Below are 113262 nucleotides of genomic sequence, written 5' to 3'. Positions count from 1 at the left end.
TGCTGTCGGAAACGGATCCGGCCGCGGTGGCGCTCGGCTACAAGGCCGATGCCACGAAGGTCGACAAGGCGAAGTATCCGAAATACGCGGCGGGCCAGGATTGCGCGGCCTGCATGCTGTACCAGGGCAAGAAGGGTTCGGCTTCGGGCCCGTGCGGCGCCTTCCCCGGCAAGCAGGTGTCGGCGAAGGGCTGGTGCAGCGCATTCACGAAGATGGGTTGATGCCCGTGCGGCATCGTGCGATGCCGCAATGTGGCGAAAACCGCAAAACGCCCGCCGTCGAAAGATGGCGGGCGTTTTTATTGCTTGAAAACGGTTCCGTCGCTTTCTACACTCGCTGCAAACCAGCGCGCCGCGGCAGACTGCTCCGCGTCGCCCGACACGGCGAATTCACGAGGATGAGGCACGCATGGCGACGATTGCGAATTCAACGAAAACGATCCGGCCCGAGCGTGCGCTGAACCGGCGCGCGGTCGTGGCGGCCGTGATCGGCAACGCGCTCGAGTGGTACGACTTCACGGTGTTCGGCTTCATGACGGTCGTGATCGCCGAGCTGTTCTTCCCGACGACCAGCGAATACTCGTCGCTGCTGCTGACCACCGCGACGTTCGGCGTGGCGTTCTTCATGCGCCCGATCGGCGGCATCGTGTTCGGCCTTTACGCCGACCGCGCGGGCCGCAAGGCCGCGCTGTCGCTCGTGATCCTGCTGATGACGGCCGGCATCTTCCTGCTCGCGATCGCACCGCCCTATGCGGCGATCGGCATCGGCGGCCCGCTCCTGATCGTGCTTGGCCGCCTGCTGCAGGGTTTCTCGGCGGGCGGCGAATTCGGCAGCGCGACCGCGCTCTTGATCGAAGCCGCGCCGTTCTCCAAGCGCGGTTTCTACGGCAGCTGGCAGATGGCGAGCCAGGCGGCCGCGCTGCTGATCGGCGCGCTCGTCGGCGCGGCCGTCACGCGCGGGCTGTCGCCCGATGCGCTGCGCAGCTGGGGCTGGCGCGTGCCGTTCATCCTCGGGCTCGTGATCGGCCCGATCGGCTTCTACATCCGCCGCCATCTCGCGGATTCCGAAGCGTTCCTGCATGCGCAGCAAAGCGCACGCCGCGCGACGCTCGGCGAAGTGTTCACGCGCCACCCGCGCGAGGTGCTGTGCGGGCTCGGCTCGGTGATCGCGCTGACGGTGACGATCTACGTGCTGATCAGCTATCTGCCGACCTTCGCGGTGAAGCAGCTGAAGCTGCCGTACGCGGAATCGTTCTATGCGGTGATCGTCGGCAACCTGCTGTTGATGGTGCTGTCGCCGGTCGCGGGCGCGTGGTCGGACCGCATCGGCCGCAAGGGGCTGTCGCTGTGGTCGCTCGTGCTGACGCTCGCGCTGATGTATCCGTTGTTCGCGTGGCTCGACGCGGCGCCGAGCATCGGGCGGCTGATCGCGGTGCAGGCCGTGCTGTCGGTGACGCTCGCCGGCTACTACGGGCCGTTCGGCGCGATGATCGCCGAGCTGTTCCCGGCCAACGTGCGCTCGACGGGGCTGTCGATCGCGTACAACGTCGCGGTGATGCTGTTCGGCGGTTTCGGGCAGTTCATCGTCACGTGGCTGATCAAGGCGACGGGTTCGCCGCTGGCGCCGACCTACTATGTGATGGCCGGGCTCGCGCTGTCGATCGTCGCGGTCGCGTTCGTGCCCGCGCGCAGCGCGGATCTCGACGCGCCGGCCTGACGGCTGCACTGCAGCGCGATCATCGTTTCGAAATCCGCAACGATGCGGACCTCGGCCCCGAAATCGGTGCAACGATCGTTCGCGTCCGCGAACGAATTGTTTAGTTGTCGAAGGAAACACGCGCGGGATGAACGAATTCGTCGCCCGTGCACGCGGACGCACTTTTCGCGTGCGCGAGACATCCGCAAAAACCCGCGTGAATGCGTCTAGAAGAGTTTTTTCTCCAGCTTGTTGCAAAATCGCTAGCTCAAGTAATATCCGCGTACCCGGCCCCTGGGGGGACCGGTTCCGATCTGGAGACCTGGAGGAAACATGGAATACAACCGTCTGTTGCACACCCTGCGTGTTACCGCCATTGCAGGCGTGGCAGCGGCATCGCTCGGCGTCGCGGGTTCTGCATTCGCACAGATCCCGAACAAAACGCTCGTCTACTGCTCAGAAGGCAGCCCGGCGGGTTTCGATTCCGCGCAATTCACGACCGGCGTCGATTTCACCGCCGCCACATTCACCGTCTACAACCGCCTCGTCGAATTCGAGCGCGGCGGCACCAAGGTCGAGCCGGGCCTCGCCGAGAAGTGGGACGTATCGTCCGACGGCAAGGTGTATACCTTCCACCTGCGCCATGGCGTGAAGTTCCACACGACCGACTTCTTCAAGCCGACGCGTGAATTCAACGCGGACGACGTCGTGTTCACGTTCGAGCGCATGCTCGATCCGAACCAGGCGTTCCGCAAGGCCTACCCGGTGTCGTTCCCGTACTTCACCGACATGGGCCTCGACAAGCTGATCACGAAGGTCGAGAAGGTCGATCCGTACACCGTAAAGTTCACGCTGGCCGAGCCGAACGCGCCGTTCATCCAGAACATGGCGATGGAATTCGCGTCGATCCTGTCGGCCGAATACGGCGATCAGCTGATGAAGGCAGGCAAGGCCGCCGACATCAACCAGAAGCCGGTCGGCACGGGCCCGTTCATCTTCCGCAGCTACACGAAGGACGCGACGATCCGTTTCGACGGCAATCCTGATTACTGGAAGAAGGGCGCGGTGAAGATCTCGAAGCTGATCTTCTCGATCACGCCCGACCCGGGCGTGCGCGTGCAGAAGATCAAGCGCAACGAATGCCAGGTGATGAGCTATCCGCGTCCGGCCGACATCGCGACGCTGAAGGCCGACTCGGGCATCGACATGCCGTCGCAGCCGGGCTTCAACCTCGGCTACCTGGCGTACAACGTCGAGCACAAGCCGGTCGACAAGCTCGAAGTGCGTCAGGCACTCGACATGGCGATCAACAAGAAGGCGATCCTCGAGTCCGTGTACCAGGGCGCTGGCCAGGCCGCGACCGCACCGATGCCGCCGACCCAATGGTCGTACGACAAGAACCTGAAGATGGCGCCGAACGACACCGCGAAGGCGAAGGCGCTGCTCGCGAAGGCAGGCTATCCGAACGGTTTCGAGATCACGCTGTGGGCGATGCCGGTGCAGCGCGCGTACAACCCGAATGCCCGCCTGATGGCCGAGATGATCCAGGCCGACTGGGCAAAGATCGGCGTGAAGGCGAAGATCGTCACGTACGAGTGGGGCGAGTACATCAAGCGCGCACACACGGGCGAGCAGGACACGATGCTGATCGGCTGGACGGGCGACAACGGCGACCCCGACAACTGGCTCGGCACGCTGCTCGGCTGCGAGGCGATCAAGGGCAACAACTTCTCCCACTGGTGCTACAAGCCGTTCGACGAGTTGGTCCAGAAGGGCCGCACGACGACGGGCCAGGACGCGCGCACGAAGATCTACACGCAGGCCCAGCAGATCTTCGCGCAGCAGCTGCCGTTCTCGCCGATCGCGAACTCGACGGTCTACCAGCCGGTACGCAAGAACGTGGTCGACATGCGCATCGAGCCGCTCGGCTATGCACGCTTCGACGGTGTCGGCGTGAAGTAATACGACCGGCGTAAGCTGTCCCCGAAGACCGAGACCGGTAATTCATCCGGCGGCGGGAGGCCAAAAGCTTCCCGTCGCCGGTCGCACATTTCCCACAAGAAAATACGAGACGCATCATGTTCACATTCGTGTTGCGCCGCGTGGGGATGGTGATCCCGACCTTCATCGGCATCACCATCCTGGCGTTTGCGCTGATTCACCTGATACCGGGCGACCCCATCGAAGTGATGATGGGCGAGCGCGGCGTCGATCCCGCGATGCATGCGGAGGCGATGAAACGCCTCGGGCTCGACCAGCCGTTGCCCATGCAGTACCTCCACTACATCGGCCGGGCGCTGCATGGCGATCTCGGCACGTCGATCATCACCAACACGAGCGTCGCGGGCGAATTCTTCGCACGCTTCCCGGCGACCGTCGAGCTGTCGCTGTGCGCACTCGTGTTCGCGCTCGCGGTCGGGCTGCCGGCCGGCGTGATCGCCGCGCTGCGACGCGGCTCCGTCATCGACCACGGCGTGATGGGCACCGCGCTCACCGGCTACTCGATGCCGATCTTCTGGTGGGGGCTGATCCTCATCATGGTGTTTTCGTCGTATCTCGGCTGGACGCCCGTGTCGGGGCGCATCGCCGTCGAATACGACTTCCCGCACCCGACGGGCTTCATGCTGATCGATGCGCTGCTCGCGCCGGACGAAGGCTCGTTCAGGTCGGCGGTCAGCCACCTGATCCTGCCCGCGATCGTGCTCGGCACGATCCCGCTTGCGGTGATCGCGCGGATGACGCGCTCGTCGATGCTCGAAGTGCTGCGCGAGGACTACATCCGCACCGCACGCGCGAAGGGGCTGTCGCCCGCGCGCGTGGTCGTCGTGCATGCGCTGCGCAATGCGCTGATCCCGGTCGTCACCGTGATCGGCCTGCAGATCGGCACGCTGCTCGCGGGCGCCGTGCTGACCGAGACGCTCTTCTCGTGGCCCGGTGTCGGCAAGTGGCTGATCGATGCGATCGGCCGTCGCGACTATCCGGTCGTCCAGGGCGGCATCCTGCTGATCGCGACGCTCGTGATCGTCGTGAACCTGGTCGTCGACCTGCTGTACGGCGTGCTGAATCCGCGCATCCGCCACACGAGGTAATTCCATGAGCAATCTGCAAAACACCCTGCCGAGCGAATCCGCGCCGGCCGGCGGCCGTGCGCTCGCGCTGCGCGAGTTCTGGGCCAACTTCTCGCGCAACCGCGGCGCCGTCGGCGCCGGCATCGTCGTGCTCGTGCTGATCCTGGTCGCGCTCCTTGCGCCGCTGATCGCCCCGCACAGCCCGGTCGAGCAATACCGCGACTACGTGAAGATCCCGCCCGCATGGCTCGCGGGCGGCAACTGGCAGTTCATCCTCGGCACCGACGAAGCGGGCCGCGACATTCTTTCGCGCCTGATGTTCGGCGCGCGGATGTCGTTCTGGATCGGCTTCGTGTCGGTCGTGCTCGCGCTGATCCCCGGCATCGTGCTCGGGCTGGTCGCCGCGTTCTTCCAGAAGTGGGCCGACACGCCCGTGATGCGCATCATGGACGTGCTGCTCGCGCTGCCGTCCCTGCTGCTCGCGGTCGCGGTCGTCGCGATCATCGGCCCGGGCCTCACCAACACGATGTTCGCGATCGCGATCGTCGCGCTGCCGGCCTATGTGCGCCTCACGCGCGCGTCGGCGCTCGGCGAACTGCAGAAGGAGTACGTGACGGCGTCGCGCGTGGCCGGTGCCGGCACGCTGCGCCTGATGTTCTCGCAGGTGCTGCCGAACTGCACGGCGCCGCTGATCGTGCAGGCGACGCTCGGCTTTTCGTCGGCCATTCTCGACGCGGCCGCGCTCGGCTTCCTCGGCCTCGGCGTGCAACCGCCGACCGCCGAGTGGGGCGCGATGCTGGCCTCTGCGCGCGACTACATCGACAACGCATGGTGGATCGTGACGATGCCGGGCCTGTCGATCCTGATTTCGGTGCTCGCGATCAACCTGCTCGGCGACGGGCTGCGCGACGCGCTCGATCCCAAACTGAAACGGATGGCGTGAACATGAGCCAAGATCTTCTGACCATCCGCAATCTCGCGGTGAACTTCAACGGCCTGCCCGCCGTCGACCGGATCAACCTGTCGATCGCGCCGGGCGAGGTGGTGGGCGTCGTCGGCGAATCGGGCTCGGGCAAGAGCGTGACGATGATGGCGCTGATGGGCCTGATCGACGCGCCGGGCAAGGTGACGGCGGATGAAGTCACGTTCAACGGCGTGGACCTGCTGAAGGCGTCGCCGAAGGCGCGCCGCAAGATCGTCGGCAAGGACATCGCGATGGTGTTCCAGGACGCGCTGTCGAGCCTGAATCCGAGCTACACGGTCGGCTACCAGATCAAGGAAGTGCTGAAGCTGCACGAAGGCCTGCGCGGCGACGCGCTGCATCGGCGCGCGCTCGAACTGCTCGACCAGGTCGGCATTCCCGATGCGAAGAACCGCATCACGGCGTTCCCGCACCAGATGTCGGGCGGGATGAACCAGCGTGTGATGATCGCGATGGCGGTGGCGTGCAACCCGAAGCTGCTGATCGCCGACGAGCCGACCACCGCGCTCGACGTGACGATCCAGGCGCAGATCATGGACCTGCTCGTGAAGCTGCAGAAGGAGCGCGGGATGGCGCTCGTGCTGATCTCGCACGATCTGGCCGTGGTGTCGGAGGTCGCGCAGCGCGTCGCGGTGATGTATGCGGGCGAGGTCATCGAGACCAACCGCGTGCCGGACATCTTCCGTGCGCCGCATCATCCGTACACCGAAGCGCTGCTCGCGGCGATTCCCGAGCACAATCAGGGGGCGCGTCGCCTTGCCGCATTGCCGGGCATGGTGCCGGGCCGCGATGATCGCCCGTCCGGGTGCCTGTTCGCGCCGCGCTGCAAATACGTCGTCGACGACTGCCGCAAGGCGCGGCCGGCGCTCGACACATTGGTGCCGGCCAACGACGCGATGCGTGCGCGCTGCATCAAGCCACTTAATGTTTCCAACCTCGACCTGACGGGAGGCGCACGATGAATGCAGTCCACGAAACGCGTGCGCCGCACGATGACGACGTCGTGCTGGTCGCCGACCAGCTCGCGAAACACTACACGGTGAAGCGCGGCATGTTCGGCCAGGGCACGGTGAAGGCGCTGAGCGGCGTGTCGTTTTCGCTCAAGCGCGGCAAGACGCTCGCCGTCGTCGGCGAATCCGGTTGCGGGAAGTCGACGCTCGCGCGGCAGCTGACAATGATCGAGACGCCGACGTCCGGCCATCTGTCGATCGACGGCAAGGACGTCGCGGGCGCCGACCGCCACCGGGTCGCCGAGCTGCGCCGCCGCGTGCAGATGGTGTTCCAGAACCCGTTCGCGTCGCTGAACCCGCGCAAGACGGTCGAGCAGACGCTCTCCGAGCCGCTCGAGATCAACGCGAACCTGACGGCCGCCGAACGCGCGTCGCGCATCGCGCAGATCATGCGCACGGTCGGCCTGCGGCCCGAGCACGCGAAGCGCTATCCGCACATGTTCTCGGGCGGCCAGCGCCAGCGGGTCGCGATCGCGCGCGCGATGATCCTCGATCCGCGGATCGTCGTCGCCGACGAGCCGGTGTCCGCGCTCGACGTGTCGATCCAGGCGCAGATCCTGAACCTGTTCATGGATCTGCAGGAGCAGTTCAAGACGAGCTACGTGTTCATCTCGCACAACCTGTCGGTGGTCGAGCACGTCGCCGACGACGTGATGGTGATGTACTTCGGCAGCGTCGCCGAGCTCGGCGACAAGGCGACGATCTACGCGCGGCCGCGCCATCCGTACACGCGCGCGCTGATGTCGGCGACGCCGGCGATCTTCGAGGAAGACCGCCGCGTGCAGATCAAGCTGCAGGGCGAGCTGCCGTCGCCGCTCAATCCGCCGTCGGGCTGCGCGTTCCACCAGCGCTGCCCGTACGCGGTCGAGCGCTGCCGAGTCGAGGAGCCGCAACTGCGCGAAGTGGACGGCCGGCGTGTAGCCTGCCATCGGGCCGAGGAGGTAGGGGAGGCGAATGCCTGAAGCGTTGGCGGCGCGCGCGTCCGGCGTGCGCCGTGCGGGGGCAAGCAGCGCGCGCGTGATGCGCGCGTACCGCTACGCGCGGCGCTGGAGCGTGCGTACCGTTACGGGCGCGGCGCTGGCCGGCGCGTGCGTGGCGGCCAGCGTTGCTGTTCCCGTCGAATCCGCGCGCGCCGAAGGGCGCGCGCCGGCCACTTCACCGATCCATCCGTCGCAAGTCCCGCCGCCCGGCATGAGCCTGCCGGGCTTCCACGCGCCCGCCGTGTCGGACGGCACGGTGTCGCGCGGCACCGTGCGCGTGCAGCCCGCGCGCATGCCGTTCTACGTTGCGACCAAGGGCAGGGTCACGCTGTACGTGCTCGGCACGCTGCATACGGGCGACCCGTCCGACTATCCGCCCGCGCAGCCGTTCCGGCCGCGCATCCTCGGGGCGCTCGCGGCGTCGCCGACGCTCGCGCTCGAACTGTCGCCGGACGATCTGCTCGAATCGCAGGACGACGTGTCGAAGTACGGCGTGTGCCGCTACCCGTGCCTGCAGCGCCTGTTGCCCGATCCGCTGTGGCAGCGCCTCGCGGGGCGCCTGCGCGGCAATCCGGCGGCGCTTGCCGAGATTCGCAAGATGCGACCGTGGCTCGCGGCGCTGGTCGTCGAAACCTACGACTCGCTGTCGGCCGGCCTGCAGACCGAGTACGGCACCGAGGCGCAACTGCAGAACGTGTTCCTGAAGAAGAAGGGCGGCCGCGTGATCGGGCTCGAGACGCTCGCCGAGCAGATGCGTGCGTTCACCGGGCTGACGCTCGCCGAGCAGCGCGAGATGCTCGCGCAGGACATGGTGCAGACGCCGGCGCAGAACGCCGACGACATCAAGGCACTGCACCGGCTGTGGCAAATTGGCGACGCCGATGCGATCTCGGCGTGGGCGGTCGCGAAGAGCGAGCGGCTGGCGCGTTCGAAGGCGCTGTCGGCGTCGATCGACAACAAGATCCTGTACGAGCGCAACCGGCGCTTCGTTGCACGGATGACGGCAATCGCCGCGCCGAACCGGCCGGTATTCGTCGCCATCGGCGCGCTGCATCTGGGCGGCCGGCGCGGGGTGCTCGAATTGTTGCGCCAGCAAGGGTATCAGGTCGACGCGAACTGATCGCGCCGGGCGCAGTGCACCGATCCTCCCCTGTTTGATCGACGACACGCACGCGCTGCGAGGTGCCTGCGGGTGCCCGTGCCGCCGCTCGATTCGATAAGGAAAACCCTTGAATCCTCAGAAAATAGCGTTTAAAACGATTGACATCCGGTTCTGCCGATCTCTATTCTTCATCCCACAAGTTGAAAAAATGAAAAGAATAGAAAAAGTTCTACGGGGTAGCAGAAAACAATGCGCGGGGTTAGCGTAGCCGGCACGTGATGTCGTGCCGGCCGCGTAGTGTCTGCATGCACGGCGGGGCCAAACATCGTCGGTACAACAAATGCATGCGACAGACTTGCGGATAAGCGACGTTCCGTCGTCCGACCGGGGGAAGCAGCAATCGGGTGGCGGCGGACGTTTTTTTATTCCGGAGCATTTTTCCGGTCACCGTCGAAGGACGGTTTCGGGGGGCGAATCGACAGACGGCGAAGTCCGCGGCGATTGCGCCAACAGAAAAGCGCCACGAGGGCGCTTTTTTCTTTGGTGCGGCGGTTTTTCATCTGGCGGCAGCGCGGCTTGCGCGCCGGTCAGGCGCCTTCGTCGGCCTCCAGCGCGCCCGGGGCGACGACATCGATACCGGCCGCTTCGAGCGCCGCGCGGATCCGCTTCGCGAACGCGAGCGCATGCGGGCCGTCGCCGTGCAGGCAGACGGTCTGCGCATTGAGCGGCACCCACTCGCCGCTCACCGACTGCACCTGCCGATCGCGCACCATGTCGAGCGTGCGCGCGAGCACCGCTTTCTCGTCATCGATCAGCGCGCCGGGCTGGCTGCGCGGCACGAGCGAGCCGTCCGCGCGGTAGCCGCGATCGGCGAACACTTCCTCCACCGCGGCGAGCCCCGCATGCCGCGCGGCTGCGACGAACACGCTGTTGGCCAGCCCGAACACGGCAAGCGACGGATCGAAGTCGTGGATCGCGGAGACCACCGCGTCGGCGATCATCGGGTCGCGCGCGGCCTGGTTGTACAGCGCGCCGTGCGGCTTCACGTGCGCGATGCGGCCGCCCTCGGCCTGTGCGATCGCCGACAGCGCGCCGAGCTGGTACAGCACGCCGGCATAGATGTCGCCGGCCGGCAGTTGCATCTCCTTGCGGCCGAAATTCTCCGGGTCGTGAAAGCTCGGGTGCGCGCCGATCGACACGCCTTTCTGCACGGCCCAGCGCACGCAGTCGCGCATCGCATTGGCGCCGCCTGCATGCCAGCCGCACGCGATGTTCGCCGACGTGACGAGGTCGAGCAGCGCCTCGTCCGATCCGCATCCTTCGCCGAGATCGGCATTCAGATCGATTTCCATGATGTTCCTCGTCCACTGATGGCGTGGCGCGTCCTTCGTCCTGCTTCCGTCATTGTCACGCCGCGCGCGATTGAACGCGGCGGCGGGTTTCCTCGCGCATCTCGATCGCGACGTCGATCTGCCGGAGATAGGCGCGTTCCGCGGTCAGGGCGGCGCGCGCGGCATCGGGTGTCGTGCGCACGAAGCGGATCGGCAGGTTGAGCCGCGCCTGCGCGAGTTTCCAGAGATCCGCGCGGATCACCGTGCCGATCTTCGGATAGCCGCCGGTGGTCTGCGCGTCGTGCATCAGCACGATCGGCTGGCCGTTCGGCGGCACCTGGATCGTGCCGGGCAGCACCGCATGCGACAGCAGCTCGACCGGCCGCTCGCGCACCAGCTCGGCGCCGGCGAGGCGATAGCCCATCCGGTTGCTGTTCGCGGTGACGAGCCATTCCTCGTCCCAGAACGCCTGCTGCGAATCGGCCGCGAACGACGCGTAGTCGGGGCCCGGCAGCACGCGCACGGGCATCGCCCACGGCGCATGCGCGGGCCGGTGGCGGCGCGGCGGTTCGTCGACGCGCACGAACGCGCACCACGCAGGCGCCTTCACGCCGAATTCGGGCGCATCGGCTGCGAGGCAGCCGGCGCCGGCCGGCGGCACACCGACCGGAAGCCGATCGCCATCGCGCAGCGCGCGGCCGCCGAGGCCGCCGAAGCGCGATGCGAGATCGGTGCTGCGCGAGCCGAGCATCGGCAGCACGTCGATGCCGCCCGCGATGCACAGGTAGCCGCGCATACCGCGTTTCGCGGCCGGCAGCACGAGCGTCTGCCCGGCGTCGACCGGCAGGCTCCACCACGAATACACGGGCTTGCCGTCGAGCGTCGCGCCGAATTCGGTGCCGGTGATCGCGATGCGCGTCGCGCGCGTGAAGCGGAACGCGGCCGGGCCGATCGTGATTTCGACGGCCGCCGCGTCGGGGCGATTGCCGACCAGCCGGTTGCCGACTTCGAGCGCGAGGCCGTCGAGCGCGCCGCCCTGCGCAACGCCGAGATGGCGCATGCCGCGGCGGCCGAGATCCTGCACGGTCGACAGCGGGCCGGCGCGGACCACCTCGATCGTGCCCGGTGCGGTGTTCTGGCTCATGTCGGGTCGACTCCGGCAATGGTGAAGCGCACGCGGTCGCCGGGCAGCAGCAGCGTCGGCTGCGGCCGCACCGGGTCGAACAGCACGTGCGACGTGCGGCCGATCAGCTGCCAGCCGCCGGGCGACGTGGCCGGGTAGATGCCCGTCTGCGCACCGCCGATGCCGACCGAGCCGGCCGGCACTTCCAGGCGCGGCGCCGCGCGGCGCGGCGTGTGCAGCGACGCATCGAGGCCGCCGAGATAGGCGAAGCCCGGCTGGAAGCCGACGAAGAACACGACGTATTCGCCGGCTGCGTGTCGCGCGACGACTTCGTCGGCCGGCAGCCCGGTATGCGCGGCGACGGCCGCCAGGTCGGGGCCGGCCGCACCGCCGTATTCGACCGGGATCTCGATCTCGCGGCCGTCCGCATGCTCGACGTCGGCGGTTTCCCATGCGTCGCGCAGCGCGGGCGTGAGCGACTCGGCCGTCGCGGCGAGCGCGTCGAACACGATCGTCAGGTTGTTCATGCCCGGCACGACGTCGATCACGTCGGGCCATGCGCGCGCGATCTCGGCGACGGCCCAGACGCGGCGCTGGCAATCGAGCGTGGCGGGCGGCGGCACCTCGCAGACGAGGGCGGCATCGCCGAGCGGATAAATGCGGGGTTGCGTCATCGGACTGGCACGGTTCGGACGGCAATGTTAGCGCACATTGTCAATAACATATCGATAACTTACCAATAAGCGTTTTCGCCTAGCCCGTATACCCGGGCTTCTGACGTACACTCGGCACACCCTGACATCCTGCTTGCGCCGCCTTTCCATGAAGCGTCCCCCGACCAAGATCGTGTCATCCGAACACCTCGTTTCCGATTCGAGCGCGGAGCTGTCGGAACTCGAATACGGGCTCATCATGGCCGGCAATGCCTTCAACCGCTGGATGGTGCGCTGCATGTCGGCCGCGGGTGCGAAGGACATGACGGCGGTCGAGGTGTCGCTGCTGCATCACGTCAGCCATCGCGAACGCAAGAAGAAGCTCGCCGACATCTGCTTCGTGCTCAATATCGAGGATACGCACGTCGCGACCTATGCGCTGAAAAAACTGATCGCGCGCGGCTATGTGAAAAGCGAGAAGAGCGGCAAGGAAGTGTTCTTCTTCGCGACCGACGCGGGCCGCGAGCTGTGCATGAAGTATCGGGAGGTGCGCGAGCATTGCCTGATCGAGACGCTGAAGGACAGCGGCCTCACCAACGAGCAGATCGGCGACGCGGCGCAGCTGTTGCGCCACGCATCGGGCCTCTACGACACCGCCGCGCGCGCGGCGGCGTCGCTGTAAACGATTGCGGACAGGACGGTCGACGCGGTGACGCGCGGCATGCCGCAGACGCCGCGTCGCGCGCCCCGTCATCCGGCGGCCGGGTAAAGCGCGCCGTCGGTCACGATCCAGCGCATCGCGAGATCGTGCGCTTCGGCCGGCAGCGCATCCACGCGGCACGCTTCATACGCAATGCCGACCGTCACCGGCAGCGTCTCGCCCGGCCACACCGCGAGCGTGCGGTCGTAATAGCCGCCGCCATAGCCGAGCCGGTAGCGCTGCAGATCGAATCCCACACACGGAATCAGCAACAGATCGGGCACGACGACGACCCCGGACGCCGGCTCCGGAATCCGGTGATGCCCTTCGCGCATCGGCGTGTGCGCATCCCACGCATGGAACGCGAGCGGCGTGTGCTTCTCGCCGATCACCGGCAGCGCGGCGCGGCGACCTGAGCCTGCCGCGGACCACGCGAGCACCGCGTCGCGTGCGTCGAATTCGCCCGGCAGCGGCCAGTAGAAGCCGACCGTGCGCGGTGCGAGCCGTTCGAGCAACAGGCGCAGCCGCGCGTCGAGCGCGGCATTCGCGGCGGGCTGCGACGCGGCGTCGCGACGCGCGCCGGACAGCGCTTTGCGCAGTGCAACCTTCGGGTTCGGCACAGGGTTGCATGCTATGCTTTCGCTCACTTCGTGCTCCATTCAAAACGATGTCGAACAGCCTTTTCCGAGTATATCGCGCGGTCGCGTTCGCGCTTTCGGCCGCCGCGCTCGTCGCGGGCACGGCCGCGTGCGCCGCACCGAACGACGACACGCTCGCCGGGGACGACCAGATCTTCGTGCAGCTGCGCGAAGCCGCGCGCCGCAACGACGCCGCGAAGGCCGCGCAGCTCGCGGCGATGATTCCGAACTATCCGGTCCCGTCCTACGTCGAGTATTTCCAGATCAAGCCGCAACTGTTCGATTCGACGGGCCGCGCACGTGTCGACGCCCCCGACGCCCCCGTGCAGTCGTTCCTGCAGCGCTACGACGGCCAGGCAATCGCCGACCGCCTGCGCAACGACTACCTGCTCGTGCTCGGCGCGCGCCACGACTGGCGCAGCTTCGACGACCAGTACAAGCGCTTCGTGCTCGACGACGACACGCAGGTCAAGTGCTACGCGCTCGAATCGCGCGCGGCGCGCGGCGAGAACGTCGCCGAGGCGGCACGCGCGCTGCTCGTCGAGCCGAAATACTACGGCGACGCCTGTGTCGACCTGATTACGGCGCTCACCGTCAACCAGCAGTTCACGAGCGACGACGTGTGGCTGCAGGCACGCCTCGCGTACGAGCAGAACTACACGACACTCGGCGGGAAGATCGTCGACGCGCTCGGCCCGCGGCCGGTCGGCTTCGACCAGGCAACCAGCGCGCCGCCGCTGTACCTCGCGCGCGGCGTCGGCCCCGACGCGGCATCGCACCAGCTCGCGCTGATCGCGCTCGGCCGCATGGCGCGCAACGATCCGGACGCCGCGGCGGGAATGCTGACGTCGATCGCCGGCTCGCTGACGAAGCAGGAGCAGGCGATCGCATGGGGTGCGATCGGCTACCAGGGGGCGATCAAGCGCTCGGCGCTCGCATCGGTCTGGTATGCGAAATCCGCGAACGCGCCGCTGTCGAACCCGGGTTACGAATGGCGCACGCGCGCCGCGTTGCTCGTCGGCAACTGGCCGATGGTGCGCTGGTCGATCGAACAGATGCCGCCGTCGCTGCGCAGCGATCCGGCCTGGATCTACTGGCATGCACGCGCGCTCAAGCAGAGCGGCGACACGCTGCAGGCGAACCAGGAATTCGAGCAGGTCGCGGGCCAGTTCAACTTCTACGGACAGCTCGCCGGCGAGGAGCTCGGCCAGCGCACGTCGATCCCGCCGCGCACGAAGGTGAGCGACGCCGACGTCGACGCGATGAGCAAGATCCCGGGCTTCGCGCTCGCGCAACGCTTCTATGGGCTGAACCTGCGCCTCGAAGGCAACCGCGAATGGAACTGGCCGCTGCGCGGAATGACCGATCGCCAGCTGCTCGCGGCCGCCGAATACGGCAAGCGCATCGGCCTGCTCGACCGCACGGTCAACACGGCCGACCGCACGAAGGCCGAGCACGATTTCACGCTGCGCTACCCGTCGCCGTACCGCGACATCGTCGAGCGCTACGCGCAGTCGACCGGCCTCGACGTCGAATGGGCGTACGGGCTGATCCGCCAGGAATCGCGCTTCATCACGAACGCGCGTTCGTCGGTCGGCGCGGGCGGGCTGATGCAGCTGATGCCGGCCACCGCGCAGATCGTCGCGAAGAAGCTCGGGATGGGCACGATCACGCGTGCGCAGATGCATGACATCGATACGAACATCCAGCTCGGCACCTGGTACCTGTCGGACATCTACAACAACTTCGACAGCTCGCCGGTGCTGGCGACGGCCGGCTACAACGCGGGCCCGGGCCGGCCGCGCCAGTGGCGCCAGGTGTTGACGCAGCCGGTCGAAGGCGCGATCTTCGCGGAGACGATTCCATTCAACGAGACGCGCGACTACGTGAAGAACGTGCTGTCGAATACCGTCTACTACGCGGCGCTCTTCGAGGGCAAACCGCAGTCGTTGAAGAAGCGCCTAGGCATGATCTCGCCCTGATCCGCCATCTTCACACTGCCGCGCGAGACGCGGCAGTGTGCTTTTGAGGTCACCATCATGGATCGTCAGACCGTCGCGCTGTTGGGTGGCACCGGCTTCATCGGCAGCCGGCTCGTCAATGCGCTGATCGACGCCGGCAAGCAGGTGCGGATCGGCACGCGGCGGCGCGAGCATGCACGCCACCTGCAGATGCTGCCGGTCGAGATCGTCGGGCTCGACGATCTCGATACGCGCACGCTGGCGCGGTTCGTTGCCGGCGCGCATGCGGCCGTCAACCTCGTCGGCGTGCTGCACGGCGGCCGCGGCACGCCGTACGGGCCCGGGTTCGAGCGCGCGCACGTCGCGCTGCCGGCCGCGCTGGCCGCCGCGTGCGTCGAAGTCGGCGTGCGGCGCGTGCTGCACATGAGCGCGCTCGGCGCCGATTCGCACGGCCCGAGCATGTACCAGCGCTCGAAGGGCGACGGCGAGGCCGCGCTGCATGCGGTCGCGGCGACCGATTCGCTCGCGCTGACGATCTTCCGCCCGTCGGTCGTGTTCGGCCCCGGCGACGCGTTCCTGAACACGTTCGCGAACCTGCAGCGCACGCTGCCGGTGCTGCCGCTCGCGATGCCCGACGCGCGCTTCCAGCCGGTGTTCGTCGGCGATGTCGTGCGCGCGTTCGTCAACACGCTCGATCTCGCGGCCGCGCACGGCAAGACCTACGAACTCGGCGGCCCCACCGTCTACACGCTCGAGCAACTGGTGCGCTATTGCGGCACGCTGGTCGGCCGTCAGGCACGCATCGTGCGCCTGCCCGACGCGCTCGCGCGGCTGCAGGCGTGCGTGTTCGAATGCCTGCCCGGTGAGCCGGTGATCACGCGCGACAATCTCGCGTCGATGTCGGTGCCGAACGTGCTGTCCGGGCCGCTCGCGCCCGAACTCGGGATCGCGCCCGCGAGTCTCGAGAGCATCGCGCCCGCGTATCTCGGCCATGCCGCGCGGCGCTCCCGCTTCGACTGGTTCCGCTCGCGCCGCTAGGCGTCGCGGGCCGTCGCTTCCGTCATTCACTTTCGCGCTTTTCGGAACCTCGCCATGAAACTCATCATTGGAGACAAGAATTACTCGTCGTGGTCGATGCGGCCGTGGCTGCTGCTCGCGCATTTCGGCATCCCGTTCGACGAGATCGCCATCGAGCTGCGCCGCGACGACACGGCCGCGCGCATCCGCGAGTATTCGCCGACCGGCAAGGTGCCGTGCCTGATCGACGACCACGGCGTCGCGATCTGGGATTCGCTCGCGATCGCCGAGACGCTCGCCGAGCGCTATCCGCAGTTCCCGATGTGGCCGGCCGATCCGCTCGATCGCGTACATGCGCGCTGCATCTCGGCCGAGATGCACTCGGGCTTCGCCGCGCTGCGCACGCAGATGGGGATGAACGTGCGCGCGTCGATGCCGGGGCGCGGCGCGACGCCCGATGCGCTTGCCGACGTCGCGCGCATCGACGCGCTGTGGGGCGCGTGCATCGAGGCATCGGGCGGACCGTTCCTGTTCGGTGAATTCGGGATTGCCGATGCGATGTATGCGCCCGTCGTGATGCGTTTCAACACGTATGCGCCGGAGTTGTCGCCGGAGGCGGCCGGGTATGCCGCGCGCGTGACGGCGCTGCCGGCGGTGCAGCGCTGGATCGATGCCGCGCGCCGCGAAACCCACGTGATCGCCGAATACGAACCGACGCCATGAACATCTACGCAGTAGGCGGAGCGATCCGCGACGAATTGCTCGGCGTGCCGGTGCAGGACCGCGACTACGTGGTGGTGGGCGCGACGCCCGAGCAGATGGCCGCGCAGGGCTTCCGGCCGGTCGGCAAGGATTTCCCCGTGTTCCTGCATCCGGATACGCAGGAGGAATACGCGCTCGCGCGCACCGAACGCAAGACGGCGGCCGGCTATCACGGCTTCCAGTTCTACTACGCGCCGGACGTGACGCTCGACGAGGACCTCGCGCGGCGCGACCTGACGATCAACGCGATGGCGCGTGAAGTGAGCCCGGAGGGCGCGCTGGTCGGCCCGGTGATCGATCCGTTCGACGGACAGGCCGACCTGCGTGCACGTGTGTTCCGACACGTCGGCGACGCGTTCGTCGAGGATCCGGTGCGGATCCTGCGGATCGCGCGCTTTGCCGCGCGCTTCGCGGATTTCACGGTTGCGGACGATACGCTCGCGCTGATGCGGCGGATGGTCGACGCGGGCGAAGCGGACGCGCTGGTGCCCGAGCGCGTGTGGCAGGAGATCGCGCGCGGGCTGATGGAGGCGAAGCCGTCGCGGATGTTCGCGGTGCTGCGCGAGTGCGGCGCGCTCGCGCGCATCCTGCCCGAGGTCGACGCGCTGTGGGGCGTGCCGCAGCGCGCCGACTACCACCCGGAAGTCGACACGGGCGTGCACGTGATGATGGTCGTCGACTACGCAGCGAAGCAGGGCTACTCGCTGCCGGTGCGCTTCGCGGCGCTCACGCATGACCTCGGCAAGGCGACGACGCCCGCCGACGTGCTGCCGCGCCATGTCGGCCACGAAGGCCGCAGCGTCGATCTCATCAAGCCGTTGTGCGAGCGGCTGCGCGTGCCGAACGAGTGCCGCGATCTCGCGCTGGTGGTCGCGCGCGAGCACGGCAACCTGCATCGCGTGATGGAAATGGGCGCAGCCGCGCTGGTGCGGCTCTTCGAGCGCAGCGATGCGCTGCGCAAGCCCGCGCGCTTCGCCGAGATGCTGCAGGCGTGCGAATCGGATGCACGCGGCCGGCTCGGGCTCGACACGCAGCCGTATCCGCAGGCCGAGCGGCTGCGCGTGGCGCTGGTGGCGGCGCGCAGCGTCGACGCGGGTGCGATCGCGCGCGGCTTCGCCAACGATGCGATGCAGATCAAGGACGCCGTGCATCGCGCGCGCATCGAGGCCGTCAAGCAGGCACTGGCGATCGCGGAATAGTGCGCAAGCGCCGGGTGGCGTGGCGCGCCGCCCGGCCGCTTGCCGTCATTGCTTCGTGCGGGCGGTGGCGCGGCGGGCCGGGGTGGCGGCGGCCGGACGTTTGCCGGCGGCCGCGCGCGGCTTCCCGGCCGCTGGCTTGGCCGCCGCGCGGGCCGGCGTGTCGACGGGCGCGGCCGCGATCGAATCCGCGTCGCGCTCGCGCTTCGGTGCGGGTTTGCGGCGGCTCACGCGCGGTTCGCCCGGCGCCGCGCCGGCATCGCGGGCGAGCAGTCTGATCTTCATCGCCTCGGATCCCAGCTCGGCGCCGTTGTCGTCGAAGAGCGGCAGCGTGCCGACCGCGATCATTTCGGCGGCCCCGTCGCCAACGTTCGCGACGCGGTGGCGCTTCCTCGCGTCGAAGTGCAGCGAGTCGCCGGCAGACAGCGGGTAATCCTTCTTGCCGATCGTGTAGCAAAGCCGGCCGGTCAGCACGTACACGAATTCGTCGCCGCCATGCGCGACCCATTCCGAACGGTAGCCCTCCATCATCCGGACCTTGAGCGCGTTGATCTGACTGCCGTCGAAGGTGGTGGACAGCCGCTCGTACCACTGCGACGCGGCATCGACCGCGTACGGTTCGCGGCGTCCCGCGTGCGAGTCGGGCTGCGCCTGGCGCGGCTGGTCGATCAGCGTGCCGAGCGGCACGTTCAGCGCCTTCGCGACGTTGACGAGCGACGACAGCGAGATGCCGGTGAGGTGGCGCTCGACCTGCGACAGGAACCCGACCGACAGGTTCGCTTCGGTCGCGACTTCCAGCAGCGTCTTCTTCGCTTCCCGGCGCAGGCGGCGAATGCGCTGGCCGATACGCATGATGTCTGAATCCATGAATCTCTTTCGTGGCAACGAGTCGCAAGGCGAGCGGAGGGGCGGTGCCGTCGCCGGGATGCGGCTTTCCGCGAATCGCACGAAGCACGGCCGTCGGGACGACGATGCCGGCGCATTGTACCGCGCACGCCGGCGCCCGGACGCCAGGACGCCAGGCGCCCCGCGTCATGCAGGGCCGCGCGGGGCCGCGCCGCCGTCGCGCGCGGTGCCGGCAATTTTAGCCCTACGAAAATTTTGGCTTGACCTCGATTTCAGCGTGCTCTAGATTCTGTCGCTCGCATCAAACAAAGTTAAGTGAGACAAAAATTTCCCCGAAAATCCGTCGACGGAACGACACCGCGGCACGGCTGCCCGCCGGGCCGCGCTTCGTCCCCGCACGGGCGGCGTGCCGCGCCAGGCATGCGCCGGCGCGTGACGCCGCCGGCCGCCGACAACAATCAATAACGGGTATCCGATGATCGATCGACTGAAATACAGCTTCTCCGGCCTTCCCTCGTACGACGCGTCCGTCGCCGACACGCAGGCCGGCCTGTCGCGACTGCTCGACGCCGCCCGGCTCGACGCGGTCGTGGTCACGTCGCAGGACGAGTACATCACCGAATACCTGCCGCGCCGCAACAACCCGCGCTACGCGCTGTCGGGCTTCGACGGCTCGGCCGGCTGCGGGATTTTCCTGAGCGCGGCGACCGCGCAGGCGCTCGGCGTGCCGCCGTTCGTGCTGTTCGTCGACGGCCGCTATCACCTGCAGGCCGAACAGCAGTGCGACCCGGCGCGCGTGCGCATCGAAAAGCTCGGGATGAACGTGACGATCTGGCAGGCGCTGGCCGACTGGCTGCTCGCGCACGCGAGCCGGCTCGCGCGGGTCGGCTACGACGCACTGCGGATCAGCGTCGCGCAGCGCGACCGGCTGGTCGAGCGCACGCAGGCGGCGTCGCTCGACTGGACGAGCCTCGTCGAGCGCGAAATCGACCGCGCGATCGGGCTGCCGGGCTGGGTGGTCGAGCGGCCGATCTTCGAACTGCCGGACGCGATGACCGGCGCGAGCGTCGCGGACAACCTCGACGCGCTGAACCGGCGGCTCGCCGCGCACACCGGCGCGGCGCCCGGCAAGACCGCGTTCTTCACATGCGCGTCCGACGATCTCGCTTACCTGCTGAACAGCCGCGGCTATCACATCCCGAATGCATCGTCGCACCTGGGCTTCCTGTTCGCGGTCGGCGAGCAGGTCGCGCTGTTCCTGCCGGAAGGCTGCGACCGATGTCCGGTCGAACTGGCGTCGTATCCGGCGCTGCACGTGATCCGGCGCGACCTCGCCGAACTCGAGCGCTTCCTCGCGCAATTCGCGGTCGACCACGTGTGCTACGGGTTCGAATCGGTCAACTGGGCGCTCGTCGAGTCGGTGCGCCGCGTGTGGCCGCATGCGCGCCACGCCGATTTCAACCCGGTGGAGGCGCTGCGGGCCGGCAAGACGCCGGCGGTGCTCGACCGGTTCCGCGACGCGTTCGCGCGCAGCTCGGCGGCGATCGCCGAAACGATGCGCTGGGCGAAGGCCGGCGAGCCGGGGCAGCGCCATACCGAGTACGATCTGGCCCGCACGATCAACGACGCGTACGGCGCCCGCTCGGCGGTCGCGCTGACGTTCCCGTCGATCGCGGCGAACGGCGCGAACAGCGCATTCGCGCACTACACGGCGGCGAGCGCCGACGTCGAGCTGACGGAAGGCGAGCTCGTGCTGCTCGACAGCGGCGCTTACTACGACGCCGGTTTCGCGACGGACTGCACGCGCGTCGTGCTGCGTCGCACGCAGCCGGAGACGGTCGCGCAGCCGTGGCAGCGCGAGATCTACACGGTCGCGCTGAAGGCGTGCATCAAGGGGCTCGTCACGCGCTTCCCGAAGACGGCGACGGGTGGCGACGTCGATGCGACGGTGCGCCAGGTGTGCCGCGACCACGGCTACGATTTCGGCCACGGCACCGGGCACGGCGTCGGGATCCACGTGCACGAGGGCGGTGTGCGGTTCGCGCCGGGCGCGCAGTACGGGCTGGTGCCGAACGCGGTGATTTCGGTCGAACCGGGCATCTACCTGCCGGGCAAGGGCGGCGTGCGGATCGAGAACATCGTGATCGTGCGCGCGGACGACGAAGCATCGGACACCGTGGCGTTCGAGAACATCGTCACGGTCGGCTACGACTGGGACCTGATCGACGTCGAGCTGCTGAACGACGACGAGCGCGCGTACCTGCGCGACTACGAACGGCTTTGCGTGGAACGCGGCACGCAGGTCACCGCGTGTCCGCTGCTTTAAGACGGGGGAAGTGCGCGCGGCCGCGGCAGGGTCGCGCGATGCGCAGCCGGCGCGTCGGTGCGCCGGCGTGATCGGTACGTCAGTGGAATCGGGGCAATCGGTGAAGTCGGTGCAGTCGGGGCATCAACGCATCAGCGCCGACACACGCCCGTCCGGGCCATAGACCCCGGCCGGCGCGGGCGCCGAGCGCAGCACCGCGAGCGCGCGCTCGTTGTAGTCCATCCGGATCCGGATCAGCATCCCGTTGGTCGCATTGGCCTGGCGCGCGCGTTCGGCGGCCTGCAGCAGCAACTGCCAGCGGCCGGCGAGGCGGGCATCGCGCTCGGCGGCCTGGTCCATCCCTTTCTTGCCGGCCGGAAAGCCGAGCGCGGACAACTGCGTGTCGCGCGTGCGCTCGAGCTGCGCGAGCCGGTCGATCAGCGCGCTTTTCTTCTCGACGATGCCGGGCAGCATTTCAAGCGGCTCCGGCGTCGTCAGTGCCTTTTCCTCGTAGGCGAGCAGGGACGCGAACGCTTCGACCGTCGCGTGTTCGTCGTTGACCGTGGCCAGCAGCTCTTCTCTCATCGCGTCATGCTCGTCGCGCCGGCACGCGTGTCCGCATGCCGGCAAACCAGGGGACCGGTCAGGGCGTGACGGGCCCCGGGCCGGCTCAGTTGCCCTGCGGGCGCTGCTTTTGCAGCAGGTCGCGGGCGGTATTCAGTACGCCGTCGGCGATCTTGTTCACGTCGATCGTCAACGTGCCGTTGTTCAGCGCGTCCTTGATCGACTGGACGAGGGCCGTGTCGATGTCGGCGCTGCCGGAGGCCGACAGCGAACGCAGCTGGCCGGACAGACCCGACAGGTTCACGGTCGTGTCGCCGCCGGTCGATCCTGCGTCGGCCACCTGCGCGGACGACGACGATGCCGCGCCGGATTGCGCGCGGGTCGCGCCGTTGCCGGTCGACGCGAGTGGGCTCGGGTTCGGAGTGGAATCGATCTTCACGATGGGTTTCCTGTACGGTATGACCCAGATAACGGCCGGGTCGGCCCGAACTTTAGCATCGTGAGCCCGAAATCCTCCGAATAAACAATTCTTTACAATCTTGCGGCGCGATCCATCCCTATAGCGGAATTTCCACGGTCCCGGCGTCCTTGACGATCGCCGTGACGATCTGGCCCGCCGCCATCCTGACCCGCACCGACTGGCCCGGCGCCGCATTCGCGAGCGCGCTGCCCTCGGCCGAGATCGTGAAGCCGGGTCCGGCCGCGACGACCCGCACCGTCTGGCCGGCCGACACCGACGCGGCACTCTTCAGCATGTCCTGGCGCAACGGCAGCCCGGCCGAGATCCGGGCCAGCGCGATCGCGCCGACCGCCTGCGCGGGATCGGTGATCACCGCCAGCGGCAGCACCGTCAGGTCGCCGTCGCGCGCGACGAGGTCGGCCGCGGTGAGCGGCTCGCCGGGCGCGATCTGCCGAGCGGCGACGTAATAGGTGGCCTGCACGGCGACCTTCGCCTGCAGATAGACGGTCCACGGCCGCTCGCCGGCGCAGCGCACGCCGACCGTCGTGCGGCCCCACAGGCGCGCACCGGTCGGCAGGAACGGCTCGAGTGTCGTGCACGCGGCGAGCCCGCGCGGAAACGCGGCCGCGACGGTCGCGGTGGTCTTGCCTGGCAGGCCCGCGACCTGCTGCTGCAGGAATGCGAGGGCCGTGCGCCGGATCGTGTCGGGGTCCTGGTGGCCGGGCAGCGTGGCCGGCTGGGACGCGGTGGTGGCCTGGGCCGGGTTCACGGCAGCGCCTGGCGCGCGCGGGGCCGGCGCGGCTGAAGCGGCCCGGGCCGCCGCCATGCGCGCGGCGATGGCCGCTCGCGCGGGATTCGATGCGGGTTCGGCCGTGCCGGCGACGACGGTCGCGACGGCACCCGGATCGGCGGCGCGCCGCGCATCATCGCCGGCGTTCGTGCGCGCGGCGGCGTAGGCGGGGCGCGGCGCGCGCGCCGGCACGGCGGCCGGCGGCGGGACGCTCGTCACGACCATCGCGCCGGCCGGCTGCGCCGCATAGCCGGCCGAGGCCGCGCCGGTCACGCCGGCGCCACCGCCCGCGCCACCTGCACCGCCGGCCATCGCCATGCCCGTACCCGACGCCGTGCCCGCATTCCCGCCGAACGGCCCGCCGCTCGCCGCGTTCGCATGCGCGAGCGCGGTCTCGGCCGTCTCGCCGCGTCCGGGAATCACGATCATCCCGTCGTCCGCGTGCGCGAGCGGCACTGCGAGCCACAGCGCCGCGCCGAGCGCGAACGCACGCGCCATGCACGTGCCGCGTCCGTCGTTTCCGCGAAGTGCGCCTGTCATCGCCGTGTCCTCGAAGCCGTTGATCCGATTCGCATTCTAGGGAGCCGGGCCGTCGCGCAAACGATGAATAGAGGGGGCCTTTGCCGCGTTATTCGTCCGATTGCCGGTTGCGCCCGACGCCTACCATCGCTGTCATGGAAAAAAGCCCCTTGTGTCGCCATCCGGCGCAAGGGGGCGTGCAGCGCTTCATACGGAGAGACGCACACATGCTGGACAAACTCGATGCCGAATTCGCGTTCGGCCGACAGGCGCTCGACGTGCGCGCCTATCGGCAGGAACTGCTGTCGTCGAACATCGCGAACGCCGACACGCCCGGCTACCAGGCCCGCGACGTCGATTTCGCGTCGACCCTCGCGCGCTCGCTGAAGCAGACCGGCGGCGGTCTCGCGCCGAGCAACGCCGCGCAGTTGCCGATGGCGCAGCCGGCCGGCGTGACGAGCGGGATGACGATGGTGTCGACGGCGCCGGGCCACATGGCCGGCACCGCGAAGCTGATTCCGACGGGCGGCCCGGCCGACGACTACGGTCGCGCGCAGTACCGGATGCCGCTGCAGCCGTCGCTCGACGGCAACACGGTCGATCTCGACGTCGAGCGCGTGCAGTTCGCGAACAACGCGCTGCACTACGAAACCGGGATGACCGTGATGACCCAGCAGATCAAGGCGATGATCGCCGCGATCTCGACGAACTCGTAAGCGCGCGCCGCTTCCGTATCCGAGCACAAGGAGCCCTCATGCCCTCGTTGATGAACATCTTCGGCGTCGCCGGTTCGGCGCTGTCCGCGCAATCGCAGCGCCTGAACGTCACTGCGTCGAACCTCGCGAACGCCGACAGCGCGACCGGCCCCGACGGCAAGCCGTACAAGGCGAAGCAGGTCGTGTTCGCGACCGACCCGATCGGCGGCGCGCGCACCGCGTCCGGCCAGGGCGTCGGCGGCGTGCGCGTGACGAAGGTGGTCGATGATCCGTCGCCGATGAAGTCGACCTACGACCCGGCGAACCCGGCCGCCGACGCGAACGGCTACGTGCAGATGCCGAACGTCGATCCGGTGCAGGAGATGGTGAACATGATCTCGGCGTCGCGCTCGTACCAGGCCAACGTCGAGACGCTGAACACCGCGAAGACGCTGATGCTCAAGACGCTGACGATCGGCACGTAAGCCGCGCGCAGCGCGTGCTTCCCCATCGAGACCCAGACCCGACAGTTCCGAAACAAGGCCACCCAGGATGACTTCCTCCAGCACGACGATCGGCGGCAGCGGCACCAACGTGTCGACCCTGCCGACCGACACGATGAACACCAACAACGTGTCGACGAACGGCACGTCGGCGAGCGACCTGCAGGCGACGTTCCTGAAGCTGCTCGTCACGCAGCTGCAGAACCAGGATCCGACGAGCCCGGTCGACAGCTCGCAGATGACGTCGCAGCTCGCGCAGATCAACACGGTGAGCGGCATCGCGCAGCTGAACACGTCGCTCACGTCGTTGTCGACGCAGCTCGCGGCCGGGCAGCAGACGCAGGCCGCGCTGCTGATCGGCACGAACGTGCTCGCGCCGGGCAACAGCGTCGCGGTGAAGAGCGGCGCGGCGTCGCCGTTCGGCGTGTCGCTCACGAGCGACGTGTCGAACCTGACGATCACCGTGAAGAACAGCTCGGGCGTCGTCGTCAACACGATCGACGCGGGCAAGCAGTCGGCCGGCACGGTGCCGTTCAACTGGACGCCGACGGATGCGGCCGGCAACGCGCTGCCGGACGGCAGCTACACCGTGAGCGCGCAGTACACGGGCTCGGACGGCAAGACGTATGCGCCGACCGTGCTCGCGGCCGCGCAGGTGCAGAGCGTGATCAAGCAGGCCGACGGCACGGCGGGGCTCGTGCTGTCGAACGGCACGACGGTGGGCTTGACCCAGGTCGCGTCGATCTTCCCGAACACCGCGTCGTCGTCGTCCGGCGGCACGACCACCACCAACTGATCCAGCTTTCTCGAAAACGGAGACCGAAATGGGTTATCAACAGGGTCTGAGCGGCCTCGCCGGCGCATCGAACGCGCTCGACGTGATCGGCAACAACATCGCGAACGCGAACACGGTCGGCTTCAAGTCGAGCACCGCGCAGTTCTCCGACATGTACGCGAACTCGGTCGCGACGTCGGTCAACACGCAGATCGGGATCGGTACGACGCTCGCATCGGTGCAGCAGCAATTCGGCCAAGGCACGATCAACACGACGAATTCGTCGCTCGACGTCGCGATCAACGGCAACGGCTTCTTCCAGATGTCGAACAACGGCGTGACGACGTACTCGCGCGACGGCACGTTCCAGCGCGACAAGAACGGCTTCATCGTCGATTCGCAAGGCCGCAACCTGATGGGTTACGCGGCCAACACGGGCGGCGTGATCAACACCGCGCAGACCGTGCCGCTGCAGGCGCCGACCACCAACATCGCGCCGACCGCGACGACCAAGATCTCCGCCCAGTTCAACCTGAACTCGCAGGACACGGTGCCGGCCAAGACGCCGTTCAGCGCGACCGACACCACGACGTACAACTACTCGACGTCAATCCAGGTGTACGACTCGCTCGGTGGCTCGCAGGCGGTCAACATGTACTTCGTGAAATCGGCGGCCGGCACGTGGGAAGCCTACGCAGGCACGCAGGGCGGCGCCACGACGGATCTCGGCACGGTGACGTTCAACTCGTCGGGCGCGATCCAGAGCACGACGACGGGCACGCCGGCCACCCCGACCGCATCGCTCGGCCAGTTCCAGTTCACCGTCCCGAACACCGACGGCTCGGCGACGCCGCAGCAGCTCACGCTCGACCTGACCGGCACCACGCAATACGGCGGCAAGGACGGTGTGAACAATCTCGCGCAGGATGGCTATGCGAGCGGCACGCTGACGACCTTCTCGATCGGCGCCGACGGCAAGCTGACCGGCAACTACTCGAACGGCCAGACGGCGGTGCTCGGCCAGATCGTGCTCGCGAACTTCAACAACCCGAACGGGCTCGTCAACCTCGGCGGCAACCAGTACGCCGAATCGTCCGCGTCGGGCGTGCCGCAGATTTCGTCGCCGGGCAGCACGAACCACGGTGCGCTGCAGGGCAGTGCGCTCGAGAACTCGAACGTCGACCTGACGTCGCAGCTCGTCAACCTGATCACAGCGCAGCGCAACTACCAGGCGAACGCGCAGACGATCAAGACGCAGCAGACCGTCGACCAGACGCTCATCAACCTGTAATGCGCGGATAACCGGCAGCCATGGACCGACTGATCTACACGGCGATGACGGGCGCGTCGCAGTCGCTCGACCAGCAGGCGATCGTCGCGAACAACCTCGCGAACGCGTCGACGACGGGCTTTCGCGCGCAGCTCGCGACCTATCGCGCGGTGCCGATGAATTTCGGCGACGGCAGCAACATCGACCCGACGACGACGCGCACCTACGTGCTCGCGTCGACGCCCGGCGCGGATTACGCACCGGGCCCGATCACGCGCACCGGCAACCCGCTCGACGTCGCGGTGCAGGGCGCCGGCTGGCTGTCGGTGCAGACCGCCGACGGCAGCGAGGCGTACACGCGTGCGGGCAACCTGCACGTCGACGAAAACGGCCAGCTCGTCAACGCGAGCAACCTGCCGGTGATCGGCAACGGCGGCCCGATCTCGGTGCCGCCGAACGCGGAAGTGACGATCGGCAAGGACGGCACGGTGTCCGCGCTGATGCCGGGCGACCCGCCGACGGCGGTCGCGATCGTCGACCAGATGAAGCTCGTGAACCCCGACCCTGCCACGCTCACGCGCGGCAACGACGGGCTGTTCCGCACCGCCGACGGCAATCCGGCCGACGCCGACCCGGGCGTGGTCGTCACGCCGAATTCGCTCGAAGGCAGCAACGTGAACCCGGTGACCGCGATGGTCGCGATGATCGACAACGCACGGGCGTTCCAGCTGCAGTCGAAGCTGATCCAGACGGCCGACCAGAACGAGCAGTCGGCGAACCAGCTGCTCAACTTCAGCTGAGCGGCACGGCCCTCGCTACCAGGAGAAGATTCAACATGAACCGATCGCTCTACATCGCCGCCACCGGCATGAATGCGCAGCAGGCGCAGATGGACGTGATCTCGAACAACCTCGCGAACACCAGCACGAACGGCTTCAAGGCGTCGCGCGCGGTGTTCGAGGATCTGCTGTACCAGACCATCCGCCAGCCGGGCGCGAACTCGACGCAGCAAACCGAACTGCCGTCGGGCCTGCAGCTCGGCACCGGCGTGCAGCAGGTCGCGACCGAGCGCCTGTACACGCAGGGCGGCCTCACGCAGACCGGCAACTCGAAGGACGTCGCGATCAACGGCGCGGGCTTCTTCCAGGTGCTGATGCCGGACGGCACGAACGCGTACACGCGCGACGGCTCGTTCCAGACCAACGCGCAAGGCCAGCTCGTCACGTCGAGCGGCTACCAGATCCTGCCGGCGATCACCGTGCCGCAGAACGCGCAGTCGCTGACGATCGGCAAGGACGGCGTCGTATCGGTCACGCAGCCGGGCTCGAGCAACGCGGTGCAGATCGGCTCGCTGCAGATCGCGACCTTCATCAACCCGGCCGGCCTCGAGGCGAAGGGCGAGAACCTGTTCGCCGAGACCACGTCGTCGGGTGCGCCGAACGTGTCGCAGCCGGGCCTGAACGGCGCCGGCGTGCTCAACCAGGGCTATGTCGAGGCGTCGAACGTGAACGTCGTGCAGGAACTCGTCAACATGATTCAGACGCAGCGTGCATACGAGATCAACAGCAAGGCCGTGACGACGTCCGACCAGATGCTGCAGACCGTCACGCAGATGAAGAGCTAACCGGAAAGTCCCGTCGTCGCCATGAAGCAGGTTCGCCTCCTCCCGTCAGCCCCCGTCCGCGCCGCGTGCGCGGTCGCGGTGGCCGCGCTCGCCGGCTGCGCGCAGATTCCGCGCGACCCGATCATCCAGCAGCCGATGACGGCGCAGCCGCCGATGCCGATGGCGATGCAGGCGCCCGGCTCGATCTACAACCCGGGCTACGCGGGCCGGCCGCTGTTCGAGGATCAGCGGCCGCGCAACGTCGGCGACATCCTGACGATCGTGATCGCGGAAAACATCAACGCGACCAAGTCGTCGGGCGCGAATACCAACCGGCAAGGCAACACCGACTTCAACGTGCCGACGGCCGGCTTCCTCGGCGGGCTGTTCGCGAAGGCGAACCTCTCCGCGGCCGGCAGCAACAAGTTCGCGGCGACGGGGGGCGCCAGCGCGGCGAACACGTTCAACGGCACGATCACCGTGACCGTCACCAACGTGCTGCCGAACGGCAATCTCGTCGTGAGCGGCGAGAAGCAGATGCTGATCAACCAGGGCAACGAGTTCGTGCGCTTCTCCGGGGTCGTCAACCCGAACACGATCTCGGGCGCGAACTCGGTCTACTCGACGCAGGTGGCCGACGCGCGGATCGAATACTCGGCGAAGGGCTACATCAACGAAGCCGAGACGATGGGCTGGCTGCAGCGCTTCTTCCTCAACATCGCACCGTGGTGATGACGATGCAGCAGCCTCTTTTCCATCGCCTGTCGTCCCGTGTGTCGCGCGTGCCTGCCGTCGCGCGGCTCGCCGCCGCGTTCGTGCTGGCGGCATGCGCGCTCGGCGCGGCACCCGCGCACGCGGAGCGCCTGAAGGACCTCGCGCAGATCCAGGGCGTGCGCGACAACCCGCTGATCGGCTATGGCCTCGTCGTCGGCCTCGACGGCACGGGCGACCAGACGATGCAGACGCCGTTCACCACGCAGACGCTCGCGAACATGCTCGCGAACCTCGGCATCTCGATCAACAACGGCTCGGCGAACGGCGGCACGTCGTCGCTGAACAACATGCAGCTGAAGAACGTCGCGGCCGTGATGGTGACCGCGACACTGCCGCCGTTCGCGCGGCCGGGCGAGGCGCTCGACGTGACGGTCTCGTCGCTCGGCAACGCCAAGAGCCTGCGCGGCGGCACGCTGCTGCTCACGCCGCTGAAGGGCGCGGACGGCCAGGTGTACGCGCTCGCGCAGGGCAACATGGCGGTCGGCGGCGCCGGGGCGAGCGCGAACGGCAGCCGCGTGCAGGTGAACCAGCTCGCGGCCGGCCGGATCGTCGGCGGCGCGATCGTCGAGCGCTCGGTGCCGAACGCGATCGCGCAGATGAACGGCGTGCTGCAACTGCAACTGAACGACATGGATTACGGCACCGCGCAGCGGATCGTGTCCGCGGTCAATTCGAGCTTCGGCCCGGGCACCGCGACGGCGCTCGACGGCCGCACGATCCAGCTCGCCGCGCCGGCGGATTCCGCGCAGCAGGTCGCGTTCATGGCGCGCCTGCAGAACCTCGACGTGAGCCCGGACAAGGCCGCCGCGAAGGTGATCCTGAACGCGCGCACCGGCTCGATCGTGATGAACCAGATGGTCACGCTGCAAAGCTGCGCGGTCGCGCACGGCAACCTGTCGGTGGTCGTCAACACGCAGCCCGTGGTGTCGCAGCCGGGGCCGTTCTCGAACGGGCAGACGGTGGTCGCGCAGCAATCGCAGATCCAGCTGAAGCAGGACAACGGCGCGCTGAAGATGGTGACGGCCGGCGCGAACCTCGCCGACGTCGTGAAGGCGCTGAACACGCTCGGCGCGACGCCGGCGGACCTGATGTCGATCCTGCAGGCGATGAAGGCGGCCGGCGCGTTGCGCGCCGATCTGGAGATCATCTAAATGGCAGCGAACCTCCCGAACGCGAATGACCTGACGCAGCGCTTCGCACTCGACGTGCAGGGCTTCGACGCGCTGCGCGCGCAGGCGAAGCAGTCGCCGCAGGCCGGCGCGAAAGCGGTCGCGGGCCAGTTCGACGCGATGTTCACGCAGATGATGCTCAAGAGCATGCGCGACGCGTCGCCCGACGGCGGGCTGCTCGATTCGCACACGTCGAAGATGTACACGTCGATGCTCGACCAGCAACTCGCGCAGCAGATGTCGAAGCGCGGGATCGGCGTGGCCGACGCGCTGATGAAGCAGCTGCTGCGCAACGCGGGGCAGGGCGCGGGCGGCGACACGGCGGCCGACGCCGGCGCGGCCGGGCTCGGCGCGGTCGGCCTGGGTGCGGCCGGCTCGGGCACGTCGGGCAACGAAGGCAGCCTGGCCGCGATGAACGCGATGGCGAGGGCCTACGCGAACGCGGCGAACAACGGCGGGCTCGCCGGCGCGCGCGGCTACACGGCCGGCAGCGCGCTGACGCCGCCGCTGAAGGGCGCGAGCGGCGCGCAGGACGCCGACGCGTTCGTCGACCGGCTCGCCGGCCCGGCCCAGGCGGCGAGCGCGACCACCGGCATCCCGGCGCGCTTCATCGTCGGCCAGGCCGCGCTCGAATCGGGCTGGGGCAAGCGCGAGATCCGCGCGAGCGACGGCTCGACGAGCTACAACGTGTTCGGCATCAAGGCGAACAAGGGCTGGACGGGCCGCACGGTGTCGGCGCTGACGACCGAATACGTGAACGGCACGCCGCGCCGCGTCGTCGCGAAGTTCCGCGCGTACGATTCGTACGAGCACGCGATGACCGATTATGCCAACCTGCTGAAGAACAACCCGCGCTACGCGGGCGTGCTGAGCGCGAGCCGCAGCGTCGAGGGCTTCGCGCACGGGATGCAGAAGGCCGGCTACGCGACCGACCCGAACTACGCGAAGAAGCTGATCTCGATCATGCAGCAGATCGGCTGACGGGGCAGGGGCCGGAACGGCCCCGCCTGCCGCCCGTTTCTTGCAGTCTTACGGACCGCGTCCGGCACCCTGCCGCGCGCGGTTTCAACGTTTGCGCGAAAAAAACCGGCATTTCGATCTAAACTTTCGGTGAGCACTGCCGCTAAGTGTGTGAGACCTGCAACCGGGCCATGTTCTGGCCCGGTTTTACTGCGCACCGGTTGCCCGGGCGCCCATGAAAAGAAAACCGGCTAGCCATGAATATCGAAACGTCGACCGATCCGAGCCTGGATGCGGGCCATTCCGGGCCTGACTACGCCCGCCGCAATCCGCTGGAGATCGGCGTGCAGCTGCGCAACCTCGTGAACCGAGGCGACTTCCTGACCGTCCAGTACCCGGGCGGCCAGCTCGTCACGCGCCTGCTCGAGGTCGACGTCGGCGCGCGCACGTTCACGTTCGACTGGGGCGCGCTGTCCGAGCAGAACGCCGGCATCCTCGGCGCGTCGCATTGCACGTTCGCGGCGGCGCCCGAAGGCGTGCGCGTGGAATTCACCACGAGCACGCCGCGCGAGACGCGCTACGAGGGGCTGCCCGCGTTCGTCGCCGATTTCCCCGACGTGCTGATGTGCATCCAGCGCCGCGAGTATTTCCGTGTCGATGCGCCGATCGTCGATCCGTTCCTGTGTCGCGGCAAGCTGCCGGACGGCGAGAACTTCGTGTTCGAGGTGCATAACCTGTCGCTCGGCGGCGTCGGCCTGCGCACGGCCGACGAGCGTGTCGAGGCGCTCGAGGTCGGCACGCTGCTGCCGGACGTCGAGCTCGAGCTGACCGGCCACGGCACGCTGTCGCTCGACCTGCGGCTCGTGTCGCAGCGTTCGACCCAGATGCCGAACGGTTCGCGCCGCTTCCAGCTCGGTTTTCGCTTCATGTCGCTGCCGGGCAGCGCGGAGAACACGCTGCAGCGCCTGATCACGCAGCTCGAGATGAAGCGCCGCTCGCTCGCGCGGGCCTGACGTACTCCCGTCTCGCGGCCCCGCCCGGGGCCGCTTTCGCACCGGTGCCGGCAGCGTCCGCCGCGCCGTTCGACAGACGACGCGCACGCGCGCGTCGCATGCGCATTTTTCCCTCAATTTTTCCGATCCGCGGCCGTTATACCGGGAGTTACGCAACCCGGCGGCCGCAGCGCGGCCGGCTCATCAGGATCGCGCATGTCCAACACACTCATGAACCTCGGTGTCAGCGGCCTCAATGCCGCGCTCTGGGGCCTCACGACGACCGGTCAGAACATCAGCAACGCCGCGACGCCCGGCTATTCGGTCGAACGCCCGGTCTATGCCGAGGCGAGCGGCCAGTACACGTCGAGCGGCTACATGCCGCAGGGCGTGAACACCGTCACGGTGCAGCGGCAGTACAGCCAGTACCTGAGCGACCAGCTGAACAGCGCGCAGTCGCAGGGCGGCGCGCTGTCGACGTGGTATTCGCTCGTCGCGCAGCTGAACAACTACGTCGGCAGCCCGACGGCCGGGATCTCGACCGCGATCACGGGCTATTTCACCGGCTTGCAGAACGTGGCGAACAGCGCCGCCGATCCGTCGGTGCGGCAGACCGCGATCAGCAACGCGCAGATCCTCGCGAATCAGCTCAATGCGGCCGGCCAGCAGTACGACGCGCTGCGCCAGAGCGTGAATACGCAGCTCACCAGCACGGTGTCGCAGATCAACACGTACACCGCGCAGATCGCGAATCTGAACCAGCAAATCTCGGCGGCGAGCAGCCAGGGGCAGCCGCCGAACCAGCTGATGGACCAGCGCGACCTCGCGGTGTCGAACCTGTCGAGCCTCGCAGGCGTGCAGGTGGTGCGCAACGACAGCGGCTACAGCGTGTTCCTCGCGGGCGGCCAGCCGCTCGTTCTCGCCGACAAGAGCTATCAGCTCGCGACCGTCACGTCGCCGTCGGATCCGAGCGAGCTGACCGTCGTGTCGCAGGGGATCGCGGGCGCGAATCCGCCAGGCCCGAACCAGGCGCTGCCGGATGCGTCGCTGTCGGGCGGCACGCTCGGTGGCCTGCTCGCGTTCCGCAGCCAGACGCTCGACCCCGCGCAGGCGCAACTCGGCGCGGTCGCGGCCAGTTTCGCCGCGCAGGTCAACGGGCAGAACGCGCTCGGCATCGATCTGTCGGGTAAGCCGGGCGGCAACCTGTTCACGGTGGCGGCCCCGGACGTCTATTCGAATCAGGGCAATACCGGCAACGCGTCGCTTTCCGTCTCGTTCGCCAACGCGTCGCAGCCGACGACGAGCGACTACACGCTGTCGTACGACGGCACGAACTACACGCTGACCGACCGCGCGAGCGGCACGGTGGTCGACCAGAAGGCCGGGCCGATGCCGCTTTCGCTCGGCGGACTGAACTTCTCGTTCTCGTCCGGCGCGATGAATGCCGGCGACCAGTTCACCGTGCTTCCGACGCGCGGCGCGCTGTCGGGCTTCGGTCTCGCGACGACGAGCGGCTCGGCGATCGCGGCCGCGTCGCCGGCCATCACGTCGCCGTCGAGCACCAACATCGGCACCGCCAAGATCGCGCTGAGCGGGGTGAGCGCCGGCTACCAGGTGCCGTCGACCAAGCTGACCTACGACGCGGCGACGCAGTCGCTGTCGGGCTTCCCGGTCGGAACCACGGTGACGATCCCGGGCACGCCGCCGACTTCGGTGACGATCAACACGCCGACCGACTCCGTGCCGTACGACCCGACGACCGGTGCGGTGATGACGATGTCCGGGACGGCCGCCGGGGCGATGAACGGCGTGACCGTCACGCTGTCGGGCACGCCGTCGGACGGCGATTCGTTCACGATCGGACCGTACGCGGGCGGCACGAGCGACGGCAGCAACGCGCTCGCGCTGTCGAAGCTCGTCAACGCGAAGACGCTCGGCGGCGGCACGACGACGCTCACCGGGGCCTATGCGAACTACGTGAACAACATCGGCAACGCCGCGAGCCAGCTCAAGTCGTCGAGCACGGCACAGACGGCGCTGGTCGGCCAGATCACGTCCGCGCAGCAGTCGGTGTCGGGCGTGAACCAGAACGAGGAAGCCGCGAACCTGATGCAGTACCAGCAGCTCTACCAGGCGAACGCGAAAGTGATCCAGACGGCGTCGTCGCTGTTCCAGACCGTGCTGGGCCTGTTCAGCTGACCGGATTCGAGAGGATAGAAACGATGCGGATTTCCACGACCCAGTTCTACCAGCTGAACGTTGGCCAGATGAACGATCAGCAGGCCCAGCTCGCGCAGCTCTACCAGCAGATCTCGAGCGGCGTGAGCCTGACGACGCCGGCCGACAACCCGGTGGGCGCGGCGCAGGCGGTGCAGTTGTCGATGACGTCGGCCACGCTGTCGCAGTACGCGGCGAACCAGAACGTGGCGCTCGCGTCGCTGCAGGCCGAGGACCAGACGCTGCAGAACGTCGGCACCGTGCTCGGCAGCGTCCAGTCGGTGATCGTGCGCGCCGGCGACGGTTCGCTCGCGGACAGCGACCGCGCGGCGCTCGCGACGCAGCTCGAGGGCTATCGCGACCAGTTGTTGTCGCTCGCGAACTCGACGGACGGCGCGGGCAACTACCTGTTCGCCGGCTACAAGAATGCGGCGGCGCCGTTCACGAAGAACGCGGCCGGCGGCATCAGCTATGTCGGCGATACGGGCACGCGCACGGTACAGATCGACGATTCGCGCAGCGTGCCGCAGGGCGACTCGGGCCTCTCGGTGTTCATGTCGGTGCAGGCGCTGGGCAGCTCGCCGGTCCAGGCGGCCGGCGTGGGCAACACGGGCACGGCCACCATCGGCAACGTCACGGTGACGGACCCGTCGGCCGCGACGAACGCGCATCAGTTCACGATCACCTTCGGCGGCACGGCGGCCGCGCCGACCTACACGGTGACCGACAATACGGCGTCGCCGCCGACGACCACGCCCGCGCAGGCCTATACGTCGGGCACCGCGATCGCGCTCGGCAGCGGGATGAAGGTGGCGGTGTCGGGCACGCCGTCGGTCAACGACACCTTTTCGGTCACGCCCGCGCCGCAGGCGAGCGGGGTCGACGTGTTCTCGACGCTCGATTCGATGATCACGGCGTTGAAGACGCCCGTCACCGGCAACGCGACGGCGAGCGCCGCGCTGTCGAACACGATGGGCACGGCCGCGACGAAGATCAACAACACGATGCGCAACGTCACGACGGTGCTGGCATCGGTCGGCGGCCGCGAGCAGGAAGTCAAGGCGATGCAGGCCGTCAACCAGACCGCGGCGCTGCAGACGAGCAGCAACCTGTCGGACCTGACCAGCACCAACATGGTGACGACGATCAGCCAGTACCTGCAGGTGCAGAACGCGCTGAGCGGCGCGCAGAAGGCGTACGCGCAGCTGCAGAACATGTCGCTGTTCCAGTACATCAATCCGTGATCCCCGTGGCGCCCGCCGCGATGTGAGCGCACGCTTGCATCGCGGCGAGCGCCGGCAGGCCTCCGTCGGCCTTCATCTGGCTTCATCTGCGCGATCGTGCCGTCCGGCACTCCGCCCGACGGCACGACCGCTGCACCGGCGGTTCGCGCTTGCCAGCCCCATTTCCGCTCCGTAAACTCGCGCCAGATTCCAGACCGGCGCACCGTCCGCAGCCGGCGTTCGACAGGAGCCCTTTTCCCCATGTCCGATTCCTACTTCCCGCGCTGGCGGGTGCAACCGACCGGCGCCGCCTCGCGCGTGGTCGGCCCCGACGAACGCCTCGCGTGGCCGCAGATGGTCGCGATGGGCGTGCAGCACGTCGTCGCGATGTTCGGCTCGACCGTGCTCGCGCCGCTGCTGATGGGCTTCGACCCGAACCTGAGCATCTTCATGTCGGGCATCGGCACGCTGCTGTTCTTCGTGCTGGTCGGCGGTCGCGTGCCGAGCTACCTCGGTTCGAGCTTCGCGTTCATCGGCCTCGTGATTGCAGTGACGGGCTACGGCGGCAGCGGGCCGAACCCGAACATCCCCGTCGCGCTCGGCGGGATCATCGCGTGCGGCGTCGTGTACGTCGCGCTCGGCGCGCTGGTGCAGGCGATCGGCACGCGCTGGATCGAGACGCTGATGCCGCCCGTCGTCACCGGCGCGGTGGTCGCGGTGATCGGGCTGAACCTGGCGCCGATCGCGGTCAAGGGCGTGTCGGCGTCGACCTTCGACTCGGTGATGGCGCTCGTCACGGTGCTGTGCGTCGGCGGCGTCGCGGTGTTCGCGCGCGGGATGATGCAGCGCCTGCTGATCCTCGTCGGACTGGTGATCGCCTACGTGATCTATGCGATCGCCACCAACGGGATGGGCCTCGGCAAGCCGGTCGATTTCTCGATCGTCGCGCATGCCGCGTGGTTCGGCGTGCCGAGCTTCCGTGCGCCGGTCTTCGATCCGCACGCGATGCTGATGCTCGCGCCGATCGCGGTGATCCTGGTCGCGGAGAACCTCGGCCACATCAAGGCGGTGAGCGCGATGACGGGCACCAATCTCGACCGCTACGTCGGTCGCGCGTTCATCGGCGACGGGCTCGCGACGATCGTGTCGGGCAGCGTCGGCGGCACGGGCGTGACCACCTACGCGGAGAACATCGGCGTGATGGCCGTCACGCGGATCTATTCGACGCTGGTGTTCGCGGTCGCCGCGCTGATCGCGATCGGGCTGGGCTTCTCGCCGAAGTTCGGCGCGGTGATCCAGACGATTCCGGGCCCGGTGCTCGGCGGCGTGTCGATCGTCGTGTTCGGGCTGATCGCGGTGACGGGCGCGCGGATCTGGGTCGTCAACAAGGTCGACTTCTCCGACAACCGCAACCTGATCGTCGCGGCCGTCACGCTGGTGCTCGGCGCCGGCGACTTCTCGCTGAAGTTCGGCGGCTTCGGGCTCGGCGGGATCGGCACGGCGACGTTCGGCGCAATCATCCTGTACGCGATCCTGCGCAAGGAAAAGGAACCGGGCCCGGTGGTCTGACCCGGCAGCGGGCGGTGCAATGCCGCCCGCCGGCACGTATTTACGGGCCGATATTCGACTGCGCCTGCAGCCACGCGCAGAACTGCGCGACGAGCGTATCGCCGGCCGGCGCGCCCGGCGCGATCCACCAGTAGCTGCGCGTCGCGATGCGCGGCCCGGGCAGCGGCATCACGAGGCGGCCGCTCGCGAGCTCGTCGTCGATCAGCGGCAGCGGGCCGAGCGCGACGCCCAGCCCGTCGACGGCTGCCTGGAGCGCCAGGTAGAAGTGATCGAACGACTGCCGCTTGCGCCCCTTCATCGTCACGCCGGCCGCCGCGAACCAGTCGCGCCAGCCTTCCGGCCGCGTATCCGAATGCAGCAGCACGTGCCGCGCGAGGTCGTCCGCGCGCGCGATCGGCGCGCGCTTGAGCAGCGCCGGGCTGCAGACCGGAATCACGCTTTCGTCGAGGAAGTGGCCGCTCGTGCAGTTCGGCCAGTGGCCGGGGCCGCGGCGGATCGCGACGTCGAAACCGTCGAGCGTGTCGAGCGGCGCGTTCGACGTGGACAGTTTCAGCTCGACGTTCGGCACGTCGCGCTGGAACCGCGACAGGCGCGGCAGCAGCCATTTCATCGCGAAGGTCGGCAGCGCGTTGATGCGCAGCACGCGTGCCGCACCGGTGTTGCGCAGCTGCTCGGTGGCGAGCGCGATGCTGTCGAACGCGGCACGGACGGTATCCAGATAGCGGCGGCCTTCGTCGGTGAGCTTCACGCGCTTGCCGTAGCGGTGGAACACCGGCTTGCCGAGCCACGCCTCGAACCCGGCGATTTGCCGACTGATGGCACCGTGAGTCACATGCAGCTCGTCGCCGGCGGCGCTGAAGCTTTCGTGTCGTGCCGCTGCTTCAAAGGCCCGAAGCGCGGAAAAGGAAGGGAGATCGCGTGCCATGCTTGTGATTCTAGGTCACAAAGGCGCGCCGATAAAATCGTTTTGCCGGGGTGCGGAACGGCGGTAACCTCGAGGCACCGTTTGATGAGGACCCCAATGCAATCCGTTTCTCCGCCGCCCGTCGCGTCCCCGCGCCGGATCCGCCTCGCCGAGCTGTTCACCGGTTTCCTGTCGCTCGGCCTGATGTCGTTCGGCGGCGCGCTGCCGTTCGCACGGCGTACGATCGTCGACGAGCGCAAATGGCTCACCGCCGACGAATTCACCGATCTGCTCGGGCTGTGCCAGTTCCTGCCGGGCGGCAACGTGATCAACCTGTCGGTCGCCGTCGGCATGCGCTTTCGCGGCGTCGCGGGCGCGTTCGCCGGCATTCTCGGGTTGATCGCGGGCCCGACGCTCGTGGTCGTCGCGCTCGGCGTGCTGTATGCGAAGACGCAGGGCGATCCGCACGTGCAGCACCTGTTCGGCGGGCTCGCTGCCGCGGCCGCGGGCCTGCTCGTCGCGATGGCCGTGAAGGTCGCGAAACAGCTGCGGCACGCGCCGCGCACCGCGGCCGGCATCGCGGCGCTCGCGTTCGTCGCGATCGCGGTGCTGCGCATGCCGCTCCTGACCACGATGCTGGTGCTGACGCCCGCGAGCATCTGGCTCGCGTCGCGCCGCCGCGATACGCCGGCACCGCAGCATGCCGCCGCGCGCGACGGAGGCCAGTCATGAACGACACGCTGGTCGCGATCGCGACGATCTTCAGCCAGCTTTCGCTGCTCGCATTTGGCGGCGGCAACACGATCCTGCCGGAGATGCAGCGGCAGGTCGTCGACGTGCACCACTGGATGAGCGCGCACGAGTTCACCGCGCTGTTCGCGCTCGCGCAGGCCGCGCCGGGGCCGAACATGATGATCGTGTCGCTGGTCGGCTGGCATGTGGCCGGCTGGGCCGGGCTGCTGGTCGCGTCGATCGCGAAGTTCGGGCCGTCGTCGCTCGTCACGGTGCTGGCGCTGCACGCGTGGGAGCGCTTTCGCGACCGGCCGTGGCGCCGCTACGTGCAGCAGGGGCTGATGCCGGTCACGGTCGGGCTCGTCGCGGCCAGCGCGGTGCTGATCTCGGAAGCATCGAACCGCACCGCGATCCAGTGGGGCATCTCCGCCGCATGCGCGGTGCTCGCGTGGCGCACGCGCCTCCATCCGCTATGGCTGCTCGCGGCCGGCGCGCTGATCGGGCTCACCGGCATTGGGCAGTGAGCGGCGGCCGGCCCGGGCCGGCCGCGGTCGGGTGATAGCGAACGCCACGGAGACGCCGGCCGGTCGCGATTCACGAGGCCGAGGCGCCACCCGCGCTCGCGGCCGCCGTCCGGCACGTTTGTTTCGCCTCCACGCACCGCGCCACGGGCGGCATCGCCCGCATCCCCGGCCGATCCTTACAGCACCCGCCCTCGTTTCGCCATCGCCGCACTTCGCATCCGTCACGCGCGAGGCAAGCCCGGTACGGGAAACGTTGTTCCCGGGCGACAGTCGCGCGATTACCGCGCGTTTCAATTTCTTTCAGAGATTGCAGTCGTCATATGATTCAGCCCATATCGCGCGCGCCATGAACGTGCGCGATCGCCACCCGGCTGCGCACGCGGCCGGCAATGAACGGAGACACCTACAAATAGGAAAGCTCATGAAGCAGACCACCCGACTCGCAGTCATCGCAGGGGGCGCCGCGCTCGCATTCGCCAGCCAGTACGCGGCCGCACAAAGCTCGGTCACGCTCTGGGGCGTCGCCGACGTCAGCGTCCGCTACCTGACCAACGCAAACGCCAATAACGACGGCCTGCTGTCGATGACCAACGGCGCGATCACCAACAGCCGCTTCGGCATCTACGGCACGGAAGACCTCGGCAGCGGCCTGAAGGCCGTGTTCAAGCTCGAAAGCGGCGTGAACCTGCAGAACGGCGCATTCTCCGACAGCGGCCGCCTGTTCAACCGTGCGGCATACGTCGGCCTGGATAGCCCGTACGGCACGGTGACGCTCGGCCGCCAGAAGACGCCGCTCTTCGACCTGCTGTCGGACACCTACGATCCGCTGACGGTCGGCAACTACTTCGAAAATGCCTGGCTGCCGGTCGCACTCGGCGGCGGCCTGTATGCGGACAACCAGATCAAGTACTCGGGCACTTTCGCGGGCCTGACCGCGAAGGCGATGTATTCGACGGGCACGAACTACGAATCGACCGGCGCGGGCGGCTTCTCGGGCCAGATCCCGGGCTCGCTCGGCAAGGGCAATGCGTGGGGCGTCTCGCTGTCGTACGTGATGGGCCCGCTCAGCATCGCGGCCGGCGCGCAGCAGAACAGCGACAACTCCGCACGCAAGCAGACGATCTACCACGCGAACGTCGTGTACGCGTTCAGCAAGGCGAAGGTCTATGCCGGCTACCTGCGCTCGAAGGACGACACCGGTTTCGTCGACAGCCTGCTCGCGCAGCAGTCGATTCCGGTCGCGAAGGGCACGGGCCGGATCGACGACGGTCCGTTCGCGGGCGTGAGCTGGCAGGTCAGCACGCCGCTGACGCTGACGGGCGCGTTCTACTACGACCACATGCGCAACGCGATGACCGCGAACGGCACGCTCGCGAGCGGCAACCGCTACGCGATCGTCGGCATCGCCGAATACGCGCTCAGCAAGCGTACGGAAGTCTACGGCACCGTCGACTTCAACAAGACGAACGGCGCGGCGAACGTCGAACTGCCGGGTCGCAGCAACCAGACCGGCATCGCGATCGGCCTGCGCAATATCTTCTGACGAAAGTCGGCGTGCATGCGCCGGCCCAGGCCCGGCGCGTATCGAAGAGGCTCCCGCGGGAGCCTCTTTTTTTTCGTCACGCGACCTTCATGCGCGTGGCCGACCATTCAGCGACCGCTCCATCGGGAACGACCATCCCGTAAGGATTCCGTCGGCATTCCAGAACATACTTTGACAGTGCGAACGAAGCGATTCCGCTACGCTGCGTGCAGGGTCCGCCGCGTGCCGCAACGCACGCGCGGGCGTCGTTCCGGCGTGCGTTTCGCGTGCGGCCGGCCTCGTGCGTAACTTGTGTATCCGGTGATGACAAACACGGTCTGCCGGTTTTTTTCGTGGGACGATGCGCTCACGATTTTCTTGAAAGGGGATGACGATGGGTATCCTGAACACCGTGGGTGAAATCGCTGGCGCAGTGGCAGCCGTCGAGGCGGCCGAGAAGGTCGATCCGGATGCGGGTTTGCTGACCAAGGCGGCGGCAGCTGTTGCCGGCTTCAAGGGCGCCGAGGCGATCGAAGGCATGCTCGAGAAGAAGGAAGAGCAGCCCCAGCAGGCAGACGATACGCAGGCGACCGACGGCAGCGACACGTCGCAGGCCTGAGCATGGCGGCCGGTCCCGCCGCGGGTGCGCCCCTCGCGCGCCCGGACGGACCGGTGCCGCGCGGCCGGCAGGCCGGGCATGTGGTCGATCGGTGACGCATGGCACACCCGGCAGCTGGTTTGACCGGCGAGAGGCAACGTCTCTCGCCGTTTTTTATGGCGCGCGCGTCCTGCGGCGCCACGCTCCACACGAATTCCCGATTCTTGTTATCGTGCCGTCATCCGAATCGAGATGAGGGCTTGCGATGGATTTCGACTACGACCTGTTCGTCATCGGGGCCGGCTCCGGCGGCGTGAGGCTCGCCCGGATGTCGGCGTCATACGGCGCGCGCGTCGGCATAGCGGAAGAAGAGCAGATCGGCGGGACCTGCGTGCTGCGCGGCTGCATTCCGAAGAAGCTGCTCGTCTACGCATCGCACTATCCGCACGAGCTCGAGGACGCGAAGGGCTTCGGCTGGACCTTCGGCGCCGGCACGCTCGACTGGCCCGCGCTGATCGCCGCGAAGGATCGCGAGATCAACCGGCTCAGCGACATCTACATCAACCTGCTGCGGCAATCCGGCGTCGCGATGCACGCGGGGCGCGCGACGCTCGTCGATGCGCATACCGTCGCCATCGGCGAACGCACGATCCGTGCGCGCCACATCGCGATCGCGACCGGTTCGCGCCCGTCGCTGCCGTCGCGGCCCGGCATCGAGCATGCGATCACGTCGCGCGAGGCGCTGTCGCTCGCGACGCTGCCCGCACGTATCGCGGTGGTCGGCGGCGGCTATATCGCGGTCGAGTTCGCGGGCATCTTCAACGGCGTCGGTAGCCATGTCGATCTCTTCTATCGCGGCGAGAAGATCCTGCGCGGCTTCGACGACGACGTGCGTCAATTCCTGACCGACGAGATGACCAGGCAGGGCGTCGCGATCCATGCGCGCGCGGTGGTCGAATCGATCGCGCGCGCGGACGACGGCACGCTCTCCGTGCGTGTCGGCGACGCGCAGCACGGGCCGTACGACGCGGTGCTCTACGCGACCGGCCGCGTGCCGAACGTCGACGGGCTGGGGCTCGAACGGGCGGGCGTCGTGCTCGACGCGCGTGGTGCGATCGCCGTCGATGCGTATTCGGCGACGTCGGTGCCCTCGATCCATGCGATCGGCGACGTCACGTCGCGGCCGCAGCTCACCCCGGTGGCGACACGCGACGGCGGACTGCTCGCGCGGACATTGTTCGGCGGCGCGCGTGTTGCGGCCGATCACGATTATGTGCCGTCGGCCGTGTTCAGCCAGCCCGAGGTCGCGACGGTCGGCCTGACCGAGGCCGATGCGCGTCGCCTGCACGGGGAGGTCGACATCTACCGCGCGTCGTTCAAGGCGCTGCGCCACACGCTGTCGGGCCGTGACGAGCGCACGCTGATGAAGCTCGTGGTCGCGCGCGACAGCCAGCGCGTGATCGGCGCGCACATGGTCGGCCGCGACGCGGGCGAGATCATCCAGGGCATCGCGATCGCGATCCGCGCGGGCGCGACGAAGGCGCAGTTCGACGACACGATCGGCATTCACCCGACCGCAGCGGAGGAATTCGTGACGATGCGCCAGAAAGTGGCCGATTGACCGCAACCGGTGCGCCGGCTCGCCGGCCGGCGCGCGTGTTCCGCGCGCCCGGCTGGCGTGTGACGTACCACGGATCCGCGATGATTCGTAAAGAACGTCAATTCTTCCAGAGAATCCCCGTCTCGATAATCAGGCTTGGTATCATCGGCCAAAATCATATTCGGGGCCGATCATGCGCGATCAACAGCGCAGTAAACACAATCAAGGGGTAGCCGGCGCAAGTGGGGTGGTCGATCCATGCGCCGCGCGTTCGCGTCTTGCCGCAGCACGTCCGTTGCGCGCACTTTCCCTTCGCATGCCGCCATCTCCGTCGCCGTCCGGGCGATGAAGTCGCGCGCGCCAATGCGTGCCCCAACCGTTTCAATCACCGCATCGACCGCCGGCTCGTCAACGCGCCGGCGCGCCCGTTCCGGGCAATCTTTTCACGCAAGGAGACCAGCAGTGAACATTCAGACACGACGCACCGTTCTCGTGGCGGCGGCGCTCGTCGCGGCGCTGTCCGGCTGCGCGACCGAATCGTCGCGCACGCTCGACGTGCCGGCAGTGAGCAGCGCGCAGAAGCCGTATGCGGGCAAGCCCGTCGCGATCGCGGTCGGCAAGTTCGACAACCGCTCGAGCTACATGCGCGGCATCTTCTCGGACGGCATCGACCGCCTCGGCGGACAGGCGAAGACGATCCTCGTCACGCGCCTGCAGCAGAGCCGCCGCTTCAACGTGCTCGATCGCGAGAACCTCGACGAGATCAAGCAGGAAGCCGGCTTCATGAAGAAGGCACAGGCCGTGAAGGGCGCGAACTACGTCGTGACCGGCGACGTGACCGAGTTCGGCCGCAAGGACGTCGGCGATCACCAGCTATTCGGCATTCTCGGCCGCGGCAAGACGCAGGTCGCGTATGCGAAGGTCAACCTGAACATCGTCGACACGACGACGTCGGAAGTCGTCGCGTCGAGCCAGGGTGCGGGCGAGTTCAGCCTGTCGAACCGGGAAGTGATCGGTTTCGGCGGCACGGCCGGTTACGACTCGACGCTCAACGGCAAGGTGCTGGACCTCGCGATCCAGGAAGCCGTGAATCATCTCGTCGACCAGGTCGACGCCGGCACGCTGAAGGTACCGCAGTAAGCGTCGCAGCCCATGTAGCAGCGCGGCGCCGGGGCCGGCGCCGCGCTGGACCGATTGACAACGACATCAAAAGAGAACAGACCATGAAACGGGGTAACTGGCTGCCGGCAACGGCCGCCGCCTTGCTGCTCGCCGGCTGCGCGAGCTCCACGCCGCCGCTTTATCAGTGGACCGGCTATCAGCCGCAGGTGTACGAGTACTTCAAGGGGCAGAAGTCGCCGCAGGAGCAGATCGACGCGCTCGAAAAGGCGCTGCAGGAGATTCGCGCGAAGGGCAACATGCCGCCGCCGGGCTTCCATGCGCATCTGGGGATGCTGTACGCGAGCGTCGGCAACGAGCAGCAGGCCGAGCAGGAACTGCAGGCCGAGAAGCAGTCGTTCCCGGAATCGTCGACCTTCATGGATTTCCTGATGAAGAAAAAGACCGGCGCGTCGAAGACCGCGGATCAGAAGCCAGCCGCCCAGGCGATCGCCGGCCAGAAGGATATTGCCCCGACCACCGCCAAACCGTAACGCGCCCGCCATGTTCAAGACACTCTCATTCAAGCTGATGTCCGTGCTGTCGATCGTCGCGCTGTTGAGCGCGTGCGCGCAGCCGGTGAAACGACCCGACTACACGGCGTTCAAGAAGAGCCAGCCGCGCTCGATCCTCGTCCTGCCACCCCTCAACGAGACGTCCGACGTGGCGGCAACCTACGGGATGCTGTCGCAGATGACGCTTCCGCTCGCCGAATCCGGCTACTACGTGGTGCCGGTTGCCGTGATGGACGAGACGTTCAAGCAGAACGGCCTGACCAACGCGGCCGAGATCCAGCAGACGTCGCCCGCGAAGCTGCGCGAGATTTTCGGTGCGGATGCCGCGCTGTATTCGAAGGTGTCGCAGTACGGCACCGTCTACCGGATCCTTGCGAGCGCAACGGTCGTGTCGGCCTCGGCGAAGCTCGTCGACCTGCGCACCGGCGACGTGCTGTGGCAGGGCCGGGCGAGCGCGAGCAGCGACGAGGGCGGCAACAACGGCGGCGGCGGCCTGATCGGCATGCTGGTGACGGCAGCGGTCAAGCAGATCGCGAACACGCTGATCGACCAGAGCCATGACGTCGCCGCGTTCACCAGCACGCGGCTGCTGTCGGCCGGTCCGCCGAACGGGCTGCTGTACGGTCCGCATTCGCCGAAGTACGGGACGGACTGATCGGTGCATGTCGTGCGCGGTGCGTGGGCACGGTATGTGCCCGATGCACCGATGCCATGCGAATCGATTGCACGGCCGCGCTTGTTGCGCGGCCGTTTTTCATTTTGCATCGGTGTGTGGCGTGAGACGCGCGGTGTGCGACGCGCTTACGGCTCGCATCGCTCCGATGCGGCCCGCTCAATGCATGCCGAACGCGTCGAGCAGCCGGTACCAGCTCATGGCGAGCACCAGCGCCGGCGTGCGCAGCGTCGCGCCGCCGGGGAAGTCGCGATGCCGGATCTTGCCGAACAGGTCGAAGCGGCTCGCCTGGCCGTCGATCGCCTCGGCGATCAGCTTGCCGGCAAGCGCCGTCGTGTTCACGCCGTGCCCCGAGAAGCCCTGCGCGAAGTACATCGTCGGCGCGACGCGCCCGAAGTGCGGCGCGCGGTTCATCGTGATGTCGACGAAGCCGCCCCATGCGTAGTCGACCTTGACGTCCGCGAGCTGCGGGAACGTCTTCAGCATGTCCGCGCGCATTGCCGCCGCGAGATCGCGCGGTTGCCGCGTCGAATAGCTGACCTTGCCGCCCCACACGAGCCGCGTGTCGGGCGCCGGCCGGAAATAGTCGAGCACGAAGCGGCTGTCGCAGATCGCCGCGCGCGCGGGCATCAGCGCGGCGGCGCGCGCTTCGCCGAGCGGCTCGGTGGCGATCACGTAGGTGCCGACCGGCATGATCTTCTTCGACAGCGCGGGCGCGAGCGTACCCACGTACGTGTTGCACGCGAGCACGACGAAGCGCGCGCGCACCTGCCCCTGGGCGGTTTCGACGACGTGGCCGCCCGACACGTCGCGCACGCGCGTCACGCAGCTGTCCTCGTGGATCCGCACGCCGGCGTCGGTGGCCGCACGCGCGAGCCCGAGCGTGTAGTTCAGCGGATGCAGGTGGCCGCTGTCGGGGTCGTACAGGCCGCCGCGATAGCGCGCCGACTGCACGTAGTCGCCGAGCTCGTCTGCCTCCACGAAATGGAAGCGGTCGTAGCCGAAGCGCTTCGCGGCCTCGTCGCGCCAGCGCTTCAGCGCATCCGCGTCGCGCTCGGTGTTCGCGGCGGTCAGGTAGCCCGGTACGAGCGCGCAGTCGATGTCGTGCCGCGCGATGCGGGACTTCACGAGCGACAGCGTTTCGAGCCCCATGTCCCAGATCCGTTTCACGTCGGCTTCGGGCATGAAGTTGCCGAACGTGTCGATGTCGCACGCAAAGCCGCCGATCAGCTGGCCGCCGTTGCGCCCGCTCGCCGCCCATCCGACCCGCGACGCTTCGAGCACGGTCACCGAGTGGCCGCGCTCGGCGAGGTTGAGCGCGGCGGACAAACCGGTGAGGCCCGCGCCGATCACGCACACGTCGGCGTCGGTCGTGCCGGCGAGCGGCGCATGGCGGGTCGTATCGTTGGCGGTCGCCGCGTAGTAAGACGCGACGTGCGGCTGTTTGGCGAATGTCTTCATGATCAGGAAAGCGAATGAAAGGGGCTCAGAACAGCTCGCGCACGCGGTGGTACAGCATCCCGAGTTCGAGCGCGGGTTGCCGCCACGCGTCGCCGCCGGGAAAGCGCCGGTGGCGCAGCTGCGCGAACAGGTCGAACACGCGCGTGTCGCCCGCGATCGCGCCGGCGATCGCGCGTCCGGCGACTCCGGTCAGCGCGACGCCGTGCCCGCTGAAGCCCTGGACATAGAAGAAGTTCGGATCGAGTGCGCCGAAGTCCGGCGCGCGGTTGCGCGTGACGTCGACGAAGCCGCCCCACGCGTGGTCGACGCGCACGTCGGCGAGCTGCGGGAACACGCCGACCATGCGCTGCCGGATCGTTTCCGCGAGCGTGTCGGGCGACGCGCCCGCGGAGTTCGCGCGGCCGCCGAACAGCATTCGATGGTCGGCCGACAGCCGGAAGTAGTCGAGGAAGAAGTTGTTGTCGCACACGGCTTCGCGCCGCGCGATCAGCGCGTCGGCGCGCGCGCGGCCGAGCGGTTCGGTCGCGATGATGTACGACGCGATCGGCGCGATTCGCGCGGCGGTGGCGGCCGGCAGGATGCCGCCGGGGCCTGCGTTGCAGCACGACACGACGAAGCGGCAGCGCACTTCGCCCGACGGTGTGCGCACGACCGGCCGCGCGTCGCGAACGACGTCGAGCGCGGGCGTGTGCGCATGGAGCGCGATGCCTTCGCGGCGCGCGGCATCGGCGAGGCCCAGGCAATACTTGAGCGGATGCAGGTGACCCGACAGCGGATCGTAGACGCCCGCCAGATAACGGGACGATGCGATGCGCGCGCGAATCGCGCCGGTGTCGAGCCACGACAGCGACGGATGGCCCCAGCGCGACGTCGCGGCATCCATCCATGCGCGCAGGTCGTCGATGCGGCGCGGCTTCGTCGCGACCGTGAGGTAGCCGCGCGTGAAGTCGCAGTCGATGCCGTGGCGCGCGATGCGCTCGGCGATCAGCGCGACGCCGTCGAGCGACAGCGACCACGCGGCACGCGCGCCGGCGGCGCCGAGCTGTCGCTCGATCACCTCGTCTTTCGCGAAGCCCGTGATTGCCTGGCCGCCGTTGCGGCCCGACGCGCCCCAGCCGGGCCGGTGCGCATCGATCACGGCGACCGACAGCCCGCGCGCGCGGCAGTCGAGCGCCGTCGACAGGCCCGCGAAGCCCGCGCCGATCACGCACACGTCGACGTCGATCGCGTCCTCCAGCACGGGATCGTCGGCCGCGGGTCGCGCGGCGGTCGCTTCGTAGTACGAGTCGCGCGCGAGCGCGTCGGCGCGGCGGGTGAAAGACTGCGTCATCAGACCGACTCCCTCGAGGACGGCCGGCGCCGGTGCGCGACGCACCGCGATCCGGCCGGGTGAAACGATGCGGGACGCCATGCACGCGGCACGGCGTCGCGCGCGGCCAGCATCAGAACGAATAGATGAACTGCGTCGCGAGCAGGTCGTTGGACTTGCCGTACGAGCCGTCGTTGCGCAGGAACACCTTGTTGTTCGCCCAGTCGTGCCGGTATTCGACCTTCACGGTGATCTGCTGGGTCGGATAGAACAGCAGGTCGAGCGCGACGTCCTGGCGCACCGCGCCCTTGCACTCGAAGCCCAGGCCGCCGCCGGCCTGCGACATCGCGAAGCAGTCCGCGTCGACGCCGAAGCCGTTGTTCGGATCCATCCCGTTGCCGTTCAGCGCGATGCCGCCACCGCCGCCGCCGTTCTTCGTGTTGGCGAGCAGGTCGTAGCGCAGCGTCACGCCCATGCGACCGACCACCGGCGCGTTGAACTTGCGGTGCGCGAGCAGCGACAGACCGTACCACTGCGCGAGCCCGCCGTTGAACGCCGCATGCTGCTGCCGGCCGTAGTCGACTTCTGCGTTGTACTGAATATCGGCGAGCGTGTAGGTCGCATCGAGTTCGCCGAAGAAGAACGAACCATAGGCGCTCGGTGCCGCACCGCCCGGGCCGTAGTGGACGACGCCGTTCGCATCGATCGCGCTCGCCAGCGTCTGCCGCCCGATGTTGAACGACCCACCGATATCGAGCGCGCTCGACCACGTGTAGTCCGCGCGCGCGGTGAAGGTCGGCACCTTGTTGCTCGTGCTGATCGGGTCGCCGAGCGCATTGGTGCCCGTCTGCGTGACCGAGCCGTACGTGCGGTACTGCTCGTTGCCGAGGAAGAACTTCCACGCCCAGTTGCCCTTCGTGTAGTTCGCGCCGACGCCGACGTAGCTGCCCGGATCCGAGAAATCGTACAGCAGGTTGTGCGTGAGCGTGAGCATCTGGTTCGACTGCTGCACCTCGTAGCCGCCGAAGCTCGGGATCAAACCGGCGACGAGCGTCGTCGACGCGGTGATCGGCACGTTGACGACCGCCGTGTTCAGCAGGTTGTCGGTGATCGAGCCGCGCGAGTTCTGCAGCAGCGTGATGCCGTTGCCGCGATTCGGCATCAGCGTGATCTCCGCCGACGGCGCCATCGGGCCGACGCCGAAGGTCTTCTTGATGTCGAGGTAGAGATCGCCGAACGTGCTGTTGAAGTAGTTGTACGCGTTCTCGTGGTTCGCGAACAGGAACGACGACGTGCCGGCCGCGCGGTTGTAGATGTAGGTCGGGTCGATGTAGCCCGTGACCGACAGGCCCGCGAGCGGCCCGGTGTTGGCCGCGTCCGTCAGCGAGTCGACCTTCAGCTGCTGGTTCGCGATCTGCTGCTTCATTTCGCTGACTTCGTCGTTGGTCAGCGTGGCCTGGGCACGGCCGTAGTCCGGCGAGGACGGATCGGCGGCCACCATCGCCGGCTTGGCCGAGGCCGTCGCGCCGGCCTGCGCGACCGGCGCGCCGCCCGGTTTCGCGGCGAGCTGCGCCTGCATGGCCTTCATCTGCTTCTGCAGCGCGGCGACCTGCGCCTGCAGTGCCTTGATTTCGGCAGAGGTCGAGTCGGCCAGCGCGATGCCCGGCAACGCGCCGGCCACCAGCAGGCAGATCAGTTTCTTCTTCATTGCGGATTCTCCTTGTCGTGGGCCTGTCAATGTGTGATCGGTTTGCGCGCCGCATCACGCGGCGCGCAGGTCTTGTTATCGATGGAACGGGAAGAGGGAAGTCAGGCCGCCGCGAACGCCGCCTTCATGTCGGCCACGCGGCGTCGCTCGCGCGCGATCATCATCTGGTTCACGACGATCACGCCGATCGTCACTGCGGTGATGAACAGCGTCGCGAGTGCATTCATTTCAGGGTTCAGGCCAAGACGCACACGCGAGAACACCACCAGCGGCAGCGTCGTCGAGCCGGGCCCGGACAGGAACGCCGACAGCACCAGGTCGTCGATCGACAGCGTGAACGACAGCAGCCAGCCCGACAGCAGCGCCTGCGAGATCAGCGGCAGCGTCACCACGAAGAACACCTTCAGCGGCGTCGCGCCCAGATCGAGCGCCGCTTCCTCCAGCGACTTGTTCATCTCCTTCACGCGCGACTGCACGATGATCGCCACGTACGACACGCAGAGCATCACGTGGCCGATCCAGATCGTCACCATCCCGCGCCCTTTCGGCCAGCCGAACATCTGCTCCAGCGCCACGAAAAGCAGCAGCAGCGAGATGCCCTGGATCACCTCGGGAATCACGAGCGGCGCGTTGATCATCCCCGTGTACAGCGTGAAGCCCTTGAAGCGGCCGAAGCGCGCGAGCACGAAGCCCGCCCACGTGCCGATCACGACCGACGCGGTGGCCGTCAGGAGACCGATCTTCAGCGACAGCCACGCGGCCGTGAGCAGCTCGTCGTCCTGCCACAGCGCCGCGTACCACTTCAGCGAGAAGCCCGACCACACCGTCACCAGCTTCGACTCGTTGAACGAGTACACGACCAGGCTGATGATCGGGATGTACAGGAACAGAAAGCCGAAGGCGAGGACGCCTGTCGACAGCGGTTTGCTCGGCTTGATCATTTCGCTTCCTCCAGTTCCTTGACCTGGTAGTACTGGAACAGCGCCATCGGCACCAGCAACAGCAGCACCATCGCGACCGTCACCGCGGACGCCATCGGCCAGTCCATGTTGTTGAAGAACTCGTCCCACATCACGCGGCCGATCATCAGCGTGTCGGCGCCGCCGAGCAGCTCCGGAATCACGTACTCGCCGACCGCCGGAATGAACACCAGCAGGCTGCCGGCGATGATCCCGTTCTTCGACAGCGGCAGCGTGATGCGCGTGAACGCGACCCACGGTCTGGCGCCAAGGTCGTACGCGGCCTCGAGCAGCGTCAGATCCATCTTCACGAGGTGCGCATACAGCGGCATCACCATGAACGGAAGGTACGAATAGACCATCCCGATGTAGACGCCCGCATCGCTGTGATAGAGGCGCAGCGGCGTGTGGATGATGCCCAGTGCGATCAGCGTGTGGTTCAGGAGGCCGTCATCCTTCAGGATGCCGATCCATGCGTACACGCGAATCAGGAACGACGTCCAGAACGGCAGCATCACGGCCATCATCAGCACGTTGCGCCGGGCCGGTTCCGAGCGCGCGATGTAGTACGCCATCGGGTAACCGATCAGCAGGCACAGCAGCGTCGATACGGCGGCCATCTTCAGCGAGCTGAGGTAGGTCGCGATGTACAGGTCGTCCTGCAGCAGGAACGCGTAGTGCGACAGCTGCAGCGCGAAGTGCACGACGCCGTCCTTGATCTCGACGAGCGACGTGTACGGCGGGATCCCCATCACCTGGTCGGCGAAGCTGATCTTGAACACCAGCACGAACGGCAGCGCGAAGAAGATCGTGAGCCACACGAACGGCACGCCGATCGCGATGCCGCGGCCCGACGGCAGGAAGCGCGACAGCGCGGCGAAGCGGCTGCGGCGTTTGGCGACCTGAGTCGTAGCGGTCGCACCGGTCGGCACCGGCGCGGAAGGAGTGGAAGCGGAAGTTCTCATCATGTCGCCCTCATTGCGTCAGCACGACGCCGCTGGCCGGCGACCACGACAGGAACACGTCGTCGTTCCACGCCGGCGCGCTGTCGTGCATCAGGTGCGAGCTCGACAGGTTCGACACCACCGTCTTGCCGCTCGGCAGGCGCACGTGGTACAGCGAGTACGCGCCCATGTACGCGATGTCGGTCACGACGCCGCGCGCCCAGTTGTGATGCGAGCCGGGCTTTTCGCGGGACACGTGCACGCGTTCCGGGCGCACCGAGATGCCGACCGGCATGCCGAGCGGGCCGGTCACGCCGTGGCTCACGTACATCCGCGCTTCGAGGTCGTCGCTTTCGACGAAGATGTGATCGGGTTCGTCCTCGACCACGTGCCCCTCGAACAGATTGGTCGAGCCGATGAATTCGGCCGAGAAACGGCTGTTCGGGAATTCGTACACTTCGCCGGGCGAGCCGATCTGCACGATCTTGCCTTCGCTCATCACCGCGAGGCGGCTCGCCATCGTCATCGCTTCTTCCTGGTCGTGCGTGACCATCACGCAGGTCACGTCGACCTTCTCGATGATGTTCACCAGTTCGAGCTGGGTCTTCTGGCGGATCTTCTTGTCGAGCGCGGACATCGGCTCGTCGAGCAGCAGCAGCTTCGGGCGCTTGACCAGCGAGCGGGCGAGCGCGACGCGCTGCTGCTGGCCGCCCGACAGTTGATGCGGCTTGCGCTTCGCGTACTTGCTCATCTGCACGAGCGCAAGCGCGTCGGCCACGCGTTCCTTGATTTCGTTCTTCGGCGTACCTTCCTGCTTCAGGCCGAACGCGACGTTCGACTCGACCGACATGTGCGGAAAGAGCGCGTACGACTGGAACATCATGTTCACCGGCCGGCGGTACGGCGGCAGCGACGCGAGGTCCTCGCCGTCGACGAAGATCTTGCCGGAGGTGGCCGTTTCCAGCCCGGCGAGCATGCGCAGCAGCGTCGACTTGCCGCAGCCCGAGCTGCCGAGCAGTGCGAACAATTCGTTTTTCGCGATCGTCAGATTTACGTTGTCGACGGCCGTGCTGTCGCCGAATTTCTTCACGACGTTTTCGATGCGCACGAACGTGTCGTTCTTCGAGCGGGCCAGGGCGGCCGGTTGGGTCTGGCGTGCAGCAGCGGAAGAGGGTATCGATTGCATGGGAGTCACCATTCGTTCTTCACGGATTGCAGGCGTGAGCGTCCCCGCGCGAGACGCGCAACGCGACTCGCGGACAACGGCTCGTGCCGGATGGAACAGGGCGCGCGGCGCGCGCAGGCGGACGGCGGTCCGCGTATCTCAGGCGCGCAGGCGTGGAGCGATGCCTGCGCTGCCGTGATGCATGGCGATCAGTGGCCGGTTTTCAGTTGCGCCCACAGACGGTTCTCGAGGCGCAGGATGTCGGCCGGCATCGGCTTCATCAGCACCATCTTCTTCAGGACGTCTTCGGGCGGATAGACGGTCGGATCCTGCGCGACGGACGGCGTCACGAACTGATGCGCGGCCTTGTTCGCGGTCGGGTAGAACACCGTGTTGGTGATCGCCGCGTTGACCTTCGCGTCCGACACGTAGTTGATCCACTTCATCGCGGCCTCGGGGTGCGGCGCATCTTTCGGGACAACCATCACGTCGAACCACAGCAGCCCGCCTTCCTTCGGATTCGCGAACTTGATGTCATACGCGCGCTTGGCCTCCGCCGAGCGGCGATGCGCGATACCGATGTCGCCTGACCAGCCGAGCGCGACGCATACGTCGTTGTTCGCGAGGTCGTTGATGTAGCCGGACGAGTTGAACTGGGTGATGTACGGGCGGACTTTCTTCAGGACTTCGAACGCAGCCTGGTAGTCGCCGGGGTTCGTGCTGTTCGGGTTCTTGCCCATGTATTGCAGCGTGGCTGCGAACACGTCGACGGCCTGGTCGAGGAACGACACGCCGCAGCCCTTCAGCTTTTCCATGTTGGCCGGGTCGAACACCAGCGCCCAGCTGTCGACCGGCGCCTTGTCGCCGAGCGCCTTCTTCACTGCCTGCACGTTGTAGCCGATGCCGTCGGTGCCATACGCCCACGGCACGCCGTACTGGTTGCCCGGATCGGCATCCGAGATCATCTTCATCAGCAGCGGATCGAGATTCGCGAGGTTCGGGATCTTCGATTTGTCGAGCTTTTGATACACGCCGGCCTGGATCTGCTTGGCCATGTAGTTCGAGGTCGGCACGACGATGTCGTAGCCCGAGCTGCCCGCGAGCAGCTTCGCCTGCAGCGTGTCGTCGCTGTCGTAGTTGTCGTACTTGACGTGAATGCCCGTCTGTTTCTGGAAGTTCGGAATCGTGTCGGGTGCGATGTAGTCGGACCAGTTGTAGACGTTCAGTTCGTCGGCGTGCGCCGACGGGCTGGCGACCGAAGTGAACGCGGCCGCGGCGGCAAGGGCCGCGACGGAACAGGCTTGGCGAAGAAAGCAGGCACGCATGGTGGAATTCCCCTGGGTTATGGCGGCGTGCGGCACCCGCCGCACGCCTGTAGGCAAAGTCGTTACGAAAGGCCCAGTTGCTGGGCGGTCGCATCGACGGCCTTCTTCGCCTTCGATACGAGCTCATCGATTTCCTGACGCGAGATCACGAGCGGTGGCGACAGCAGCATCCGGTCGCCGGTCGCACGCATGATCAGGTTGCCGCTGAAGCAGAAGTCCCGGCAGATCGTGCCGACGTCGCCGCCGTTCGCGAAGCGGCGGCGTTCGGCCGGCGACTCGGCGAGCTGCAGGCTCGCGACCATCCCGTGGCCGTGCACTTCGCCGACGATCGGATGACGCGCGAAGGTCTCGCGCATCAGCGCCTGGAAGTAAGGGCCAGTGTCGTGCTTCACGCGCTCGACGATCCCTTCGTCGCGCAGCAGCTTCAGGTTCGCGACCGCCACCGCCGCCGCGACCGGATGGCCCGAGTACGTGAGGCCGTGATTGAATTCGCCGTTGTCGATGATCGGGCGCGCGATGCGTTCATGGATGCCCACCGCGCCCATCGGCACGTAACCCGACGTCAGGCCCTTGGCCATCGTGATCAGGTCCGGCTCGAAGCCGAAGTGCTGATGCGCGAACCATTCGCCGGTGCGGCCGAAGCCGCCGATCACTTCGTCGGCGACGAGCAGGATGTCGTACTTGCGGCAGATCCGCTGGATTTCCGGCCAGTACGTCGACGGCGGGAAGATCACGCCACCCGCGCCCTGGAACGGCTCGCCGATGAACGCCGCGACGTTCTCCGCGCCGAGTTCGAGGATCTTCGCCTCGAGCTGCTGCGCGCGTGCGAGGCCGAATGCCTCGGGCGTCTCGCCGGCCTGCGCTTCGCCGAAGAAGTACGGCTGGTCGATGTGCACGATGTGCTCGACCTTCGACGGCATCTGCTCGTGCATGTAGCCCATCCCGCCGAGCGTGCCGCCCGCGATCGTCGAGCCGTGGTAGCCGTTCTTGCGCGAGATCACGTATTTCTTCTGCGCCTTGCCCTGCACGCGCCAGTACTGATGCACGAGGCGCAGCACGGTGTCGTTGCCTTCCGAGCCGCTGTTGCAGTAGAAGAAGTGATTGAAACCGGCGGGCGTCACTTCCGCGAGCATCGCGGAAAGCTCGATCACCGGCGGGTGCGTCGTCTTGAAGAACGTGTTGTAGAACGGCAGTTCCTGGAGCTGGCGATACGCTGCGTCGGCGAGTTCCTTGCGGCCGTAGCCGACGTTGACGCACCAGAGGCCGGCCATCCCGTCGATGACCTTGTTGCCGTCCGAGTCCCACAGATAGACGCCGTCGGCCTTCACGATCACGCGGCTGCCCGCGCGGTTGAGCGCGCCCATGTCCGAGAACGGGTGGATGTGGTGCGCGGCGTCGAGCGCGCGGTATTCGGCGGTCGAGCGTGCCTGCGTCGTGCGCGGTGCGGCGGCCGGCGCGGCCGGCTGGATCCAGGCAGATTCATTGCGGTAAGTCATGTTTCCTCCGTGATTCCGTAGTCGTCGTGCGCACGCTCAGACGTGCAGCAGCAGATGGCGGCGTTCCCACGAGCTGATCACGCGGAAGAACGCTTCGTATTCGGTTTCTTTCAGCGCGAAATACGCCTTCAGGAACTTGTGGCCGAGAATCTCGCCGAGCGGCTCGCATGCGGCCATCAGCGTGAGCCCTTCCTCGAGGTTGCGCGGCAGCTGGTACGGCAGTTCGTAGCCGTCGCTGACGAGCGGTTCGGTCGGTTCGAGACGCTGCGTCATGCCGAGATAGCCGGCCGCGAGCGTCGCCGCGAGCGCGAGGTACGGGTTGCAGTCGACGCCCGGGATCCGGTTCTCGATGCGGCGCGCGGCCGGGCCCGAGTGCGGGATGCGGAAGCCGACCGTGCGGTTGTCGTAGCCCCACTGCACGTTGATCGGCGCGGCCATGAAGCGCGACAGCCGGCGGTACGAATTGATGTACGGCGCGAAGATCGGCATCAAGGCGGGCGTGTATTTCTGCAGCCCCGCGAGGTAGTTGTAGAACATCGACGTCGCGCCGCCGGTTTCCCGCGACGTGAACAGGTTCTGGCCCGTCTCCTCGTCGACGATGCTCTGGTGCACGTGCATCGCCGAACCCGGCTCGTTTTCCATCGGCTTCGCCATGAACGTCGCGTACATGTTGTGACGCAGCGCGGCCTCGCGCACCGTGCGCTTGAACAGGAACACCTGGTCGGCGAGCGACAGCGCGTCGCCGTGCATGAAGTTGATCTCCATCTGCGCGGCGCCGACTTCGTGGATCAGCGTGTCGATGTCGAGGTTCTGTGCTTCGCAGTACTCGTAGATGTCCTCGAACAGCGGGTCGAACTCGTTGACCGCCTCGATCGAATACGACTGGCGGCCCGTCTCGGGGCGGCCCGTGCGGCCGACCGGCGGACGCAGCGGCAGGTCCGGGTCCTTGTTCATGTCGACCAGGTAGAACTCGAGCTCCGGCGCGACGACGGGCTTCCAGCCCTTCGCCTTGTACAGGTCGAGTACGCGGCGCAGCACGTAGCGCGGCGAGATCTCGACGGGCGAGCCGTCGAAGTGCACGCAGTCGTGGATCACTTGCGCGGTCGGGTCGACCGCCCACGGGATCAGGCGAATGGTCGACGTGTCGGGCACGCACACCATGTCGGGGTCGGTCACGCCGGTCAGCGAGCCGTCTTCCGGATACTCGCCGGTGACGGTCTGCACCATCACGGCCTGCGGCAGGCGCATCGATTCGCCGGACGTGAACTTGTTGCGCGGCGTGATCTTGCCGCGCGCGATGCCGGCCATGTCGGGAATGATCGCTTCGATCTCGGTGATCCGGTACTGCTTCAGAAATTCGTCGATGTCTTGCATGTTCGTTCTCGTTGGTTGTTCGACGCGCTCATGCGAGCGCGGCGGCGGCCCTGGTGCGCTCGCGGGCGTTCCGGCGGGCGCGGCATGCGTCGCCGAAGGCGCGGAAGATCGCGCTCGACAGCGGGTCATGCGCATGCCGCCATTCCGGGTGCCATTGCACGGCGAGGGCGAAGGCCGGTGCGTCGACGACGCTGACGGCCTCGACCAGGCCGTCCGGCGCGACCGCTTCGACGGCGAGGCCGGCACCGAGCTGCGCGACGCCCTGTTTGTGCAGCGAGTTCACGTGCACGTCGTCGCGGCCGCCGGCGAGCATGTGCAGCACGCCGCCGGGCGTCAGGCGCACGACGTGCGCGGGGCCGTATTGCGTGTCCATCGGCGCGTCGTCGTCCTCGCGGTGATCCGCGAGGCCGGGCACTTCGTGCACGCGCTGATGCAGCGTGCCGCCGCAGACGACGTTCAGCTCCTGGAAGCCGCGGCACACGGCCAGCACGGGCACGCCAGCGGCGATCGCCGCGCGCAGCAGCGGCAGCGTCGTCGCGTCACGCGCGGGATCGTGCTTCGTGCCGGGCTCGCTCGGCTCGCCGCCATACAGGTGCGGCTCGACGTTCGAATAGCTGCCGGTAAACAACAGGCCGTCGACCGTGGCGAGCACGTCGTCGGTCGACTGGCGATCGCCGAGCGCGGGCAGCACCATCGCGAGCGCGTGTGCGCCGTCGACGATCGCCGCGACGTACTTGTCGCCGACCGTGTGCGACGCATGTGCGCCGATTTGCGTGAAGTCGGCGGTGATGCCGACGAGGGGTTTCCTTTCCATGACGTCAATCAGTTGTCCGTAGGGCCATGGCGTGCGTTACGCGGGAAAATCGCGAAATGCAGGCGCGACACGGCCCCGCAGCCTGGCGAAATGCGCAAGGCCGCTGGTGAATGGGCGCAACGGGTTCGCATGGCGATCCGCGCTGCGCGCGACGGTCAGGCCGTCGTTCGTTTCGTTGCGCTGCGCGACGCGGCAATGGATGCGCGAACGCGTTCCGTCACCGCGCAGACGACGCGGCTGACGAGCAGGCAGTTGAAACGAACGACGAGAAAAGGAGGAGAGGCGCTATGGCAGCAGCGATGCGACTTCGTCGGTATCGACGGCCACGAACGCGCGTGCGGAAACGGCGTTGTGACGGCGAACGGAACGACGGGACAGGATGGTGTAGATCGACAGATGCAGCAGGCGAGGACTATGCCAGCCGCAACTGCCATCGGAAGCGGGAACAGCGCTGCGCAAACTTCGCACATCGCCTCGATCCCACCTCACCAGAGGGCCACGGACTCTCACGATTACACTCGACTGGTTTGTTGAAAGTATTGAACACCTGATCGTTTCGGCGCTCGAGGCGTTTAAAATAATCGAGGTGCCGGTCCTGCGTCATTTACATCGATGGGCATCAATTTTTACGTTGCAATAACGTTTTTCGGTGCCGATGAATGGCCAATGACGCTGACCTGAGAGCCAGCATATACGAGCCAAAAACGGCGTCAAATGTTTTTTGACGGTCTCGTGTCAGGGCTTTCCCGAGGCACTCCGAACAAAATATTCGTAAATGGAATGACCCGCTGGGTGTTCATTATTTCGAACGCCTTTCAGGGTTTTCCCCGCTGATGCGCGGCATAAAGTGATTAGAATATTCAACGGCTGCGTAACGCCGCTCCACGCGTCGTTTCACTTTTTCACCGCACTTCTATCGTGTCCGAAACCGAATCGATGTCCACCGAAGTCGCCGAGCGCCTGCGTTTCGTGCGCAACAAGCATGGCCTGTCGCAGCGCGAACTCGCGAAGCGGGCCGGCGTGACCAACGGCACGATCTCGCTGATCGAACAGGGGCGCGTAAGCCCGTCGGTCGGCTCGCTGAAGAAACTGCTCGAATGCATTCCGATGAGTCTCGCGGAGTTCTTCACGTTCGAACTCGTCGAATCGCGCTCGGTCGTATCGCGCCGCGACGAGATGCCGAACCTTGGCAACGACGCGCTCGCATTTCATCTCGTCGGCGCGGGCGTGAAGGACCGCAACATGTGCATCATGCGCGAGATCTACCAGCCGCTCGCCGATACGGGGCCGGAGATGCTCGTGCACGCGGGGCACGAGGGCGGCGTGGTCGTGTCGGGTCGGCTCGAGCTCACCGTCGACGGCGCGACCTGGCTGCTCGACCCCGGAGACGGCTACTACTTCGAAAGCCGTTTGCCGCACCGTTTTCGCAATCCCAGCGCGGAACAGCTCTGCGAGGTCGTGTCGGCGAATTCGCCGGCCACCTTCTGAGCCCGCATCACTGCATTCGTCGCCGGCAGTCTTGCCGTTGCGCGGCATGCCGCAGCACGAATGCCACGACAATTGAGGCATCCTGATGAACAAGTTGACTTTGGCTGACTGGCAGGACAAGGCGGCGTCGCTCACGATTGAAGGGCGCGCATTCATCGACGGCACGTCGCGCGACGCGCACGGCGGCAGGACGTTCGACTGCGTGAGCCCGATCGACGGCCGCGTGCTCGCGAAGGTGGCCGATTGCGGAGAGCCCGACGTGAACGCCGCCGTCGCGGCCGCGCGCCGCGCGTTCGACGCCGGCGTGTGGGCCGGACTGAACCCGCGCGCGCGCAAGGCCGTGCTGCTGCGCTGGGCCGCGCTGATGCGCGAGCATCTCGACGAACTTTCGCTGCTCGAGACGCTCGATGCGGGCAAGCCGATCGGCGACACCACGACGGTTGACGTGCCGGGCGCCGCTTATTGCGTCGAGTGGTTCGCCGAAGCGATCGACAAGGTTGGCGGCGAAGTCGCGCCGGCCGACCATCATCTCGTCGGTCTCGTCACGCGCGAGCCGGTCGGCGTGGTGGCGGCCGTCGTGCCGTGGAACTTCCCGATCCTGATGGCCGCATGGAAGTTCGGCCCGGCGCTCGCGGCCGGCAACAGCGTCGTGCTGAAGCCGTCGGAGAAATCGCCGCTGACCGCGATCCGCGTCGCGCAGCTCGCATACGAGGCCGGCATCCCGGCCGGCGTGTTCAACGTTGTGCCGGGCGCGGGCGAACCGGGCAAGCTGCTCGCGCTGCATCGCGATGTCGACTGCATCGCGTTCACCGGCTCCACCGCGGTCGGCAAGCTGATCATGCAGTACGCCGCGCAGTCGAACCTGAAGCGCGCGTGGCTCGAGCTCGGCGGCAAGTCGCCGAACATCGTGCTGCCGGATTGTCCGGACCTCGAGCGCGCCGCGCAGGCCGCGGCCGGGGCGATCTTCTACAACATGGGCGAGATGTGCACGGCCGGCTCGCGCCTGCTCGTGCATCGCGACATCAAGGACGCGTTCATCGAGAAGCTGGTGGCGGCCGCGCGCGCGTACGTGCCGGGCAACCCGCTCGATCCGTCGGTATCGATGGGCGCGATCGTCGACGGGATCCAGCTCGAGCGCGTGCTCGGCTACATCGATGCCGGGTGCAAGGAAGGCACGCTCGTCACGGGCGGCGCGCGCGTGAAGGAGGAGACGGGTGGCTTCTACGTGGAACCGACGGTGTTCGAGGTAAAGCCCGATGCGAAGATCGCGCGCGAGGAGATCTTCGGCCCCGTGCTGTCGGTGATCGTGTTCGACGATGTCGACGAGGCGGTGCGGATCGCGAACGACACCGAATACGGGCTGGCCGCGGCCGTGTGGACGTCGAACCTGACGACCGCGCACGACGTGTCGCGCCGGCTGCGGGCGGGCACGGTGTGGGTGAACTGCTACGACGAAGGCGGCGACATGAACTTCCCGTTCGGCGGCTACAAGCAGTCGGGCAACGGCCGCGACAAGTCGCTGCACGCGCTCGAGAAATACACCGAGCTGAAGTCGACGCTGATCCGGCTGCGCTGACGCGGCCGGTGTACGGGCGCGGTGCCGAGGGGTGCCGCGCCCGCGCGCGTCAGGCCGAGCGCAATGCCGGGTGGAAGCCCGCGGCTTCGATGATCGACTGCACGCGTTCGGCGCCTTGCGCCGATTCGACCTTGACCGTCTTCGCGGCCACGTCGATGTCGAGCTTCGCGGCGGGGTCCGCTGCCGTCACGGCGCGCGTGATGGCGTTGGCGCAGCCGCCGCAGGTCATGTCCTGGACTTCGAATTCCATCGTGTTCTCCTGGGTTGATTGGCGATTCACAAACATCGCCAGCATGAAGCTTGCCATGGTGGGAAGGTCAAGCCATTCGTCGCGTTCGACACCGCACAAGCAATTTGTAAAGCTGATGTCAGACGAATCGCAATTTGCCCGTGTGCGTCAGTCCGAATTTTTCCCGATTGACGGCCGCGTATTGCCGGCGAAATCTCGCGGAGCCTTGCACGACAAGGTGCGCGTCGCATTACTGACGCCCGATGTCCCTGTCACGTGTAAGGGTACTGGGAGAGGGAAATGCGAATCGATCTTACTATCGATTCCCCTCGATATTTCATTTCGGTACCCGTATGAATCGCTTCGCTTTCGGTTTCGCACTGGCCCTGCTGGGCGCATCGGCAACGTCCGCATTCGCTGCCGACGACGTCGTCAACCTGACCCTGAAGAACCACAAGTTTTCGCCCGACGGCGTGACGATTCCGGCCGGCAAGAAGGTGAAGTTCGTCGTGAAGAATCTCGATGCGACGCCCGCGGAATTCGAAAGCGACGATTTCAAGGCGGAGAAGGTCGTGCCGGCCGGCAAGTCGGTCGAGATCCTGGTCGGGCCGCTGAACGCCGGCACCTACGAGTTCCACGACGAGTATCATGAAGCGCAGTCGAAGACGCACCTGACCGTCAAATAAGCGGATATCGCCATGCTGTCTACCGCCCTGATCGTCTTTCGTGAAGTGCTCGAGGCCGCGCTGGTGGTGTCGATCGTGATGGCCGCGACGAAGGGCGTGCCGAGCCGCGGCTGGTGGGTCGGCGGCGGGCTCGTCGGCGGCGTGATCGGTGCCGGCCTGATCGCCGCGTTCGCCGACGTGATTTCGCAGTGGGCCTCCGGCATGGGGCAGGAAGTCTTCAACGCCGGCGTGATGTTCGTCGCGACGCTGATGCTCGCGTGGCACTGCATCTGGATGAGCCGCCACGGCCGCGAGATGGCGCTGCACATGGGCGAGGTCGGCCGGGCCGTCGCAGCCGGCAGCCGGCCGCTGACCGGGCTCGCGATCGTCGTCGGCGTGGCGGTGCTGCGCGAGGGCTCCGAGGCCGTGCTGTTCCTGTACGGCATCGCGGCGGGCGATCCGGGACAGACGCCGCAGATGATCGCCGGCGGGCTGCTCGGCGTGCTGGGCGGCGCCGGGCTCGGCTACGCGATGTATGCGGGCCTGCTGCAGATTCCGCTCAAGCGCCTTTTCTCCGTCACCAACGCGCTGATCGTGCTGCTCGCGGCGGGGATGGCGAGCCAGTGCGTCGGCTTCCTGCTTGCCGCCGGCCTCGTGCCGTCGTGGGGCGATGCGGTCTGGGATACCTCGTGGCTGCTCAAGGAATCGAGCATCGTCGGCAAGGCGCTGCATACGCTGATCGGCTATACCGCGCGTCCGGCGGGGATCCAGATCGTTGCGTACGTCGTCACGCTGGTCGCGATCGTCGTGCTGGCGCGGCTCGTCGGCCGGCCCCGGACGGTGGTGCCGCCGCCGCGGCCTGTTGCCTGAGCGGGCCGGGGCCGAATGCAGAAAGGGGCGTCATGGACGCCCCTTTTTTTCTTGCGTTGACGGCTCGCGCGCAGCCGCGCGGCCCGTTCAGCGATGGTTGTCGATCCATGCGCGGGCCCATTCGAGCCCCGCTTCGCGCGCTTCGTCCTCGGTATCGAACACGCCGAGCACGCCCGACGCTTCGACGAGCCGATTGTTCTGCGTGATCGTGCCGCTCGCCGCGAAGCGTTCGGGCTGCAGGATTTCATCCTGCTGCAGGATCGAATGGCCCCAGATCTGGTAGCCGTGATAGGTCTGCGCTTCCATTATCGCGTCACCTCCGCGGAGCGGCTGCTCGTGCCGACACGCAGCACGTTGCCGTCCGGTGTGTATTGCCGCGGGATGTCCGAGAACTTGAGTGCGTGCGGCGTGTCGGGCATGGCCGGCTGCATCACCGTGAGCCGGCCCGGCGTAGGCTGCGCGACCGGGCGCGGTGCGGCCGGCGCATCGACCGTCGCGGCGGTCGGTCGATGCGGCGTGCTTTTCACGGCTTGTGCGACGCGGCGCTTGTGCGGCTTGACCGCAGCCTTCGGCTGCACGCTCGCGTGCTTTTCCACGGTCTTGCGGCCGGCGTGCACGTCGGCACCTGGGCGCGCTGCCGGCGTACGCGCCGCCGGCAACCGCGCCTCGGGCGGGTTCCAGACTTCGACGTAGTGCTCGGCCGCCCAGCCCGTCGACGCGAAGGTCAGCGCCAGCAATCCGCATCCAAACAGTCTTACCATGGTCTCTCCGTCAGTCTCGTCGGCGCGCCGGACCGCGCTGCGCCGATTGCTTACTCCACCGTCACCGACTTCGCGAGGTTGCGCGGTTTGTCGACGTCGGTGCCGCGCGCGCATGCGGTGTGATATGCGAGCAGTTGCAGCGGCACGACGTGCAGGATCGGCGACAGCTGCCCGTAGTGTTCCGGCATCCGGATCACGTGCAGGCCTTCGTCGTTGACGATCTGCGTGTCGGCATCCGCGAACACGTACAGCTCGCCACCGCGTGCGCGCACTTCCTGCATGTTCGACTTCAGCTTCTCGAGCAGCGTGTCGTTCGGCGCGACCGTGACGACCGGCATCGCTTCGGTGACGAGCGCGAGCGGCCCGTGCTTCAGTTCGCCGGCCGGATACGCCTCGGCATGGATGTACGAGATTTCCTTCAGCTTCAGCGCGCCTTCGAGCGCGATCGGGTAGTGCAGCCCGCGGCCGAGGAACAGCGCGTTTTCCTTGCGCGCGAATTCCTCCGACCACGCGATGATCTGCGGCTCGAGCGCGAGCACGCTGTTCAGCGCGGCCGGCAGGTGGCGCAACTGCTTCAGGAATTCGGCTTCCTGCGCGGCGTCGACGTGCCCGCGCAGCTTGCCGAGCGTCGCGGCCAGCACGAACAGCGCGACGAGCTGCGTCGTGAACGCCTTGGTCGACGCAACGCCGATCTCGGTGCCCGCGTGCGTCAGGAACTGCATCTCGGTGAGGCGGACCATCGCGCTCGTCGCGACGTTGCACACCGCGAGCGTATGCGTGTGGCCGAGCGACTGCGCGTGCTTGAGCGCGGCGAGCGTGTCGGCCGTCTCGCCCGATTGCGAGATCACCAGCACGAGCTGGCGCGGGTTCGGGACCGATTCGCGGTAGCGGTATTCGCTCGCGATCTCGACCTGGGTCGGGATCTTCGCGATCGATTCGAGCCAGTACTTCGCGGTGAGGCCCGAGTAGTAGCTCGTGCCGCACGCGAGGATCAGCAGGCTGTCGATCTCCGCGAACGCGGCGGGGGCCGCATCGCCGAACAGCGTCGCGTCGAATGCTTCGGTTTGCGGCACCGTGTCGCCGATCGCGCGCGGCTGCTCGAAGATTTCCTTCTGCATGAAGTGGCGATACGGGCCCAGCTCGACCGCGCCGCCGTATGCGCTGACGACGCGGATCTCGCGCTGCGCGAGCGCGCCGTGACGATCGACGATCTTCACGCCGTCGAGCGACAGCTCGCACACGTCGCCTTCCTCGAGGAACGTGAAGCGGTCGGTGCTGCCGGCCAGCGCGAGTGCGTCGGACGCGAGGAAGTTCTCGCCGTCGCCGTGGCCGACGACGAGCGGCGAACCCTGGCGCGCGCCGACGACGGTGTGCGGCTGGTCCTTGTGCGTCACCGCGATCGCATAGGCGCCGTGCAGCTGCTGCACGGCTTCGCGCACGGCCTCGAACAGGTCGCCGCGATACAGGCTGTGCACGAGGTGCGCGATGACTTCGGTGTCGGTCTGCGACACGAACTCGTAGCCCTTCGCGCGCAGCGCTTCGCGCAGCGGCTCGAAGTTCTCGATGATGCCGTTGTGCACCAGCGCGAGCGCGTTCGACGAGAAGATCGGATGCGCGTTGTTCGTGACGGGCGCGCCGTGCGTCGCCCAGCGCGTGTGCGCGACGCCGGTCGTGCCTTCGAGATGCGATTCCTGCACCTGCGCATCGAGATCGGCGACGCGCGCGACGCTGCGCGCGCGCTTGGGCGCGCCCGGCTCGAGCACGGCGACGCCGCACGAGTCATAGCCACGGTATTCGAGGCGCCGCAATCCTTCGATCAGCACCGGAACGATATTACGCTGCGCAACTGCGCCGACAATGCCGCACATGAATGGTCCATCCTGTAAGTCGACGCGGGCGCCGTCCGGGCGCCCGCTAAAGGTTCAGCTCTTCTTCTTGACCGGGCGGACGTAGCCGCTCTTCGTCGTTTGGGTCTTCTCGTTCAATGCGAGCAGGCCGTCGGCAACGTCCTTCCAGATCGTCGTGCCGGCCGCGATCGTCACACCGCGGCCGACGCGCACCGGCGCGACGAGCTGCGTGTCGGAGCCGACGAACACGTCGTCCTCGATCACGGTGCGGAACTTGTTCGCGCCGTCGTAGTTGCAGGTGATCGTGCCCGCGCCGATGTTCACGCGCGCGCCGATGTCGGCGTCGCCGATGTAGGTGAGGTGGTTCGCCTTCGAGCCGTGGCCGATCACCGCGTTCTTCACCTCGACGAAGTTGCCGACGTGCGCTTCGTCCGCGAGCTGCGCGCCCGGGCGCAGCCGCGCGTACGGGCCGATCACGGTGTTCGCGCCGAGCTCGGCGCCGTCGATGTGCGTGAACGCGTCGATGCGCGTGCCGGCGCCGACCGACGCGTTGCGGATCACGCAGTTCGGGCCGATCGTCACGTTGTCGGCGAGCGTCACGTTGCCTTCGAACACGCAGTTCACGTCGATCGACACGTCGCGGCCGCAGCGCAGCGTGCCGCGCACGTCGAGCCGCGCCGGATCGGCGAGCGTGACGCCGTCGACGAGCAGCGCATCGGCGACGTTGCGCTGATGGATGCGCTCGAGCTCCGCGAGCTGCGCCTTGCTGTTCACGCCGAGCGTTTCCCATTCCTCGTCGGGCTGCGCCGTGACGATCTCGAAGCCGGCCTCGATCGCGAGCTCGACGACGTCGGTCAGGTAGTACTCGCCCTGCGCGTTCTCGTTCTTCAGCGCGCCGAGCCACATCGACAGCTGGGCCGTGGGCGTGACGATGATGCCGGTGTTGATCTCGGCGATCTTCAGCTGCTCGGGCGACGCGTCCTTCTGCTCGACGATGCGCGTGACGAAGCCGGACGCGTCGCGCACGATGCGGCCGTAGCCGGTCGGGTCGTCGAGCGTGACGGTCAGAATCCCGTAGCGGCCCTCGCGCGCGGCGTCGACGAGACGCCGCAGCGTCGACGCGCGGGTGAGCGGCACGTCGCCGTACAGCACCAGCGTCGGTTGCGCGGGATCGAGCAGCGGCAGCGCCTGGCGTACCGCGTGGCCGGTGCCGAGCTGCTCGGCCTGCACCGCGAACTGGACGTCGGGCGCGGCGACGGCGGCCTGGACCTGCTCGGCGCCGTGACCGACCACGACGACGAGCCGCGACGGCTGCAGCGTGCGCGCGGTGGCGATGACGTGGGAGAGGAGCGGCCTGCCGGCCAGGGGATGGAGCACTTTCGGCAGCGCGGAACGCATGCGCTTGCCGGTGCCTGCCGCCAAAATCACGATATTCATGGCGCCAGCTTGTCAGAGGAGTTCGAAGCCGTCCATTTTAGCATGCGGCCCCCGTCGTTCCGGGCCTGTCGCGGCGGGGCGACAGCGCCGGAACGACGCTGCGGCCCCGGTTCCGGCGGGTGTTCGGACCCTGCTTACAGGTCGTCGAACTGGACGATCGAGATCGGTTTCGCGGCGCCCGGCGCGGCGGTCTCTTCGCCGGACGCGCACGGCTCCTCGTCGAACGCGATGTCGCCCTGCGGATCGGCAACGCCGGTCGCGCGCAGCGACGCGAACGGGAACTGGGTCGTATCCATCAGGTGCGACGGCACGACGTTCGCGAGCGCGCTGAACATGTTGTCGACGCGGCCCGGGAAGCGCTTGTCCCATTCGCGGATCAGCGCCTTCATTTCCGCGCGCTTCAGGTTCGGCTGGCTGCCGCACAGGTTGCACGGGATGATCGGGAATTCGCGCAGCTCCGCGTATTTCTCGAGATCGGTTTCCTTCACGTATGCGAGCGGGCGGATCACGACGTTCCTGCCGTCGTCCGACTGCAGCTTCGGCGGCATTCCCTTCAGCTTGCCGCCGTAGAACATGTTGAGCAGCAGCGTCTGCAGGATGTCGTCGCGGTGGTGGCCGAGCGCGATCTTGGTCGCGCCGAGCTCGCCGGCCACGCGGTACAGGATCCCGCGGCGCAGCCGCGAGCACAGCGAGCAGGTCGTCTTGCCTTCGGGCACGAGCCGCTTGACGATGCTGTAGGTGTCCTGGTTCTCGATGTGGAACGGCACGCCGACCTGCGTCAGGTACTCGGGCAGCACATGTTCAGGGAAGCCCGGCTGCTTCTGGTCGAGGTTGACCGCGACGATGTCGAAGTCGATCGGCGCGCGCTCGCGCAGGCGCAGCAGCACGTCGAGCATCGCGTAGCTGTCCTTGCCGCCCGACAGGCACACCATCACCTTGTCGCCCTGCTCGATCATGTTGTAGTCGCCGATCGCCTGGCCGACCTGGCGCACGATCCGCTTGAACAGCTTGTTGTTCTCGTACGCTTCCTTCTGCTCGCGGCGCGTCAGCACGCGGCGGCCGGTGTCGGCGGCGGTGGCTTCGATGGCGGCGCCATCGGCCGCCGTGTCGTTCATGTGGGGGGCGTTCATGCGCGCTCCTCGTCCTTGATGCGAAAGACTTCGACACCGACGGCGTCGCAGTCCGGATAGGCGTCCGGTTTCTCGGTACAGACGCGTACCGCGCGCACGGCGTCGTGCGCCAGCAGGTTCGCGGCGATCGCGTCGCACAGCGTTTCCTGCAGGTGGATGTGGCCGCGCGCCACGCACTGCGCGACGCTCTGCTTCATCAGGTCGTAGTCGACGACTTCATGCAGCCGGTCGTCGACGGGGGTGGACAGCGCGAGCGGCACGAACAGGTCGACGTTGATGACGACGCGCTGCTCGCCGCGCTTCTCGTGTTCGAAGGCCCCGATGTTGATGTGCACCTCGTAGTCGCGCAGGTAGAGCCTGCGGCAGTCCGCGAGGCGGGGGTGCAGGAGAGCGGAAAACATGGTCGTCCCAGTCAAATTGGCGTGCGCGCACGCAAAGCGGCGCGGGCGGCGGCGATCACGCCGCGCGATCCGCGCGGTTCATTCATTCGGGCCGGCGGCGGGCGGCACCAGGTGCTCGCCGCCGTCGACGGTCAGCGTCGCGCCCGTGACGCCGGGCGCGCTCGCGAGATAGCAGGCCGCCGCCGCGATGTCGTTCGCGTGCGGCGCATGGCCGCGCACGAGCGCCGCGACGCGCACCTTCGGCGCCAGCGCCAGCGCCAGCGCGGAGGTCGCGCGGTTCAGCGCGGCCTGCATCAGCGCGTGCGACAACTGCGCCGGCGCCGGGTGAAACAGGGCCTGATCCAGCACGTGGATCACGCAGGCGCGCAGCGATTCGTCGTCACGCGCGGCGTCGGGCGTCGCGTCGGCAAGCGCCCGGGCCAGCGCGAGCGGCGCCGTCACGTTGCGCGCGAGCGCGGCGGCGAGCGATGCGCCGTCCACGGTGTGCGCGTCGTCGGTGGCGGCGCATGCACTCACGAACACAGCACAGGCGGGCCGGCCGAGCGCCGCAGCACACGCGGCGACGAGCGCGGCCGCGTCGGTTTCCAGGGCCAGATCGGCGTCGAGCACGACTGCACGGCGCCCGCGGGCGGCGACTTCGGCGACGAGCGCGTCGGCGGCCGCGCGCGGCGTGCCGGGGCTGCGCTGCAGCGCGACGTCCCAGCCGTGCTGCGCGAATCCGGTCGCGAGCGCGCGACCGAGCGACGCGGCGTCGGCCGCGCTGCCCAGCGCGCCGGCGACGAGCGCGATGCGCGGGGGCGACGTATCGGCTGAAACGGTCATTTACAATGCCGGGATGAACCCGAAAGCTCACGAACCCGCTAGTTTACCTGCTCCCGGCCCTGACGCGCTCGCGCAGTCCGAAACCCTTGCTGCGCAACTGCGCGACGAGATCGCGGCGGCCGGCGGCTGGCTGCCGTTCGACCGCTTCATGGAGCGCGCGCTGTATGCGCCCGGCCTCGGCTATTACAGCGGCGGCGCGCGCAAGTTCGGCCGCCGCGCCGACGACGGCAGCGACTTCGTGACGGCCCCCGAGCTGTCGCCGCTGTTCGCGCAGACGCTCGCGAATCCCGTCGCGCAAGCGCTGGCGGCAAGCGGCACGCGCCGCGTGATGGAGTTCGGCGCGGGCACGGGCAAGCTCGCGGCCGGGCTGCTCGCGGCGCTCGATGCGCTCGGCGTCGAGCTCGACGAATACCTGATCGTCGACCTGTCCGGCGAACTGCGCGAACGGCAGCGCGACACGATTGCGGCGGCCGCGCCGGCGCTCGCCGCGAAGGTGCGCTGGCTCGACGCGCTGCCCGAGCGCTTCGACGGCGTCGTGGTCGGCAACGAGGTGCTCGACGCGATGCCGGTGCGCCTCTTCGCGAAGGCGGGCGGCGTGTGGCTCGAGCGCGGCGTCGCGCTCGACGCGCGGCACGCGTTCGTGTTCGACGACCGGCCCGCCGGCGCGGCCGGCCTGCCGCCGGTGCTCGCGACGCTCGACGTCGACGACGGCTACGTGACCGAGACGCACGAAGCCGCGCTGGCGTTCACGCGTACCGTATGCACGATGCTCGGGCGTGGCGCGGTGCTGCTGGTCGACTACGGGTTCCCCGCGCACGAGTACTACCATCCGCAGCGCGACCGCGGCACGCTGATGTGCCACTACCGCCATCACGCGCATGACGACGCATTCCTGTACCCGGGGCTGCAGGACATCACCGCACACGTCGAATTCACGGGCATCTACGACGCGGGCGTCGCGACCGGCGCCGACCTGCTCGGCTACACGTCGCAGGCGCGCTTCCTGTTGAACGCGGGCATCACCGACGCGCTGGCCGCGATCGATCCTTCCGACATCCACCAGTTCCTGCCGGCCGCGAACGCGGTGCAGAAGCTGATCTCGGAAGCGGAGATGGGCGAGTTGTTCAAGGTGATCGCGTTCTCGCGCGGGATCGACGGCACGCTCGACGCCTTCGCGCGCGGCGACCGCTCGCACGCGCTCTGACGAGGCGCCCGGGATGCTGCGCTGGCTGATGGCCTCGTTCGTCGCGGTGATGATCCTGACGCGCTGCTGGCCGTGGCTCGGCAAGTTCGGCATCGGGCGGATGCCGGGCGACGTCACGCTGACGCTCGGCGGGCGGCGCTACCCGTTCCCGTTCATGTCGACGCTGGTGCTGACGATGCTGGTGTCGATGGTGGCGCGGCTGCTCTGAGCCGCGCCGAATGCGGCGGCGCGCCGCGACCGGGCCGCGGCGCGCGTGTGATGGTTCGGCGCGTCACGGTTCGAGCGTTACAGTTCGATTTCGCCGAGGATCCGGTGCGCGAGCGCCTTCGCTTCGTCGAACGCCTCTTCCTCGCTCGGACTCGTCGTGTGGACGTCGTAGCGCATGTTCTCCGTCTCGTCGCCGTCGTCCCGGGCGAGGATCACGTAACCCTGGAACTGTCCGTTGGCGGCGTGCTGCGTATGCGCCTTGGCCGTGTAGATGCCTTTCGTGAACGTGTTCGTGTCCATCGTGCCTCTCCCGCAATAGGACACTTCATCGTAGCACTGCGGCGCAGCATGTACAGCGCCGCTAATCGGCGACCGATCAGCGCGCCGTCATCGTCCCGTCACCGTTCGAGCAGCGCGACGACCTCGTCGAGCGTCGGCGCATGCGCGCCCGTATGCCGGCACGCGGCGGCGCCCGCCGCGAGCGCGAACGCGAGATGCTCGCGCCACGACCGCTGCGGCGCGGCCATCAGGCTGAACAGCATGCCGCCGATCGACGCGTCGCCCGCGCCGACGGTGTCGACCACCTCGACGCGCGGCGGGCTGGCCTCGAGCACGTCGCCGTCCGCGTAAAGCGTGGCCGCCTGCGCGCCGCGCGTGACGAGCACGGCCGCGCGCGGATTCAGCGCGCGCACCGCGGCGACCGCATCGGGGCCGTCGCCGCCGAACAGGTGGCGCAGGTCCTCGTCGGACACCTTGATCAGGTCGGCGAGCGCGGCCATCTTCTCGAGCGTCGGCCGGTACGCGGCCGTCATCAGGTTCCGGTAGTTCGGATCGAAGCTGATCTTCACGCCACGCGCGTGCAGGTCGGCCGCGAGCGCGACGAGCGTGCCCGCGAGCGGTTCGCGCACGAGGCTGATGCAGCCGAAGTGCGCCCACTTCACGTGTCCGGCCCAGCCGGCCGGCAGCCGCGCCGGGTCGAACGCGAGATCCGCGCTCGCTTCGCCGATGAAGAAGTACGCGGGCGGCCGCGTCTCGTGGACGATCGCGAGCAGCGGCGCGCGCGGCACCCGCTGCAGGAAGCGCAGGTCGAGCCCGGCCGCCTCGCTGGTACGCCACAGCACGTCGGAGAAGCAGTCTTCGCCGATCGCGCCCGCGAGCGCGCTCGGCACGCCGAGCCGCGCGACCGCGCGCGCGACGTTCCAGCCGGCGCCGCCCGGCACCGAGGTCCACTGCGCGTCGCCCGCACGCACCATGTCGGTCAGGATGTCGCCCGCCGACACGAAGGCCGGAAAGGTGCCGCCGCTCATTGCGTCGGCTCGCTGCGCGCCGCGCGCGCGAGGGTCGCGAGCACGTCGTAGCATGCGCCCATCGTGTGATAGTCGGTCTTGCCGGCCGGGCTCTTCTCGTCGCTGTACTTGCGGTTGTCGCAGGTGAGGATCCGGTACCACGCGCCGTAGCGGTGATCGACGAAATGCGTCCAGCTGTAGCGCCAGATCTCGTCGTACCAGTCCCAGAAGCGCTCGCTGCCGGTGCGCGCGCCGAGCATCGCGGCCGCCGCGAAGGTTTCCGCCTGCACCCAGAAATACTTGTTGTGGTCGCAGATCGTGAAGTCGGGGCCGAAGCCGTAGCAGAGGCCGCCGTGATCGGCGTCCCACGCATGCGTGAGCGCCGCGTCGAACAGCTCGGCCGCGCGCGGCACGAGCCAGTCGAGCGGGCGGTGCCGCTCCAGGATCAGCAGCAGCTTCGCCCATTCGGTCTGGTGCCCGGGCTGGAAGCCCCACGGACGGAAGATGTTCGAGCTGTCCTCCTTGTTGTAGTCCCAGTCGACCGACCAGTCCGCATGGTAGTGCTCCCACACGAGGCCGCCCGACAGCGAAGCCTGGCGCCGCGTGACATGGGTCGCGAGCTTTTCCGCGCGATCGAGATAGGTGAGATGGCCGGTCGCCTCGTACGCCGCGAGCAGCGCTTCCGTCATGTGCATGTTCGCGTTCTGGCCGCGGTACGACGACACGTTCCAGTTCGGCGTCGCGTCGTCCGCGTAGAGGCCGGCGGCCGCGTCCCAGAAGCGGTGCTCGGCGAGCTCGTAGGTCGACGCGATCAGCGCGCGCGCTTCATCGATGCCGGCCATCGCAGCGTGCGCGGCCGCCAGCAGCACGAACGCGAGCCCGTAGCAGTGGCGCGTGCCGTCGAGCGTCGCGCGTTTCGCGCCGTCGCGCCAGTCGAGTTCCCAGTCGTAGCCCTGCAGCGCTTCATCCCAGTGCGCGTCGCGCAGGAAGCGCAGCCCGTGGCGTGCGTAGTCGAGGTGGCGCGGATCGCCGAAATGCCGGTACGCCATCGCGTAGTTGAAGACGAACCGGCAGCTGCTGACCAGGTGCCGCGACGTGCGGTTGTAGATGCTGCCGTCGTCGCGGAAGTAATGGTAGAAGCCGCCCGTCGGGTCGAACGCGTTCTGCGCGTAGAAGCGCAGCGTGTCCTCGATGTGCGACAGCAGGAACGACGGCTCGCGGAAGCTCGCGACGAACGGTGCCGCTTGCGCGTGGGCGGCCGGCGCGGCCGTGCGGGATTGGACCGGGGGCATGTTCATGATTCGGTGACCGTGGCGGTATCGAGTGCCGGTGAGCCGGCGGGCTGGCTGCTGGCCCGTACGATCAGTTCGACGGGCAGGGAGATCTCGGTGCGCTCGGGCGATTCGGCGAGCAGCAGTTCGACGCCGCGGCGGCCGAGCGCTTCCTTGTCGACGGCGAGCGTCGTGAGCGGCGGGTTCGCGTGCGCGGCGGCCGGGATGTCGTCGAAGCCGACGATCGCGATGTCTTCCGGAATCCGCACGCCGCGCGCGATGCACACGCGCTGCGCGGCCAGCGCGGCGGCGTCGTTGTACGCGAACACGGCGTCCGGGCGTGGGCCGGGCGCGTCGAGCAGCTGCTGCATCGCGCGCGCGGCGCCGGTGTCGGGGTCGAGCCCGGCGTCGATCGTCACTTCGTACGCGGGATCGAACAGCCTCCCGGCCTCGAAGAACGCGCGGCGGTAGCCGATCGCGCGCTGCGCGATGCTGAAGTGCGCGGCCGAGCCGCCGATGAACGCGATCCGCGAGCGGCCGATGGCGAGCAGGTGGCGCATCGCGAGCGCCGCGCCCGTCGCGTTGTCGATGTTCACCGAGCGCAGGCCGGGCGCCCACAGGTCGATCAGCACGAGCGGCCGGCCGGTCGCGGCGAGCGCCTCGATCGTCTCGGGCTCGATGAAGCCGGCCACCGCGATCGCGTCGGGCGCGTGCGGGCGCATCTGACGCAGCACGTCGTCGTTCGGGCCGACCGTGAGCAGCGTCGGCACGATGCCGCGCTCGCGGCACGCGTCCTCGACGCCGTGCAGCACGTGCGAGAAGAACGGGCTGGCGGGAAAGCGGTTGTGCTGGCGGTGCAGCAGGAAGGTGAGCCGGCGGATGCGCGGGCGCAACTGGGCCGGGTCGTAGCCGAGGTGCTGCGCGATCTCGACGACGCGCGCCCGCGTGGCTTCCGACAGGCCCGGCTGGTTTTTCAGCGCGCGGGAGACGGTGCCGATCGAGACCTCTGCCGCCCGCGCTACGTCGCGAATGGTGGTGCCCATCGTTCGGGTCCGGTTTGTTTAGGATGACGGCGATTGTATAGTAAAACACGGCGCCAAATTCGGGCCGGATAACCGGGGAATACCCGGAAATAACGGGTTTTTACGCGCTAATCTGCGAAAACGACGTTACTAAAAATACTAAACAAAACGCGGAAAAGGCAAGGTGATCGCATGGAAAGGGGCGATGCCGGCGGGGCGGACGAGGCGCACGCGTTCGGATGCACGGTCCGCGACGGACGAACGGCAGGCCGTTGCCCGGAGTCGATTGGGGGCCGGCGCAGGTGCGCGGCGCCGGCACCGCCGTCCGCACCGGCCGGTTAGCGCGCTTGCGTGCGGCAACCGCCCGCCGTTCAGCCCGCCGCCGCGTGCGGCGGCCCGCCGCGATCGCGCAGCGCCGCGCGGCCTGAATCGAGATCGACGACCGCGAGCCCGCCCGGCTGCTGTTTCGCGCGCCGCTTCGCGAGCGCCGCGACCGACGCGATCTCGTCGCTGCCATAGCGCATCGCGCCGTGCGCACCCGCCGGCACGCCGACCGCGCCGATCGCCATCGTCACGAAGCCGAAGAACGCCGGGTTGCCGTGGCGGTCCTCGCCGCGCAGCCCGCCTGCCTGCCGGTCGGCCTGCGTGTAGAAGCGCTGCGCGCCTTCGTTGAAGCGCGCGATCGCGTCGGTCGCGCGCGCGTGCCAGTCGTCGCGCTGGAACAGCACGAGGAAATCGTCGCCGCCGACGTGCCCGAGAAAGTCGCGCTGCGGGTCGCACACGCCGGCCAGCACCGTCGCGGCGAACTTCAGCACCTCGTCGCCTTGCCAGTAGCCGTACTGGTCGTTGAACGGCTTGAACTGGTTCAGGTCGACGTAGCACGCATGAAAGCCGGCGTCGCGCTGGAGCAGGCGGTCGATGTGCGCGCTGATCGGAATGTTGCCGGGCAGGAAGGTCAGCGGGTTCGCGTAGCGCGCGGCTTCGATGCGCATCTCGGTCACCGCGCGCACGAGGCTCTCGCCGGTGCCGAGCCCGACGTAGCGGCCGTGTTCGGTGATCACGAAGCCGTCCGCGAGATAGCGCTGGTCGTGGCTCGCGAGCAGCGTCGCGAGTTGCTCGAACGTCGTCGCGTTGTCGATCATCAGCGGCGCATCGTTCGCGAACTGCAGGCACGGTTTCTTTCCGAACACCTCGCGGTGATACGGCAGCGCGAAGCGGTCGATGAAGCCGCGGCGATTCACGAGCGCGACCGGCCGCCCGTGTTCGACGAGCGCGACCGCATGCAGGTCGGGCATCCGGTTGAACAGGTCGAGCACGTCGTTGCTGGTCGCGTCGCGCGGCAGCGGCGGCGCGGCGACGAGCATTTTCGCGGCGATCGTGCCGGCCGGCCGCACGGTGCGCGTCGCGCCGGGAAACACCGCGATGTGCGGTGCGCGGATCGCATCGCGCGCGGCCGGCGCGACGACCCGCGACGGCTGCGCGTCCGGCCGGCCGAGCAGGAAGCCCTGCACGCAGCAGATGCCCATGTCGCGCACGACGATCAGGTCGCATTCGTTCTCGATGCCTTCCGCGATCAGTCGCGCGCCGCTCGCCTGCGCGAAGTGCTGCATGGCCTTCACGGCCTCGAACTTGAGCGGGTCGCGCGAGATGTCGTGGATGAAGAAGCGGTCAACCTTCACGACGTCCGGCTGCAGGCGCAGCCACAGGTTCATGCTCGCGTTGGCGGTGCCGTAGTCGTCGAGCGCGAACTGGATGCCGGCGTCGCGCAGCGACGCGACCGCCGGCCCGATGTGCGCGACATCCAGTATCGCGTTCTGCTCGGTCAGCTCGATCACGATGCGCTCCGCGCCGATGCGCGCGCGGCCGAGAAACTGGCGCGCGCGCTCGCGCTCGATGGCGAGCTGCAGGATCGCGCCGGCGCTGAAATTGAGGAACAGCTTGCCGTCGCAGCCGAGCGCCGCGAACGCGTCTAGGCAGGTGAGCGCGGCGGCCTGTTCGAGCGCGATGGTCGCGCCTTCGCGCGCGGCCTGCGCGAACAGCGCGGCCGGCGCCTCGAGGTCGGTGCCGCGCGGGCCGCGGATCAGGCCTTCGTAGCCGACGACCGTCCCCGACCCGAGGTCGACGATCGGCTGGAACACGGCCGCGAGCGCACGCTCCACGATCAGGCGCGTGGTGTGGGCGGTGGACGAGTCGGGATGGGGCGCGGGCATGGGCGAGGGTGAGGGCGGCCGAGGCGACGGGACGCCCGACTTTAACGGCAGCGTGTGCGAAGAATTGAATGAAGATTTCGTGACGCGATGCGCGTTGATGGTGCATGCATCGCGTTGGGTGGACGGGGGGCGGTGCGACGGAGGAAGCGGAAGAAGCGGAAGAAGCGGAAGAAGCGGAAGAAGCGGAAGAAGCGGAAGAAGCGGAAGAAGCGGAAGAAGCGGAAGAGGGCCTGTCAGTAATTTCGTGTTCAAGGCATATGATCCTCCCCAGGAGAACCTATGCCTCGCAAACCGAAAACCCCACCGGTAGAGCTACCGGCGATTCCCGCTGAACTGCTTGAACAATTCGGCAACGGCCCGATGACGGCCGAAGCGATCAATGCCGCGACGCTAGCCCTCAAGAAGGCGCTGATCGAGCGAGCGCTGGGCGGTGAGATGAATCACCACCTCGGCTACGCGCCGGGCGCGGCAAAACCGGCCAGCGTGACGAACCAGCGCAACGGCCGTGGCGCCAAGACGGTTCTGACCGAAGACGGACCGATCCGCATCGAAGTACCGCGCGACCGCGACGGCAGTTTCGAACCACTGCTGATCCCCAAACACGAACGACGCTTCACGGGCTTCGACGACAAGATCGTTGCGATGTACGCACGGGGCATGACCGTGCGCGAGATTCAGGGCTTTGTGCTGGAGCAGTACGGCACGGAAGTTTCGCCCGAATTCATCAGTTCGGTGACCGATGAGGTCATGGCCGAAGTGACGGCCTGGCAGGCCCGGCCACTCGAACCGATGTATCCGGTCGTATTCTTCGACGCGCTGCGCGTGAAGATTCGCGAAGACGCCGTCGTGCGCAACAAGGCCGTCTATCTGGCACTGGGCATTCTGCCCGACGGCACGCGTGACATCCTGGGCCTGTGGATCGAGAACACCGAGGGCGCCAAGTTCTGGATGAAGGTATTCAATGATCTGAAAACACGCGGCGTGGGCGACATCCTGATTGCCGTGACCGACGGCCTCAAGGGCATGCCCGAAGCACTTGCGGTGGTGTTTCCGGCCACGACGCTGCAAACCTGCATCGTCCACCTGATCCGCAACAGTCTCGATTACGCGAGCTGGAAAGACCGCAAGTCCCTCGCTGCTGCGATCCGCCCGATCTATACCGCCCCGAGCGCTGAAGCCGCGCAGGCCGAGCTGGATGCGTTTGCTGACGGTCCGTGGGGGCAGAAATTCCCGCCGGTCAGCACGGCGTGGCGCAACGCCTGGGATCGCGTGATTCCGTTCTTTGCGTTCCCGCCGGGCGTGCGCAAGGTGATCTACACGACGAACGCCATCGAGAACATCAATTCGCAGCTACGCAAGATCATCAAGACCCGAGGTCACTTCCCGACCGATGATGCCGCGACGAAACTGATCTGGCTGGCGCTGCGCAACATCACTGCCGATTGGGGACGTGCCGCTCACGACTGGAAGACAGCGATGAACCAATTCGCTATCCTCTACGAGGACCGGTTCGTTCGACCATCCGTGTGAATCTCAACCCCGCCTTGAACACGGAAATTCTGACACCCCCGCGGAAGAAGCGGAACGAGAAAGACGCGAATGCACCCGCGCGGCCAGCCGTGCCGGCCGCGCGGCCTCCCGCGTCAGCGCTTGCCCGCGCTCAGCGCACCGCGTCCGCGTGCGGCACCGGCCGCCCCCTCGTCGCCGTCACGCTCGCCGCGCATGTCGCGCGCGCCCCAGCGCTGCGCGAGCGCCGCGCACGCCATCAACTGGATCTGGTGGAACAGCATCAGCGGCAGCACGATCGCGCCGACCGCCTGCGCGGAGAAGATCACCTTCGCCATCGGCACGCCGGCCGCGAGGCTCTTCTTCGAGCCGCAGAAGATGATCGTGATCTGGTCGGCGCGGTTGAAGCGGAGCCGCTTGCTGACGAACGTGGTCAGCACCAGCGCGATCACGAGCAGCACGACGTTGACGACCAGCAGGCCGCCGAGCGCGCGCGCCGGCATCTGGTGCCACAGCCCCTGGTTCACGGCCTCGCTGAACGCGACGTAGACGACGAGCAGGATCGAGCCCTGGTCGACGAAGCGCAGCACGCCGCGATTGCGTTCGATCCAGCCGCCGATCACGGGCCGCAGCAGCTGGCCGGCGACGAACGGCACGAGCAACTGCATCACGATGCTCCCGACGGTGCTCCACGGCGACGCGGCCGCGGCCGACTGAGACGTGATCATCAGCCCGACGAGCGCCGGCGTCACGAAGATTCCGAGCAGGCTCGACGCGGACGCCGCGCACACGGCGGCCGGCACGTTGCCCTTCGCGATCGACGTGAACGCGATCGACGACTGGACGGTCGACGGCAGCGTGCACAGAAACAGCACGCCGGCGTAGAGCGCAGGCGTGACGAGCGGCTGCAGCACGGGCTTCAGCGCGAGGCCGAGCAGCGGGAACAGCGCGAACGTGCTGAGCAGCACGACCGCATGCAGCCGCCAGTGGGTCGCGCCCGCGACGACAGCCTCGCGCGACAGCTTCGCGCCGTGCAGGAAGAACAGCAGGCCAACCGCGATGTTGGTTGCCCAGTTGAACGCATGGGCGGCCGGGCCGCGGCACGGCAGCAGGCTCGCGAGCACGACGGTGCCGACGAGCGCGAGCGTGAAGTTGTCGGGAAGAAAACGGGGACGGGCCATCGGGGATATTGATTCGGAAACGGCAGGCGCGCAGGTCGCACGAAACCGATATTGTCCCGGTAGGTCATTCAATACACAAATTCATTGCGTGAATCGATTGATGAATCGGTTGCATGTGACGGTAAGCGTCAGCGGCAGCGACCGATGCGCAAAACGGCAGAAGAATGTTCTGCCGCGAGTACGCCCTCAAGTGAAAAAACCTAGCAGTAACATGGTGTTACACCCATGCCCGCGACCTAACACTTTTTGGCTCGACACAGTTTCGGGCCGCTCATAAATTACTGCTGAAAGGCTTGCGTCGGCCGGAAACAACCGGCGGCGAGCTGCAACAGGCACTGAATGATGACGGAACGGGTGAAACTGAGGGTCGGACGATGGGTGGCAGGCGTGCTCGGCGCGCTGCTGATGCCGCTCGCGCTCGCGCAACCGCCGCACGGCGGTCCGGCGTTCGGCGGCGGTCACGGTTTCGGTGGTGGCGACATGCGCGCGTACGGCCGGCCGGCCGGCAACGCGCCGGCGTGGCGCCGGGCGCTGCCGCCGGGCGGCGCGCGTGCCGGCGGCGTGAGCGGCTACGGTTCCCGCTGGGGGCTGCGGCCGACGCCGTCCTACGGCCATTACGCCGCGCAAAGCCCGTATCGTCCGATCAGCGCCGACTCCCGCCAGATGCCGCGTCCGCCGGGCGGCGGCAATGTTCCGCTGCGTGCCGGCTCGATCCGCGCCGACGTCGCGCGCTACAACGAGGAGCGCGGCGGCCGTCCGATGCCGCCCCCCCGCGCGCAGGAAGAACCTGGCCACTCCCCGTTTTTCTCCCCGTTCTACCGAAACTGAGCGCCCGCGCGTTCGTCCCCCGCCGGCTGTGATGCGAATTCGCCACAGTCGCGCGCATATTTCCGCTGATTTTCCCGCCGCATTGCGCTATCTTTCGCGCCCGGCACGCGCGCGCCCCGCGGCCGTCCCGTCGCGTGCCGCGCGCTGCGCGCAGCCGCTGCCGCGCGCCTGGCCATGTGCCGATTCCGCGAAGTTAATGCCGCCGCTATACCCGCAATAAGTGTGCGCAATTTTGACCGGACGCACGATCCGTAAAGATGGCTGCGCCCCATACGACGCAAGCAGTCGGCTCCAAAAAACAACGCTCGCGCCACTTATCGACATTCGACAACACCTGGAGATCCCATGAAAGCATTCGCTCGCCGTGCGTCGCGCACGTCCGTCAAGCTGATCGCCGCGGCCGCCTGCGTGGCCGCAACCGTACCCGTCCACGCGCAGTCGAGCGTCTCGCTCTACGGTCAGGTCGACGAATGGGTCGGCGCAACCAAGTTCCCGGGCGGCGATCGCGCATGGAACGTATCGGGCGGCGGGATGTCGACGTCGTACTGGGGCCTGCACGGCGCAGAGGATCTGGGCAGCGGCTACAAGGCAATCTTCACGCTGGAGAGCTTCTTCCGTGCGCAGAACGGCCAGTTCGGCCGCTTCCAGGGCGACACGTTCTTCGCGCGCAACGCATACGTCGGCGTCAGCTCGCCGTACGGCACGGTGACGGCCGGCCGCCTGACGACCCACCTGTTCCTGTCGACGATCCTGTTCAACCCGTTCTACGATTCGTACACCTTCTCGCCGATGGTGTACCACGTGTTCCTCGGCCTCGGCACGTTCCCGACCTATCCGAGCGACCAGGGCGCGGTCGGCGATTCGGGCTGGAACAACGCGCTGTCGTACACGTCGCCTTCGTTCGGCGGCCTGAATTTCGCGGCGATGTACGCGCTCGGCAACACGGCAGGCGACAACCGCTCGAAGAAATGGAGCGCGCAGTTCAATTACGCGAACGGCCCGTTCGCGGCGACCGCCGTCTATCAGTACGTGAACTTCAACAACGGCCCGCAGGACCTGAGCGCGCTCGTGACCGGCATGAAGAGCCAGGGCATCGCGCTGGTCGGCGCGACCTACGACCTGAAGTACGTGAAGCTGTTCGGCCAGTACATGTATACGAAGAATGACCAGGTCGCGGGCAGCTGGCACGTGAATACCGCGCAGGGCGGCGTGTCGGTGCCGCTCGGCGTGGGCAACGCGATGGCGTCGTATGCGTATTCGCGCGATGCCGGCGGCCTCGACCAGACGCGCCAGACCTGGGCCGTCGGCTACGACTATCCGCTGTCCAAGCGCACGGACATCTACGCCGCGTACATGAACGACCACATCAGCAGCCTGTCGACCGGCAACACGTTCGGCGCGGGTATCCGCGCGAAGTTCTGACGCGCACGTGCGATCGGTGCGCCGGCCGCGCGCGAAAATCGCGCGTGCCGGCCGCATGTTTTCCCTCTCGAAACGGAACGGCGCCGCCACTCGCGGCGCCGTTTTGCTTTTGTTGACCTTTCTGTTTCCTCGCCTTTGTTACCCTATCTCGTAATTGCACCATTCCCCCGTCATTACGGGCTAGTTCGATGGATACCCTCGTCAGCATGAATGTGTTTCGCTACGTCGTCGAAGTGGGCAGCTTCGTCGGCGCGGCCGAGCGCATGCAGATGTCGGCAGCGATGGCGAGCAAGCACGTGATGCATCTCGAGCAGCAGCTCGGCGCGCGGCTGCTGCATCGCACGACACGACGTGTCGCGCCGACCGAGGCGGGACGCGAATACTATGAGCGCCTCGTGCAGGCGCTGTCGGAACTCGACGAAGCCGGACAGGCGGTCGGCGCCGCGAGCGTCGTGCCGCAGGGCCGCCTGCGCGTGACGTCGCTGTCCGCGTTCGGCTTGCGGCACGTGATGCAGGCCGTCACCGATTATGCGGGCCGGTTCCCGGACGTGACCGTCGACATGACGCTGTCCGATCGCGTGGTCGACCTGATCGAGGAAGGCTTCGACGTCGCGGTGCGCGCGGCGCCGAACGGGCTGAAATCGTCGTCGTTGGTCGCGCGCCAGATCGCGACCGCGCACATCCTGCTGGTCGCGTCGCCCGAGTATCTCGAGAAGCACGGCACGCCGCAGACGATCGCCGATCTCGCGCATCACAATTACCTGCGCCGCGATTCGAATTCGACGATGCTCGATTCGCTGATGATCGACGCGGCCGCCGCGTCGCGCGTGAACCTGAACGGCAACCTGATCGTGAACCATCTCGAGGGGCTGCGCGCGGCGGTGCTCGCGGGCGCGGGCATCGCGCTGCTCGGCACCGAGGTGATCGGTGACGACATCGAATCCGGCCGCCTCGTGCCGGTGCTGCTCGACGCGGTGCCGCCGCACGAGGCGCCGATCTACGCGGTGTATGCGAGCCGCCGCCACGTGTCTGCGAAGGTGCGCTCGTTCGTCGACTTCCTTGCCGCACGCTTCGAAGGGCAGTCGCTGTGCCCGTCGATCGAGTCGCGCCTGCGCGTGCTGCCGATCACGCGGATCAAGCGCGCGAGCTGAGCGGCGTCGGCCGCCCGCGGGCGGACATGAAAAAAGCGCGAGCCGTTGCGGTTCGCGCTTTTTGTTTTTGTCCGACGTCATGCGCGACGGTGACGCAACCCGCCGCCTGCGTCAGCGTGCGATGCCGAGCCGTGCCTTCGCGTCGTCGTATTCGCGCTTGAGCCGCTCGACGAGCGTGCCCACGCTCGGCAGGTCGTCCATCAGGCCGACGCCCTGGCCGGCACCCCAGATGTCCTTCCACGCCTTCGTCTTGTCGCCGCCGAAATTCATCTTCGTCTTGTCGGATTCCGGCAGCGCGTCCGGATCGAGCCCGGCCTTCTCGATGCTCTCGCGGATGTAGTTGCCGTGCACGCCGGTGAAGAGGTTCGTATAGATGATGTCGGACGATTTCGCGTTGAGGATCGCGTGCTTGTAGTCGTCGACCGCGTGCGCTTCCTGCGTCGCGATGAAGCGCGTGCCCATGTACGCGAAGTCGGCGCCCATCGCCTGCGCGGCGAGGATCGAGCCGCCGTTCGCGATCGAGCCGGACAGCACGATCGGACCGTCGAAGATCTTGCGCACTTCGCCGACGAGCGCGAACGGCGACGTCGTGCCCGCGTGGCCGCCCGCGCCGGCCGCGACGAGGATCAGCCCGTCGACGCCGGCTTCGAGCGCCTTCTGCGCGTGGCGCAGGTTGATCACGTCGTGCAGCACGATGCCGCCGTAGCTGTGCACGGCGTCGACGATCTCGCGCGCCGGCGCGCGCAGGCTCGTGATGAAGATCGGCACCTTGTGCTCGACGCACACGCGCACGTCATGCTCGAGCCGTACGTTGGACTGATGGACGATCTGGTTGACCGCGATCGGGCCGATCACCGCATCCGGGTGCTTCGCCTTGTGGTCGGCGAGCTCCGACTGGATCTGCGTGAGCCACTCGTCCAGCAGTTCGGCCGGACGGGCGTTGAGCGCGGGAAATGATCCGACGATACCCGCCTTGCACTGCGCGAGCACGAGTTCGGGGTAGCTGACGATGAACATCGGCGACGCGATGACGGGCAGCGTCAGGTTCTGCAGGACGGCGGGCAATGCCATGTGATGTCTCCAGTCTCGAGGGGGCGGCCGGATGCGGCGCGGTCGCGCCGACGCCGGCATCCATGCTTGGCGGTCGAACGGTGCTTCGAGTGTAGCGGTGCAGCGATTCGCCCATATTAATACGAACGGTCGTGCGATTCTACGCGAGCTTAGCAAACGGCGCGGCATGGCGGCAATCGAGTGAGTGTTCTCTTTCTACGCATTCGGGCATCTGCCGCGCGCAGCGGTCGGCCGCGCGCTCCTACAATAGCCGCCACAACAAACCAACGAGAAACAAACCATGTCGTTTGAGGCGTTTGCACCGTTTCGCGTGACGGTGCAGGACACCGACATCTTCGGTGTCAAAGGAGGCGCGGGGCCACCGCTTCTGTTGCTGCACGGCCATCCGCAGACCCACATGATCTGGCATCGCGTCGCCGCGACGCTGGCGGATCACTTCACGGTGATCGCGACCGACCTGCGCGGCTACGGCGCGTCGGGCAAGCCGCCGAGCGACGCGCGGCATGCGCCGTATTCGAAACGCGCGATGGCGGCCGACCAGGTTGCCGTGATGCGGCATTTCGGCTTCGAGCAATTCCACGTCTGCGCACACGATCGCGGCGCGCGCGTCGCGCACCGGCTCGCGCTCGATCATCCGGCGGCCGTCGAGCGGATGATGCTGCTCGACATCGCGCCGACGCTCGCGATGTACGAGCAGACGGACCGCGCGTTCGCGACCGCGTATTTTCACTGGTTCTTCCTGATCCAGCCGGCGCCGCTCCCCGAAACGCTGATCGAAGGCCGCACCGATGCGTACATCGAGCGCGTGATGGGCAACCGGTCCGCCGGGCTCGCGCCGTTCGCGCCGGAGGCGCTCGCCGCGTATCGCGCCGCGCTCGCGCAGCCGGGCGCGGTGCATGCGATGTGCGAGGACTACCGCGCGTCGGCGACGATCGATCTCGAGCACGACCGCGCGGATCTCGAGCGCGGTAACAAGGTCGCGTGCCCGCTGCGCGTGCTGTGGGGCGAGCACGGGATCGTCGGGCGCTGCTTCGATCCGCTCGGCGAGTGGCGGCGCGTCGCGCGCGACGTCGGCGGCCGCGCGCTCGATTGCGGGCACTACATTCCGGAGGAGGCACCCGTCGCGCTGATCGACGAGCTGCTCGCGTTCTTCGAGGCACGCGACGCGGCCGCGTGAGCGGCGCCGGCCGCCGCGGGCAGCGCGGTGCTTGCCGGGCGTCGGCGATCAGCGGCGCGTGGCGTCGTCGTCGTCGACGAGCGGCGGCAGGCGGCGCGGCACCGGCGTCGATTTCACGATCGCCGTGCTCGTTTCCGCGCGCTCCGTCACCTTCGACAGGATGTCGTCGAGGTGCTCGATCGTGCGCAGATAGAGCCGGCAGATGAAGCAGTCCTCGCCGGTCACCTTGTCGCATTCGACGAATTCCGGAATCCGCCGCAACACTTCCTCGACGAGATGCAGCTGCCCCGGCAGCGGCTTCACGCGCACGATCGCCTGCAGCGTGTAGCCGAGCGCGCGCGGGTCGAGCTCGACGGTGAAACCCGCGATCACGCCCTGCGCTTCGAGCCGTCGCACGCGGTCGGCGGTCGCGGGCGCCGACAGCCCGATCTGTCGCGCCAGTTCGCTGGTGGCAATGCGCGCATCCTCGGCGAGCGCCGCGAGGATCGCGCGGTCGGTTGCGTCCAGCGACGCGACGGCGGGAGGGGAAAGGCGTTTCGCCATGATCGCTTTGCTTTCGAAGGTGAATCGGTGGTTTCGCTTCAGTTTAGTCGTGGATGCGCGGAAAGCAAGTTCCTAGAATCGAAGTCATCTTCTCTCGTCAAACGGAGTCCATGATGGCCTCGAACGAAACCCGCCGCGGTGCCGCCGAGATGGTCGTCGCGATGATGATGTCCGGCACGATCGGCTGGCTCGTGATGTCGTCGCAGCAACCGCTCACCAACGTCGTGTTCTTCCGCTGCCTGTTCGGCGCCGCGACGCTCGCGATCGTCTGCGCGGCGCTCGGCTTCCTGCGTCGCGCGCTGTTCTCGCCGCGCATGCTCGCGCTCGCGGCGCTCGGCAGCATCGCGATCGTCGCAAACTGGCTGCTGCTGTTCGCCGCGTATTCGCGTGCGTCGATCTCGATGGCGACCGCCGTCTACAACACGCAGCCGTTCATGCTCGTCGCGCTCGGCGCGATCGTGTTCCGCGAACGGATCAGCGCGTCGACGATCGCGTGGCTCGCGTTCGCCTTCATCGGGCTCGTGTGCGTGGTGCGCGTCGAGCCGGCCGTGCTCGCGGTGCCCGGCGAATATCTCGAAGGCGTCGCGCTGTCGCTTGGCGCGGCGTTTCTGTACGCGGTGTCGTCGATCATCACGAAGCACCTGAAGGGCACGCCGCCGCACCTGCTCGCGCTGCTGCAGGCCGGCCTCGGCATCGTGCTGCTCGCGCCGTTCGCGCACTTCGGCACGTTGCCCGCGACGGCCGCGCAGTGGCTCGATCTCGTCGTGCTCGGCGTCGTGAACACCGGCGTGATGTATGTGCTGCTGTACGGCGCGATCCAGAAGCTGCCGGTCGCGATGACGGGCGCGCTGTCGTTCGTCTATCCGGTCGTCGCGATCATCGTCGATCGCATCGCGTTCGGGCAGACGCTCGCGTGGACGCAGGTGCTCGGCGCGCTGCTGATCCTGCTCGCGGCGGCCGGCGTGAATCTCGGCTGGCGCATCGTGCCCACGCGTCGCGCGGCGGCCGGCAACTGAAACGGTCGTGCGATTCGGCTTGCCGCTACGGCAGGTTGCCGACACCCGCTGGCGCCGCGCCCGGGAACGAAGGTTGCGCGTGAAAAACGCTGTAAGAAGTTGTAGGGAAACACCCGATGCGACGCCGCAGCGTCGCTCGTATGATGCGGGCTGTGACGTTGATCACGTTCACAGGATTCCGATCTCATGCCGTTCGCCAAGCAGGCCGAACGGCATTTTTTTATGCGCCGCTTCGCGCGAGCAGGCGCCGCCGCGCGTCGAGCCGCGCGAGCAACACGCGCCTCGCGTCGTCGTCGGACGCGCGCCATCCCTTGATCTCGTCGCGCGTGCGCAGGCAGCCCGCGCACCAGTCGGTGCGCGGATCGATCCTGCATACGTCGGTGCACGGCGACGCGACCGTGCCGACCGATACCGGCATCTCGCTCATGCGTCGTTGCGCAGCGCGACGTCGGCGACCGGCGCACCCGTCAGCGACACGAGTTCCTGCGGCGACAGGTTGAACACCGCGTGCGGATGGCCGGCGGCCGCCCACAGGCTGTCCAGTTCGAGCAGGTCGGCGTCGATCAGCGTGACCGGTTCGACGAGATGGCCGATCGGGCAGACGCCGCCGATCGCGTAGCCGGTGTTGTCGCGCACGAATTTCGCATCGGCGCGGCCGACCGCGCCAACTTGCGCGGCGACCTTCTTCTCGTCGACGCGGTTCACGCCGCTCGCGACGACGAGCACCGGCAGGCCGTCCGATTCGCGGCGAAACAGGATCGACTTCGCGATCTGCGCGACCTTGCAGCCGAGCCCGGCCGCAGCCTCGGCGGAGGTCTTGCCGGTTTCGGCGAGCATCACGATCCCTTTCGCGTGCCCGCGTTCGCGCAGCAGCAGCGCGACGCGTCGCGCGGAGTCGGGGAGAGAGTCGAATGAAGCGGGTGTCGTCATGGAGAATCCGTCAGTGTTGGGGTCAGACGCAACTCGGCGTGTCGGCCGCGCTTTGCGCCTTGGCGAGCAGCGCGCGACCGGCGCGCGACACGTTCGCGCGGCCGATCGCGTTGGAGATGAAGTCGCCGGCGGCGACCACCTGCGCGAGGTCGATGCCGGTGTCGATGCCGAGGCCCTGCATCAGGTACAGCACGTCCTCGGTCGCGACGTTGCCGGTCGCGCCCTTCGCATACGGGCAGCCGCCGAGGCCGGCGACCGACGCGTGAAAGATCTCGATCCCTTCGAACAGCGCCGCGTAGATGTTCGCGAGCGCCTGGCCGTAGGTGTCGTGGAAGTGGCCCGACAGCCGCTCGCGCGGAAACACGCGGGTGACCGCTTCGAGCACTTCGCGCGTGCGCTTCGGCGTGCCGACGCCGATCGTGTCGGCGATGTCGATCTCGTCGCAGCCGAGCGCGGCGAAGCGTTCGACGACGTCGACGACCGAGGCGACCGGCACCTCGCCCTGGTACGGGCAGCCGAGCGTGCACGACACGCTGCCGCGCAGCCGCAGGCCGGCATCCTTCGCGGCCTTCGCGACCGGCTCGAAGCGCGCGATGCTCTCGGCGATGCTGCAGTTGATGTTCCGCTGCGAGAACGCCTCGCTCGCCGCGCCGAAGATCACCACTTCGTCGGCGCGCGCGGCGAGCGCGTTCTCGAAGCCTTTCAGGTTCGGCGTGAGCACCGAATACACGGTGCCCGCGCGACGCTCGATGCCGGCCATCACGTCGGCGCCGTCGGCCATCTGAGGCACCCATTTCGGCGACACGAACGACGCGGCCTCGATATTGCGGAAGCCGGCGCGCGACAGCCGGTCGACGAGCGCGATCTTCACGTCGGTCGGCACGAAGGTCTTTTCGTTCTGCAGCCCGTCGCGCGGGCCGACTTCGACGATCTTGACGGCGGTGGGGAACGTCATGGTTGTCTCCTGTTTTGTATAAGCGGAATTCAGTAGCCGCGCGCGTAATCGACGATGCCGCCGACGCGCTCGCCGCGCTCGAGCGCGCGGATCTTGCCGGCGATCTGCTCGACGGCTTCGTCGCGCAGCGTCTCGGCCGAGCTGTGCGGCGTGATCGTGATGCGCGGCGCGTGCCAGAACGGGTGGTCGACGGGCAGCGGCTCATGCTGGAACACGTCGAGCGTGGCGGCGGCGATCCGGCCGCTCGCGAGCGCGTCGAGCAGGTCGGCCTCGACGAGATGCGCGCCGCGTGCGACGTTCACCAGGTACGCGCCCGGCGCCAGCCTGGCGAAGGTCCGCGCCGACAGGATCCCGTCGGTATCGCGCGTGCTCGGCAGCAGGTTCACGAGCAGCTTCGCGCCGTCGATGCACGCGTCGAGCGCGTCGTCGCCCGCGAAGGTCTCGACACCGTCGAGCCGTTTCGGGCTGCGGCTGTAGCCGCGCACCGGCAGGCCGAGCGCCGCGAGTGCCTGCGCGACCTGCGCGCCGAGCACGCCGAGACCGAGTACCGCGACGGTGAAACTCGCGCGCGGATGCGGTTCGAGCGCCTGCCAGCGGCGCTCGCGCTGCAGCGCGTCGTATTCGTCGAAGCGGCGCAGGTAGCGCAGCACCGCGTGCGTCACGTATTCGATCATCTGCCGCGCCATGCCCGAATCCTCGAGGCGCACCAGCGGCACGTCGCGCGGCAGCGTGCCGGGATGCGCGCGGTCGAGCGCGAGCAGCGCGTCGACGCCCGCGCCCAGATTGAAGATCGCGCGCAGGCCGTCGCGCGGCGCGAACAGCTCGCGCGGCGCGCGCCATACGAGCGCGTAGTCGGCCGCGCCCGTGTCGCCCGGCTGCCAGGCGCGCAGCTCGGCCTCGGGCAGCGCCCGTGCGATCGCGCCGCGCCATGCGTCGGCTTCCTGATGCGGCGAGTAGAACAGGATCTTCATGCGCCTACTTCGCGAACAGCTGGCCGATGTCGGCGAACGCCTTGAATTCCAGCGCGTTGCCGCATGGATCGAGGAAGAACATCGTCGCCTGCTCGCCGACCTCGCCCTTGAAGCGGATGTGCGGCTCGATCACGAAGCGCGTATGCGCGGCCTTGAGCTTGTCGGCGAGCGCCTGCCATTCATCCATCGACAGCACGACGCCGAAATGGCGGACGGGCACGTCGTCGCCGTCGACCGGGTTCACCGCGCTCTTGCCGGTTTCGTCCGGCGCGAGGTGCGCGACGAGCTGGTGCCCGAAGAAATCGAAGTCGACCCAGTGTTCCGAGCTGCGGCCCTCGGGGCAGCCGAGCAGGCCGCCGTAGAACGCGCGCGCGCCGGCGAGGCTCGACACGGGAAAGGCGAGATGGAACGGGCGCAGCGCGCCGGCGGGCGTAGCGGACATCGGGCGTCTCCTGTCGATCGGAACCGGCGCGGCGGCGCCCGGTTCCGATCCGATGCAAGGCAAGCGGGAAGCCCACATTCTACGGTTTCGCGGCGCGTTGCGCCGCCGCGAGGCGGCCAGCCCATACCGCGCGGCCCGAGCCGGCGGCCGTCCCGCGCAAAAGCAAAGCACAAAATATTGGTTCGGCCGCCGTGCGCGGCACGCCACAATTGAATCTCGTCTCCAAGCAAAGCAAGCGAGGGCAATCATGCGCGCATGCAGCAAATCGGCGTGGCCGCCGCGGCTCGTGACCGTTCCGGGCCTGCACGGCAGCGAAGGCGCTCACTGGCAGACCTGGCTGGAGCGGCAGTTCTCGCGTTCGCTGCGGGTCGAACAGGCCGACTGGGATGCCCCCGATCTCGCGCGCTGGGCGCAGTCCGTGCGCGCGCTGCTCGAGCGCGAGCGCGGCCCGTTCGTGCTGGCCGCGCACAGCTTCGGCTGCCTCGCGGCCGCGCATGCGCTCGCGCAATGGCCGCTGGCGGCCGACGTCGCGGGCGTGCTGCTTGTCGCACCGGCCAGTCCGAAGAAATTCACGTTCGCCGGGCCGTTCGACGCGCGCCGGCTCGCGGTGCCGTCGATCGTGATCGGCAGCGAGACCGATCCGTGGATGCCGCTCGCCGATGCGCGCACGCTCGCGCAGCGGCTCGGCAGCGCATTCGTCAATCTCGGCGACGCCGGGCACATCAACACCGCGGCCGGCTTCGGGCCGTGGCCGCGGGCGAAGCATTTCATCGACACGCTGGTGCACTGCGCGGCGCCGCTGCGCTTTCGCGACGCGGACGACGGCTTCGACGCCGCGCTCGTCGACCGCGCGCTCGCGCACGCGATCTGACACTCACGCGCACGCGCTGCGCGGCGCGGGCCGCGTACCGTCGTGCCGCGGGGCTTACGACGCGGAAACGGGCCGCACCGCGGCCGGATCCGAGTAGCTCGGCCGGCCGTTCTCGACGTGGCCCGCGAAGCGGCGCGAGAACGTGCCGTTCGCGCCGTCGCTCACCGTCACGTCATACCAGTGATGGCTCGACGCGAGCGCCCATTGCTCGACGTGTTCGTCGCCGCCGTGCAGCGTCACCTGGCGCGGGGGCGTGCCGTATGCGTTGTCTGCCAGCGTGAGCGTCACGTGGCCCGCGCCATGGTTGCGCAGCTTCAGGTACAGGTTGCCGTTCGCGATGTCGTAGCCGGCCTTCACTTCCGGCTGCGCATGGTTGCGGTGGCGTGCCGTCGCGGCCGACACGTTGCCCGCGAACATCCGCACGAAGCCGTTCGGGCCGTACACCGAGAACGCATACGCGCCGTTCGTCTCCGTCAGGTCGAAGTCCGCGTGCAGCACGCGGCGCGCGCCGACCGTGTAGCGCCACGGGCCGTCGGTGCGGTTCGTCGCGTACACGTGGAAGTGCGCGCCCTGGTTGCCGCGGTTCGCGAACTCGATGCGCAGCGTGTTGCCGCCGTAGATGCTCGCGTTCACGTGCAGTTCGTACGGCAGCGCGCGGGCCGGCCGCACGCCGGGCTCCTGCGGATCGATCGGCGACGGCATCGCGGGCACGGTCGGCGCGGGTTGCGACGTGCATTGCTGGTCGGCGATCGAGCGGTACTGGCTCGTGTCGGGCAGCGTCGGAAACGACGCGTCGGACGAGCGGAAGTCGAACGCGGCGGTGAGGTCGCCACAGACGGTCCGGCGCCACGGCGTGATGTTCGGCTCGTCGACACCGAAGCGTTCGCCGATGAAGCGGATCACCGAGGTATGGTCGAACACCTGCGAGCACACGAAGCCGCCTTTCGACCACGGCGACACGACCGTCATCGGCACGCGCGGCCCGAGGCCGTACGGCAGGCCGTCGGCCGTGTAGCTGCCACCGCGGCCGGGATTCACGACCGTGTGCAGTTCGCCGTCGGTGGTCACGGTCGATGCGCCCTGCGCGGCCGACGTCGGTGGCTGCGGCGGCACGACGTGATCGAAGAAGCCGTCGTTCTCGTCGTACATGATGAACAGTACGGTCTTCGCCCACACGTCCGGATTCGCCGTGAGCGCGTCGAGGATCTGCGACGTGTAGTTCGCGCCGTATGCCGGCGTGTATTTCGGATGTTCGGAGAACACGGCGGGCGGCAGCAGCCACGACACCTGCGGCAGCCGGTCGTTGATCACGTCGTCCTTCAGGTTGTCGAGCGTGCGTACCGTCTGCGCGCGCTGGTACAGCGACGAGCCCGGCTTCGCGTTGATGAAGTTCGTGAAGTTCTGCAGGATGTTCGTGCCGTAGTTGCCGTTGTACGGATCGGCCCACGTGAGCCCCTGCTGGTAGATCTGCCACGACACGCCGCGCGCCTCGAGCCGTTCGGGGAAGGTCGTCCACGACAGCAGCTGGTACGCGGGCGGCAGGTCGCCGTCGACGTAGTCGGCGTTGTCGAGCAGCGGGCCGCCGAACTTGCCGGTCGGGTCGACCGTGCCCGTCATCAGGTACGAGCGGTTCGGGTGCGTCGGCCCTGGCAGCGAGCAGAAGTAGTTGTCGCATACGGTGAACGCATCGGCGAGCGCGTAGTGGAACGGGATGTCCTCGCGCACGTGATAGCCCATCGTCATGTCGGTCTTGTTCGCGGGCCACTGGTCGTAGCGGCCGCCGTCGATCGCCGCGTGGGTCTTCGCCCACGAGTGGTCGAGCGCGCCGAGGCACTGCGCGCTGGTCGTCTTCGTGTCGAGCCGGAACGGCAGCACGGGCTTCGCCGGGTCTTCCTTCGACGGCTGGTACCACACCGGCTTGCCGTTCGGCAGCGGAATCGGGAAGCGGTCGTTGTAGCCGCGCACACCGCGCAGGTGTCCGAAGTAATGATCGAACGAGCGGTTTTCCTGCATGAACACGACGATGTGCTGGACATCGCGGATCGTGCCGGTGCCGCGCGCGGCCGGAATCGCGAGCGCGCGGCGGATCGATTCGGGGAACGCGTTGAGCGCGACGGCGGCGCCCGCGGATTGTGCGACGGTATGCAGGAAACGGCGGCGGCTCGATGACGTCATGTTATTTCACCTCGGTTCTGCGATCGGGGGGGCAGGGACAGGAACGGCGGAATCAATGCGCCGACGATGCGGCGACGCCGGACGCGCCCGGGTTCATCGCGGGCTTCGTGTTGTCGTCATCGTCGGGCGGGTAGTGGACGACGGGCGGCGCGAGCGGTGCGGCATCGGACGCGGCGGCGCTCGCGCCCGCGGCGCTGTTGAACGCGCTCGCGGAGCCGGACGATGCGCCGGCCTGTTGGGAGGCGTCGGCCGCGTGCGCGTCGTGCGGCGCGTCGTCGCTGCAGGCGGCGACGAGGGTGGCGGCACATAGAACGACGACGAGGGCAGCGCGACGCATGACTTCTCTCCTGGCAGGCGGATCGGGAAACGTTTTCGAGTATGCCGGGAGGATGCGACGATTCGGTGAATCGTTTGCGACCGGAGCATGATCGCGAAATGCTTTCGCAAACCTGACCGAACGCTTTCGCGGAAGGTCGCATCCACGGATGGCGGAATTTTCCAGCGGATGCGGATGCTGCTCGCATTAGCATGCGCGTGCGACGGGACGACCGGGGCTCGCGATGCGTGCACGTGACTGCACCATCGATACTGCCGGCAACTCGGTGATCGATGCATTGCCGCTTACGCCGGAATCATCGAACACGATGCATTTCAGTGCGGCTATTCCACGTCCGGCCAGCTCTGCTGCGCGACCGCGCTGCGCGACGCGTTCGCGGCGGGTGCCGCGAGCGCTGCCACCGGCGACGTGCGGCATCGTCCCGTGCAACTGTCGGACGACAAGATTCGCGAGCGCATGAGCGGCAACCTGTGTCGCTGCGGCGCGTCCCCGAACATCGCCGCCGCCGTGCGCGCCGCGCACGCAACCACCACGTTTGCACGGGAGGCAACGCGGTGGAAGCGATCACATGCGAACGCGCAACGGATGTCGCACGGTGCCGTTCGGGCGGCGCAGCAGCCGCTCGGCGCGCGCTGGCCCGCGAGGTGGGACGACGGCGTGCTTGCGTCGCGATATGGACCGCGCGGCGTCAGCGTGTTCCGCGCGACGGCTCGCTATCGGGCAAACAGCGGCCAGGTCGCGCCCGCGATCAGCGCGGCCGCGAGCCAGACCACGCTCCACGAACTGACGGCAAGCAGCGGCGGAATCGCGAGCGGCGTCGCGAACAGCCCGAGATAGACGATCGTGTTCGCCATCCCGAGCGCGGTGCCTGCGTGGTTCGCGCCCGCGAGCGTCGCGAGTTCGGTATACGCGACGCCGTGCCAGGCCGACACGCAGATGCCGGCGAACACGAGGATCGCGACGATCGCGGCGAGCGGTACGTGTGGGCTGCCGGCGGTCGCGGCCGCGAGCAGCGCGAACGATCCGGCCGCGACGCAGACCGACCCGCGCAGGTACGCGCGCCGGTTGCCGTGCCGGTCGGTATGGCGGCCGCTCCACACGCGCATCACCATTGCACCGAGCTGCAGCGCCACCATCGCCGCGCTGATGCCGGCGAGGCCGAGCCGGCCGAAATCGTGCAAGAACACGGTCGCGAACGTGAGCACCGCGAACTGCGGCGCACACAGCGCGCCGATGCCGAGCACGATGCGCCACACGCGGCCGCTCGCAAGCGGACTGCGCACGGGCGCGGCCGGCTGCTGCTGCGCGACAGGGCGGTGCGTGCCGGCCGGCGCGTCGGGCGGTTCGTGCAGCCAGCGCCACGTCAGCGCGGCCGATCCGGCGCACAGCAGCATCAACGCGCCGTACACCGCGGCGAAGCCCGCATGCGACGCGAGCGACGGCAGCAGCGCCGCGCCGACGCCGCCGCCGAGCGGCACGGCCGTCTGGCGGATGCTCATCGCGAGCCCGCGTTCGCGTTCGCCGAACCAGCGCATCACCGCGCGTCCGCTCGATCCGTTCACGCTGCCGCCGAGCAGGCCGACGCAGCACATCGCCGCCACGACGCGCATGAGCGGCGGCACCGCGTGCGCGGTCGGGACGATCGTGGCCACCATCAGCGCGAGCATCGCGGCCGTCGCGACGAGGCCGGTGAGCAGCACGCGGCGATCGCCGAAACGGTCGGCGGCGATTCCCCACGGCAACTCCGAGAGCGCGACGCCGAAGCCGAGCGCGCCGAGCACGAGGCCGAGCGCGCCGTTGTCGAGGTGATAGGCCGAGCGCATCCACACGGCGGTGGTCGGAATGCCGGCCGCGGCCGCGGAAAAGCTCATGTTCGCGGCGACGCCGGCCGCGAGCACGCGCCAGCGGTGGGCCGGGCCGCGCGCGGCGTGCGCGGGCGAGGGCGGGGAAGCAAGGCAGGAGGTATCCATGGCGACAGGGCCCGTTCTGGAAATTGACATCGTCAGTGTGGCGATCTACATTCATCCCGAAAATCGGAAAGTTTTTGATGAATCGTTCGATAAAACGGGATGATTGAGATGTCCGGACAAGACAATGCCCACGGCGCGGTGGCGCTCGCACCCGACGCCGCGCTGGCCCGGCCGAACTTCGACGTCGCGGCGTTGCGCAGCCTGGTGGCGGGCGTGGATCTCGGCAGCTTCGCGAAGGCCGCCGATCGCGTCGCGCGTTCGTCGTCGGCGGTGAGCGCGCAGATCCGCAAGCTCGAGGAACAGGCCGGCACGCCGTTGTTCGTGAAGGCCGGGCGAGGGCTCGCGCTGACCGACGCCGGCGACGCGATGCTGCGCTATGCGCGGCGGATGATCGAGTTGAACGATGAAGCGGCCGCGGCGGTGCGCGGCGTGAATCTCGACGGCTGGGTGCGGGTCGGCCTGCAGGAGGACTTCGGCGAAGCGATCCTGCCCGACGTGCTCGGGCGTTTCGCGCGGGCACATCCGAAGGTGAGGATCGAGGCGCGCGTCGCGCGCAATGCCGAGTTACTCGAGCGGCTGGACGCCAACCAGCTCGATCTCGCGCTCGTGTGGGGCGACCCGGCGTCGGCGGCGCTGGTGTCGCGCGCGGGCATCGACAGCGACGCGATCGCGCAGGTGCCGATGCAGTGGATCGCGGCGGTCGGCGCGAGCGGCTTCGGGATGCCGGACGGCGACGGGCCGGCGGAGGCGGATGGCGACGGCGGCGCGCGTCTTCGTGCGATGCGCGCGTCGGGCGAGCCGCTGCCGCTCGTCGTGTTCGACCGGCCGTGCCGCTTCTTCGGCGCGGCGACCGATGCGCTCGATCGCGCGGACGTGCCGTGGCGCGTCGCGTTCACGACGCCGAGCCTGGCCGGGCTGTGGGCCGCGGCGGCGGCCGGCCTCGGGCTGACGGTGCGCTCGCACTACGGGCTGCCCGCGTCGGTGCGCGTGCTCGACGGGGCGTCGTCCGGGCTGCCGGCGTTGCCGAGCCTGCCGCTGATGCTGCTGCGGCGTACGTCGTCGGCGACGCCGACCGTCGAGCGGCTCGCGCGGATCGTCACGCAGGCGGTGCGGGACGCGACGGCGGGGGAGGGGGCGGCGCTGGCGGCGTGACTCGGCGTCCCGCAAGGCGAACTGCCGGTTCGCGCCGTGCACGGGGCCGCAGTGCATGATCTGCCGCACCATCGTCGCGACCCGTTCGATCGCTTGCTCGTCGCGCAAGCTCGGCATGAACCGCAGAAACGCGTGACGGCCGACGCCCGGCTTGCACGCTACGGCCTGTCTCAGGTTCCGACTGCTTGAAACACGCCGGACGCAGAACGCGCTGGTTGCCGAGTCGAGCCGAGCAGCGAGCCGTTGCCTATGCAACGGCAATGTCCGGCTCGATCGCGTCGAGTGCCGCAAGCGTCGCTGCCAGCCGCTCCCGCAACCCCTCGCTCGCCGGCACGAACGGCAACCTCAACCCGTCTTCGCACCACCCTTGCGCGGCCAGCACCGCCTTCACCGGTGCCGGATTCGGCTCCGCGAACAGTGCCGCGACGAGCGGCTGCAGCGCGACCGACAGCCGCCGCGCGTCGGCGAGCCGGCCGTCGCGCAACAGCGCATGAATGCGCACGTGCCATTCGGGCAGCACATGCGCGCTGCTGGCGATCGCGCCGTGCGCACCGGCACACAGCGCGGCGAAGTTCTGGTTGTCGTCGCCGGAGAGGATCGCGAGCGGCGTGTCGTGCACGAGCCGGCTCATCCGGTCGAGCGTCCCGCCGCACTCCTTGATGCCCGCGACGCGCGGATCGCGCGCGAGCGCCTGCAGCGTTTCCAGTTCGACGTTCACGCCGGTGCGGTACGGGATGTTGTAGACGAGCACCGGCAGGTCGGCCGCATCGACGATCGCTTCGACGTGGCGGCGGATTCCGTCCTGCGTCGGCCGAACGTAGACGGGCGGCGTGACGAGTAGCCCGTCGGGGCGCAGCGCGGCGAGTTCGCGTGCGCGGGCGGCCGCGAAGTGCGTCGCGCTCGCGGTGAGCCCGACGACAATCGGCAGGCCGGGTACGGCATCGCGCAGCGTCGCGAACACGGCGTCCTGTTCGCGCGCGTCGAGCAGCACGCCTTCACCGGTCGTCGCGCCCGCGACGAAACCCGCGATGCCCGCCGTCGCATAGTGACGCGCGAGCCGCGCGAGCGCGCCGTGGTCGACCTCGCCGTCGTGGAACGGCGTGATGAGCGGCAGCCAGATACCTTCGAAACGTGCTTGCATGAAAAACCTCATGGTGGAAACGGAGTGGAAAGGAACCGTTCCGCCGGCGGTGCGCCGGAGCGAGGCGTGCAAGCAAGAAGATGAAAACGGCCTGCGCGCATCCCGTCCGGCATTCGCCTGACGGGACGCGACGTCCCCGTCAGTCGAGGAGTCGTTTTTTCAGTTTCAGCCCGGCCGCGCGCGCACCCGCCGCGATGGCGGCAAGGATCGAGGGCGAGCGCAGGGCAGCGGACATGGATGAACCGTGAAAAGGGCTGAGCGGCGATCTTAACATCGGATCCGGCGCGTACGCGAGCGATGCGCGCCCCGTTTAGCAGGATTCGAGATTTGCTTTGCACGACAGATTGGAAAGCGCGCGGCGTCCGGCCGCTAGAATGCCCGCTTACGTTTGGATGACAGCGCGTACGCGTGCCGTCACGCACATTCACCACCACTGGAAACGGGGCATATCACGATGGCAAGCATCAACGGGATCGGCCGCTGGCTGCGCACGGGCGCCGCGGCGGCGCTGGTCGTGGCGGCAACGGCCGCGCACGCGGACACGTCGATCCTGAACGTGTCGTACGACGTGACGCGCGAGCTGTACAAGGACATCAACACGAGCTTCGCGGCCGCGTACAAGCAGCAGACAGGCGAAACCGTGACGATCAAGCAGTCGCACGGCGCGTCGAGCGCGCAGGCGCTGTCGGTGCTGCAGGGGCTGCAGGCCGACGTCGTGACGATGAACCAGCCGAACGACATCGACCTGCTCGCCGAGCGCGGCCAGCTGCTGCCGAAGGACTGGCGCACGCGCTTCCCGGACAACAGCTCGCCGTACTCGACGACGATGGTGTTCCTCGTGCGCAAGGGCAATCCGAAGGCGATCAAGGACTGGAGCGATCTCGCGAAGCCGGGCGTGCAGGTGATCATCGCGAACCCGAAGACGTCGGGCAACGGCCGCTACGCGTACCTCGCCGCGTGGGGCTACCAGAAGCAGAAGGGCGCGACCGATCAGCAGGCGCTCGACTTCGAGAAGGCGGTGTTCCGCAACGTGCCGGTGCTGGACTCGGGCGGCCGCGGCGCGACGACGACCTTCACGCAGCGCGGCATCGGAGACGTGCTCGTCACGTTCGAGAACGAGGTCGCGCTGATGGACACGGGCGCGTCGGGGGCGGAATTCGACGCCGTGTACCCGTCGGCGAGCATCCTCGCGGAGCCGCCCGTCGCCGTCGTCGACAAGGTCGTCGACAAGAAGGGCACGCGCAAGGTCGCGCAGGCGTATCTCGACTACCTGTACACGCCGCAGGCGCAGGAGATCATCGCGCGGCACCATCTGCGCCCGCGCGACGCGGCCGTGCTGAAGAAGCATGCGGCCGAGTTCAAGCCGCTGAAGACGTTCAGCGTCGAGCAGGTTTTCGGCAGCTGGGCCAACGCGCAGAAGACCCACTTCGCCGACGGCGGCACGTTCGACCGCGTGATCGTCGACCGCAAGTAAGCACGCCGCGCGCGTGCGGTCAAGCTGACCGCGAAACCGGCCGCTCATGCGGCCGTTTTTTTGCGCGTCACGCGGAAAGCCCGCTCCGCATTCCCGGCCGCCGCCTTCGCGTGCTACGCTCATCGCCTCCCTGCTTCAGGCCTCGCGCGATGAACGTCGATCCGTCCTCTCCAGCTTCCCGCGGCCGTGGCCGCAAGCTCTGGTCGGGCACTCGCCCCGTGATTGCTTACGGGATGCCGCCGCTCGGCTGGCGCGACCTCTATCACCGTGCGCTGACGGTGAGCTGGCCCGTATTCTTCCTGTCGCTCGCGGTGCTGTTCCTGCTGCTCAACGGCGGCTTCGCGACGCTTTACCTGCTCGGCGACGCGCCGATCGCGAACCAGTCGCCGGCCGGGTTCGTCGGCGCATTCTTCTTCAGCGTCGAGACGCTCGCGACGGTCGGCTACGGCGACATGCATCCGCAGACCGTCTATGCGCATCTTGTCTCAACCTTCGAAATCTTCATCGGGATGTCGGGTATCGCGCTGGCGACCGGCCTCGTGTTCGCGCGGTTCTCGCGGCCGCAGGCGAAGATCCTGTTCGCGCGTTACGCGATCGTGCGCCCGCTGAACGGCAAGATGACGCTGATGGTGCGTGCCGCGAATGCGCGCCAGAACGTGATCGCCGAAGCGCAGGCGAAACTGCGGCTGATGCGCGTCGAAGGCACGCACGAGGGTTATACGCTGCGCAAGATTCACGACCTGCCGCTCGTGCGCAGCGAGCATCCGATCTTCCTGCTCGGCTGGAACCTGATGCACGTGATCGACGAAACGAGCCCGCTGTTCGGCGAGACCGCCGAGTCGCTCGCCGCGCGCGATGCGTCGCTGTTGATCACGATCGAAGGTTCCGACGAGACGACCGCGCAAGTCATGCAGGCGCGCTACTCATGGGCGCATGCGGAGATCCGCTGGCGTCATCGCTATGTCGACCTGATGCACGACGAAGGCGGCATCACGCACATCGATTACACGCATTTTCACGAAGTCGTGCCGGTCGATGCCGATACCGACGAGCGTGGCTCGCCGGGCGTGGTGGTCGGGGGCGACGCGGCGACGCAGGCGCCCGGGCCGGCTGCATGACGTCGGCGACCGGCGCGGACGGTCGCCGGCATTCGGTCGCGGCTGTCGCGACCGAACGCCGTGCCGTTCATGCGTCACGCGTGCAGCAGACGCGCCGCTTCCCGCTGTTCGACCACGACCGCGCGGCGATGGCCGTCGCGATCCTCGGCGCGCGCGACATAGTCGCCGAGCACGCCTTCGTGCGGCAGCAGGTGCGCGTCGAACGCGGTCTTCAGCGTGCTGGCGAGCAACAGGTCGGCCGCGGTGAAATGATCGCCGACGAGCCAGCGATTGTGGGCGAGCGTTTGCGCGAGTGCACGCTGCACGCGCGTGATGTTGCCCCAGCCGAAGGCGACCGGATTGCCCGACGCGCCGGTGAATTTCTCGGCCATCGCGGGTTCGAGGCAGGTGGACGTGAAGAACATCCACTGCAGGAAGCGGCCACGCAGCGGATCGTCCGGCGCGATGCCGAGTCCGGCGCCCGGGCAGCGATCGGCGAGATAGAGCAGCACGGCACCGGATTCGGCGAACGGTTCGCTGCCGTCGTCGAGCGCGGGCAGCTTGGCCATCGGATTGACCTGGACGAACGCGTCGCTGCCCTGTTCGTGCGAACGCAGGTCGATCGGCACGAGCTCGTAGACGGCGCCGATTTCCTCCAGCATCCACAGCGCCCGGAATGCCCGGGTCTTCGGCCAGTAGTAGAGCTTCATCGCGCCTCCGCGTATCGGTGTGCGTGTCGTTCGGTGGATGCTCAAGCGTACCCGAGCGGAAGAGGTTCGGACAGGGGCGGAAGGTGGAAGCTGGAATCTGGTAGCGAGTTCCGCGCAAAGCCAGGTGCTGCCGAAGTTCATGAAATGACTAGTTATTAATGAACTAGTCGTGAATTGACGGATGAATGCCCGACCGACGCGGCCGCGACCGCGCGGGTCCGACGGCAGCGTCGGCGGCTGGTCGCGCGAGCCCGGACGATGGTCGTCGACGGGACGCGAAACACGAAAGTCGGCCACCCAGCGGGTCGAACGAGTGATCGAATTCAAGGCCAGGCGATCGCATTCGGCGAGTCAGGCGCTGCGTGATGCGCAGCGTGCCGGTTCGATCGCATACGGAGAACATCAACGAATGGCGAACGACGATCGCACCACGATCATTCCCCGGCGCACGCCGCAATCGGCCGCGATGCGCACGGAGCTCCAGCGGACGATGGCGATCACGACGCGGCTCAACCGTCTGACGTTCGACGATGCGGACGAAGTCCGGGCATTGTTCGGGGAACTGATCGGCAAGCCGATGGACGACGGCTTCCTGCTGATCCCGCCGTTCTACGCGACGGGCGGCGCCGATACGCGGATCGGCCGCAATGTATTCGTCAACCAGAACTGCACGTTCTACGACCTCGGCGGCCTCGACATCGGCGACGAGGTGATGATCGGCCCGAACGTCAGCCTCATCACGTCGGGCCATCCGCTCGAGCCATCCCGCCGACGCGACGCCGTTGTCGCCCGGCCGATCGCGATCGGGCGCAACGTGTGGATCGGCGCGGGCGCGACGATCATCGGCGGCGTGACGGTTGGCGAGAATTCGGTTGTCGGCGCGGGTTCCGTCGTGACGCGCGACGTTCCACCGAATACGCTGGTCGGCGGAAACCCGGCGCGGATCATCCGTTCGATTGCCGAGTGAGGGCGCTTGCGGGCGCCGCCTGCTGCGGAGCGAATGTGGACAACCGGCCGCGCGGTTCACTCGAAATGCTGTGGATTCGAACGGTGAGCGTGCCGCCGGAGGCCGAATTTGCGGGGCTTTCCGGCATTTGACGCCGATCGCCGGCAGGGCCGCGAACCGCCGTTGCCGATGCGCCGACGGCAAATCTTCGCGCCGGGGCGGTTGTGGATATCCGGGCCCCGGAACCACTCGGCACGCTGTGCATTTCACCGGTGAGCGCGACCTCGTGCGACCGGATGCGCGATGCGGGGTGTGGACAACCGGTTCCCCGACGACGAAAAAAGCTGTGCGCTGGAACGGTGAGCGCCGTCGCCCGATTGCACGTGAGACTTGCCTGGTGCGGACTTTCAGGGCGTCGCGTGAAATCCGGAACGCCGCGCATTCTAACGGCGTGCGCGGATCGTCGACAGGTTCGCACCCGCATCATGGTGTGGATATCCTGCCGCAGGCTTCACTCGAATCGCTGTGTATTTCAACGGTGAGCGTCGGCGACCGGTCGGACCGGGCGTCGGCTCGTGCGGCGGTTTCTGATCGTCGATTGCGGCTTCGAGGGTCGCGCATTCTAACCGCACTCGCGATCGCGCGTTTCATTCGAGTGTGTGCCGCGATGTGGATATCCGGTCGCCGGAACCAGTCGACGTGCTGTGTATTTCAGCGGTGAGGGCGGGCGCGTGCAGTTCGGCTGCGTCGGTGTGAGGCCGGATCTAGCGGCCTCGGCGGGGTTGCGGGCGCTGCTGTTCATGGCTGAATCGGCGACTGCGTGCGGCGACCTGCGTGCGATAGTGTGCCGACGCTCACCGTCGAATTTCACAGCGTTTAGAGTGGTCGTGGGTCGGGCTGTCCGCACCTGGGGGGCCGCGTCCTCGTTCGATCGCCGTGCCACCGCTCACCGTCGGAATTCACAGCGTTTCGAGTCGTCGTGGATCGCGCTGTTCACACCGGAATCGGCGCTCTCGTTTGATCGACGGCTGCCACTCACCGTCGAATTTCACAGCGTTTCGAGTCATCGCGGGTTGGGTTGTCCACACCTGAATCGACATCCTCGTTCGATCGCGTGCCGGTGCTCACCATCGAAATTCACAGGGTTTTTAGTGTCTGGTGGTGGCGATGTCCACACGCGGACCTGCGCCTCGTTCGGCCGCGCGACGGCATGTATCGATGAACCCCAAAGCCTTGTCAGGGCTCGCGCACGGAGGCCCCCATCCGCGCGAATCCGGCAGCGGCACCCGACACGCGCTCGCCGCGCCCGCGCTTGCATTGCCGCGACGACCGGACCGCGCTCCGGAGCTACGCACGGGCGGACAGCGGTGTGGATATCGCACCGCCGAACCGAGTCGCAAATCTGTGCATCCGACAGGTGAGAGCGAGCGTCGCCGCGGCCGGACAGGCATCGGGCGGTGTGGATATCTCCCGCCAACATCGACTCGCCTTGCTGTGGATTTCAACGGTGAGCGCCGGCATCCGCTCGAACCGCGGGGCGATCGAGGTGTGGACATCCTGCCTCCCACGCGACTCGAAACCCTGTGCAATCGACCGGTGAGCGTGCCCGCCCGTTTCGCCCGCAGTCCCCGGCATTGTGGACATCCCGCATCCGCGACCAATCGGAACGCTGTGCATCCGATGGGTGAGGACGCGCCTGTTCTGCCGCGCGAACCCTTGCCGCACGGCCCGCGAGCGCCCACCGCCGCGCCCGCGGGCCGCCTTCCGCCTATCCCCGCGTTTTCGAGGCAACCACATCGCCCACGCCGAGATGCCTCCAGAAGCCGTCCGCCGCCCCGCGCGAAAACTCTCTCAATTAGCGGCCAAATCCTGCGCAGTTTTTCTCACTCGGGCGCCGTTCGAGCAAGATGAGAAAAAACTTTCTCGCCCTCCCGCGAAAAAATAGAGCCATCCAGTTGGCCCCGGCCGGCGTCGCCCGACGCCCCCGATGCGCAGCCCAGAACACACAATCAGGAGACATCCCCCATGACCGCCCGACTGCCCGTTGACGGCACGCCCGCGCTATCCGACTACCGCCTGACCGACAACCTGACCGCCACGCGCGGCCGGATCTTCCTGACCGGCACGCAGGCGCTGGTACGCCTGCTGCTGATGCAGCGCGCGTCCGATACTGCGCAGGGCCTGAACACGGCCGGCTTCGTCAGCGGCTACCGCGGCTCGCCGCTCGGGATGGTCGACCAGCAGCTATGGAAGGCGAAGAAGCTGCTCGACGGCAGCGGCGTGCGCTTCCTGCCCGCGATCAACGAGGAACTCGGCGGCACCGCGGTGCTCGGCACGCAGCGCGTCGAGGCCGACCCGGAGCGCACCGTCGATGGCGTGTATGCGATGTGGTACGGCAAGGGCCCCGGCGTCGACCGCGCCGGCGACGCGCTGAAGCACGGCAACGCATATGGCTCGTCGCCGCACGGCGGCGTGCTGGTGGTGGCGGGCGATGACCATGGCTGCGTGTCGTCGTCGATGCCGCACCAGAGCGACTTCGCGATGATCGCGTGGCATATGCCGGTCGTGAACCCGTCGAACATCGCGGACATGCTCGAGTTCGGGCTGTACGGCTGGGCGCTGTCGCGCTTCTCGGGCGCGTGGGTCGGCTTCAAGGCGATCTCGGAGACCGTCGAGTCGGGCTCGACCGTCGATCTCGACGCGCTGCAGACGCAATGGCCGGCGCCGGCGGGCTTTACGCCGCCGTCGGGCGGTCTGCACAACCGCTGGCCCGACCTGCCGAGCCTCACGATCGAGGCGCGCCTCGCGGCGAAGCTCGACGCGGTGCGCCATTTCGCGCGCACCAACAGCATCGACAAGTGGATCGCGCCGAGCACGCACGCGAACGTCGGCATCGTCACGTGCGGCAAGGCGCACCTCGACCTGATGGAAGCGCTGCGCCGGCTCGACCTCACCGTCGCCGACCTGGAAGCGGCCGGCGTGCGGATCTACAAGGTCGGCCTGTCGTATCCGCTCGAGATGACGCGGATCGAAACCTTCGTCGACGGCCTGTCGGAAGTGCTCGTCATCGAAGAGAAGGGCCCGGTGATCGAGCAGCAGATCAAGGACTACCTGTACAACCGCGCGGACGGTGCGCGCCCGCGCGTGCTCGGCAAGCACGATGCCGAAGGCGCGTGCCTGCTGTCCGAGCTCGGCGAGCTGCGCCCGTCGCGCATTCTGCCGGTGTTCGCCACCTGGCTCGCGCGCCACAAGCCGGCGCTCGATCGCCGCGAGCGCGTCGTCGATCTCGTCGCGCCGCAGATCCTGTCGAACGAGGCGGACGCGGTGAAGCGCACGCCGTATTTCTGCTCCGGCTGCCCGCACAACACGTCGACGAAGGTGCCCGAAGGATCGATCGCGCAGGCCGGCATCGGCTGCCACTTCATGGCGTCGTGGATGGAGCGCGACACGACGGGCCTCATCCAGATGGGCGGCGAGGGCGTCGACTGGGCCGCGCACGCGATGTTCACCAACACGAAGCACGTGTTCCAGAACCTCGGCGACGGCACCTACTTCCACTCGGGCATCCTCGCGATCCGCCAGGCCGTCGCCGCGAAAGCGAACATCACGTACAAGATCCTCTACAACGACGCGGTCGCGATGACGGGCGGCCAGCCGGTCGACGGCAGCATCTCGGTGCCGCAGATCGCACGGCAGGTCGAGGCGGAAGGCGTGTCGCGCTTCGTCGTGGTGTCCGACGAGCCGGAGAAGTACGACGGCCATCATGGCCTGTTCCCGAAGGGCACGACGTTCCATCACCGCAGCGAACTCGACGCGGTGCAGCGCGAGCTGCGCGAGACGCCGGGCGTCACCGTGCTGATCTACGACCAGACCTGCGCGGCCGAGAAGCGCCGCCGCCGCAAGAAGGGCGAGTTCCCCGACCCGGACAAGCGCCTGTTCATCAACGACGCAGTATGCGAAGGCTGCGGCGATTGCGGCGTGCAGTCGAACTGCCTGTCGGTCGAGCCGCTCGAGACGTCGCTCGGCCGCAAGCGCCGCATCGATCAGTCGTCGTGCAACAAGGACTACTCGTGCGTGAACGGTTTCTGCCCGAGCTTCGTGACGGTCGAAGGCGCGGCGTTGAAGAAGGCCGCGGGCGCGGCGTTCGACGAGGCGGCGCTCGCCGTGCGCGTCGACGCGCTGCCGGTGCCCGCGACGCATCTCGACGCGGCGCCGTACGACATGCTCGTCACGGGCGTGGGCGGCACCGGCGTCGTGACGGTCGGCGCGCTGATCAGCATGGCCGCGCACCTCGAAGGCAAGAGCGCGTCGGTGCTCGACTTCATGGGCTTCGCGCAGAAGGGCGGTTCGGTGCTGTCGTTCGTGCGGATCGCGTCGAGCGACCGGTGGCTCAACCAGGTGCGCATCGACACGCAGCAGGCTGACGTGCTGCTCGCGTGCGACATGGTCGTCGGCGCGAGCGCCGAGGCGCTGCAGACGGTGCGCCATGAGCGCACGCGGATCGTCGTCAACACGCACAGGATTCCGAACGCGTCGTTCGTGCAGAACCCCGACGCGAACCTGCACGCGGATGCGCTGCTCGAAAAAATGCACCATGCGGCCGGTGAAGGCTATATGTCGAGCTGCGACGCTCAGGCGCTCGCCGCGAAATTCCTCGGCGATTCGATCGGCGCGAACATCCTGATGCTCGGCTACGCATGGCAGCTCGGCCTCGTGCCGGTGTCGCTCGCCGCGATGATGCGCGCGATCGAGCTGAACAACGTCGCGGTGCCGATGAACAAGCTCGCGTTCGCGATCGGCCGAATGGCGGCCGGCGATGCGGCGGGCCTCGATGCGTTGTGGAACGCGCGTCACGCGGTGGCCGCGCACGCCGCGCCGGAAACGCTTGCCGAACTGATCACCGATCGCGAAGCGCGTCTCGAGGCATATGGAGGTGCACGTTACGTCGAGCGTTACCGTGCGCTCGTGAACGCGGCGGCCGCGAAGGGCGACGACGCGCTGACACGCGCGGTCGCCACGACGTTCTACCGGCTGCTCGCGGTGAAGGACGAATACGAGGTCGCGCGGCTTTTCACGGACGACGCGTTCCGCACGGCGCTCGAGGCGCAGTTCGAAGGCGTGCCGGGGCAGGCGTATCGCGTGAAGTTCAACCTGGCGCCGCCGACGGTCGCGAAGGCCGGCCGCGACGGCAGCGTGCCGAAGAAGCGCGTGTTCGGCCAGTGGATGTGGCCGGTGTTCGGCATGCTGGCGCGTGTGCGCAGCCTGCGCGGCACGTGGCTCGATCCGTTCGGCCGCACCGTCGAGCGCAGGATGGAGCGCGCGCTCGCGGACGACTACGAGACGACGCTCACGCGCGCGCTCGCCGCGACGACCACCGGCAATGCGGCGCAGGTCGCGCAACTGGCCGACCTGCACGCCCGCGTGCGCGGCTTCGGTCACGTGAAGGTGCGCAACCTGGCCGGCGTGAAGCGCGCGGAGCGCGAGCTTGCGCTGCAGCTCGGCATCGACGCGGCGACGAGCGCGGCCGTGCAGCACGCGCTCGACGAGATGAAGGGCGCCGGCATGTTGAAGGGAATTCCGGTCGTCGTCGCGAAGTAACGCGAACACGGGCGGATGGAAAAACGGCGACGCTTCGGCGTCGCCGTTTTTTATGGGCGATTGCTTACGCGCATCGACCAGCCCGTCAGAGAATGCCTTTCTTGCGCGTCGACAGCGCGGTTTCCGACAGATCGATCTCGCGGATGAGCTTCGTCAGCGTTTCGTCGGAAATCTTGCTTTCGCTGCGCAGCCGGTACAACACCGAACGTTCCGCGCGCACCGCCGCGATCCGCATCTGCAGTTCCATCGTTTCGGTCTGCTTGGCTTCCGCGCGCGGCGTCGGGCCGTCCTCCGCGAGCGCGGCGAGGCGGCGGCGATACTGGTCCATCACGCGCGCGGAGATGTCCGCGCAGCGCGCGGCGCCCGATTCGTCGAGATCGGCCGAGATCGCGTCGTGCGACGAGTCGATCGCGCGAATCGCGGCCTGCGCCGCGGCCGCGCGCGCGGTGCGCTCCTCGTCGGCGAGCGGGTTGCGCGTCGAGCGCACGCCGCGCAGCAGCAACGGCAGGCCGATCACCGCCACGACCAGCGAACCGAGGATCACGGCCGACGCGACGAAGATCGCGGTGTCGCGCCCGGGCAGCGGCGCGCCGTCGGCGAGCGCGACGGGGATCGACAGCACGCCCGCGAGCGTGACCGCGCCGCGCACGCCGCCGACCGTCATCACCGCGATCGTGCGCACGCCGGCCATCGTGCCCGCGAGGCCGTGGCGCGCGGCGCGGCGGCTCGCGATCCAGCGCAGCAGCCAGACCCAAAGGAAGCGGATCGCGTACAGCGCGAGCATCATCGCGCATACGTTGAAGATCGTCCGGCCGACGAGCGCGTCGCTCGTGTGATGCGCGTCGACGAGCGCGCGGCCGATGATGTGCGGCAGCTGCAGCCCGAGCATGATGAACACCATGCCGTTGAACACGAACTCGATCATCGCCCACGTGCTTTCGGCCCGCACGCGCGACGCGACCGTGCTTTTGCGGGAGAAGCTCGTGTAGTTCATCATCATCCCGGCCGAGACGGCCGCGAGCACGCCCGACAGCTCGAGGTGCTCGGCGAACAGATAGGCGGCGAACGGCACGAGCAGCGTCATCACGATGCCGGGGGCCGGGTCGCCTTCCTGCTCGGCGTTCAGGAAGCGCGTCGACAGCGCGCTGAACACCCACGACACGACCGCGCCCGTCGCGAGCCCGCCGGCGGCGACGATCACGAACGAGATCGACGCATCGCGCAGCGAGAACACGCCGGTGAGCGCAGCCGCGACCGCGAACTTCAGCGCGACCAGGCCCGACGCGTCGTTCATCAGCGCCTCGCCTTCGAGGATGTGCATCAGCTGCGGCGGAATCCGCCCCTTGCCGGCGATGCCTGACAGCGCGACCGCGTCGGTGGGCGACAGCACGGCCGCGAGCGCGAACGCGATCGGCAGCGGCAACTCGGGTATCAGCCAGTGCGCGAAGTACCCGACTGCGAGTACCGTCATGAACACGAGCCCGAATGCGAGCATCAGGATCGCGCGGCGCTGCAGGTACAGCTCGCGTTTCGGAATCCGCCAGCCGTCCGCGAACAGCAGCGGCGGAATGAACAGCAGCATGAAGATTTCGGGATCGAACGCGACGTGCAGGTTCAGCTTCGGCCACGCGAGCATCGCGCCGAACGCGATCTGCATCAGCGGCAGCGGCAACTGCAGCGGCAGGATGCGCGTGACCGCGCCGGACAGCGCGACGGTCAGCAGCAGGATCAGGACTGTGAAGACGATTTCCATCGATACGGCAAGTGTGGAGAATGAAACGACCGTACGGAGTTTAGCGTGACGGCATGACGGGTGCGTTCGAGCGCACCGGTGCGGGTGCACGCAAACGGTGCATCCGGCCTGCGCCACGCTGGTGCGGCGGCGCCGCACGTAGGCGTGGCGCGTGGTTCAAGGCCTTGCACGGAGCTTGCTTGATGCTTGCGTACCGTCCGGCACCGGCCGGACAACCGAGGATTCCACCATGACATTGCGCGCGCCGTTTCAAGCACTCGCCGCGTTCGGCTGCAACACCAGGAGGGCGCCATGACGATCGTGCAACAGGAGCGTCCGGCCACCGCTTCGCCGTATCGTTTCGAGCGGGAGATGAGCTCCGGCCTCGAACGCCTTGCGACGCAGCATCGCGACCTGACGCTCACGACCGTGTTCCAGCCGATCTTCAGCCTGTCGCACCAGCGTGCGGTGGGCTACGAGGCGCTATTGCGCGCCCATGACGCGCTCGACCGGGCGGTGTCGCCGCTCGACGTGTTCGGCGAGGCCGCGCGCCAGGGCGAACTGCTGCAGCTCGACCGGCTCGCGCAGGCGCTGCATCTCGAGAACTTCGCGCTGCTCGGCGCCGAGCGCGAATGGCTGTTCCTCAACGTGCATCCCGGCGTGCTCACCGACCCGTTCCAGGCGGCCGCGCTGCTCGCGAACCTGAAGCGGGTCGGCATGCCGCCGCGCCGCGTCGTGCTCGAAGTGCTCGAACAGCGCGCGGAGGACATCGAGCGGCTCGCCGAAGCCGTGCGCGAATTCCGCGCGCAGGGCTTCCTGATCGCGCTCGACGATTTCGGCGCCGGCCATTCGAACCTCGAGCGGATCTGGCAATTGAATCCGGACATCGTGAAACTCGACCGGATCATGCTGTCGCACGCGGCCCACCGCACTGGGCTGACCGCGATCCTGCACGGGCTCGTCACGCTGCTGCACGAGGCCGGCAAGCTCGTGCTCGTCGAGGGGATCGAGACCGAGCACGACGCGCAGATCGCGCTGTCGTGCGAGGCGGATTTCGTGCAGGGCTATTACTTCGGCCGCCCGGCGCCCGGGCTGCCCGACAGCGCGACGGCGACCGGCTGCATCGGCGAGCTGACCGAGCGCTTTCGGCAACAAACCGAAGCGCGCGAGCGGCGCGATACGCAGCGGCTCGCGCCGTACCTGCGCGCGTTCGAGCGTGCGGCCGAGCGGGTGGCGGCCGGCGAGCCGCTCGACGAGGTGTGCTGGAACTTCCTCGCCCTCGACGCCGCCGCGCGCTGCTTCCTGCTCGACGCGCGGGGCCGCCAGGCGGGCCGCAACGTCGTGCTGCGCGCGGACCGCGCGCTCGCCGAGGCGCGTTTCTCGCCGCTGTCCGACGCGCAGGGTGCGAACTGGCTGCGCAGGCCATATTTCCGCACGGCGATCGCCGAGCCCGGACGCGTGCAGGTCACGCGCCCGTACCTGTCGATCAACGAGGCGCAGCCATGCGTGACGCTGTCGGTAGCCGTGCGCATCGGCGACGCGCAGCACGTGCTGTGCGGCGATATCGACTGGATCGACGAGGAAGCGGACGGCGCATAGCCACGGCGTCGTGCTGGCGCGGTTCACGCCGCTCGGCTAGGATGCGCGAATTGTCCTGACGATTCGCGAGCCGCCGATGAGCCGAACCGCCGCTTCCTCCGTCCTCCTCGAAGTGATCGCCACCACCGTCGGCGACGCGAAGGCCGCCGCCCGCGCGGGCGCCAACCGCCTCGAACTCGTGACCGCCATCAGCGAAGGCGGGCTGACGCCGAGCATCGGCCTGATCGAGGCCGTCGTGGCTGCCGTGGCGATTCCGGTGAACGTGATCGTGCGGCCGCACAGCCGATCGTTCGTCTACGACACCGACGACCTGCGCGTGATCGAACGCGATGTGCGCGCGGCTGTCGCGGCCGGTGCGAACGGCGTCGTGTTCGGCGCGCTCGATGCGCGCGGCGACGTCGATCTCGATGCGCTCGAGCGCGTCGCGGCAGCCGTGGACGGACGCGACCTGACGTTTCATCGTGCATTCGACGTGTCGCGCGACCTCAATGCCGCGTTCGACGCGCTGCTGCGCGTGCCGGCCGTCACGTCGGTGCTGACCTCGGGCGGCCATCCGTCGGTGCTGGACGCGGTCGCGACGATCACGCGGCTGGTGCGGCAGGCGGCGGGTTCGACCTGCACGGTGCTGGCCGGCTCGGGGCTCACGATCGACGCCGTGGGTGATTTCATCCGCGCCACCGGCGTGCGCGCGGTGCATTTCGGCTCGGGCGTGCGGCCGCGCGGCGAGGTGCTGGCGCCCGTCGACGAACAGCGCGTCGAGCGCGTGCGCGCGGCGCTCGACGGCGCGGCGGCGCATGTGTGACGGGCGGTGCTGAAAGCCGCGCGCTGACGATCGGGTGAAAAAAAGCCGGGGCCTGCCCCGGCTTTTTCGTCTGCAAGCCAGACGCGCCGCAGTCGCTTACGCGTTCTCTGCCAGCGCGTCGGCCTGGCTTGCGCGGATGCCGAGGCGCTCGAACAGCGCGCGGTCGCGCTGCGTCTGCGGATTGCTCGTGGTCAGCAGCTGGTCGCCGTAGAACATCGAGTTCGCGCCCGCGAGGAAGCACATCGCCTGCATCGCGTCGTCGAGCTGCTCGCGGCCGGCCGACAGGCGCACCACGGCCTTGGGCATCGTGATGCGCGCAACCGCGATCGTGCGCACGAATTCGAACGGGTCGAGCGGCGCGGTGCCTTCGAGCGGCGTGCCTTCGATCGCGACGAGGTTGTTGATCGGCACCGACTCCGGATACGGGTTCAGATTCGCGAGCTGCGAAATCAGGCCCGCGCGTTCGCGGCGCGATTCGCCCATCCCGATGATGCCGCCGCAGCACACGTTGATGCCCGCATCGCGCACGCGGTCGAGCGTGTCGAGACGGTCCTGGTACGTGCGCGTCGAGATCACCTGGCCGTAGAACTCCGGCGACGTGTCGAGGTTGTGGTTGTAGTAGTCGAGGCCCGCGTCGGCGAGTTGCTGCGCCTGCTCGTCCTCGAGCATGCCGAGCGTCATGCAGGTTTCGAGGCCCAGCTCCTTCACGCCGCGCACCATCTCGGTCAGCGCCGGCATGTGGCGCTCCTTGGGGTTGCGCCATGCGGCGCCCATGCAGAAGCGGCTCGCGCCGTTCGCCTTCGCCGCGCGCGCGGCCTCGAGCACCGTGTCGACGTCCATCAGCTTCTCGGCCTTCAGGCCCGTTTCGTGATGCGACGACTGCGAGCAGTAGCCGCAATCCTCCTCGCAGCCGCCCGTCTTGATCGACAGCAGCGTCGACAGTTGCACCGCGTTCGCGTCGAAGTGCTCGCGATGCACCTGCTGCGCGCGGAACATCAGGTCGTTGAACGGCAGCTCGAACAGCGCGACGACGTCGGCGACGCGCCAGCGCTGCGATGCCGGGGCGGCCACGGGGATCGCGTCGGGTTGCACGGCGGCGGTCTGGGCTTGGGTCATGGTGGTTTTCCTGTCGTGGATGCGGGGATCGGGAGATCAGTGCCGCGCGTGGCGCAGCGTGTCGATGAGCGTGGCGATGTCGAGCATCGCCGCCGCGGATTCGGGGGCGGCCGGGCGCAGGTGCGCGATGCGGCCGAGGAGCGGCGCGCGATGCTCGCGCGCGAGCCAGTCGCGGATCGTCGCGACGTTCTCGTCGGCGTACGACATGGCCGGGTCGACGTGGTTCGCCACCCAGCCGGCGAGCGTGAGACCGCGCTGGCGAATCGCGTCGGCCGTTAGCAGCGCGTGGCTGATGCAGCCGAGCCGCACGCCGACGACCAGCACGACGGGCAGGGCGAGCGCAACCGCGAGATCGGCCGTGTCCTGCGTGTCGTTCAGCGGCACGCGGAAGCCGCCCACGCCTTCGACGACGACGACGTCCGCGCGCGTCAGCGCTTCGCGGTGGCTCGCGACGATCGTGTCGATGTCGAGCGTCACGCCTTCCTGCGCGGCGACGATGTGCGGTGCGGCCGGCGCCTTCAGCAGGAACGGCGTGCGCAGCTCGGGCGGCAGCACGACGTTCGCGGCCGCGTCGAGCTGGTCGGCGTCCTCGTTGCGCCAGACGCCGTCGCGTTCGTACGCGCCGGCGGCGACGGGCTTAAGCGCGGCCGCGCGCAGCCCGTGCCGCGCAAAGCCGTGCAGCATCGCGGC

General features: G+C 68.0%; 105 protein-coding genes and 2 pseudogenes (2 of these 107 only partly in view). 58 read left to right on the top strand and 49 right to left on the bottom strand.

Annotation, left to right across the window (positions count from 1 at the left end):
* The 8 genes from WS66_RS28380 to WS66_RS28345 form a co-directional block, all read left to right on the top strand.
* Positions 1-221 carry the 3' portion of a high-potential iron-sulfur protein gene (locus tag WS66_RS28380; RefSeq protein ID WP_059508331.1) on the top strand. The gene continues 91 nt to the left of window position 1, outside the view, so 221 of the gene's 312 nt are visible here — the last part of the coding sequence; its start codon lies beyond the left edge, outside the window; the stop codon is at positions 219-221.
* A gap of 187 nt (positions 222-408) precedes the next feature.
* Positions 409-1716 (top strand): MFS transporter, encoded by a 1308-nt coding sequence (locus WS66_RS28375; RefSeq protein WP_059607399.1) that lies wholly within the window; start codon positions 409-411, stop codon positions 1714-1716.
* Between the two features lie 312 nt (positions 1717-2028).
* A complete protein-coding gene (locus WS66_RS28370) occupies positions 2029-3657 on the top strand; it encodes an ABC transporter substrate-binding protein (RefSeq protein ID WP_059607397.1) in 1629 nt (542 codons plus the stop codon).
* Between the two features lie 116 nt (positions 3658-3773).
* Positions 3774-4784, top strand: coding sequence for an ABC transporter permease subunit (locus WS66_RS28365; RefSeq protein ID WP_059607395.1), 1011 nt, complete (start codon positions 3774-3776; stop codon positions 4782-4784).
* A 4-nt stretch (positions 4785-4788) separates the two neighbouring features.
* Complete coding sequence (locus tag WS66_RS28360; RefSeq protein WP_059607393.1) at positions 4789-5706, top strand: ABC transporter permease subunit; 918 nt, start codon at positions 4789-4791, stop codon at positions 5704-5706.
* Positions 5707-5708: 2 nt separating this feature from the next.
* Entirely contained in the window at positions 5709-6707 is a 999-nt protein-coding gene (locus WS66_RS28355) for an ABC transporter ATP-binding protein (RefSeq protein WP_059607392.1), read from the top strand.
* The gene (locus tag WS66_RS28350) at positions 6704-7717 is read left to right on the top strand and encodes a peptide ABC transporter ATP-binding protein (protein ID WP_059607390.1); all 1014 of its coding nucleotides are present in this window, start codon (positions 6704-6706) and stop codon (positions 7715-7717) included. The genes WS66_RS28355 and WS66_RS28350 overlap by 4 nt, the downstream gene beginning before the upstream one ends.
* Entirely contained in the window at positions 7710-8855 is a 1146-nt protein-coding gene (locus WS66_RS28345) for a TraB/GumN family protein (RefSeq protein WP_059607388.1), read from the top strand. Before WS66_RS28350 ends, WS66_RS28345 begins: the two co-directional genes overlap by 8 nt.
* A 569-nt stretch (positions 8856-9424) precedes the next feature.
* Here the strand turns inward: WS66_RS28345 and pxpA are convergent.
* Genes pxpA through pxpB form a run of 3 tightly spaced genes read right to left on the bottom strand, consistent with a single transcriptional unit; the run spans position 9425 to position 11965 of the window.
* Positions 9425-10189, bottom strand: a complete 765-nt coding sequence (pxpA, locus tag WS66_RS28340) for a 5-oxoprolinase subunit PxpA (protein ID WP_059607387.1) — start codon at positions 10187-10189, stop codon at positions 9425-9427.
* 55 nt (positions 10190-10244) lie between these two features.
* Entirely contained in the window at positions 10245-11312 is a 1068-nt protein-coding gene (locus tag WS66_RS28335) for a biotin-dependent carboxyltransferase family protein (protein WP_059607386.1), read from the bottom strand.
* Complete coding sequence (gene pxpB, locus WS66_RS28330) at positions 11309-11965, bottom strand: 5-oxoprolinase subunit PxpB (RefSeq protein ID WP_059607384.1); 657 nt, start codon at positions 11963-11965, stop codon at positions 11309-11311. The genes WS66_RS28335 and pxpB overlap by 4 nt, the downstream gene beginning before the upstream one ends.
* Positions 11966-12113: 148 nt before the next feature.
* Here pxpB and WS66_RS28325 point away from each other — a divergent pair, with 148 nt between their 5' ends.
* Positions 12114-12626, top strand: a complete 513-nt coding sequence (locus WS66_RS28325) for a winged helix DNA-binding protein (protein ID WP_059607383.1) — start codon at positions 12114-12116, stop codon at positions 12624-12626.
* Between the two features lie 68 nt (positions 12627-12694).
* Here WS66_RS28325 and WS66_RS28320 read toward each other — a convergent pair whose 3' ends face one another.
* Positions 12695-13303: a 5-formyltetrahydrofolate cyclo-ligase gene (locus tag WS66_RS28320; protein WP_059607382.1), complete on the bottom strand. Its 609-nt coding sequence runs from the start codon at positions 13301-13303 to the stop codon at positions 12695-12697.
* Between the two features lie 8 nt (positions 13304-13311).
* Between WS66_RS28320 and WS66_RS28315 the strand changes: the two genes are divergently transcribed.
* Genes WS66_RS28315 through WS66_RS28300 form a run of 4 tightly spaced genes read left to right on the top strand, consistent with a single transcriptional unit; the run spans position 13312 to position 18221 of the window.
* On the top strand, positions 13312-15264 hold the full coding sequence (locus WS66_RS28315) for a lytic transglycosylase domain-containing protein (RefSeq protein WP_059607380.1): 1953 nt from the start codon (positions 13312-13314) through the stop codon (positions 15262-15264).
* Between the two features lie 57 nt (positions 15265-15321).
* Positions 15322-16281 (top strand): complex I NDUFA9 subunit family protein, encoded by a 960-nt coding sequence (locus WS66_RS28310; protein WP_059607378.1) that lies wholly within the window; start codon positions 15322-15324, stop codon positions 16279-16281.
* 54 nt (positions 16282-16335) lie between these two features.
* Complete coding sequence (locus WS66_RS28305) at positions 16336-16983, top strand: glutathione S-transferase family protein (protein WP_059607377.1); 648 nt, start codon at positions 16336-16338, stop codon at positions 16981-16983.
* On the top strand, positions 16980-18221 hold the full coding sequence (locus WS66_RS28300; protein ID WP_059607375.1) for a multifunctional CCA addition/repair protein: 1242 nt from the start codon (positions 16980-16982) through the stop codon (positions 18219-18221). The genes WS66_RS28305 and WS66_RS28300 overlap by 4 nt, the downstream gene beginning before the upstream one ends.
* Positions 18222-18266: 45 nt before the next feature.
* Here the strand turns inward: WS66_RS28300 and WS66_RS28295 are convergent, their stop codons facing one another.
* Positions 18267-19085, bottom strand: a complete 819-nt coding sequence (locus tag WS66_RS28295; RefSeq protein WP_059607373.1) for a helix-turn-helix domain-containing protein — start codon at positions 19083-19085, stop codon at positions 18267-18269.
* 454 nt (positions 19086-19539) lie between these two features.
* On the opposite strand from WS66_RS28295, the gene WS66_RS28285 reads away from it, so the two are divergent.
* On the top strand, positions 19540-21390 hold the full coding sequence (locus WS66_RS28285; RefSeq protein ID WP_059607371.1) for a M24 family metallopeptidase: 1851 nt from the start codon (positions 19540-19542) through the stop codon (positions 21388-21390).
* 123 nt (positions 21391-21513) lie between these two features.
* On the opposite strand, the gene WS66_RS28280 is transcribed toward WS66_RS28285, so the two are convergent.
* From WS66_RS28280 to flgA, 3 genes are all read right to left on the bottom strand, one after another.
* Positions 21514-21954, bottom strand: a complete 441-nt coding sequence (locus WS66_RS28280; protein WP_039317824.1) for a flagella synthesis protein FlgN — start codon at positions 21952-21954, stop codon at positions 21514-21516.
* Positions 21955-22039: 85 nt separating this feature from the next.
* Positions 22040-22372 (bottom strand): flagellar biosynthesis anti-sigma factor FlgM, encoded by a 333-nt coding sequence (flgM, locus tag WS66_RS28275; protein ID WP_059607369.1) that lies wholly within the window; start codon positions 22370-22372, stop codon positions 22040-22042.
* A gap of 118 nt (positions 22373-22490) precedes the next feature.
* On the bottom strand, positions 22491-23723 hold the full coding sequence (gene flgA / locus WS66_RS28270; RefSeq protein WP_059607367.1) for a flagellar basal body P-ring formation chaperone FlgA: 1233 nt from the start codon (positions 23721-23723) through the stop codon (positions 22491-22493).
* Between the two features lie 206 nt (positions 23724-23929).
* Between flgA and flgB the strand changes: the two genes are divergently transcribed.
* From flgB to WS66_RS28205, 13 genes are all read left to right on the top strand, one after another.
* Entirely contained in the window at positions 23930-24418 is a 489-nt protein-coding gene (gene flgB / locus WS66_RS28265; RefSeq protein ID WP_059448497.1) for a flagellar basal body rod protein FlgB, read from the top strand.
* Between the two features lie 38 nt (positions 24419-24456).
* Positions 24457-24882 carry a flagellar basal body rod protein FlgC gene (flgC, locus tag WS66_RS28260; RefSeq protein ID WP_059448498.1) on the top strand — a complete coding sequence of 142 codons (426 nt, stop codon included), beginning with the start codon at positions 24457-24459 and terminating at the stop codon, positions 24880-24882.
* A 67-nt stretch (positions 24883-24949) separates the two neighbouring features.
* On the top strand, positions 24950-25696 hold the full coding sequence (locus WS66_RS28255; RefSeq protein WP_059607365.1) for a flagellar hook assembly protein FlgD: 747 nt from the start codon (positions 24950-24952) through the stop codon (positions 25694-25696).
* A gap of 28 nt (positions 25697-25724) precedes the next feature.
* Positions 25725-26966, top strand: a complete 1242-nt coding sequence (flgE, locus tag WS66_RS28250) for a flagellar hook protein FlgE (protein WP_059607363.1) — start codon at positions 25725-25727, stop codon at positions 26964-26966.
* Between the two features lie 20 nt (positions 26967-26986).
* Positions 26987-27745 (top strand): flagellar basal-body rod protein FlgF, encoded by a 759-nt coding sequence (flgF, locus tag WS66_RS28245; protein ID WP_059607361.1) that lies wholly within the window; start codon positions 26987-26989, stop codon positions 27743-27745.
* A gap of 35 nt (positions 27746-27780) precedes the next feature.
* A complete protein-coding gene (gene flgG / locus WS66_RS28240; RefSeq protein ID WP_014895799.1) occupies positions 27781-28569 on the top strand; it encodes a flagellar basal-body rod protein FlgG in 789 nt (262 codons plus the stop codon).
* A 21-nt stretch (positions 28570-28590) separates the two neighbouring features.
* On the top strand, positions 28591-29280 hold the full coding sequence (gene flgH / locus WS66_RS28235) for a flagellar basal body L-ring protein FlgH (RefSeq protein ID WP_059607359.1): 690 nt from the start codon (positions 28591-28593) through the stop codon (positions 29278-29280).
* A gap of 5 nt (positions 29281-29285) precedes the next feature.
* Positions 29286-30473 (top strand): flagellar basal body P-ring protein FlgI, encoded by a 1188-nt coding sequence (locus WS66_RS28230; RefSeq protein ID WP_059607544.1) that lies wholly within the window; start codon positions 29286-29288, stop codon positions 30471-30473.
* Positions 30474-31472 (top strand): flagellar assembly peptidoglycan hydrolase FlgJ, encoded by a 999-nt coding sequence (gene flgJ / locus WS66_RS28225; RefSeq protein ID WP_059607357.1) that lies wholly within the window; start codon positions 30474-30476, stop codon positions 31470-31472.
* Between the two features lie 236 nt (positions 31473-31708).
* A complete protein-coding gene (locus WS66_RS28220; RefSeq protein ID WP_059607355.1) occupies positions 31709-32464 on the top strand; it encodes a flagellar brake protein in 756 nt (251 codons plus the stop codon).
* A gap of 195 nt (positions 32465-32659) precedes the next feature.
* Positions 32660-34642: a flagellar hook-associated protein FlgK gene (gene flgK, locus WS66_RS28215; protein ID WP_059607353.1), complete on the top strand. Its 1983-nt coding sequence runs from the start codon at positions 32660-32662 to the stop codon at positions 34640-34642.
* Between the two features lie 23 nt (positions 34643-34665).
* Positions 34666-35904, top strand: coding sequence for a flagellar hook-associated protein FlgL (gene flgL, locus WS66_RS28210; RefSeq protein ID WP_059607351.1), 1239 nt, complete (start codon positions 34666-34668; stop codon positions 35902-35904).
* A gap of 240 nt (positions 35905-36144) precedes the next feature.
* Positions 36145-37452 carry a solute carrier family 23 protein gene (locus WS66_RS28205; RefSeq protein WP_059607349.1) on the top strand — a complete coding sequence of 436 codons (1308 nt, stop codon included), beginning with the start codon at positions 36145-36147 and terminating at the stop codon, positions 37450-37452.
* 40 nt (positions 37453-37492) lie between these two features.
* On the opposite strand, the gene WS66_RS28200 is transcribed toward WS66_RS28205, so the two are convergent.
* Positions 37493-38377, bottom strand: coding sequence for a transcriptional regulator GcvA (locus tag WS66_RS28200; RefSeq protein WP_059607347.1), 885 nt, complete (start codon positions 38375-38377; stop codon positions 37493-37495).
* Positions 38378-38473: 96 nt separating this feature from the next.
* Here WS66_RS28200 and WS66_RS28195 point away from each other — a divergent pair, with 96 nt between their 5' ends.
* The 8 genes from WS66_RS28195 to WS66_RS28160 all read left to right on the top strand — a co-directional run bounded on the left by WS66_RS28195 (position 38474) and on the right by WS66_RS28160 (position 45660).
* Positions 38474-39088: a chromate transporter gene (locus tag WS66_RS28195; RefSeq protein WP_059607345.1), complete on the top strand. Its 615-nt coding sequence runs from the start codon at positions 38474-38476 to the stop codon at positions 39086-39088.
* Positions 39085-39612, top strand: a complete 528-nt coding sequence (locus tag WS66_RS28190; protein ID WP_059607343.1) for a chromate transporter — start codon at positions 39085-39087, stop codon at positions 39610-39612. Before WS66_RS28195 ends, WS66_RS28190 begins: the two co-directional genes overlap by 4 nt.
* A 421-nt stretch (positions 39613-40033) precedes the next feature.
* Entirely contained in the window at positions 40034-41155 is a 1122-nt protein-coding gene (locus tag WS66_RS28185) for a porin (protein WP_059607342.1), read from the top strand.
* A gap of 373 nt (positions 41156-41528) precedes the next feature.
* Complete coding sequence (locus WS66_RS28180; protein WP_014895816.1) at positions 41529-41753, top strand: hypothetical protein; 225 nt, start codon at positions 41529-41531, stop codon at positions 41751-41753.
* A 244-nt stretch (positions 41754-41997) separates the two neighbouring features.
* Positions 41998-43353 (top strand): glutathione-disulfide reductase, encoded by a 1356-nt coding sequence (gene gor, locus WS66_RS28175; RefSeq protein ID WP_059607341.1) that lies wholly within the window; start codon positions 41998-42000, stop codon positions 43351-43353.
* Between the two features lie 447 nt (positions 43354-43800).
* Entirely contained in the window at positions 43801-44472 is a 672-nt protein-coding gene (locus WS66_RS28170; RefSeq protein ID WP_182670311.1) for a CsgG/HfaB family protein, read from the top strand.
* Between the two features lie 83 nt (positions 44473-44555).
* Positions 44556-44984 carry a DUF4810 domain-containing protein gene (locus WS66_RS28165; RefSeq protein WP_059607338.1) on the top strand — a complete coding sequence of 143 codons (429 nt, stop codon included), beginning with the start codon at positions 44556-44558 and terminating at the stop codon, positions 44982-44984.
* Between the two features lie 10 nt (positions 44985-44994).
* Positions 44995-45660, top strand: a complete 666-nt coding sequence (locus WS66_RS28160; RefSeq protein ID WP_059607336.1) for a DUF799 domain-containing protein — start codon at positions 44995-44997, stop codon at positions 45658-45660.
* Positions 45661-45837: 177 nt separating this feature from the next.
* Here WS66_RS28160 and WS66_RS28155 read toward each other — a convergent pair whose 3' ends face one another.
* The 11 genes from WS66_RS28155 to WS66_RS34505 all read right to left on the bottom strand — a co-directional run bounded on the left by WS66_RS28155 (position 45838) and on the right by WS66_RS34505 (position 58701).
* Complete coding sequence (locus tag WS66_RS28155) at positions 45838-47139, bottom strand: NAD(P)/FAD-dependent oxidoreductase (protein WP_059607334.1); 1302 nt, start codon at positions 47137-47139, stop codon at positions 45838-45840.
* Positions 47140-47164: 25 nt separating this feature from the next.
* A complete protein-coding gene (locus WS66_RS28150) occupies positions 47165-48469 on the bottom strand; it encodes an NAD(P)/FAD-dependent oxidoreductase (RefSeq protein ID WP_059607542.1) in 1305 nt (434 codons plus the stop codon).
* Between the two features lie 112 nt (positions 48470-48581).
* Positions 48582-50156: a DUF3138 family protein gene (locus WS66_RS28145; RefSeq protein WP_059607332.1), complete on the bottom strand. Its 1575-nt coding sequence runs from the start codon at positions 50154-50156 to the stop codon at positions 48582-48584.
* 101 nt (positions 50157-50257) lie between these two features.
* Complete coding sequence (locus WS66_RS28140) at positions 50258-51097, bottom strand: ABC transporter permease subunit (protein ID WP_044847895.1); 840 nt, start codon at positions 51095-51097, stop codon at positions 50258-50260.
* Positions 51094-52080 carry an ABC transporter permease subunit gene (locus tag WS66_RS28135; protein ID WP_059607540.1) on the bottom strand — a complete coding sequence of 329 codons (987 nt, stop codon included), beginning with the start codon at positions 52078-52080 and terminating at the stop codon, positions 51094-51096. Before WS66_RS28135 ends, WS66_RS28140 begins: the two co-directional genes overlap by 4 nt.
* Before the next feature lie 10 nt (positions 52081-52090).
* Positions 52091-53245 (bottom strand): ABC transporter ATP-binding protein, encoded by a 1155-nt coding sequence (locus WS66_RS28130; protein WP_059607330.1) that lies wholly within the window; start codon positions 53243-53245, stop codon positions 52091-52093.
* Positions 53246-53433: 188 nt separating this feature from the next.
* Entirely contained in the window at positions 53434-54549 is a 1116-nt protein-coding gene (locus WS66_RS28125; RefSeq protein ID WP_059607328.1) for a polyamine ABC transporter substrate-binding protein, read from the bottom strand.
* Positions 54550-54611: 62 nt separating this feature from the next.
* Positions 54612-56045: an aspartate aminotransferase family protein gene (locus WS66_RS28120; protein ID WP_108064737.1), complete on the bottom strand. Its 1434-nt coding sequence runs from the start codon at positions 56043-56045 to the stop codon at positions 54612-54614.
* A gap of 36 nt (positions 56046-56081) precedes the next feature.
* On the bottom strand, positions 56082-57419 hold the full coding sequence (locus tag WS66_RS28115) for a glutamine synthetase family protein (protein WP_059605738.1): 1338 nt from the start codon (positions 57417-57419) through the stop codon (positions 56082-56084).
* A gap of 28 nt (positions 57420-57447) precedes the next feature.
* Positions 57448-58233, bottom strand: a complete 786-nt coding sequence (locus WS66_RS28110; RefSeq protein ID WP_059605735.1) for a gamma-glutamyl-gamma-aminobutyrate hydrolase family protein — start codon at positions 58231-58233, stop codon at positions 57448-57450.
* A gap of 285 nt (positions 58234-58518) precedes the next feature.
* Positions 58519-58701 carry a hypothetical protein gene (locus WS66_RS34505; protein WP_006488040.1) on the bottom strand — a complete coding sequence of 61 codons (183 nt, stop codon included), beginning with the start codon at positions 58699-58701 and terminating at the stop codon, positions 58519-58521.
* A gap of 468 nt (positions 58702-59169) precedes the next feature.
* Here WS66_RS34505 and WS66_RS28100 point away from each other — a divergent pair, with 468 nt between their 5' ends.
* Together WS66_RS28100 and WS66_RS28095 are read left to right on the top strand one after the other, a co-directional pair.
* Complete coding sequence (locus WS66_RS28100; RefSeq protein ID WP_014895828.1) at positions 59170-59721, top strand: cupin domain-containing protein; 552 nt, start codon at positions 59170-59172, stop codon at positions 59719-59721.
* Between the two features lie 85 nt (positions 59722-59806).
* Positions 59807-61297 carry an aldehyde dehydrogenase gene (locus WS66_RS28095; RefSeq protein ID WP_059605733.1) on the top strand — a complete coding sequence of 497 codons (1491 nt, stop codon included), beginning with the start codon at positions 59807-59809 and terminating at the stop codon, positions 61295-61297.
* 49 nt (positions 61298-61346) lie between these two features.
* Here the strand turns inward: WS66_RS28095 and WS66_RS28090 are convergent, their stop codons facing one another.
* Positions 61347-61547: a heavy-metal-associated domain-containing protein gene (locus WS66_RS28090; protein WP_006754615.1), complete on the bottom strand. Its 201-nt coding sequence runs from the start codon at positions 61545-61547 to the stop codon at positions 61347-61349.
* Between the two features lie 332 nt (positions 61548-61879).
* Between WS66_RS28090 and WS66_RS28080 the strand changes: the two genes are divergently transcribed.
* Both WS66_RS28080 and WS66_RS28075 read left to right on the top strand, forming a co-directional pair.
* Positions 61880-62212 (top strand): cupredoxin domain-containing protein, encoded by a 333-nt coding sequence (locus WS66_RS28080; protein ID WP_059605730.1) that lies wholly within the window; start codon positions 61880-61882, stop codon positions 62210-62212.
* A 12-nt stretch (positions 62213-62224) separates the two neighbouring features.
* Positions 62225-63061, top strand: a complete 837-nt coding sequence (locus tag WS66_RS28075) for an FTR1 family iron permease (RefSeq protein WP_059605727.1) — start codon at positions 62225-62227, stop codon at positions 63059-63061.
* Positions 63062-63148: 87 nt separating this feature from the next.
* On the opposite strand, the gene WS66_RS28070 is transcribed toward WS66_RS28075, so the two are convergent.
* From WS66_RS28070 to WS66_RS28040, 7 genes are all read right to left on the bottom strand, one after another.
* Positions 63149-63367, bottom strand: a complete 219-nt coding sequence (locus WS66_RS28070) for a hypothetical protein (protein WP_059450688.1) — start codon at positions 63365-63367, stop codon at positions 63149-63151.
* Positions 63367-63822, bottom strand: a complete 456-nt coding sequence (locus WS66_RS28065; protein ID WP_059605724.1) for a hypothetical protein — start codon at positions 63820-63822, stop codon at positions 63367-63369. The genes WS66_RS28070 and WS66_RS28065 overlap by 1 nt, the downstream gene beginning before the upstream one ends.
* 50 nt (positions 63823-63872) lie before the next feature.
* Positions 63873-65690, bottom strand: coding sequence for a glutamine--fructose-6-phosphate transaminase (isomerizing) (gene glmS, locus WS66_RS28060; protein WP_059605721.1), 1818 nt, complete (start codon positions 65688-65690; stop codon positions 63873-63875).
* Between the two features lie 54 nt (positions 65691-65744).
* A complete protein-coding gene (gene glmU, locus WS66_RS28055; protein WP_059605717.1) occupies positions 65745-67106 on the bottom strand; it encodes a bifunctional UDP-N-acetylglucosamine diphosphorylase/glucosamine-1-phosphate N-acetyltransferase GlmU in 1362 nt (453 codons plus the stop codon).
* A gap of 134 nt (positions 67107-67240) precedes the next feature.
* Positions 67241-68236, bottom strand: coding sequence for a tRNA 2-thiocytidine(32) synthetase TtcA (gene ttcA, locus WS66_RS28050; protein WP_059605714.1), 996 nt, complete (start codon positions 68234-68236; stop codon positions 67241-67243).
* On the bottom strand, positions 68233-68637 hold the full coding sequence (locus WS66_RS28045) for a dihydroneopterin aldolase (RefSeq protein WP_059450683.1): 405 nt from the start codon (positions 68635-68637) through the stop codon (positions 68233-68235). The genes ttcA and WS66_RS28045 overlap by 4 nt, the downstream gene beginning before the upstream one ends.
* A 78-nt stretch (positions 68638-68715) precedes the next feature.
* Positions 68716-69459 carry an SDR family oxidoreductase gene (locus WS66_RS28040; protein WP_059605711.1) on the bottom strand — a complete coding sequence of 248 codons (744 nt, stop codon included), beginning with the start codon at positions 69457-69459 and terminating at the stop codon, positions 68716-68718.
* A gap of 13 nt (positions 69460-69472) precedes the next feature.
* On the opposite strand from WS66_RS28040, the gene WS66_RS28035 reads away from it, so the two are divergent.
* Both WS66_RS28035 and WS66_RS28030 read left to right on the top strand, forming a co-directional pair.
* Positions 69473-70663 (top strand): class I SAM-dependent methyltransferase, encoded by a 1191-nt coding sequence (locus WS66_RS28035; protein WP_059605708.1) that lies wholly within the window; start codon positions 69473-69475, stop codon positions 70661-70663.
* A gap of 13 nt (positions 70664-70676) precedes the next feature.
* Positions 70677-70871 carry a DUF2905 domain-containing protein gene (locus WS66_RS28030; RefSeq protein WP_057928625.1) on the top strand — a complete coding sequence of 65 codons (195 nt, stop codon included), beginning with the start codon at positions 70677-70679 and terminating at the stop codon, positions 70869-70871.
* Between the two features lie 77 nt (positions 70872-70948).
* Here WS66_RS28030 and WS66_RS28025 read toward each other — a convergent pair whose 3' ends face one another.
* The 5 genes from WS66_RS28025 to WS66_RS28000 form a co-directional block, all read right to left on the bottom strand.
* A complete protein-coding gene (locus WS66_RS28025) occupies positions 70949-71170 on the bottom strand; it encodes a hypothetical protein (protein WP_059450680.1) in 222 nt (73 codons plus the stop codon).
* Between the two features lie 98 nt (positions 71171-71268).
* Entirely contained in the window at positions 71269-72177 is a 909-nt protein-coding gene (locus WS66_RS28020) for a carbohydrate kinase family protein (RefSeq protein ID WP_059605704.1), read from the bottom strand.
* The gene (locus tag WS66_RS28015) at positions 72174-73454 is read right to left on the bottom strand and encodes an AGE family epimerase/isomerase (protein WP_059605701.1); all 1281 of its coding nucleotides are present in this window, start codon (positions 73452-73454) and stop codon (positions 72174-72176) included. The genes WS66_RS28020 and WS66_RS28015 overlap by 4 nt, the downstream gene beginning before the upstream one ends.
* A complete protein-coding gene (locus WS66_RS28010; RefSeq protein ID WP_059605698.1) occupies positions 73451-74470 on the bottom strand; it encodes a LacI family DNA-binding transcriptional regulator in 1020 nt (339 codons plus the stop codon). Before WS66_RS28010 ends, WS66_RS28015 begins: the two co-directional genes overlap by 4 nt.
* 350 nt (positions 74471-74820) lie before the next feature.
* On the bottom strand, positions 74821-76659 hold the full coding sequence (locus WS66_RS28000; RefSeq protein ID WP_059605695.1) for an EAL domain-containing protein: 1839 nt from the start codon (positions 76657-76659) through the stop codon (positions 74821-74823).
* A gap of 279 nt (positions 76660-76938) precedes the next feature.
* Between WS66_RS28000 and WS66_RS27990 the strand changes: the two genes are divergently transcribed.
* Entirely contained in the window at positions 76939-78189 is a 1251-nt protein-coding gene (locus WS66_RS27990) for an IS256 family transposase (RefSeq protein WP_059600046.1), read from the top strand.
* Between the two features lie 113 nt (positions 78190-78302).
* Here the strand turns inward: WS66_RS27990 and WS66_RS27985 are convergent, their stop codons facing one another.
* Complete coding sequence (locus WS66_RS27985) at positions 78303-79346, bottom strand: bile acid:sodium symporter family protein (RefSeq protein ID WP_059599978.1); 1044 nt, start codon at positions 79344-79346, stop codon at positions 78303-78305.
* A 342-nt stretch (positions 79347-79688) separates the two neighbouring features.
* Here WS66_RS27985 and WS66_RS27980 point away from each other — a divergent pair, with 342 nt between their 5' ends.
* The 3 genes from WS66_RS27980 to WS66_RS27970 all read left to right on the top strand — a co-directional run bounded on the left by WS66_RS27980 (position 79689) and on the right by WS66_RS27970 (position 82747).
* Complete coding sequence (locus tag WS66_RS27980) at positions 79689-80174, top strand: hypothetical protein (protein WP_059600041.1); 486 nt, start codon at positions 79689-79691, stop codon at positions 80172-80174.
* A gap of 345 nt (positions 80175-80519) precedes the next feature.
* A complete protein-coding gene (locus tag WS66_RS27975) occupies positions 80520-81596 on the top strand; it encodes a porin (RefSeq protein ID WP_059599979.1) in 1077 nt (358 codons plus the stop codon).
* A 188-nt stretch (positions 81597-81784) separates the two neighbouring features.
* Positions 81785-82747, top strand: coding sequence for a LysR family transcriptional regulator (locus WS66_RS27970; protein ID WP_059599980.1), 963 nt, complete (start codon positions 81785-81787; stop codon positions 82745-82747).
* Positions 82748-82858: 111 nt separating this feature from the next.
* Here the strand turns inward: WS66_RS27970 and WS66_RS27965 are convergent, their stop codons facing one another.
* Positions 82859-83818, bottom strand: a complete 960-nt coding sequence (locus tag WS66_RS27965; protein ID WP_059599981.1) for an NAD(P)H-dependent flavin oxidoreductase — start codon at positions 83816-83818, stop codon at positions 82859-82861.
* Between the two features lie 280 nt (positions 83819-84098).
* Between WS66_RS27965 and WS66_RS27960 the strand changes: the two genes are divergently transcribed.
* Positions 84099-84995: an alpha/beta fold hydrolase gene (locus tag WS66_RS27960; protein ID WP_059599982.1), complete on the top strand. Its 897-nt coding sequence runs from the start codon at positions 84099-84101 to the stop codon at positions 84993-84995.
* Between the two features lie 48 nt (positions 84996-85043).
* Here the strand turns inward: WS66_RS27960 and WS66_RS27955 are convergent, their stop codons facing one another.
* Entirely contained in the window at positions 85044-85538 is a 495-nt protein-coding gene (locus WS66_RS27955) for an Lrp/AsnC family transcriptional regulator (protein WP_059599983.1), read from the bottom strand.
* Between the two features lie 113 nt (positions 85539-85651).
* Here WS66_RS27955 and WS66_RS27950 point away from each other — a divergent pair, with 113 nt between their 5' ends.
* Entirely contained in the window at positions 85652-86554 is a 903-nt protein-coding gene (locus tag WS66_RS27950) for a DMT family transporter (RefSeq protein ID WP_059599984.1), read from the top strand.
* A 220-nt stretch (positions 86555-86774) separates the two neighbouring features.
* Here the strand turns inward: WS66_RS27950 and WS66_RS27945 are convergent, their stop codons facing one another.
* Genes WS66_RS27945 through WS66_RS27925 form a run of 5 tightly spaced genes read right to left on the bottom strand, consistent with a single transcriptional unit; the run spans position 86775 to position 89852 of the window.
* Positions 86775-86981, bottom strand: coding sequence for a DUF1289 domain-containing protein (locus WS66_RS27945; RefSeq protein WP_059599985.1), 207 nt, complete (start codon positions 86979-86981; stop codon positions 86775-86777).
* A complete protein-coding gene (locus WS66_RS27940; protein ID WP_059599986.1) occupies positions 86978-87484 on the bottom strand; it encodes a YbaK/EbsC family protein in 507 nt (168 codons plus the stop codon). The genes WS66_RS27945 and WS66_RS27940 overlap by 4 nt, the downstream gene beginning before the upstream one ends.
* Before the next feature lie 22 nt (positions 87485-87506).
* Positions 87507-88439 carry a hydroxymethylglutaryl-CoA lyase gene (locus WS66_RS27935; RefSeq protein WP_059599987.1) on the bottom strand — a complete coding sequence of 311 codons (933 nt, stop codon included), beginning with the start codon at positions 88437-88439 and terminating at the stop codon, positions 87507-87509.
* Positions 88440-88468: 29 nt separating this feature from the next.
* The gene (locus tag WS66_RS27930) at positions 88469-89410 is read right to left on the bottom strand and encodes a 2-hydroxyacid dehydrogenase (protein ID WP_059599988.1); all 942 of its coding nucleotides are present in this window, start codon (positions 89408-89410) and stop codon (positions 88469-88471) included.
* 4 nt (positions 89411-89414) lie between these two features.
* A complete protein-coding gene (locus WS66_RS27925) occupies positions 89415-89852 on the bottom strand; it encodes a VOC family protein (protein WP_059599989.1) in 438 nt (145 codons plus the stop codon).
* Between the two features lie 247 nt (positions 89853-90099).
* Between WS66_RS27925 and WS66_RS27920 the strand changes: the two genes are divergently transcribed.
* Positions 90100-90723 carry an RBBP9/YdeN family alpha/beta hydrolase gene (locus WS66_RS27920; RefSeq protein WP_059599990.1) on the top strand — a complete coding sequence of 208 codons (624 nt, stop codon included), beginning with the start codon at positions 90100-90102 and terminating at the stop codon, positions 90721-90723.
* Between the two features lie 54 nt (positions 90724-90777).
* On the opposite strand, the gene WS66_RS27915 is transcribed toward WS66_RS27920, so the two are convergent.
* A complete protein-coding gene (locus WS66_RS27915) occupies positions 90778-92898 on the bottom strand; it encodes a phosphocholine-specific phospholipase C (protein WP_059599991.1) in 2121 nt (706 codons plus the stop codon).
* A gap of 52 nt (positions 92899-92950) precedes the next feature.
* Positions 92951-93235 carry a hypothetical protein gene (locus WS66_RS27910; protein ID WP_059599992.1) on the bottom strand — a complete coding sequence of 95 codons (285 nt, stop codon included), beginning with the start codon at positions 93233-93235 and terminating at the stop codon, positions 92951-92953.
* Between the two features lie 297 nt (positions 93236-93532).
* On the opposite strand from WS66_RS27910, the pseudogene WS66_RS27905 reads away from it, so the two are divergent.
* Positions 93533-93760: pseudogene (locus WS66_RS27905) on the top strand (2Fe-2S iron-sulfur cluster-binding protein); the annotation flags it as partial.
* A 188-nt stretch (positions 93761-93948) separates the two neighbouring features.
* On the opposite strand, the gene WS66_RS27900 reads toward WS66_RS27905, so the two are convergent.
* Positions 93949-95205 carry an MFS transporter gene (locus WS66_RS27900; RefSeq protein ID WP_059599994.1) on the bottom strand — a complete coding sequence of 419 codons (1257 nt, stop codon included), beginning with the start codon at positions 95203-95205 and terminating at the stop codon, positions 93949-93951.
* A 108-nt stretch (positions 95206-95313) separates the two neighbouring features.
* Between WS66_RS27900 and WS66_RS27895 the strand changes: the two genes are divergently transcribed.
* Positions 95314-96357, top strand: a complete 1044-nt coding sequence (locus WS66_RS27895; RefSeq protein ID WP_059600042.1) for a LysR substrate-binding domain-containing protein — start codon at positions 95314-95316, stop codon at positions 96355-96357.
* Positions 96358-96375: 18 nt separating this feature from the next.
* Positions 96376-96546: pseudogene (locus WS66_RS34795) on the top strand (PIN domain nuclease); the annotation flags it as partial.
* Between the two features lie 58 nt (positions 96547-96604).
* On the opposite strand, the gene dapA reads toward WS66_RS34795, so the two are convergent.
* Positions 96605-97498 (bottom strand): 4-hydroxy-tetrahydrodipicolinate synthase, encoded by an 894-nt coding sequence (gene dapA / locus WS66_RS27885; protein WP_059599995.1) that lies wholly within the window; start codon positions 97496-97498, stop codon positions 96605-96607.
* On the opposite strand from dapA, the gene WS66_RS34680 reads away from it, so the two are divergent.
* From WS66_RS34680 to WS66_RS27870, 3 genes are all read left to right on the top strand, one after another.
* Positions 97497-97619, top strand: coding sequence for a hypothetical protein (locus WS66_RS34680; protein ID WP_257792078.1), 123 nt, complete (start codon positions 97497-97499; stop codon positions 97617-97619). The genes dapA and WS66_RS34680 overlap by 2 nt on opposite strands.
* Positions 97620-97952: 333 nt before the next feature.
* Entirely contained in the window at positions 97953-98972 is a 1020-nt protein-coding gene (locus WS66_RS27875; protein ID WP_059599996.1) for a sulfate ABC transporter substrate-binding protein, read from the top strand.
* A 149-nt stretch (positions 98973-99121) separates the two neighbouring features.
* Positions 99122-100090, top strand: a complete 969-nt coding sequence (locus tag WS66_RS27870; protein ID WP_059599997.1) for an ion channel — start codon at positions 99122-99124, stop codon at positions 100088-100090.
* A gap of 74 nt (positions 100091-100164) precedes the next feature.
* Here the strand turns inward: WS66_RS27870 and WS66_RS27865 are convergent, their stop codons facing one another.
* The gene (locus WS66_RS27865) at positions 100165-100779 is read right to left on the bottom strand and encodes a glutathione S-transferase family protein (RefSeq protein ID WP_059599998.1); all 615 of its coding nucleotides are present in this window, start codon (positions 100777-100779) and stop codon (positions 100165-100167) included.
* 409 nt (positions 100780-101188) lie between these two features.
* Here WS66_RS27865 and WS66_RS27860 point away from each other — a divergent pair, with 409 nt between their 5' ends.
* Positions 101189-101746: a sugar O-acetyltransferase gene (locus WS66_RS27860; RefSeq protein ID WP_059599999.1), complete on the top strand. Its 558-nt coding sequence runs from the start codon at positions 101189-101191 to the stop codon at positions 101744-101746.
* 2004 nt (positions 101747-103750) lie between these two features.
* Positions 103751-107323 (top strand): indolepyruvate ferredoxin oxidoreductase family protein, encoded by a 3573-nt coding sequence (locus tag WS66_RS27855; RefSeq protein ID WP_059600000.1) that lies wholly within the window; start codon positions 103751-103753, stop codon positions 107321-107323.
* Between the two features lie 85 nt (positions 107324-107408).
* On the opposite strand, the gene WS66_RS27850 is transcribed toward WS66_RS27855, so the two are convergent.
* The gene (locus WS66_RS27850; protein ID WP_059600001.1) at positions 107409-109076 is read right to left on the bottom strand and encodes a Na+/H+ antiporter; all 1668 of its coding nucleotides are present in this window, start codon (positions 109074-109076) and stop codon (positions 107409-107411) included.
* Between the two features lie 291 nt (positions 109077-109367).
* On the opposite strand from WS66_RS27850, the gene WS66_RS27845 reads away from it, so the two are divergent.
* Both WS66_RS27845 and WS66_RS27840 read left to right on the top strand, forming a co-directional pair.
* A complete protein-coding gene (locus WS66_RS27845) occupies positions 109368-110654 on the top strand; it encodes a sensor domain-containing phosphodiesterase (RefSeq protein ID WP_059600002.1) in 1287 nt (428 codons plus the stop codon).
* 76 nt (positions 110655-110730) lie between these two features.
* On the top strand, positions 110731-111456 hold the full coding sequence (locus tag WS66_RS27840) for a copper homeostasis protein CutC (RefSeq protein ID WP_059600003.1): 726 nt from the start codon (positions 110731-110733) through the stop codon (positions 111454-111456).
* Positions 111457-111552: 96 nt separating this feature from the next.
* Here WS66_RS27840 and bioB read toward each other — a convergent pair whose 3' ends face one another.
* Entirely contained in the window at positions 111553-112572 is a 1020-nt protein-coding gene (gene bioB / locus WS66_RS27835; RefSeq protein ID WP_059600004.1) for a biotin synthase BioB, read from the bottom strand.
* Positions 112573-112608: 36 nt separating this feature from the next.
* Positions 112609-113262, bottom strand: the 3' portion of a protein-coding gene (gene bioD, locus WS66_RS27830; protein ID WP_059600005.1) for a dethiobiotin synthase. 66 nt of this gene lie beyond the right edge of the window; only the last 654 of its 720 coding nucleotides appear in the window; the start codon falls outside the window, past its right edge; its stop codon occupies positions 112609-112611.

It is taken from the genome of Burkholderia sp. LA-2-3-30-S1-D2 (assembly GCF_001523915.2).
Lineage (GTDB): Bacteria > Pseudomonadota > Gammaproteobacteria > Burkholderiales > Burkholderiaceae > Burkholderia > Burkholderia diffusa.
The sequence above is the reverse complement of the archived record's forward strand: the minus strand, read 5'-3'. Positions and strand labels throughout refer to the sequence as shown.

Coding starts and splice junctions, on each gene's coding strand:
- WS66_RS27955 (WP_059599983.1), bottom strand. CDS start 85,538: ATGGCGAAACGCCTTTCCCCTCCCGCCGTCGCGTCGCTGGACGCAACC.
- WS66_RS28135 (WP_059607540.1), bottom strand. CDS start 52,080: ATGAGAACTTCCGCTTCCACTCCTTCCGCGCCGGTGCCGACCGGTGCG.
- WS66_RS27985 (WP_059599978.1), bottom strand. CDS start 79,346: ATGGCCCGTCCCCGTTTTCTTCCCGACAACTTCACGCTCGCGCTCGTC.
- flgL (WP_059607351.1), top strand. CDS start 34,666: ATGCGGATTTCCACGACCCAGTTCTACCAGCTGAACGTTGGCCAGATG.
- WS66_RS27960 (WP_059599982.1), top strand. CDS start 84,099: ATGTCGTTTGAGGCGTTTGCACCGTTTCGCGTGACGGTGCAGGACACC.
- WS66_RS28355 (WP_059607392.1), top strand. CDS start 5,709: ATGAGCCAAGATCTTCTGACCATCCGCAATCTCGCGGTGAACTTCAAC.
- WS66_RS27925 (WP_059599989.1), bottom strand. CDS start 89,852: ATGTCCGCTACGCCCGCCGGCGCGCTGCGCCCGTTCCATCTCGCCTTT.
- WS66_RS28220 (WP_059607355.1), top strand. CDS start 31,709: ATGAATATCGAAACGTCGACCGATCCGAGCCTGGATGCGGGCCATTCC.
- WS66_RS28315 (WP_059607380.1), top strand. CDS start 13,312: ATGTCGAACAGCCTTTTCCGAGTATATCGCGCGGTCGCGTTCGCGCTT.
- WS66_RS28065 (WP_059605724.1), bottom strand. CDS start 63,822: ATGGTAAGACTGTTTGGATGCGGATTGCTGGCGCTGACCTTCGCGTCG.
- WS66_RS28320 (WP_059607382.1), bottom strand. CDS start 13,303: ATGGAGCACGAAGTGAGCGAAAGCATAGCATGCAACCCTGTGCCGAAC.
- WS66_RS28095 (WP_059605733.1), top strand. CDS start 59,807: ATGAACAAGTTGACTTTGGCTGACTGGCAGGACAAGGCGGCGTCGCTC.
- WS66_RS28180 (WP_014895816.1), top strand. CDS start 41,529: ATGGGTATCCTGAACACCGTGGGTGAAATCGCTGGCGCAGTGGCAGCC.
- WS66_RS28190 (WP_059607343.1), top strand. CDS start 39,085: ATGAACGACACGCTGGTCGCGATCGCGACGATCTTCAGCCAGCTTTCG.
- WS66_RS27845 (WP_059600002.1), top strand. CDS start 109,368: ATGACGATCGTGCAACAGGAGCGTCCGGCCACCGCTTCGCCGTATCGT.
- WS66_RS28030 (WP_057928625.1), top strand. CDS start 70,677: ATGCTGCGCTGGCTGATGGCCTCGTTCGTCGCGGTGATGATCCTGACG.
- WS66_RS28130 (WP_059607330.1), bottom strand. CDS start 53,245: ATGCAATCGATACCCTCTTCCGCTGCTGCACGCCAGACCCAACCGGCC.
- WS66_RS28075 (WP_059605727.1), top strand. CDS start 62,225: ATGCTGTCTACCGCCCTGATCGTCTTTCGTGAAGTGCTCGAGGCCGCG.
- WS66_RS28020 (WP_059605704.1), bottom strand. CDS start 72,177: ATGAGCGGCGGCACCTTTCCGGCCTTCGTGTCGGCGGGCGACATCCTG.
- WS66_RS27945 (WP_059599985.1), bottom strand. CDS start 86,981: ATGAGCGAGATGCCGGTATCGGTCGGCACGGTCGCGTCGCCGTGCACC.
- WS66_RS27870 (WP_059599997.1), top strand. CDS start 99,122: ATGAACGTCGATCCGTCCTCTCCAGCTTCCCGCGGCCGTGGCCGCAAG.
- WS66_RS28140 (WP_044847895.1), bottom strand. CDS start 51,097: ATGATCAAGCCGAGCAAACCGCTGTCGACAGGCGTCCTCGCCTTCGGC.
- WS66_RS27850 (WP_059600001.1), bottom strand. CDS start 109,076: ATGGAAATCGTCTTCACAGTCCTGATCCTGCTGCTGACCGTCGCGCTG.
- WS66_RS28325 (WP_059607383.1), top strand. CDS start 12,114: ATGAAGCGTCCCCCGACCAAGATCGTGTCATCCGAACACCTCGTTTCC.
- WS66_RS27970 (WP_059599980.1), top strand. CDS start 81,785: ATGGATACCCTCGTCAGCATGAATGTGTTTCGCTACGTCGTCGAAGTG.
- glmS (WP_059605721.1), bottom strand. CDS start 65,690: ATGTGCGGCATTGTCGGCGCAGTTGCGCAGCGTAATATCGTTCCGGTG.
- WS66_RS27930 (WP_059599988.1), bottom strand. CDS start 89,410: ATGAAGATCCTGTTCTACTCGCCGCATCAGGAAGCCGACGCATGGCGC.
- WS66_RS28200 (WP_059607347.1), bottom strand. CDS start 38,377: ATGGCACGCGATCTCCCTTCCTTTTCCGCGCTTCGGGCCTTTGAAGCA.
- WS66_RS34680 (WP_257792078.1), top strand. CDS start 97,497: ATGAAAAACCTCATGGTGGAAACGGAGTGGAAAGGAACCGTTCCGCCG.
- WS66_RS28365 (WP_059607395.1), top strand. CDS start 3,774: ATGTTCACATTCGTGTTGCGCCGCGTGGGGATGGTGATCCCGACCTTC.
- WS66_RS28090 (WP_006754615.1), bottom strand. CDS start 61,547: ATGGAATTCGAAGTCCAGGACATGACCTGCGGCGGCTGCGCCAACGCC.
- WS66_RS28045 (WP_059450683.1), bottom strand. CDS start 68,637: ATGTTTTCCGCTCTCCTGCACCCCCGCCTCGCGGACTGCCGCAGGCTC.
- WS66_RS28280 (WP_039317824.1), bottom strand. CDS start 21,954: ATGAGAGAAGAGCTGCTGGCCACGGTCAACGACGAACACGCGACGGTC.
- flgA (WP_059607367.1), bottom strand. CDS start 23,723: ATGACAGGCGCACTTCGCGGAAACGACGGACGCGGCACGTGCATGGCG.
- WS66_RS28145 (WP_059607332.1), bottom strand. CDS start 50,156: ATGAAGAAGAAACTGATCTGCCTGCTGGTGGCCGGCGCGTTGCCGGGC.
- flgF (WP_059607361.1), top strand. CDS start 26,987: ATGGACCGACTGATCTACACGGCGATGACGGGCGCGTCGCAGTCGCTC.
- WS66_RS28285 (WP_059607371.1), top strand. CDS start 19,540: ATGATCGATCGACTGAAATACAGCTTCTCCGGCCTTCCCTCGTACGAC.
- WS66_RS28370 (WP_059607397.1), top strand. CDS start 2,029: ATGGAATACAACCGTCTGTTGCACACCCTGCGTGTTACCGCCATTGCA.
- WS66_RS27855 (WP_059600000.1), top strand. CDS start 103,751: ATGACCGCCCGACTGCCCGTTGACGGCACGCCCGCGCTATCCGACTAC.
- flgG (WP_014895799.1), top strand. CDS start 27,781: ATGAACCGATCGCTCTACATCGCCGCCACCGGCATGAATGCGCAGCAG.
- WS66_RS28000 (WP_059605695.1), bottom strand. CDS start 76,659: ATGCCCGCGCCCCATCCCGACTCGTCCACCGCCCACACCACGCGCCTG.
- pxpA (WP_059607387.1), bottom strand. CDS start 10,189: ATGGAAATCGATCTGAATGCCGATCTCGGCGAAGGATGCGGATCGGAC.
- WS66_RS28080 (WP_059605730.1), top strand. CDS start 61,880: ATGAATCGCTTCGCTTTCGGTTTCGCACTGGCCCTGCTGGGCGCATCG.
- WS66_RS27895 (WP_059600042.1), top strand. CDS start 95,314: ATGTCCGGACAAGACAATGCCCACGGCGCGGTGGCGCTCGCACCCGAC.
- WS66_RS28350 (WP_059607390.1), top strand. CDS start 6,704: ATGAATGCAGTCCACGAAACGCGTGCGCCGCACGATGACGACGTCGTG.
- WS66_RS28110 (WP_059605735.1), bottom strand. CDS start 58,233: ATGGAAAGGAAACCCCTCGTCGGCATCACCGCCGACTTCACGCAAATC.
- WS66_RS27840 (WP_059600003.1), top strand. CDS start 110,731: ATGAGCCGAACCGCCGCTTCCTCCGTCCTCCTCGAAGTGATCGCCACC.
- WS66_RS28335 (WP_059607386.1), bottom strand. CDS start 11,312: ATGAGCCAGAACACCGCACCGGGCACGATCGAGGTGGTCCGCGCCGGC.
- WS66_RS27950 (WP_059599984.1), top strand. CDS start 85,652: ATGGCCTCGAACGAAACCCGCCGCGGTGCCGCCGAGATGGTCGTCGCG.
- WS66_RS28300 (WP_059607375.1), top strand. CDS start 16,980: ATGAACATCTACGCAGTAGGCGGAGCGATCCGCGACGAATTGCTCGGC.
- WS66_RS28100 (WP_014895828.1), top strand. CDS start 59,170: ATGTCCACCGAAGTCGCCGAGCGCCTGCGTTTCGTGCGCAACAAGCAT.
- WS66_RS27990 (WP_059600046.1), top strand. CDS start 76,939: ATGCCTCGCAAACCGAAAACCCCACCGGTAGAGCTACCGGCGATTCCC.
- WS66_RS28040 (WP_059605711.1), bottom strand. CDS start 69,459: ATGACCGTTTCAGCCGATACGTCGCCCCCGCGCATCGCGCTCGTCGCC.
- WS66_RS27915 (WP_059599991.1), bottom strand. CDS start 92,898: ATGACGTCATCGAGCCGCCGCCGTTTCCTGCATACCGTCGCACAATCC.
- WS66_RS27900 (WP_059599994.1), bottom strand. CDS start 95,205: ATGGATACCTCCTGCCTTGCTTCCCCGCCCTCGCCCGCGCACGCCGCG.
- WS66_RS28185 (WP_059607342.1), top strand. CDS start 40,034: ATGAAGCAGACCACCCGACTCGCAGTCATCGCAGGGGGCGCCGCGCTC.
- WS66_RS28305 (WP_059607377.1), top strand. CDS start 16,336: ATGAAACTCATCATTGGAGACAAGAATTACTCGTCGTGGTCGATGCGG.
- dapA (WP_059599995.1), bottom strand. CDS start 97,498: ATGCAAGCACGTTTCGAAGGTATCTGGCTGCCGCTCATCACGCCGTTC.
- WS66_RS27980 (WP_059600041.1), top strand. CDS start 79,689: ATGACGGAACGGGTGAAACTGAGGGTCGGACGATGGGTGGCAGGCGTG.
- flgJ (WP_059607357.1), top strand. CDS start 30,474: ATGGCAGCGAACCTCCCGAACGCGAATGACCTGACGCAGCGCTTCGCA.
- WS66_RS28155 (WP_059607334.1), bottom strand. CDS start 47,139: ATGAAGACATTCGCCAAACAGCCGCACGTCGCGTCTTACTACGCGGCG.
- WS66_RS28195 (WP_059607345.1), top strand. CDS start 38,474: ATGCAATCCGTTTCTCCGCCGCCCGTCGCGTCCCCGCGCCGGATCCGC.
- WS66_RS28345 (WP_059607388.1), top strand. CDS start 7,710: ATGCCTGAAGCGTTGGCGGCGCGCGCGTCCGGCGTGCGCCGTGCGGGG.
- WS66_RS28120 (WP_108064737.1), bottom strand. CDS start 56,045: ATGACTTACCGCAATGAATCTGCCTGGATCCAGCCGGCCGCGCCGGCC.
- flgE (WP_059607363.1), top strand. CDS start 25,725: ATGGGTTATCAACAGGGTCTGAGCGGCCTCGCCGGCGCATCGAACGCG.
- gor (WP_059607341.1), top strand. CDS start 41,998: ATGGATTTCGACTACGACCTGTTCGTCATCGGGGCCGGCTCCGGCGGC.
- WS66_RS27875 (WP_059599996.1), top strand. CDS start 97,953: ATGGCAAGCATCAACGGGATCGGCCGCTGGCTGCGCACGGGCGCCGCG.
- WS66_RS28160 (WP_059607336.1), top strand. CDS start 44,995: ATGTTCAAGACACTCTCATTCAAGCTGATGTCCGTGCTGTCGATCGTC.
- WS66_RS28255 (WP_059607365.1), top strand. CDS start 24,950: ATGACTTCCTCCAGCACGACGATCGGCGGCAGCGGCACCAACGTGTCG.
- WS66_RS28025 (WP_059450680.1), bottom strand. CDS start 71,170: ATGGACACGAACACGTTCACGAAAGGCATCTACACGGCCAAGGCGCAT.
- pxpB (WP_059607384.1), bottom strand. CDS start 11,965: ATGACGCAACCCCGCATTTATCCGCTCGGCGATGCCGCCCTCGTCTGC.
- WS66_RS28295 (WP_059607373.1), bottom strand. CDS start 19,085: ATGGATTCAGACATCATGCGTATCGGCCAGCGCATTCGCCGCCTGCGC.
- flgB (WP_059448497.1), top strand. CDS start 23,930: ATGCTGGACAAACTCGATGCCGAATTCGCGTTCGGCCGACAGGCGCTC.
- WS66_RS27910 (WP_059599992.1), bottom strand. CDS start 93,235: ATGCGTCGCGCTGCCCTCGTCGTCGTTCTATGTGCCGCCACCCTCGTC.
- WS66_RS28375 (WP_059607399.1), top strand. CDS start 409: ATGGCGACGATTGCGAATTCAACGAAAACGATCCGGCCCGAGCGTGCG.
- WS66_RS28205 (WP_059607349.1), top strand. CDS start 36,145: ATGTCCGATTCCTACTTCCCGCGCTGGCGGGTGCAACCGACCGGCGCC.
- WS66_RS27860 (WP_059599999.1), top strand. CDS start 101,189: ATGGCGAACGACGATCGCACCACGATCATTCCCCGGCGCACGCCGCAA.
- WS66_RS28070 (WP_059450688.1), bottom strand. CDS start 63,367: ATGGAAGCGCAGACCTATCACGGCTACCAGATCTGGGGCCATTCGATC.
- WS66_RS28310 (WP_059607378.1), top strand. CDS start 15,322: ATGGATCGTCAGACCGTCGCGCTGTTGGGTGGCACCGGCTTCATCGGC.
- WS66_RS28115 (WP_059605738.1), bottom strand. CDS start 57,419: ATGCAAGACATCGACGAATTTCTGAAGCAGTACCGGATCACCGAGATC.
- WS66_RS28230 (WP_059607544.1), top strand. CDS start 29,286: ATGCAGCAGCCTCTTTTCCATCGCCTGTCGTCCCGTGTGTCGCGCGTG.
- WS66_RS27920 (WP_059599990.1), top strand. CDS start 90,100: ATGCGCGCATGCAGCAAATCGGCGTGGCCGCCGCGGCTCGTGACCGTT.
- flgK (WP_059607353.1), top strand. CDS start 32,660: ATGTCCAACACACTCATGAACCTCGGTGTCAGCGGCCTCAATGCCGCG.
- flgH (WP_059607359.1), top strand. CDS start 28,591: ATGAAGCAGGTTCGCCTCCTCCCGTCAGCCCCCGTCCGCGCCGCGTGC.
- ttcA (WP_059605714.1), bottom strand. CDS start 68,236: ATGAACGCCCCCCACATGAACGACACGGCGGCCGATGGCGCCGCCATC.
- WS66_RS27865 (WP_059599998.1), bottom strand. CDS start 100,779: ATGAAGCTCTACTACTGGCCGAAGACCCGGGCATTCCGGGCGCTGTGG.
- WS66_RS27935 (WP_059599987.1), bottom strand. CDS start 88,439: ATGACGTTCCCCACCGCCGTCAAGATCGTCGAAGTCGGCCCGCGCGAC.
- WS66_RS28125 (WP_059607328.1), bottom strand. CDS start 54,549: ATGCGTGCCTGCTTTCTTCGCCAAGCCTGTTCCGTCGCGGCCCTTGCC.
- WS66_RS28010 (WP_059605698.1), bottom strand. CDS start 74,470: ATGGGCACCACCATTCGCGACGTAGCGCGGGCGGCAGAGGTCTCGATC.
- WS66_RS28015 (WP_059605701.1), bottom strand. CDS start 73,454: ATGAACATGCCCCCGGTCCAATCCCGCACGGCCGCGCCGGCCGCCCAC.
- WS66_RS27975 (WP_059599979.1), top strand. CDS start 80,520: ATGAAAGCATTCGCTCGCCGTGCGTCGCGCACGTCCGTCAAGCTGATC.
- glmU (WP_059605717.1), bottom strand. CDS start 67,106: ATGAATATCGTGATTTTGGCGGCAGGCACCGGCAAGCGCATGCGTTCC.
- WS66_RS27940 (WP_059599986.1), bottom strand. CDS start 87,484: ATGACGACACCCGCTTCATTCGACTCTCTCCCCGACTCCGCGCGACGC.
- bioB (WP_059600004.1), bottom strand. CDS start 112,572: ATGACCCAAGCCCAGACCGCCGCCGTGCAACCCGACGCGATCCCCGTG.
- WS66_RS28360 (WP_059607393.1), top strand. CDS start 4,789: ATGAGCAATCTGCAAAACACCCTGCCGAGCGAATCCGCGCCGGCCGGC.
- flgC (WP_059448498.1), top strand. CDS start 24,457: ATGCCCTCGTTGATGAACATCTTCGGCGTCGCCGGTTCGGCGCTGTCC.
- WS66_RS27965 (WP_059599981.1), bottom strand. CDS start 83,818: ATGGCATTGCCCGCCGTCCTGCAGAACCTGACGCTGCCCGTCATCGCG.
- WS66_RS28035 (WP_059605708.1), top strand. CDS start 69,473: ATGAACCCGAAAGCTCACGAACCCGCTAGTTTACCTGCTCCCGGCCCT.
- WS66_RS28150 (WP_059607542.1), bottom strand. CDS start 48,469: ATGACGCAGTCTTTCACCCGCCGCGCCGACGCGCTCGCGCGCGACTCG.
- WS66_RS28165 (WP_059607338.1), top strand. CDS start 44,556: ATGAAACGGGGTAACTGGCTGCCGGCAACGGCCGCCGCCTTGCTGCTC.